The organism is Eggerthella sp. BIOML-A1, assembly GCF_009875595.1.
In the GTDB taxonomy this organism is placed as follows: Bacteria; Actinomycetota; Coriobacteriia; order Coriobacteriales; family Eggerthellaceae; genus Eggerthella; species Eggerthella lenta.
Genome location: NZ_WWRZ01000010.1, coordinates 1 through 96274 on the forward strand (window position 1 = coordinate 1; position 96274 = coordinate 96274).

At 62.5% G+C, this 96274-nt stretch carries 68 protein-coding genes, 4 tRNA genes and 1 riboswitch; of the genes, 29 read left to right on the top strand and 43 right to left on the bottom strand.

The features are described 5' to 3' along the window. Window positions 1–586: 586 nt before the first annotated feature. The 4 genes from hypD to GT590_RS12780 all read right to left on the bottom strand — a co-directional run bounded on the left by hypD (window position 587) and on the right by GT590_RS12780 (window position 6590). Window positions 587–1768 carry a hydrogenase formation protein HypD gene (hypD, locus tag GT590_RS12765; RefSeq protein ID WP_009609017.1) on the bottom strand — a complete coding sequence of 394 codons (1182 nt, stop codon included), beginning with the start codon at window positions 1766–1768 and terminating at the stop codon, window positions 587–589. Next, window positions 1765–2022 (bottom strand): HypC/HybG/HupF family hydrogenase formation chaperone, encoded by a 258-nt coding sequence (locus tag GT590_RS12770; RefSeq protein WP_009305723.1) that lies wholly within the window; start codon window positions 2020–2022, stop codon window positions 1765–1767. Before GT590_RS12770 ends, hypD begins: the two co-directional genes overlap by 4 nt. Further along, window positions 2013–4775, bottom strand: coding sequence for a carbamoyltransferase HypF (locus GT590_RS12775; RefSeq protein ID WP_009609015.1), 2763 nt, complete (start codon window positions 4773–4775; stop codon window positions 2013–2015). Before GT590_RS12775 ends, GT590_RS12770 begins: the two co-directional genes overlap by 10 nt. Window positions 4776–4871: 96 nt before the next feature. Further along, on the bottom strand, window positions 4872–6590 hold the full coding sequence (locus GT590_RS12780; protein WP_009609026.1) for a glucose-6-phosphate isomerase: 1719 nt from the start codon (window positions 6588–6590) through the stop codon (window positions 4872–4874). A 242-nt stretch (window positions 6591–6832) separates the two neighbouring features. Between GT590_RS12780 and ngr the strand changes: the two genes are divergently transcribed. After that, on the top strand, window positions 6833–7624 hold the full coding sequence (gene ngr / locus GT590_RS12785; RefSeq protein ID WP_009305720.1) for a nigerythrin: 792 nt from the start codon (window positions 6833–6835) through the stop codon (window positions 7622–7624). A 557-nt stretch (window positions 7625–8181) separates the two neighbouring features. Here ngr and GT590_RS12790 read toward each other — a convergent pair. The 4 genes from GT590_RS12790 to GT590_RS12805 all read right to left on the bottom strand — a co-directional run bounded on the left by GT590_RS12790 (window position 8182) and on the right by GT590_RS12805 (window position 15256). Further along, the gene (locus GT590_RS12790; protein ID WP_009305719.1) at window positions 8182–8895 is read right to left on the bottom strand and encodes a LytTR family DNA-binding domain-containing protein; all 714 of its coding nucleotides are present in this window, start codon (window positions 8893–8895) and stop codon (window positions 8182–8184) included. Between the two features lie 139 nt (window positions 8896–9034). Next, window positions 9035–9922 carry a tyrosine-protein phosphatase gene (locus tag GT590_RS12795; RefSeq protein ID WP_114516722.1) on the bottom strand — a complete coding sequence of 296 codons (888 nt, stop codon included), beginning with the start codon at window positions 9920–9922 and terminating at the stop codon, window positions 9035–9037. 179 nt (window positions 9923–10101) lie between these two features. Further along, the gene (locus GT590_RS12800) at window positions 10102–11523 is read right to left on the bottom strand and encodes a Sapep family Mn(2+)-dependent dipeptidase (RefSeq protein ID WP_114516721.1); all 1422 of its coding nucleotides are present in this window, start codon (window positions 11521–11523) and stop codon (window positions 10102–10104) included. Between the two features lie 217 nt (window positions 11524–11740). Then, window positions 11741–15256 (bottom strand): S8 family serine peptidase, encoded by a 3516-nt coding sequence (locus GT590_RS12805; RefSeq protein WP_009305716.1) that lies wholly within the window; start codon window positions 15254–15256, stop codon window positions 11741–11743. A 217-nt stretch (window positions 15257–15473) separates the two neighbouring features. Between GT590_RS12805 and GT590_RS12810 the strand changes: the two genes are divergently transcribed. Together GT590_RS12810 and GT590_RS12815 are read left to right on the top strand one after the other, a co-directional pair. After that, a complete protein-coding gene (locus GT590_RS12810) occupies window positions 15474–18083 on the top strand; it encodes an immune inhibitor A domain-containing protein (protein WP_009305715.1) in 2610 nt (869 codons plus the stop codon). Window positions 18084–18141: 58 nt separating this feature from the next. Beyond that, window positions 18142–18224: transfer RNA gene (locus GT590_RS12815), tRNA-Leu, on the top strand. A 702-nt stretch (window positions 18225–18926) separates the two neighbouring features. Here the strand turns inward: GT590_RS12815 and GT590_RS12820 are convergent. From GT590_RS12820 to GT590_RS12845, 6 genes are all read right to left on the bottom strand, one after another. Next, on the bottom strand, window positions 18927–20264 hold the full coding sequence (locus GT590_RS12820; RefSeq protein WP_009305714.1) for a serpin family protein: 1338 nt from the start codon (window positions 20262–20264) through the stop codon (window positions 18927–18929). A 74-nt stretch (window positions 20265–20338) separates the two neighbouring features. Then, complete coding sequence (locus GT590_RS12825) at window positions 20339–20560, bottom strand: hypothetical protein (RefSeq protein ID WP_009305713.1); 222 nt, start codon at window positions 20558–20560, stop codon at window positions 20339–20341. A 105-nt stretch (window positions 20561–20665) separates the two neighbouring features. Next, window positions 20666–22363: an RNA-binding domain-containing protein gene (locus GT590_RS12830; protein WP_009305712.1), complete on the bottom strand. Its 1698-nt coding sequence runs from the start codon at window positions 22361–22363 to the stop codon at window positions 20666–20668. A 250-nt stretch (window positions 22364–22613) separates the two neighbouring features. Continuing rightward, window positions 22614–24167, bottom strand: a complete 1554-nt coding sequence (locus GT590_RS12835; protein ID WP_009609023.1) for a catalase — start codon at window positions 24165–24167, stop codon at window positions 22614–22616. Between the two features lie 250 nt (window positions 24168–24417). Further along, on the bottom strand, window positions 24418–25749 hold the full coding sequence (locus tag GT590_RS12840; RefSeq protein WP_009609018.1) for a DNA-binding protein: 1332 nt from the start codon (window positions 25747–25749) through the stop codon (window positions 24418–24420). 218 nt (window positions 25750–25967) lie between these two features. Beyond that, the gene (locus GT590_RS12845) at window positions 25968–27422 is read right to left on the bottom strand and encodes a helix-turn-helix transcriptional regulator (protein WP_009609020.1); all 1455 of its coding nucleotides are present in this window, start codon (window positions 27420–27422) and stop codon (window positions 25968–25970) included. Between the two features lie 256 nt (window positions 27423–27678). On the opposite strand from GT590_RS12845, the gene GT590_RS12850 reads away from it, so the two are divergent. After that, entirely contained in the window at window positions 27679–29403 is a 1725-nt protein-coding gene (locus GT590_RS12850) for an FAD-dependent oxidoreductase (protein WP_009609022.1), read from the top strand. 218 nt (window positions 29404–29621) lie between these two features. Here the strand turns inward: GT590_RS12850 and GT590_RS12855 are convergent, their stop codons facing one another. Further along, window positions 29622–31115, bottom strand: coding sequence for an FAD-dependent oxidoreductase (locus GT590_RS12855; protein WP_009609014.1), 1494 nt, complete (start codon window positions 31113–31115; stop codon window positions 29622–29624). A 316-nt stretch (window positions 31116–31431) separates the two neighbouring features. On the opposite strand from GT590_RS12855, the gene GT590_RS12860 reads away from it, so the two are divergent. Continuing rightward, on the top strand, window positions 31432–32910 hold the full coding sequence (locus GT590_RS12860; protein ID WP_009609024.1) for a helix-turn-helix transcriptional regulator: 1479 nt from the start codon (window positions 31432–31434) through the stop codon (window positions 32908–32910). A gap of 177 nt (window positions 32911–33087) precedes the next feature. On the opposite strand, the gene GT590_RS12865 is transcribed toward GT590_RS12860, so the two are convergent. The 3 genes from GT590_RS12865 to GT590_RS12875 form a co-directional block, all read right to left on the bottom strand. Next, window positions 33088–33357 carry an ACT domain-containing protein gene (locus tag GT590_RS12865; protein WP_009609009.1) on the bottom strand — a complete coding sequence of 90 codons (270 nt, stop codon included), beginning with the start codon at window positions 33355–33357 and terminating at the stop codon, window positions 33088–33090. 90 nt (window positions 33358–33447) lie between these two features. Continuing rightward, a complete protein-coding gene (folE, locus tag GT590_RS12870; RefSeq protein WP_009305704.1) occupies window positions 33448–34017 on the bottom strand; it encodes a GTP cyclohydrolase I FolE in 570 nt (189 codons plus the stop codon). 509 nt (window positions 34018–34526) lie between these two features. Continuing rightward, window positions 34527–35384, bottom strand: coding sequence for an exodeoxyribonuclease III (locus GT590_RS12875; RefSeq protein ID WP_009305703.1), 858 nt, complete (start codon window positions 35382–35384; stop codon window positions 34527–34529). A 243-nt stretch (window positions 35385–35627) separates the two neighbouring features. On the opposite strand from GT590_RS12875, the gene GT590_RS12880 reads away from it, so the two are divergent. Beyond that, window positions 35628–38972, top strand: coding sequence for a peptidase M6 (locus GT590_RS12880; RefSeq protein WP_161171147.1), 3345 nt, complete (start codon window positions 35628–35630; stop codon window positions 38970–38972). Between the two features lie 68 nt (window positions 38973–39040). On the opposite strand, the gene rlmH is transcribed toward GT590_RS12880, so the two are convergent. The 7 genes from rlmH to GT590_RS12915 form a co-directional block, all read right to left on the bottom strand. Further along, window positions 39041–39511 (bottom strand): 23S rRNA (pseudouridine(1915)-N(3))-methyltransferase RlmH, encoded by a 471-nt coding sequence (gene rlmH / locus GT590_RS12885; RefSeq protein WP_114526890.1) that lies wholly within the window; start codon window positions 39509–39511, stop codon window positions 39041–39043. A gap of 90 nt (window positions 39512–39601) precedes the next feature. Next, window positions 39602–40558 carry a 4Fe-4S binding protein gene (locus tag GT590_RS12890; RefSeq protein WP_114526892.1) on the bottom strand — a complete coding sequence of 319 codons (957 nt, stop codon included), beginning with the start codon at window positions 40556–40558 and terminating at the stop codon, window positions 39602–39604. Between the two features lies 1 nt (window position 40559). Further along, window positions 40560–41300: a 4Fe-4S dicluster domain-containing protein gene (locus tag GT590_RS12895; RefSeq protein WP_009609005.1), complete on the bottom strand. Its 741-nt coding sequence runs from the start codon at window positions 41298–41300 to the stop codon at window positions 40560–40562. Window positions 41301–41511: 211 nt separating this feature from the next. Beyond that, window positions 41512–42189 (bottom strand): molecular chaperone, encoded by a 678-nt coding sequence (locus GT590_RS12900; RefSeq protein ID WP_114518230.1) that lies wholly within the window; start codon window positions 42187–42189, stop codon window positions 41512–41514. Between the two features lie 143 nt (window positions 42190–42332). Continuing rightward, window positions 42333–43211, bottom strand: a complete 879-nt coding sequence (locus GT590_RS12905; protein ID WP_035584396.1) for a DmsC/YnfH family molybdoenzyme membrane anchor subunit — start codon at window positions 43209–43211, stop codon at window positions 42333–42335. A gap of 2 nt (window positions 43212–43213) precedes the next feature. After that, window positions 43214–43786, bottom strand: a complete 573-nt coding sequence (locus GT590_RS12910) for a 4Fe-4S dicluster domain-containing protein (RefSeq protein WP_015759818.1) — start codon at window positions 43784–43786, stop codon at window positions 43214–43216. Between the two features lies 1 nt (window position 43787). Next, window positions 43788–46703, bottom strand: coding sequence for a molybdopterin-dependent oxidoreductase (locus GT590_RS12915; RefSeq protein WP_021410880.1), 2916 nt, complete (start codon window positions 46701–46703; stop codon window positions 43788–43790). 878 nt (window positions 46704–47581) lie between these two features. On the opposite strand from GT590_RS12915, the gene GT590_RS12920 reads away from it, so the two are divergent. Continuing rightward, entirely contained in the window at window positions 47582–48025 is a 444-nt protein-coding gene (locus GT590_RS12920) for a MarR family winged helix-turn-helix transcriptional regulator (protein WP_114526894.1), read from the top strand. On the opposite strand, the gene GT590_RS14770 is transcribed toward GT590_RS12920, so the two are convergent. Next, complete coding sequence (locus tag GT590_RS14770; RefSeq protein WP_161171148.1) at window positions 48022–50904, bottom strand: collagen binding domain-containing protein; 2883 nt, start codon at window positions 50902–50904, stop codon at window positions 48022–48024. The two genes, GT590_RS12920 and GT590_RS14770, sit on opposite strands and share 4 nt — an antisense overlap. Window positions 50905–51149: 245 nt before the next feature. Further along, window positions 51150–51261: riboswitch (glycine riboswitch) on the top strand. Window positions 51262–51395: 134 nt separating this feature from the next. On the opposite strand from GT590_RS14770, the gene GT590_RS12930 reads away from it, so the two are divergent. Then, window positions 51396–52895 (top strand): sodium:alanine symporter family protein, encoded by a 1500-nt coding sequence (locus GT590_RS12930; protein ID WP_192925365.1) that lies wholly within the window; start codon window positions 51396–51398, stop codon window positions 52893–52895. Between the two features lie 94 nt (window positions 52896–52989). Here the strand turns inward: GT590_RS12930 and GT590_RS12935 are convergent, their stop codons facing one another. After that, window positions 52990–54471, bottom strand: a complete 1482-nt coding sequence (locus GT590_RS12935; RefSeq protein ID WP_114513546.1) for a response regulator transcription factor — start codon at window positions 54469–54471, stop codon at window positions 52990–52992. Window positions 54472–54676: 205 nt separating this feature from the next. On the opposite strand from GT590_RS12935, the gene GT590_RS12940 reads away from it, so the two are divergent. Together GT590_RS12940 and GT590_RS12945 are read left to right on the top strand one after the other, a co-directional pair. After that, window positions 54677–56494, top strand: a complete 1818-nt coding sequence (locus tag GT590_RS12940; RefSeq protein ID WP_114526898.1) for a flavocytochrome c — start codon at window positions 54677–54679, stop codon at window positions 56492–56494. Between the two features lie 142 nt (window positions 56495–56636). After that, window positions 56637–57242: an AAA family ATPase gene (locus GT590_RS12945; protein ID WP_114526907.1), complete on the top strand. Its 606-nt coding sequence runs from the start codon at window positions 56637–56639 to the stop codon at window positions 57240–57242. A 107-nt stretch (window positions 57243–57349) separates the two neighbouring features. On the opposite strand, the gene GT590_RS12950 is transcribed toward GT590_RS12945, so the two are convergent. Continuing rightward, the gene (locus tag GT590_RS12950; protein ID WP_226844476.1) at window positions 57350–57910 is read right to left on the bottom strand and encodes a hypothetical protein; all 561 of its coding nucleotides are present in this window, start codon (window positions 57908–57910) and stop codon (window positions 57350–57352) included. 25 nt (window positions 57911–57935) lie between these two features. Beyond that, window positions 57936–63143 (bottom strand): MBG domain-containing protein, encoded by a 5208-nt coding sequence (locus GT590_RS12955; RefSeq protein ID WP_240133652.1) that lies wholly within the window; start codon window positions 63141–63143, stop codon window positions 57936–57938. 450 nt (window positions 63144–63593) lie between these two features. Here GT590_RS12955 and GT590_RS12960 point away from each other — a divergent pair, with 450 nt between their 5' ends. The 7 genes from GT590_RS12960 to GT590_RS12990 are packed head-to-tail and all read left to right on the top strand — an operon-like array spanning window position 63594 to window position 68586. Continuing rightward, window positions 63594–64625, top strand: a complete 1032-nt coding sequence (locus GT590_RS12960; protein ID WP_009305684.1) for a transglutaminase domain-containing protein — start codon at window positions 63594–63596, stop codon at window positions 64623–64625. A gap of 47 nt (window positions 64626–64672) precedes the next feature. Further along, on the top strand, window positions 64673–65725 hold the full coding sequence (locus GT590_RS12965; protein WP_114513543.1) for a type II secretion system F family protein: 1053 nt from the start codon (window positions 64673–64675) through the stop codon (window positions 65723–65725). Between the two features lie 55 nt (window positions 65726–65780). Next, window positions 65781–66056, top strand: a complete 276-nt coding sequence (locus GT590_RS12970; protein WP_009607743.1) for a hypothetical protein — start codon at window positions 65781–65783, stop codon at window positions 66054–66056. Between the two features lie 8 nt (window positions 66057–66064). Then, complete coding sequence (locus tag GT590_RS12975) at window positions 66065–66577, top strand: DUF4860 domain-containing protein (protein WP_009305681.1); 513 nt, start codon at window positions 66065–66067, stop codon at window positions 66575–66577. Then, on the top strand, window positions 66577–67041 hold the full coding sequence (locus tag GT590_RS12980) for a hypothetical protein (protein ID WP_009305680.1): 465 nt from the start codon (window positions 66577–66579) through the stop codon (window positions 67039–67041). Before GT590_RS12975 ends, GT590_RS12980 begins: the two co-directional genes overlap by 1 nt. After that, window positions 67038–67502 (top strand): S4A5 electrogenic sodium bicarbonate cotransporter 4, encoded by a 465-nt coding sequence (locus GT590_RS12985; RefSeq protein ID WP_161171151.1) that lies wholly within the window; start codon window positions 67038–67040, stop codon window positions 67500–67502. The genes GT590_RS12980 and GT590_RS12985 overlap by 4 nt, the downstream gene beginning before the upstream one ends. A 10-nt stretch (window positions 67503–67512) precedes the next feature. Continuing rightward, window positions 67513–68586: a type IV pilus twitching motility protein PilT gene (locus GT590_RS12990; protein WP_009305678.1), complete on the top strand. Its 1074-nt coding sequence runs from the start codon at window positions 67513–67515 to the stop codon at window positions 68584–68586. 181 nt (window positions 68587–68767) lie between these two features. On the opposite strand, the gene GT590_RS12995 is transcribed toward GT590_RS12990, so the two are convergent. The 3 genes from GT590_RS12995 to GT590_RS13005 form a co-directional block, all read right to left on the bottom strand. Continuing rightward, the gene (locus GT590_RS12995; RefSeq protein ID WP_009305677.1) at window positions 68768–69283 is read right to left on the bottom strand and encodes a shikimate kinase; all 516 of its coding nucleotides are present in this window, start codon (window positions 69281–69283) and stop codon (window positions 68768–68770) included. 39 nt (window positions 69284–69322) lie between these two features. Next, entirely contained in the window at window positions 69323–69781 is a 459-nt protein-coding gene (locus GT590_RS13000; RefSeq protein ID WP_009305675.1) for a DMT family transporter, read from the bottom strand. Between the two features lie 586 nt (window positions 69782–70367). Continuing rightward, entirely contained in the window at window positions 70368–72371 is a 2004-nt protein-coding gene (locus GT590_RS13005) for a DUF2207 domain-containing protein (RefSeq protein ID WP_114516660.1), read from the bottom strand. Window positions 72372–72435: 64 nt separating this feature from the next. On the opposite strand from GT590_RS13005, the gene GT590_RS13010 reads away from it, so the two are divergent. Continuing rightward, window positions 72436–72526 (top strand) — tRNA-Ser (locus tag GT590_RS13010). A 31-nt stretch (window positions 72527–72557) separates the two neighbouring features. On the opposite strand, the gene GT590_RS13015 is transcribed toward GT590_RS13010, so the two are convergent. The 6 genes from GT590_RS13015 to GT590_RS13040 form a co-directional block, all read right to left on the bottom strand. Further along, entirely contained in the window at window positions 72558–72923 is a 366-nt protein-coding gene (locus tag GT590_RS13015) for a hypothetical protein (protein ID WP_021410348.1), read from the bottom strand. A gap of 108 nt (window positions 72924–73031) precedes the next feature. Beyond that, entirely contained in the window at window positions 73032–75014 is a 1983-nt protein-coding gene (locus GT590_RS13020; RefSeq protein ID WP_161171152.1) for a hybrid sensor histidine kinase/response regulator, read from the bottom strand. Window positions 75015–75179: 165 nt separating this feature from the next. Beyond that, window positions 75180–75734 carry a LemA family protein gene (locus tag GT590_RS13025; protein ID WP_009305668.1) on the bottom strand — a complete coding sequence of 185 codons (555 nt, stop codon included), beginning with the start codon at window positions 75732–75734 and terminating at the stop codon, window positions 75180–75182. Window positions 75735–75859: 125 nt separating this feature from the next. Continuing rightward, window positions 75860–76861, bottom strand: coding sequence for a 4-(cytidine 5'-diphospho)-2-C-methyl-D-erythritol kinase (gene ispE, locus GT590_RS13030; protein WP_009305667.1), 1002 nt, complete (start codon window positions 76859–76861; stop codon window positions 75860–75862). Further along, window positions 76858–77361, bottom strand: coding sequence for a nucleoside deaminase (locus GT590_RS13035; RefSeq protein WP_009305665.1), 504 nt, complete (start codon window positions 77359–77361; stop codon window positions 76858–76860). Before GT590_RS13035 ends, ispE begins: the two co-directional genes overlap by 4 nt. Before the next feature lie 8 nt (window positions 77362–77369). After that, complete coding sequence (locus tag GT590_RS13040; RefSeq protein ID WP_009607744.1) at window positions 77370–78284, bottom strand: LysR family transcriptional regulator; 915 nt, start codon at window positions 78282–78284, stop codon at window positions 77370–77372. 512 nt (window positions 78285–78796) lie between these two features. Between GT590_RS13040 and GT590_RS13045 the strand changes: the two genes are divergently transcribed. Both GT590_RS13045 and GT590_RS13050 read left to right on the top strand, forming a co-directional pair. Next, window positions 78797–80143 carry an FAD-dependent oxidoreductase gene (locus GT590_RS13045; protein WP_231566066.1) on the top strand — a complete coding sequence of 449 codons (1347 nt, stop codon included), beginning with the start codon at window positions 78797–78799 and terminating at the stop codon, window positions 80141–80143. Window positions 80144–80282: 139 nt separating this feature from the next. Further along, window positions 80283–80370: transfer RNA gene (locus tag GT590_RS13050), tRNA-Ser, on the top strand. A gap of 685 nt (window positions 80371–81055) precedes the next feature. Here GT590_RS13050 and GT590_RS13055 read toward each other — a convergent pair. Continuing rightward, window positions 81056–82402 carry a citrate/2-methylcitrate synthase gene (locus GT590_RS13055; RefSeq protein WP_009305662.1) on the bottom strand — a complete coding sequence of 449 codons (1347 nt, stop codon included), beginning with the start codon at window positions 82400–82402 and terminating at the stop codon, window positions 81056–81058. Window positions 82403–82765: 363 nt separating this feature from the next. On the opposite strand from GT590_RS13055, the gene GT590_RS13060 reads away from it, so the two are divergent. Both GT590_RS13060 and GT590_RS13065 read left to right on the top strand, forming a co-directional pair. Continuing rightward, a complete protein-coding gene (locus GT590_RS13060) occupies window positions 82766–84352 on the top strand; it encodes a glycine betaine ABC transporter substrate-binding protein (protein WP_161171153.1) in 1587 nt (528 codons plus the stop codon). Between the two features lies 1 nt (window position 84353). Then, the gene (locus tag GT590_RS13065; protein WP_192925366.1) at window positions 84354–85298 is read left to right on the top strand and encodes an ABC transporter ATP-binding protein; all 945 of its coding nucleotides are present in this window, start codon (window positions 84354–84356) and stop codon (window positions 85296–85298) included. Window positions 85299–85690: 392 nt separating this feature from the next. Here GT590_RS13065 and GT590_RS13070 read toward each other — a convergent pair whose 3' ends face one another. Beyond that, window positions 85691–86488, bottom strand: coding sequence for a DUF559 domain-containing protein (locus GT590_RS13070; RefSeq protein WP_227791414.1), 798 nt, complete (start codon window positions 86486–86488; stop codon window positions 85691–85693). A 685-nt stretch (window positions 86489–87173) separates the two neighbouring features. Between GT590_RS13070 and GT590_RS13075 the strand changes: the two genes are divergently transcribed. Genes GT590_RS13075 through GT590_RS13085 form a run of 3 tightly spaced genes read left to right on the top strand, consistent with a single transcriptional unit; the run spans window position 87174 to window position 89559 of the window. Then, on the top strand, window positions 87174–87809 hold the full coding sequence (locus GT590_RS13075) for a TetR/AcrR family transcriptional regulator (protein WP_009305652.1): 636 nt from the start codon (window positions 87174–87176) through the stop codon (window positions 87807–87809). A gap of 42 nt (window positions 87810–87851) precedes the next feature. Further along, complete coding sequence (locus GT590_RS13080; RefSeq protein ID WP_114551769.1) at window positions 87852–88769, top strand: ABC transporter ATP-binding protein; 918 nt, start codon at window positions 87852–87854, stop codon at window positions 88767–88769. Beyond that, on the top strand, window positions 88762–89559 hold the full coding sequence (locus tag GT590_RS13085; RefSeq protein WP_114551768.1) for an ABC transporter permease subunit: 798 nt from the start codon (window positions 88762–88764) through the stop codon (window positions 89557–89559). The genes GT590_RS13080 and GT590_RS13085 overlap by 8 nt, the downstream gene beginning before the upstream one ends. Window positions 89560–89616: 57 nt before the next feature. On the opposite strand, the gene GT590_RS13090 is transcribed toward GT590_RS13085, so the two are convergent. Both GT590_RS13090 and GT590_RS13095 read right to left on the bottom strand, forming a co-directional pair. Further along, a complete protein-coding gene (locus GT590_RS13090; protein WP_114551767.1) occupies window positions 89617–90045 on the bottom strand; it encodes a protease inhibitor I42 family protein in 429 nt (142 codons plus the stop codon). 52 nt (window positions 90046–90097) lie between these two features. Then, window positions 90098–90745, bottom strand: coding sequence for a protease inhibitor I42 family protein (locus GT590_RS13095; RefSeq protein WP_114551766.1), 648 nt, complete (start codon window positions 90743–90745; stop codon window positions 90098–90100). Between the two features lie 642 nt (window positions 90746–91387). Between GT590_RS13095 and GT590_RS13100 the strand changes: the two genes are divergently transcribed. The 3 genes from GT590_RS13100 (at window position 91388) to GT590_RS13110 (ending at window position 94397) form a co-directional block, all read left to right on the top strand. After that, a tRNA-Arg gene (locus GT590_RS13100) sits at window positions 91388–91464 on the top strand. Between the two features lie 235 nt (window positions 91465–91699). Beyond that, on the top strand, window positions 91700–93079 hold the full coding sequence (locus GT590_RS13105) for a CBS domain-containing protein (protein WP_114516727.1): 1380 nt from the start codon (window positions 91700–91702) through the stop codon (window positions 93077–93079). A gap of 4 nt (window positions 93080–93083) precedes the next feature. Beyond that, a complete protein-coding gene (locus GT590_RS13110; RefSeq protein ID WP_161171154.1) occupies window positions 93084–94397 on the top strand; it encodes an Nramp family divalent metal transporter in 1314 nt (437 codons plus the stop codon). Window positions 94398–94449: 52 nt separating this feature from the next. On the opposite strand, the gene GT590_RS13115 is transcribed toward GT590_RS13110, so the two are convergent. After that, window positions 94450–94926 carry an Rrf2 family transcriptional regulator gene (locus GT590_RS13115; RefSeq protein ID WP_009608991.1) on the bottom strand — a complete coding sequence of 159 codons (477 nt, stop codon included), beginning with the start codon at window positions 94924–94926 and terminating at the stop codon, window positions 94450–94452. A 319-nt stretch (window positions 94927–95245) separates the two neighbouring features. On the opposite strand from GT590_RS13115, the gene GT590_RS13120 reads away from it, so the two are divergent. Further along, entirely contained in the window at window positions 95246–96052 is an 807-nt protein-coding gene (locus GT590_RS13120; RefSeq protein WP_227791415.1) for a 5-formyltetrahydrofolate cyclo-ligase, read from the top strand. Window positions 96053–96274 lie beyond the last annotated feature (222 nt).

Sequence of the window (96274 nt, forward strand, 5' to 3'; positions counted from 1 at the left end):
GGATCCCAGTCGTTCCAAGAATTGACTATCTTCGCCATGACAGTCTCCTTTCTCCGGCAGCGCTTCCGGCGCCGCCTATTTGGATGGCACAACTACAAACTGCAGCTTCGCTGGAGAGAGCGCCACGGCTTAGACCCCGTCGTGGCAAGTCCTTCCAGATTTGCCGATGAGCCAGTTATACCATCTTTTTTGTTCAACTGCAACATGAAATTACATAGACATTTGAGCAAAACGAATAAGTAAATTGTTCAAATGCACAAAAATGTTGAACGACGGCGTTTTCTCCTTTATGCAGTTTTTGACCCAATATTGGATATTATCCGCAATTAATTCTCTCGTTCTGTATAGCGATGGAAACAAAAGGGTAACTCATGCACGCACAGCACCGAACATGAGCGCGCCGCTGAGCATAGGGACTGCACAATCAACTGAAAAGAATATCTTTTGGGAAATTTCCCGCGTCGTCTTGCCGCTGGATCGACGTATCCGAGTCTATCGAACGAATGTTTCACGTGAAACATTCGAAGATAGTCCGAAGGACCCCTCGACGAGGGGTCCTTCGGATGCTGCAGCGCCTGTTTTCTCTTTAGTAGTACCGGTGGTACGCGGCGCAGCTGCCCTCGCTTGACACCATGCAAGGACCCACGGGGTTCTCGGGCGTGCATACCTTGCGGAACAAGGGACACTCGTTGGGCGCCATGATGCCGCGAAGCACGTCGCCGCAGCGGCAGCCCTTCGGATCCTGCGTGGGCTCGACGTCGGGCTGGAAACGGCGCACGGCGTCGAACTGCGCGAACTCCTCGCGGATGCGGTAGCCGGAACCGGGAATCTCGCCCAGGCCGCGCCAGAGGGCGGTGCACGTCTCGAACACCTCGTCGATGGCGGCCAGCGCCACGGGGTTGCCTTCGGGCATGACGCCGCGCGCGTAGGCGATCTCGATGTCCGCACGGCCTTCGTGCAGTTGGCGCATGATCATGGCGATGCCCTGCAGCACGTCAACCGGCTCGAACCCGGTGATGACGCCGGGTATGCCGTACTTCTCGGCCAAGAACCGATACGGCTCGGCGCCGATGATGGTGCTGACATGGCCGGGCAGGATGAGCGCATCCACCTTGAGCTGCGGGTCGTTGATGATGGCCTCCAGCGCGCCGGGCATGTTCTTGTGAGCGCCGAACACGCTGAAGTTCTTGAGGCCGGCCGCGGCCGCGCGCTTGATGGCCATGGCCACCAGCGGCGTGGTGGTTTCGAAGCCCACGCCCACGAACACGATCTCGCGATCGGGGTTCTGCTGGGCCAGAGTGAGCGCGTCCAGCGGCGAGTACACGATCTGCACGCTGCGGCCCGCCGCCTGCTCGGCGAGCAGGCTTGACGTGGAGCCCGGTACGCGCGTCATGTCGCCGAACGTGGCGATGGTGATGCCCGGCACGCGGGCGAGGGCGATGACCGTGTCGATATCCCTGTTCGAGGTCACGCACACGGGACAGCCCGGACCGGACGCCAGGCGCGTGCCTTCCGGCATGAGGTTGCGGATGCCGTTGCGCGCGATGGCCACCGTATGGGTGCCGCACACTTCCATGAGCGTGGCGCCGCCTGCGGGCGACAGCTTCGCGATGGACTCGATGAGACCGCGCGCGAGTTTAGGGTCTTTGAAGGCTGCCAGCTCGGATTCCATCGTGGCCGCGTCGACCGCGCGCGCGAGGTGCTCGGGCCTATCCTTCGGCTCGACGGATGTTTCACGTGAAACATCCGTTCCGGTCGAGGAGGTCATCGCGCTACCTCGTCGGCTGCGGGGATGTCGTCGCCCGCCAGCTCGGGGAACTGCTTGATGAGGTCGATGGTTTCCTGCGCGTAGTCAGGATCCACCACCTCGATGGCGAACCCGGCGTGCACCAGCACGAAGTCGCCGACGTTCGCCTGCGGCGTGAGGTCGAGGGATATGTCGCGCGTGACGCCGAGGATGTCCACCGTAGCCAGACGGTTGTCCTTCATTTCAGTCACTTTTGCAGGTATGGCTAAGCACATGGCTGTTCTCCTTCTTCTTTGCTCGAAGCCCATGCTACCACAGCCTGGCCGAAGGAGATGCAGCCGTCGTTGGGCGGCAGATCGCGGTTGACGGCCACCGTGAAACCCGCCTGCTCGAGCGCCGCCAGAGCGTGCTCCAGCAGGTAGCGGTTCATGAACACGCCGCCGGACAGGGCAAGCGTGGTTATGCCGTACAAGCTGCGCACGAGCTCGGCCGCCGTGACGATGGCTTGCACGAACGCGTCGTGGAAGCAGCGCGCGATGATGCCGACAGGCACGTCGGCCGCGAGGTCGTCGAGCAGCGCGGCGAACGCTGGCGCGGCATCGAACAGCACGACCGAGGTGTCCTGCGCCGTGCTGGCGGCAGTGGCGGTGTTCTTCACCACCGCGATGGCGTAACGGGACGCGGCTTCCCGAGCGGAGGCGCTAAGCCCGGCATCGTCATTCTGAGCGGAGGCGCGAAGCGCCGGAGTCGAAGGATCCCGGTTGGTGTCAGCAGGGGTCGCATCGGTTGCGTCGGCGGCAGATGTTTCACGTGAAACATCTGTTCGCCCGATTGCGGCTTCCAGCAGGATGGCGGGCTCGCCTTCGTACGCAGGCTCGGCGCAGATGCCCAACAGCGCGCTGGCCGCGTCGAACAGCCGGCCGACGGACGAGGTCATGGGCGTGTTGATGCCGCGGTCGATCATCTGATCGCACACGGCCGCCTGCTCGCCCAGAGCCTCGAGCGCAGCCGCAGCCCCCGGATGGTCGAGCAGGTCGAACGCCCACAGCACGCCGTAGGCCATGCGCAGCGGATGCTTTACGGCCGCCGCGCCGCCCGGCATGGGCACGTAGGCGAAGTTCGCGAAACGCTCGAACGCAGTCAGGTTGGTGAGCAGCACTTCCCCGCCCCAGATGGCGCCGTCCATGCCGTAGCCCGTGCCGTCGAACGCGATGCCGCACACGGGGCCGGCCAGGCCGTGCTCGGCCATCACCGACACGACGTGCGCATGATGGTGCTGCACCTCGGTGACGGGGAGGCTCTGCTCGTGGGCCCACTTCGACGTGAGGTACTCGGGATGCAGGTCGCACGCGATGCGGTCGGGTTCGATCTCGAACAGCGTTTCGTAGCGGTCCTTCGCCTGGAGCCACGCGTCGTAGGTTTCGGCGTTCTCGAGGTCGCCGATGTGCTGCGACACGAACGCCTCGGCGTCGCGCGTGAGCGCAAACGTGTTCTTCTGCTCGGGCCCGGTGGCGAAGATGGAGCAACCCTGTTCGCGAACGGATGTTTCACGTGAAACATCTTCTCCTTCGCGCGCCTTCGCGGGCATCGCCAACGGGAGCGGCGCGTAGCCTCGGGCGCGGCGGATGAATTGGACGGCTTCGCCGGCGCTGCCCGCTTCGATAACGCGCACCACCGAGTCGTCGTAGCGGGCGCGGATGGCGCGGTCGTGGCCCAGGAACGCGTCGGCCACGGCGAACAGCTTCTCGTAGGCATCCTCGTCGTCGATGACGATGGGCTCGTCGTGGATGTTGCCCGAGGTCATCACCAGCATAGGGACGGCCGTCGCTGCGCGGGATCCTTCGGCTTCGCGCTGGGAGCTGCGCTCGGCACAACCGCTCGCTTTCGCGAAGTCGTGCAGCAGCAGATGCTGGAGGGGCGTGTAGGGCAGCATGACGCCGAGTTCGGGGAGGGCGTCGGCCAAGCCGGGAGCAAAAACAGCATCGGGGCGCTTGCGCAGCAGCACGATGGGGCGCTGCGTGGCCGTGAGGATGCCCTCCTCCGCTTCGCCCGCTTCGCAATAGGCACGCACGGCTTCCATATCGGCCATCATGACGGCGAACGCCTTGCCCTCGCGGCGCTTGCGCGCGCGCAGCAGCGCTACCGCTTCGGGGTTCGACGCGTCACACACCAGATGGAAACCGCCCAGGCCCTTCACGGCCAGGATCTTGCCCGCCAGCAGCAGTTCCACGGCGCGCGCAAGTATGGCATCGCTCTCCTCGCGCGTGGTTCCCCAGGCGATGGGTCCCAGGGGCGCGTCAATGGCATCGGAAGCGCACAATGTTTCACGTGAAACATTTGTTTGCGCCGCATGGGAGGCGGAAGCGCCAGCGGGGACGTCAGGGGCGGCCGGCACGTCGGCGGAAACGCCGGGGGCATGAACGCCGGCGAGCGCTCCGGGCATGCCCTCGTGTTCGCGCCAGCTGATATGGGGGCCGCATTCGAAGCACGCGTCGGGCTGCGCGTGGAAGCGGCGGTCCAACGGGTCGCCGTACTCGCGGGCGCAGCGCTCGCACATGGGGAAGTCCTTCATCGACGTGCTCTTGCGATCGTAGGGCAGCTTCTCGATGATAGTGAAGCGCGGGCCGCAGTTCGTGCAGTTGATGAACGGGTAGCGGTAGCGGCGGTCGTTCGGGTTGAACAGCTCGCGGGCACAATCGTCGCAGGTGGCCAGGTCGGGCGACACAAGCGTGGTCTTCTCCACGGCGCCTGCGTCGGAGAAGCGGATCTCGAACGAGTCGAAGTCCTCCAGCGGCACTTCCTTCAGCGTCACTTCCTCCACGCGCGAGGCGGCCGGAGGGTTCTCGGACAGCTCGATGACGAACTCGTCGAGCAGCTTCGTCTCGCCCTCGGCATGGATGAACACGCCGTCGGTGGCGTTCAGCACCCATCCGTCGATCAGGTATTTCTTCGCCAAACGGTAGACGAAGGGGCGAAAGCCCACGCCCTGCACGATGCCTTTGACTTGAATGTCCAGCGCTTCCTTCATATGATCGCCTCCGCGTTGTGCTGTGGCCTTCAATCTACGAGGGCGGCTCGACGGCCGCCCTCGGGGTGTAACGCTATCGTGTCGCGCGGCCGCCCGCTAAGCCGTCGGCACCGTCATGGTTTCCAGGATGTCGGAAATCACTTCAGCCAGCTGTCGCAGCGTAACGCCCGAGTTGTCGGGCAGGTGCAGATGCACCACGCGCCGCCCGCGCTCGGCCAGCGTAACGAGGTCGCCCGACGCCTGCGCCTTCGCCAGCGAGCCCAGGCTTTCAGCCTCCTGCTTCAGCGGGATGTCCTTCAGCTCGTCGGCCGACAGGATGAGGAACACGCCGCAGTTCGGGCCGCCCTTGTGCAGCTGGCCCGTGGAGTGCAGGTAGCGCGGACCCACTTCCAAGCAGGATACCACGCCGCGCTTCTCAGCCACGCCGTGACGGATGGTTTCCAGCGCCTCGCGTCGACCCTCGCCCGTGAACGGCAAGAACGCGTTGAGCGCGAAGAAATCGCCCGGTTGAATGCTGCCCAGCAGCGCACGCAGCGCGCTGCGGACGTCGGTGCAGTCCTTGAAGCACGGGGACAGGCGCACTTCCACCTCGCCCATGTGCACCTCGTCGATGAAATCCTGCACGAAGTCGGGCTCGGGCTGGCCCTCCTTGAGGATGTCGAGCACCACGGCCTTCGCCGACGCCACGTCGGGCTGGTCGAAGGGGCAGATCTTCATGAGGTAGCCGCACATCGCGATGGCGTATTCCCACATCACGAAGTGCTCGGCCAGCTCTTCGACGGAGTCGATCTTGTAGTTGGCGCGCGGGATGGCCGGGTCGATGTAGGACAGGCTCATCTCGAAGTTGCGGCGCTCGTCCCACAGGTCGTTGCGCGTGAGGTACACGATGGCGCTGCGATCGCCCGGGTCTTTCTTGAGCAGCAGGGAGTCCACCTCGATGTTGGGCAGAATGCCCTGGCCGTCCTTGCCCAGGCTCTCGGCCACCAGCTGCTCGATCCACAGACCCAGAACGCGGCCGCGCTTCTGCGTGAGGAACGTGAACTTGTTGCGTCCCTGCAGGTAGTTGTCGTACAAAAACGATGCCAGGCCGATGGCCGGGTTGTCGATGGCGTCCTCGCTGCACTGGCGCTCGGCGTCGATGGCGTGCGCCATGAACTCTTCCAGGTCGATGCCCACGAGCGCCGCCGGCAGCAGGCCGAACACGGACAGCGCGGAGAAGCGCCCGCCCACGGTGGGCTGGCCGGAGAACACCGCGGCCCACCCTTCTTCGCGCGCCTGGCGCTCAAGCATGGAGCCGGGGTCGGTGATGGCCACGAGGTGCTGCACCAGCTCCTCTTCGCTGATGCGGTCGGCCACGGCGTCGCGCACGGCACGCAGGGCCAGGCGCGGCTCGATGGTGCCGCCGCTCTTCGACGAGATCACGAACAGCGTGGTCTCGGGCTTCGCTTCGGCCAAAATGGCGCGCACGCGCACGGGCGAGTCGGAGTCCAGCGTCTTGAACGTGATCTTCGACGAATCGGGCTTGTTGTATTTCGTGATGGTCATGGGCGCCTGCGTGGAACCGCCCTGGCCGATGAGCACGACCGTCTTCAGCCCTTGGGCGATGATCGAGTCGGCGAAATTCTGGATGTCGCGCAGGGAGTACGGCGAATTGCTCGCAAGGTCCGTCCATCCCATGTATTGCTCGGAGCACGCGCGCGCTTCCTCCGAGAAGTCGTACAGGCTCGCATCCTTGGCATGGATACGGCTGGCAACGCAGTCCTTCACGAGGGCTTTCGCGGAAGGATACAGTTTTTCTACATCACCGGATAGCATACAACCTTCTTTCAGCGTAATTCGCTCCATTCTAGCAAACGGTGACGAGGCTGACCATCGTGTTTGCGCTTGTGACGGAGTTGTGGACAAAGCGTGTGGGAGCGCGCCCGAGAACGAAAAACGGCGTGCGAATCCTAAGCATGTCCGTAGTATTTACTATTGATCATTTATATTAATTGATATATAGTATCGATTATCAGATGGGCTGGAGAGGAGCTCATCGGGAAGCCGAGGGAGGAACCATGTCCGATATTTCTAGAAGGAACCTGTTGAAGGGTGCCGCCGTCAGCGCCGTGTCCATTTCCGCGATGGGCCTGCTGGGCGCCTGCGCCGCCCCGAGCGAGCCGAAGGCCGAAACCACGACCGATCCGTCCGCCGACGGCGCCGGAACCGGCAGCGGGACGAACAGCGAGTATATGGCCGAGGTGCTGGAACCCACATCCATGCCCGATGCCTCGACGGCGAGCAATTTCAACATCATCTACGACAGCAAGACCACCGTCGGCACCACCTACGAAAACCTTATGACGGCCATCGCGGGCGAGACGGGCGCCACCACCAAGTATGAGGCGTTCTCGAAGGTCGCCAAGAACGAGGGCTTCGACGTGCTGGCCCGCCTGTTTCAGTGCACCGCGGACGCCGAGAAAATCCACATCGGCCTCGAGTACGACCTGGCCAAGGAAATCGACCCCGCAACCGAGAAGCCCGAGCCGCCCGCGGTCGAGGAGCACGAGAGCGACATCAACCTGATCTCCGGCGCCAACGGCGAGATCTACGAGACCTCGGACATGTATCCCTCCTTCATCAAGAAGGCCCAGGAAGAGGGCAACAACAAGGCCGTGCAGGTGTTCACGCGCGCCAAGCTTGCCGAGGCGTATCATGCGAAGCTGTATATGGATGCGTACACCACCATCGACACCCCGTTCGACGGCAAGTACTACCTGTGCCCCATCTGCGGCTACATCCACAAGGGCGAGAACTTCACCGCCTGCCCCATCTGCCTGGCTCCGAAGTCGTCTTTCACCGCCTACTAGGCCATTACCCCACATTTCTCTGTCGGAAGCGCCCGAGGGTTCGTCTCTCGGGCGCTTTTCGCATTCTCGCATGCGATTGGAGCGATTTCCCACCTTCACGCCTGTCCGCCGCCCGCGAACCTCGCGCCGCCCGCCGCGCGCGAACCTCGCACCTGTCTGGCGCCGATGCGTCCCCGTCTGCCGCTTGCGAACTTCGCGACTGTCCGTGATTTGAACGAACAAGTGTTTCACGTGAAACACTTGTCGTAATGCCATGCGACAAGCGAACAAATGTTTCACATGAAACATCGCTGGGACTGCCGTCTTGAACACAGGCAGAAGATGCCGGAACCGAAGATCCGTGCGATTACTGCAGATGATTTTACGGCCGACGCCGCACGGGATCCTTCGACTCGCTTCGCTCGCTCAGGATGACAAGGGGGCAGCGCCGCTCGGGATGACGGAGTCACTCACGCGGAGACGCAGGAGGGAAAAGCCGCTTTCCTGATGGCGCTCGTGCCAAAAAGAAAAGGGCCGACGATTCGCCGGCCCTTCGAGGTTCGTTATGCGGACGCGCCTTACAGCCCCAGCGCCTTCTTCAAAGCGGAAACTCGGCGACGGGACACGGGAATTTTCTCGTCCACGGCGTTCAGCGTGAGCAGCAGCGTACCGCCCGACACCGATTCGATCTCCTCCACCATCGAGAGATTCACCAGATAGCCGCGGTGCACGCGGAAGAAACCGTGACCGTCGAGGCGCTTCTCCAGCTGAGCCAAGCTGACCGTGGAGAAGTAACGATCCGTATCCGTTTGCAGGTACGCGTAGTCGTCGCGCGCCATGACGAAGCGGATCTTGTCGATGCCGATGAGGATTTTCTTGCCGCCCTTTTCGACGGGAATGCGCTCGGACTTCTGAGCCTGCACGTGCAGCGACACGTGCTCGCGCACGCGCGAGATAGCTTGCGACAGGCGCTCGGTTTCGACCGGCTTCACCAGGTAATCGATGGCGTTCACCTTGAACGCATCGAGGGCGAACTCGCTGTACGCCGTCACGAACACCACCGCAGGCGGGAACTTGAGGTGCTGCAGCGCCTCAGCCAGCTGCAAGCCCGTGGCTTCGGGCATGTTCACGTCGAGGAACATCACGTCGCACGGATATTCCTTCAACTTCTCGATAGCCTCGCGCACGCTGGCAGCTTCGGCGACAACCTCCGTCTGCCCCAGCTCGTCAAGCAGGAACTTCAGCTCTGAACGCGCAGGAGCCTCGTCATCGACGATCATCGCTTTCAACACCTAAGCCTCCTACCCTCCGTACGTTTGCTTTCGACCATTATAAATCATGGATCACCGAAACCGGCCAAAAGCCGAAAGATAGGAGCAAGCAAACCGACGAAAGAACATCAACCACCGCTGACCATCGGTAAATCCGCCGTTACCCGCGGGGATCGTCCGTGAGGTAGCGAGCGCGCAGGACCTCGCGCTTTTCGTCGGTGACGCTCAGCTGGTCGCGCACGTAAGCGTCGAAGCTGCCGTACTGCTTCTCCACGGCATCGAGCGCGGCGTGCAGGAAGCGCGGATCGGCGGAGTTGATCACGTGAATGCTCTTATCCAGCTTGTCGCCCAGGCCGAACGAGGAAAGCGCGTCCATGATGTTCTGCGTTTCGGATTGGACGTATTTGTTCGTGGCCAGATAATCCTGCTCGACGGCCTCGCGCTTTACGCCCAACGCGTGCAGCAAGAGCGCGGCGGCCAAACCGGCGCGATCCTTGCCGATGGTGCAGTGCCAAAGCACGGAGCCATCCTCGGTAGCCAGCACGTCGTCGAAGAACTGCGCGAAGCCGCGCTGGCTCTGCTCGTCCAACATCATGCGCTCGTACACTTCCTCCATGATGCTGGCAGGGTTCTTCTGCACGGTGCGCAGCATTTTGAGCGCCTGCATCATGCCGCCCTCGCGCGTGACGCCGAATGTGGAAGCGCTCAGCACCGGCGCATCCGCGAACCGAACGCCCATCAGGCCGTCCTGTGGGTCGGGATGCTCCTTGCGCTCTTCTTCGGTGCGCAAGTCGATAACCGTGCGCACCTGGTAGTCGTCAAGCAGCACTTCGAGGTCGCGGGCGGTGGCATGGTCGAGCGCACCCGAGCGCAGCAGGCGCGCATGCTTCACGTAGCGCCCGTCGTCCGTGGGCAGGCCTCCCACGTCGCGCGTGTTGGGCAGACCCTCCAGCACGATGCGGCCGCCTTCTTCGCTCTCGAGGCCTTCGGCCGGAGCAATGCCGATAGCAGGGGCGAAATCGGTGGGGACAGTATCCAGTTGGGACATGGGAAAAGCCTTTCGACGACGATGATGAGCGCGCAGCCGGAAGCGTTTTGTCGGCGCTAGCCGGGGGGGCTTCCGGCTAGCGCCTCACGGGATCCTTCGACTCCGCGCTTCGCGCTGCGCTCAGGATGACGACCGGGGCGGAGCGTGTCAAATCACTCGCCCCCTTGACACACCCTTCGCTATTGCAGGTCGAGCTGCATGAGCTTGTCCAGCGTGAGCGCGTAGATCTTGAAGGACTGCTTCAGCAGATCCTCGCTGACGCCCTCGTCCGGACCGTGCATCATGCCAACCCATTCGGGATCCTTGACCCACGGCTTTTCGGGACCGAAGCTGGCACCGCTCTTGAACTCGCGCGCGTACGTGCCGCCGCCCATGGTGAACGGCTTCGCGTCCTCGCCGGTGGCCTCGTTGTACGCGTTCAGCAGCGCCTGGATCACCGGGCTGTCGGGCTTTACGAGGAACGGCTCCATAAGCAGCGTGTTCTCAAACGAGCCGCCGATCTCGCTCGCCAGCTGGCGCAGGCGCTCGGTGATCTCGTCGGCCGTGATGGACGTGGGGAACCGACTGTCGAGCGTCTGCACAAAGCGGTCGTCCTCGATTTTGATGGTGCCGCCGATGACGGTGAGCGGGCCGAAGTACTCGTCGGAGCTCTTGATGCCGATGCCGCTGCCGTCGGTATGATCGAGCAGCTTCTGGTCGAGCTCGAAGAACGCGCGCTCGTCGGCGGTGCACAGGTCGTGCTCCAGCAGGTAGTCCACGATGAGGCCGATGGCGTTCACGCCTCCTTCGGGCATGGAGGCGTGCGCTCCTTTGCCGGCCGCAGTGATCTTCACGCGGCCTTCGCCGTCGGCCGCAACGGTAATGCGATCAGTATTCGGCAGGTCGGCAGCGTCGGCCTTCACCACGGCCTCGGCGATGCCGGGCACCGCGTTCGTGGCCGCGCCGCCCGTAAACTCCAGCACGATGCGGTCGGCGATGGGCTTGCTGATCAGCTCGCCGTCGTAGCCACCCTTCTCGCCGTAGCACACGGGGAACTCGGCATCGGGCGTGAACAGGAACGCCGGATCGTCGTAATGCTTGTGGTAGTAGGCCACGTCGGCCATGCCGGATTCTTCGTTCGCGCCGAACAGGAAGCGGACGGTGTAGGGGAACTGAGGAGCCTCGCCGGCGTCCTGCAAGTCCTTCCAGAACTTCATGGCGTGCAGCGCCACCACGCTGGGGCCCTTGTCGTCGAGCGTGCCGCGACCGACGAGGTAGCCTTCCTTGCGCGTGACCGCGTACGGCTCGAAGTTCCAGCCGGGACCGGCGGGAACCACGTCCATGTGGCCGATGATGCCCAGCTGCGTGTCGCTCTTGCCGGGGAAGTCGGCGAACCCGATGTAGCCCTCGGCATCGTGCGTCTTGAATCCCATGTCGGAGGCCATTTCAAGCGCGGCTTCCAGCGCCTCCTTCGGGCCGGGGCCGAACGGAGCGCCTTCGGTCGCCTTGTCCGATTCCTCGAAGCTGGGGATGCGGACGAGCGTCTCGATGTCTTCGACCATCGTCTCCCAATTTTCCTCGAGATACGCGTCGATCTTCCTGGTCAGTTCTTCGTGCTCCATAGGTGCCTCCCGACTCTTGATACGCGTGCGACCACGCCGGGACGGGAAAGCCGTTCGCATGCCTCGCCCCGGCGGCAATTGAGCCTATTATGATCCTTGCGGGATACCTGCGCCAGATGCAGTTCCATATGTTGACCGAACGTCGAAAAATCAACGGAGACAGCGCGGACGCCGGCGCGCGGCGGCTTCAAGCCCGCCGCGCGCCCAGAATCTAACTCTAACGCCTCGAGCGCGAGCGCCTGACGGCGACGACCAGGCCCGCTACGGCCAGAGCCGAGACCGCGGCCAGGGCAAGGGCGGCCGTGCGCGGCGCGAGGGGATCGCCGGTGGCCGTCAGCGGCTTCGGCTTCGCCGCCTCGGCGGACGGCTTCAACGCCTCCTGCGGCGAGGCCGGCGCGTCGGGCGCGTCGGGAAGCGGCTTCGGCTGCTCCTCGCCGGGATCGGTGGTCGGCTTGTCGGGGGTGCCACCGCCGCCCTCCTCGTCGGGCGCGAGTTCGAACTTCAAGCGCTTGAAGACCATTTCTTTCGTGAGCGAGTCCATGCCCGCCACGTACAGGGCGTCGCCCAGCACGGCGCCGCTGGCAAGCGACACCTTCGATGCCGACAGGCGCGTGGGAACGGCCAGCCACGTGCCGGCTTTCGGATCGTACACGAACGTGTCGCTGCCTTGGTTGCCAGCCTCGACCGCGCCCGACAAGATGATGCGCTCGTGAGAAGCCGTCGATCCGGCGATGGTGGATCCTGCCGGCAGAACGCCTCCGGCCACCGCACCATACTGGTTCAACACGATATCCTGCGGGAAAGGAGCATAGTTCCACTCGTCGCCCTCGAACGCCGCAACCGAATTGACAATCCGGGATTCTATCCAATTCACGTTGCCGGCGGCAACCGTCAACACCCCGTTCACCATGTCGGCGAAGGGAGTAAAGCGCCCCTCGCCCAAATCGGGCAGCGCGGTCGCGTCGCCCGTCGCCATGTCGACGCGAGCGACAAGCGGCGACGACGCGCCGCTGGCGTCAAGGCCGGCGAACACCCAAAGAGAGCGGCCGTCGCTTGCAAGGGTAACGCCCATGAAATCAAACCCGCCGAACCCGCACGCGGTCAAGGAGTCGCGGCAGTCCACAGGATCCCCCAACGTGCCGGTAGACGGATCGAACGAATACAGCACCTGATCCGAAGTGAGCGCATACAGAACGCCCCCGCTCGAGGTCAGGCGGAAAACGGCATCAAGCGTATCCGTGACAAGATGCTGCACCGACCACGATGCCGAGGCGGGGTCGTATGCCAGCAAAGCGCTCCTTTCCCTGCCATCGGACGACTCGAAGTGGGGCACCGCGTACACGCGGCCAGCAGCCGCCGCCATCGACCACGCATTGTACAGCGTAGGCTCGGGAAGGCCCAGGCTTTTGAAGTCGGGGGCCGGCAGGCTCTCGAAGAAGTCGAAGCCCTCCTCGGAGCCGACGGCCACCTTGCGGCGGCCGGTGTCGCCGTCGGCGCGCTCCACCTGGACGTAGCGCTGCTTGGACTCCAGAGACGGGGGCAGGACGACGCGCACCTCGTTCGCGCCCCACGACTTCACCTCGAGGTCGGCGCCGTCGAGCGTGACGCGGCCGCGATCCTCGCCGAACCAGCTGCCGCGCACCGTCGCCTCGAGCGTGCCGTCGGCCGCGGGCTCCAGCGCGTCCACCACCGGGTACGGGTCGGTTGCCGCGCGGACGACGTCCAGCTGCCCGTCGGACGTGCACGTCCCGGCCAGAGCGTCCGCCCGCTTGACGCCTCCCAGGATGCGCGCTCGCAGTTGCTCGGCGCCGTCGTTAGGGAACAGCCCCGCGAGCAGGGCGCACGAGCCCGTCACCACCGGAGCCGCCATGGACGTTCCATCCATGTAGACGTACGGCGCGACGTCGCTGACAAGCGCCACGTTGTCGAAAAAGAAGTCCAGGTCCATCCCGTCGTCGAACGAAGTGAACGTGCGCTCCAATTTGAAAGAGAACTCGTCCCAGTTGATTTCGTCCCGCTTGTCTTTTGGAATGGGAACCCTGAGCGAAAGCGGGATGGCGCCGCCAGTGCCGAAGCTTTCAGGCGTCAGGTCGATCCAGCTGCCGTCGATGCCGTGCACGCTGACGCGCAGCAAACGGCCCATATCGCTCTCCTTGGAGTCCGCGACGCCGGCATCGAAGGCCAGGCACTGCAGGTCGTCGACGGTCTTGTCCGCCGCCGCGAGGCCCTGCTTGACCGCGCCCTTTTTCGCCGTGAACACGACGGACGCCTTCTGCCCCGCCTTCGCCTGCTTGATGGACATAAGCACGCCCTGGCTTGGGGCGTCGCCCACAACCTGCGGGACCTCCGCCCGCGAAACCGAAGGCTCCGCATCGCCGGACGCCTGGAACGAGAACATCCTGTCCTCGGATTCGAAATCGTCGAACGCCACCGTCAGCTCCGGATCGTCCCCATCAACTATCCCCTGGCCCTGAGGAGCCGTGGACAGGATGTCCGTGCCCGGAGCCGCCAGATCGGTGGCCGCGGCGCCGTAATCGGAGAAGGAAGCCAGCCTGCCCTCTCGATCGACGGCGTTCACGGCAATGGCCCCGTCGGTGGGGGCGCCGGCCGGAAGGTTCAGCGATTGGTCGAGGTCGGCGGCATAGTTTCCCGATGCGCAGACAGACAGCACGCCGTTCGATCGGTACAGATCGTCCATCACCTCGGTCAGCAGAGGACTCTCACCCGCGCCCATCCACGAATTGTTCGCCGCGACCAAGTTCACCCTGGCCTGCGCCGCCTTCTTCATATACGAGTACGCCCCGAGCACAGCAGACGTGAGAAAGCCGCCGCTTTCATTGGCGACGCGCAGCGCCATGATCTTCGCGTTCGGAGCCACGCCGGCAACGCCTTCGCCGTTGTTGACGGAGGCCGCGATGATGCCGGCCACATGCGTGCCGTGGCCGTCATTGTCCATCGGGTCGTCGTCGCCCATGCCGTAGTCGTAGCCATGCTCGCCCTCCAGGCCGATGTTACCCGGATTCTCCCACATGACGTCCTTCAAGTCGGGATTGGTGCAATCCACGCCCGTGTCGACCACGGCCACCACCACTTCTTCCTTCCCTTGCCACGGCCTGCCGGGAATGCCCTCGTCACCCCACAGGGTTTCGACGTTGGCGGCGCCGGCGATCTCGTCCGTGGGGGCGAGGTGCCATTGGAGGCCGATCAACGGGTCGTCCGTAGGGGCGGTATCCGCGGACAGGGCGGCAGCCGGCTCTTCGACCGGCTTCGCCTGGGTCTCCAGGTCGTCGATATAACGCACGTAGTCGGGCTGGGCCGCCAGCACGCCCGGCGTATCGGCCAGATCGCGCAGCAGATCCTCGGTGGACTGCGTTCCGGACTCGATGAGGATCACCTGCTCGGGCGTTGGCATCGAGCGAGCGAGCGGCACATCGGCTTCGGCCCCGGCTTCGGGCTGGGGGTCGAAGGTGTACAGGTTGCTGGCCGACCAGCCTCCCCCGTTGGAAGAATAGGCGCTCACCGGAGCGAAGTCGTCGTTCACGTGCGCCAGCACGCGACCCGGAACGTAGTCGCCCGCCTGTAGCAACTCGTCGAGCGAACGCGCCTCCTCTCCCGATCCGACCGTCGGGTTGTCGGAACCCGCGGTCTCGGAAACCTCGTCCGCGAGCGCGGACGCGGGCACGGCCATAAGCGAAAGGGCCGCGGCGAGAAGGATCGAAAGGAAGCGTTTCATGGCACTCCATCCTTTGCGAAAACGAACGCGATTGCTTTTGATTGTATCAGGGAAACGACCCGGCAAAAGCGCGTTGGAAACCCGGAGGCACGAACGCGCGAAAACGCGCAACGAGCGCCAAGCCCCTTCGCGGGCGCGGCCGTCGAATGGAAATACGCTATGGTATTCTGACATTATTAATGCGAAACGTAGAAATCCCCATTGAAGAGAGGGAACTATGCAGCACAAGACCCGCGAGACGGCCCGCCGCGCAAAGCGCGCCCCGCTTCTCGCCTTCCTCATGCTGGCCCTCGCGCTGTGCCTCGCGCCCAGCGCGGCCTACGCCGGTCCGGCCTTGGAGATCGAGCAGGGCTACGTCCAGCCCGACGGCGCCACCTTCCAGGCCGGGCAGCGCGGCGACGAGTTCTTCCACTACGTTCGGACGGCCGAGGGGCGCCTCGTGCAGAAGAGCCCCGCCGACCAGACGTGGTACTACGTGACGAGCGAGGGCTTCGGCCTCGCGCTCGGGCCGCGCGCCGACGAGGCCGCACCGGCGAACGCTCTGACGCCCTCGGTGCTGGCAAACGATACCGGCAAGATGGCCTACTCCGCGCTGGGCGGAGGCGCCTACGTTCCCCGAGACCGGGGCGTCGGCGAGGCGGTGACGCTCTCCGACATCGAGGCCGCCCAGGCCGCGTCCGGTGCCAACGCCCTCGGCGCGCGGTCGGCGGCGCAGACCGAGACGTCGCTTCCGCTGATCACCATCGTCATCGGGTTCGAGAACCCGGAGGACCCCGGCGCCGAGGTCGTGCAGAAGGACGACGACGGCAACGTCGTCGCGAGCTGGAACGCCGCCGATCAGCGCTACCGCGACGGCTACGATTGGAACAAGCTGCTCTACAGCGGCGAGAACAGCATCACCAGCTACTACGCAACCATGTCGAACGGCAAGTTCTCCTGGACGCCGGCGACCGAGGAGACCAGCGCGTACGGCACGGGCGGCAACACCAACCTGCACGACAAGGCGGGCGACGGCGTGATCCACGTGACGCTCAAGCGCGACCACGGCAACTGGGAATCAGTCGAATACCTGAGCGACGCGGCCAAGGACCAGCGCGACGCGTACGTCGACGCGCTCAACGAAGCCTCCCAGTACATCGACTTCGCGACCTACGATACGAACCGCAACGGCGTGCTCGAACCGACCGAGGCGGGGCTGCTGTTCATCGTGGCGGGCTACGAAGCCTCAGGGGCCGGAGGCACACCGTCAACCTGGGCCTGCCGATGGGAGCTGTCCAGCATGGACAGAGACAACTTCGAACCCGAAGAAATCGTCAACCCCGAAACGGGCAGCAAAATCGAGGTCAACGACTACATCTCCATAGGGGAAACCCTTATGAACGACATGATCCCCGCCCAGCCCATGCCCACGAGCACCGTCGCGCACGAACTGGGACACTATCTGGGACTGCCCGACCTGTACGACATCAACTACACGGCAAACGACCCCGAAGCGACCGTCGATCAATTCCCCTGGTTGGCCTACGACGTGAGCGAACTCAGCTTGATGGCAGGCGGATCATGGGGCAGATACATCACCGATAGCGGCGATACCGTCTTCGTCCCCGTCAGCCTCGACCCCTACTGTTTGGAACGGCTCGGCTACATAGAGCCCGTCGAGGTAGCCGCCGACGGCACGCACGACGCGTCCACGTTCTGGAGCGGCAAGGGCTACCAATGCCTGCGCGTCCCCACCAGCACCGAGGGCGAATACTACCTGGTGGAGAACCGCCAGTACGAGAGCTTCGACCTAGGGCTGACATCCGGGTACCGGGTCGACCACAATAAAGAAAAGCCGCAATACTACAACGAAACGGGCGGCATCGTCATCTGGCATATCGACCGGGGAATCGCGGACGCGCGCAGCATGACCGACGATCCCCTTTTGAGCAACACCGTGAACACGGTCGACCACCGTCCGGGCGTCATGCCCGTCTATCCGGAGAATACGGAGTACCGGGACGGCCAGGCGCTTTACACTCGCCCGTTCTTCAACACCAGCGCCTGCGAGACGTTCGGCATGGAGGGCAACGTCGTCCCGCTGCTGCAGTACAACGGCTGCGACACACCCGACGAGCGCGTGGACTCCGGTATCGTCCTTTCGGTGGGCGACACCGTGGGCGACGTCATGAGCGTGACGGTGGACCTGCCCGAGCCGGACGAGCCGGGCGGCGGCTACGAGGAGAGCTCGCACGTCGGTGAGATCGCCGGATCGCGCGTGGAAGTGTCGGGATCGTTCCCCGCAGGCGCCGAGCTCTCCTTGGCGCTCTCGGCCCTGACCGATGAGCAGAAGGCCGAAATGGCAAAGGCGTCCGACCAGCTGGGCGCGCTCATCGTCAGCGCGGACGCGTCGGTGGTGGACGCGGCGACCAGCGAGAAGGCCGCGCACGAGGGCAAGCTCTCCGTGTCGTTCTCGGTCGACAAGCGCTACGAGGGGAAGAGCGTCTGGATGGTCCACCGGAAAGCCGACGGCTCGCTCGAAGCGACGAAGGCTGCGGTGGAAGGAGGTCTCGCGAGCATGACCGTCGATGAGCTGTCGCCGTTCGCCGTGTTCGAGCAAAAGGCAGCCATTCCCGGCGACGACGGGAACGTGCCCCCGTCCGGCAGCCCTGGCGGCGAAGAGCCCTCCGGCGACACGCAGGTCGAACCGCTGCCCGGCAAGGCGCTCGCCTCCACCGGCGACAGCGCGGCGGCACCCGCTGCCCTCGCGCTGGCGATAGCCGCCGCCGTTGCGGCGATGATCGCGCAGACAAAGCTTCGCCGCCGCCACGATTCGCTCAACCGGTAAGACTCGACGATATTTTTGCTCGAAGCTTTCGTGGACTTCCGGTATACTGTCATCCTGCGCCCGAGTGGCGGAATGGCAGACGCGGCGGTCTCAAAAACCGTTGTCCTAGACGTGCGGGTTCAAATCCCGCCTCGGGCACCACTTCGCAGATGAACGAGCTCCTGAAACCTTGCGTTTCAGGAGCTCGTTTTGCATCGCGGCTCAAGCACGAGCGGGGCAACGTCGTCCCGCAGCGGCAGTACGGCAGCTGCGACACGCCCGACGGCTGACGCAGACGAGACGCAACGGCATCGGCCCGGGTGCGCGAAAGCCGGGAGCGCCTTGCGGGCAACGGCGTTTTGTCTACAATAGCAGGCGAGCCGCAGGGAACTGCTTACTCCCCACGGCTCTCGAACCCGCTTTGGCGGTTCGGATTCTATTTTGGGCCCGGTTCGTCCCCTTGCTGGGACGATCGGGGTTCTTCTTTCGACCGCGCTTGAAGAATCAGCGAGGCCGTCTCCACCGACAGACTACCGAAAGCAGCTATCAAGCAAAGAACGCGCTTTCCCCCGCCGCTTCCGCAAGGGCGCTTAACGGGTCACTGCACACGAGCCGGCTCGCAAGAAGCGCCGCACGCAGTGCGCCGCTGAGGCGGCGTTGCGGGCAAAGCATGTTTCGAATAGTAAACCGAACGAGTGTTTCACGTGAAACATCGGCATCGAAGGATCCCACCGGGACGGGACGGGACGGGACGGGACGGGACGGGACGGGACGGGACGGGACGGGACGGGACGGGACGGGACGGGACGGGCGCTCTGCCAGGCGCCGTGCAGCCGATGGACGACTGCACGGCAACCTGTCAGGCTACGCAGCTGGGTTGCCGCATACGCCCATGAACAGCGGGATGCCCTGCGACGACGTGATCTGGAACAGGAACGGGCGGTCGAGGCGCAGCTCCACTTCCTCGCCTTCGGGGATCATCGCCGATGTGGCGCTGATTCCCATATCCGTGTACGCACTGGCTTCGGCGCCCTCCTCATCCCAGGAGATATGGCTTTCCTGCTTCACCATCGAGATGAAGGCCGGGGTGGCCGTAAGGTTCGAGAAATCCGCCTTGTCGCTAAACGGCGTCTTCATACCCAAGCGCTCGAGAGCCGGAATCAGATCAAGTTCGGTATCGAAGGCGACCTTGGGCACCACGTAGGTTATGAAGCCGTACTCGTCCTCGTTCGCGTCAACGGCAAAAGCCTGGGCCAAGCGCTGCTCATCGGCAAGCAGGTCGTCCACCGACACGCCTTCGGCCGGCAGCACGAACGTCATCATCGTGCCGCCCGTGAACGCCAGACGTGCGCGCAGGAAGTCGTCGGTCTGGCGAAAGCCTTGCAGCGAGTCGATACGCTGCGTCATGAACTGGGTTTCGACGTCGCCCGATGCGGCGTGAAACACGGCGGGCGCGGTGTTCGCCGCATCGAACGTATCCATCCAACCGCCTTTGAAGTACACCGCGTTGATGATGGACAGCAGAAGGTCGCTCTCGGTTTTCACCTGGGGGTCGATGGTGCCGCCCGTATTCTCGGAAATCCATGCGGCCATGGCCTGGTCGGCAGCGTCAGTGCCGAACTCCACCGAAAACGGCGTGGCGTAGAACTGGCCGATCGCCGTGTCGATGAACGATTGCTCGAAGGAGGCGTCCTTCGCCATCCATATGGAATTCGCCAGATCGACCGTGGAGAAAGGATCGGTTGCCAGCACGCGGAACAGGTTGCCGCACTGCTGGGGCACGTCGACGGTGCTGGGCGCACCCAACACCGAGGCGATCTCGTCGCGTGTCTGACCAGCAGCGCCTTCGTTCGCAAGCGCCAGGGCGTAGTACAAACTGAGCGGAGAATACATGCGGTTCGCCTTGGCACCGTCCGCGCCGTCGCCCAACACCGAAGCGGTGCTGCGGTAGGCGAACGCTGCAAGCGAGTCTACGAAGGATTGATCGATCGGGTTCTGCTCGAGCGCGTCCAGCCATGCTTCGGGATTGTTCTCAGACGCCTTCTGAGGAATAGCAGGCTGCGCCACGGCGAACTGGCTCGTCGCACGTTGTTGCGCGCATGCGCTCAACAATGTGCCGGCTGCCAGCAGCGTCACCAGCACTGCAGCCAACGCGATCGTCTTTCCTGCAAGGCTTTCGCCCCGCTTCGCCCGTCCATCCATGGCGTTCCCTCCGTTCGGCTATTTGATCCGTCAAAGGGTAACACGATCGAAGCGACCGAATTGTCGGGAACGCGTTAAAACAGCATGCCCAGAAACGCCGCGATGCCTCCCGTCACGACCATGACAACCCACACGATGAGCCAGAACAGGCAGCCGAACCAGGCAAACAGCTTGCCGCCCTCGCTCCAACCCCAACCATCCTTGCCCATGAACCATGCGGCCAACACGCCGAACAGGCCGCCGAAGAGGCCGACGCAGAAGTAGCCGAATTTTGCCAAACCGGATATCTCGCGCATGAGACGCTCCTTTCGCTTGAAAGGACGAGCGTATACCGAGTGCGTGGAGCGCAATGCAAGGAACGGCGTTTGTGACGCAGCTGATGCAGGATGGCTTCCATTCGTTTAGATTGCAGATTCTCGACGTTCCCCATCAGGGTCGGCAGGGTAATAGCGCGCTCCTCGCCCATGCCCCTCAAGTCGCAGCTTTCCCGACGCAGTCATTTCTTTGATGATCGATCCAGCTTTCGAGGGCGAGACGCGAAGTAACTCCGCCACATCGGAGCGCATCAGAGAGCCCTGAACGCGAGCCAACTCCATGACCAGTTCCGGATGGCGAACATCATCGATTCCTTTTTGCCTCACGTACCCGAGCGCATGACCCGTTTCTCTGTAAACGCGCGCCGAGAGAAGATAGGTGGTAGCTCGCCCTGTACCGTGCGACTCGATCAACCCTCGCTCCACAAGCTCTCCAAGCACTCGGTGCAATCGCCCCTGATCGATATGGGTCGCTTCTCGCAAAGCCCCGAAATTCACCTTGCGCTCATCGCGAATGACCGAGAGCACCATCAAGGCAAACACCGTGAACGGACGCCCCGATTGACGCTCCTCGTCAAATATCATCGTTGTGAACGCCGCATCGAAAGGAGCACGAGGCGTGAAGAGGACGACGTCATTCACGGTAGAAGCAGAATAATCGGGAAGCGGCCGGCCAAACCGCAGGGAACCTTCGTATATACGATCCACACCGCGGCCCGTTTTTTCCGCGAGCCCAACGCGCTTTAGCGCTTCGGCCAGCAGGGGATTTCGTCCATGAGGGGGCACCGTAAGAAGGTTCTCGTACGTGATGCCTTCGACAAAACCTCCAGGATTCGAAATGGTCATCCCCTCGGAGTCCATAAGCACGCGGGTCGGCCGCAGAATAGTATAATCGCGGTGGGCAAAGGCGTTCACCAGAGCCTCGCGAAATGCACGTGCATCGTAATCAGAGATAGACAAGCGGAAAAGACCTCGGTCGACCTCCCGTGAAGCATTCTGCGCAGAGAAGTACTGTTCGAATTTCTCGAAAACGGCGAGGAGAGGAAGCGCCGTCTCGACGTTCAACCTCACTTCGGTGTCCTCCAAAACTTGAAAGCTGCTTTTTGCCGTCGGCACATGACGAGAAAGGGCGTCCTCCTTGCCCACCATAAGAAGGCCTGCAACGGTGGGATACATGCGGTCTCCGAAGGATCGAACGAGGCCAAGAGCCTTGAACAGTTCTGCATCGTCCAAATCCAACAGCGTTCTGTCGGAATCGGGCAGGCTTCCGATGAGCCGGCGAAGACGGCTTACTTCTACAGGATCGAAATCCTCCACGCTTGCATCTGAAACTGCTTCGTTTGAAAAATCGAGCTTGCCAAGGTTGCCAAGTCGCGTTGCTATTTCAAAAGGGTACATTGGAATGTTCTCGGGAGAACCATCAACCCTCACGACCCTTTTCAAAATACGCCCATCCGAGGTAGCGCCCACGACAGTGCCCTTCGGAACGACGATCCTGAGGACTTCGACGCCAGACATCGTATTGAGCTCAGACTCGACCCTGATGGGAGGCATCGTTTTGTTGGCAAGCAAAGCCGCCAGACCGACTGGGTCGGCATGCTTTCGGTTCAGTCCGGTAGGAGTTCCGTCATCTTCGACTCCGAGATACAGGACCCCTCCTTCGGAATTGAACATCGCAACCACTGCTTCAACAAGCAAACTTTCATCAACCCCGTGTTTCGAGGCGTTTCCCGTTGTGTCGCTTTTGAATTCAACCGTGAGGCTTTCTTTTGAAGGGATATCCATTGGACGCCTCCGTTTTGATTCGCTTTGTTTTTCCTTGAAGAATAGCATATAAAAGCAATTAATAGCTTTTATCAAATCATTAATGTTTACTTAAAGCTATTTTTGAGCTTTTGCGCCTAATAACTTCTCCAATAAGCCGGAAAACAAAACGGGTCGCTTCTGCAAGAGGGAGGAGCAGAAGCGACCGTCAACGGAATAGCTTGGTTAGGTGGCGCCCGAAACATGGCGGGCGCCTTTCAGGCGCGTAGCGCTAGGCGCGCACCTCGCCGCCGATCTTGCGGGCGGGAACCTGCTGGCCGGTGGCGGCCATGCGCTCTTCGTGAGTCATCGCGGCCAGTTCGTGCACGCGCTCAACGTCCACGACCAGCGCTGCGGCCAAACGATCGCCGTACTCGGGATCGGCCTTGTAGCAGTGCGCCGCATGGCGCAGGCGGATGTTCTCGGTCACGCCGTCCATGTTGCGCGCCGTGTTGTCGATGAGGGCAGCGCGCTGATCCTCGCCCATCAGACGATACAGGTCGCCCGGCTGGTAGAACGTGTCGTCGGTGGGGTCGTCGGCGGGATCCCACGCGTCCATCGGTCCGAACAGGTCCAGCGGCGGCTCGGCCGCGTCGGCCTGTTGCTGCCACTGCCCGTAGCTGTTCGGCTCGTAGCCGATGGTACCGCCGAAGTTGCCGTCGGTGCGCATCATGCCGTCGCGATGGAACTCGGCGTAGGGGCAGCGCGGCCGGTTCACCGGGATGTGGTTGTGGTTCACGCCCAGGCGGTAGCGCTGCGCGTCGCCGTACGCGAACAGGCGGCCCTGCAGCAGCTTGTCGGGCGACAGCCCGATGCCCGGCACGAGGTGCGTCGGCGCGAACGCGGCCTGCTCCACCTCGGCGAAGTAGTTCTCGGGGTTGCGGTTCAGCTCCAGCGTGCCCACCTCGATCAGCGGGAACTCCTTCTGGCTCCACGTCTTCGTGATGTCGAACGGGTTCTCCTTGTAGTTCTTCGCCGTGGCCTCGTCCATGATCTGGACGCAGAAGCGCCAGCTGGGGAACTCGCCGCGCTCGATGGCGTTGAACAGGTCGCGCTGGTGGCTCTCGCGGTCGCCCGCGATGATCTGGCCGGCCTCGGCGTCGGTGAGGTTCTTGATGCCCTGGTTGGTCTTGAGGTGGAACTTCACCCACACGCGCTCGTTGTCCTCGTTGATCAGGCTGAACGTGTGGCTGCCGAAGCCGTGCATGTGCCGGTAGCTGGCCGGGATGCCGCGGTCGGACATGACGATGGTCACCTGGTGCAGCGCCTCGGGCAAGCTGGACCAGAAGTCCCAGTTGCTCTGCGCCGAGTGCATGTTGGTGTGCGGATCGCGCTTCACCACGTGGTTGAGGTCGATGAACTTCTTGGGATCGCGCAGGAAGAACACGGGCGTGTTGTTGCCCACGAGATCCCAGTTGCCGTCGGGCGTGTAGAACTTCATGGCGAAGCCGCGGATGTCTCGCTCGGCGTCGGCCGCGCCGCGCTCGCCCGCCACGGTGGAGAAGCGGACGAACACCTCGGTCTCGGCGCCCGGCTGTAACACCTTCGCCTTCGTGTACTTGCTGATATCGCCGGTCACCTTGAAGGTGCCGTACGCGCCGGAGCCCTTCGCGTGCATGCGTCGCTCGGGGATGACCTCGCGGTCGAAGTGCGCCAGCTTCTCGATCATCCAGTTGTCCTGGAGCATCATGGGGCCGCGCTCGCCCGCGGTCAGCGTATGGTTGTTGTCGGCGACGGGGTTGCCCACCTCGTTCGTGAGCCTTGTGGTGTCGATTCGGTCGGCCATGGTATCGAGCCTTTCCCTTTAGCCGCATTGGCGGCGTTCTGTTTGATGGGGGCTACGATACGGCAATCCGTTTCGAAATAAAATACTAATTGATATTAATTCTCATTAAAGGTACAATTTTGGCGGTTCGGAGTAGCATCTTCGCTCGGAAAACACGCTCCCGGCGCTGAGGCGTGTTTTTGGAGCGAAGATGCGCCGGAAAGAGGCTGTCGTACAAATGCTTCACGTGAAACACCCCTCACGGACCCGACTACAGCATCCTTACAATGCGATCGATGCGCTTTTGGACGGCGCAGCAGATATAGTCCACGCGCTCGACCAACGCGGGATTGTCCGAAAGGATGGCCGAAAGCTCGTCTGCAAACCCTTCGAGCGCAGCCGGATCGAACCACGAGTAGTCGTTCACCAACCGAAGCTGACGGTTGGCGTCTTCGTAGAACGGCTTGGTCGTGAACGAGAAATCGTGCGCTCGCAGGCTTTCGAGCGTCGACGAGCACCAGAGGCTGCCACCCGTATCGAACAGCGGCGCGATGCGGTAGCGCAGCGTTTCCACGTCTCGCACAAGCCCGAAGTTTCGCCAATGCCGATCGGAGTTTCCCAAGATGTCGTCGCACACGATCATCTTGGACAACGCGATCTCGACGCGCTCCGCATCAAGCGCCGAACAGCATTCCAGGTAGTGTTGGTAATCGTTGCGATGGTTCGGCTGACGCATAGTCTGGCGAACATAGTAGGCCGGGATGTACTCTTCGGTGGAGCCGACGAAATTCTCGCAGATGCAGACGGCACCGCCCGCCCGGCTCTCCAAGCGATATTTCACATACTCGTCCGGGGCAAGCAGCCGTGAGTATAGAGCGCTCGCTGCCGCCTCGTTGAACGGCTCCTGGTTGAGAACCGATCCGCCCTTCACCAGCAAGCGCTTCGCGCCGTCGCATACCCATTTTTTCGGGAGTTCGCCTTCCGAGGTGTTGTCCGGGGAGTCGAGCCCCACCCCGTCGAGCCAGCCTCTGCCGCTTCGCATCTCGCAGAAATCGTTGTCGAAATAGTTCACGTCCTCCCAGGCGATCTCACAGTTTTCGGGACGAATCCAATACTGATCCGACAAAGACAGCCCAAGGCTCTTGAAGGGAATCCTCGCAGGTGAATCGACGCCCAGCTCGGCCAGCTTCGCGTCGATGCCTTCTCTAGTTCCGGGGATGCAGCGATGCTTCCACCAGAACGACAGCGCGTCTTTCGAGACTTTTCGACCTCGGGGGGAGATCATGCCCAGCGGGGCTCGCGCAGGATCGACGATGTCCCCTGCGTCGACGAACGCACCGGCCGCCTCATCGTAGCGAAACGAAAGCACCTCGTGCGTGCGATTCATCAGCACGTAGCGCCCCACATCCCCTTTGCTGGAACTTGCAGGAGGACGCCCCGCCTTCGGAGCGGCGTTGCGACGCGCTTCCACGCTCTGCTCGTCGATGAGCCATATCCCGCCCACTTTCTCGGCAGCCAGCATGCCGCTGCGGATGAGCTGGTTGACGCGTGCGCGCCCCACGCCAAGGCGCTTGGAAGCATCTTCGACCGTCAAGTTGAACATCGTCGCCTCCGTGCTATCGTTAATACTATATTCTTGTATAGTATTTTATACGATTTGCAATTTGCATAAAATACTATATTAAAAACTAGTATTTTCGACAGGGGAAATCCAATGCAAGAATGTTTCACGTGAAGCATTCCTCTGCACTGCAGGACATATGGCTAATGGGGCGCGCAGAACCTTTCGCGATGCAAAGTTCGCGTTCGGCAGGAACGTGCTCACGCTTCGATGGACTCCACCAGGTCGATAAGCTCCTGGCGCGAATGAACCCCCATTTTCGCGAAAATGCTCTTCGTGTGGGTCCGCACGGTGTTCTTCGATATGACCAGCTCTTCGGCCACATACGGCACATCGCGGCCACGGGCAAGGAGGTCGAGAACCTCGGCCTCGCGACGCGACAGACCGTAACGCTCGACAGCAACCGCGCAGCCTGCAGTCACGGAATCGCCTACAGCTCCGACTACAGGAGCCAGCTTCTCTCCCGAAGCGGCTTTCACGCTACCCGCCTTCCTCCCATGCGGCGCCACCATCGCTACCGACAGCGCGTACACCGCCACCAATGCCACCACGGACAGCTCCGCCAGCCCAACGCCTCGACCCGCGCCCACGAACAAGCCCACGACGGAACCCGCCAGCGAGCTTGCATACACGATGCTGGCGAAGGTGCCGTACACGAGCACGGGAGTGAGCGATTGGTTGCGCGCCGTCCGAGCGCACGACACTACCATGAGCGAAGACGTGACCGAAAACACCAGGAACACGAGGGAGTACACCACCTGGCGAAACGTTCCCTCAAGAAGCGGTAACAGCAGAAACGCCGTCGCCGTAAGCGGAAACAGAATCTGATACAAACGCATGAGCGTAACGCGCTCGTACAAGAACCTCCAAGTTGCCAGCAGCGCGACCGAAGCGGCAAGCAGCCCGATCATGTTGCTTTCATTCGTTTGCCCTATCGACCCGCCACCCGAAGCCGAACCGACGCGCACGATACCCACAATGAACGCGGAGAACGCGACGCAGAGCAAAGGGCGCCACAACTCGGAAACCGCTTCGCGGCACCGATCGCGTCGCTGATCGGGAACCGTGTCGAACATGGGATGCACCTTCGGAGCGCATTTCCATGCAGCACAGGTTAGCGCCACCGCCGCGCTGACGAACACGAACAGCGACATCCACGGTACTGCATCGGCGGGCAAAACCTCAACAGCGAAAAACAGCAACGCCGAAATCCCAGCGGCGGCAAACACGACGATACCGGCCGTGAACACCTTTTGCGCAGCCACGATTTCCTGCAAGGCGCCGAACATGATCCCGCTTCCCCATCCGAAGCACGCGCCCACCACGACAAGCGACCACTCGGACGAAACCACGCCGCCATGCTGCAAGGCAACCAGCAGCGAACCCGCAAGAAAAAGCCCCAGCGCCAGTATCGGAGAACGCCACAGCCGAGCCTTCGGCCAATAGAAGGCGGCCAAGCCGGAAACCGCAAGCGAGAGAGGCAGGGTCGCGCTTCGCACGAAATACTCGAGCATGAAAGAGCCCGGATCCACCTGCCCGGTCAGAAACCGCACATACCCTCCCCACAGCGTCACCGAGGTGCACGCCAGGAAGAACCCATAGGCGAGCGCGGCCAGCACCTGCTCTCGCTTCATGTTTTTCAGAATGAATCTCATGGATCCGCACCTCCCCTCCGCGCGCGAACAGCATGCGCTCGAACTTCCGCGCCAGCTGTCCGCGCGCCCATTGTACCGCACCCCTCGACCTCCTTAGCGGACGCTCGCGATGTCCGACCTTCTGGACGAAAAACCACCTAGGCTGGGTGAGGCCTTGTTTTCCCTGATCGATTAGGCTGCGATCAGTCCAAGGCGCAAACAGCGCCCGCAAGGCAAGCAGCGCCTTGGTGAGATAAGCTAGGAAAGGGAGTTCATCATGGAGGGAAATCTGAACCGTCGCAGCTTCGTCAAAGGGGCGGCATTGAGCGCTGCAGGCCTCATTGCGGGAGGCGCGCTGGCCGCATGCTCGCCCGCAGCAGGAACATCCGAAAGCAAGTCCGACTCCGCCCAAACGACGGGCGCGAACAACGCCGAACAGCGGTGGAGCTTCGAGATCGCGCCCGATCCTATCGGCGACGACCTCGTCACCGAAACGGTTGAAACCGATGTCGTGGTGGTGGGAGGCGGCATGAGCGGTCTGGTCGCAGCTGCATCATGCGCTGAAAACGGATTGAAGGTGACGCTCATCAGCGCGTCGAAGGCTCCTGTGAGCCGCGGCGGATCCAACAACGGCGTGTATTCGAAGGTCATGGAAGAGATGGGCATCCCCCGCATGGATCCCACGTGGTTCTACCGCAAGGAGTACCTCGCCAACGGCGGCAACTTCAAACCGGCTCTGTGGTACAAGTTCTACAACAACTCCGAGGAGGCCATCAACTGGATCATCGACATCGCGGCCAAGGCCGGCATCAAGACCACCATCGAGTCGGGTCCGGAATACAAAGAAGGCGACCCGATGTTCACCCCGCCCGCAGCTCACGCGTTCTACGTTGACGACAGCGAGCTGAAAGGATCCATCGGAAACGGCGAAGGGCATATCGCTGCGGAGATGGGGAGGTACGTGGCCGAAGACCTGGGAGTAGACGTGCGCTGGAACGTCAAAGGCGAGCAGCTGGTTCGCGGCGGCTTTGCCAACGGCACGGAAGGTCGCGTGGACGCGATCATCGCGTCCGATGCCGACGGCGCCTACACCAAATACGTCGGCACCAAAGCCGTCATCATGGCAACCGGCGACTTCTCCCATGACAAGGACATGATGGAGCGCTATTGCCCCCAGGCCGTCGAGCTGTGCGATTTCACAACCGATATCAACTACGATCAGGGCATTTGGATGGGCGGGCTCATGCCCGGAGACGGCCACAAAATGGAGCTTTGGGTGGGCGGCGCCTGGCAAAAGGAGCCCAACAACATCATGCTCGGCCGCCCCAACCTTCCCGGCGACCAACCTTACACGAGCCACACCGGCCTCATGGTGGACAACATGGGACAGCGCTTCATGAACGAGGACGCGTTGGGAGGCCTCGCCTGCGCGACCATCATGCATTTGCCCGAGAAGACCGCCTATTGCATCTGGGGCGCTAATCGCGCCGAAGCAGGTGGGCCCTGGGGCGCCATCAACTACCCTCACGGCGAATACTTCACGACGGAAGAGGTTATCGAACGTTGGGATACGGATGCCGACGGCTTCGGCATCGTCAAGGCAGACACGCGCGAAGAGGTCATCTCGAAGCTCGGCTTGCCGGCGGCGACTATCGACACCGTCGAGCGCTACAACAAGATGTGCGAAGCAGGCGTGGACACTGATTTCTACAAGACCGCCGACAAGCTCATCTCCATTGGAGCAGACGACGGTCCCTTCTACGGCGCATCCTTCTCTCCCGGCTTCCTGACTTCTTTGGGCGGCCTGCGCACCGACAGCGATCTTCGGGTGCTCGACGAGAACGACCAGCCGATCGAAGGCCTGTTCAACGCCGGATGCATGATCGGCAACTTCTACTCCGGCACCTACACGTTCGCGATGGAAGGCATGAACTACGGAGCCACCTGCATTACGCTGCCCTACGTTTTGGGCAAGGATCTAGGTTCTGGCAAGCTCAACTAACCTGTACGCACCCCTCCTCCCCAAGCGCGTCGTCCGGGTCCCGCTGGATCGGGTCGACGCGCTTTGCTGCGTGCGTTCGACGGCGCCCGTGCGAAAAGGCTTGCCGTTTCTGGCAGGTTTCGGCCGAAAGCGAGGCAACGCTGCGCACGCGAAAAAAATGCGGGTGCAACGCGCTTGCGCTGCACCCGCATCAGGGAGGGGATGAAGGAGGAAAGGGTCTAGGCTTTCAGGTACGCCGCCGCGCTCTGGGCGCCGATGCGACCCCACGTGAAGCAGTTGGAAAGCGTGAATCCCATGTAGGCGGAGTTGCAGCTAGCCTCGCCGCCCACGAACAGGCCCGGCATCACTTCGCCATCAGCACGGATGACCTCGCCCTGCTCGGTGCGAGCCACGCCGCCGTACGTGATGATCTCGCACGGCACGACGGGCACGGCCAGGAAAGGAGCCTCCAGCTTGGCCGTGGGGAAGCCGCCGATCTCGCGGTCCACGCCCGAGTCCACCGCAGCGTTGTAGGCCTCGATGGTCTCGGCAAGCGCTGCGGCATCCACGCCCATGTTGGCCGCGAGCTCAGTCGCATCGGCACCCTTGATGTATTCGAGTCCTTCGCCGCGCTTCACTTTGCCGCCGGCTGCCGCCACCGTGGCCTCGTCGGAGATCTCCCATACGTAGCCCATGCCGTCGCGATGGATCTTGTCGAAAATGGGGCCGTTCAGATCTTGGCTCATGAACCCCTTTTTACCCTCGTCGACGAAGCGCTTGCCGTCGGCGCCCACCAGTATCATGTTGGGAAGATTGGTAAAGCCGTTGAGGTTCGCGCTGGCCGAAGTGCCGTCATGCTCGCTCATGATGGTGTAGTCCTTCACCACGCACATCATGTCGTTGGTGTGCGACAGGAGCGCGCCTGCGTTCGAAGCGGCCACCAGGCCCTCGCCCTCGCAATTCGGGTGCCCGATGCCGAACGTACCCGCCTTCTCGGGATCGAAGCGCGCCGCCAGCTCGGCGTTGTGGGCGTAGCCGCCGGTGGCGATCATGACAGCGCGCGCCTTGATACGCTGCGTCTTTCCCTTCGCCTCGACCACCGCGCCTTCCGTCTTGCCCTCGGCGTCCAGCAGGACCTCCACCAGCTTCGTGCCCTTCTGGATCTCCACGCCCAGCTGGTCCAGGCAGGCGGTGAAAGCCGTGACGAAACCGCCGCCCGCGCCGTCGACGTTATGCATCATTTGCAGGGGGCCGTAGTAGATGTCGATCTGATCCGTGAACTTGACGCCCACGCGGTCGATCAGCCAGTCGATGGTCTTGCCGCTGTTCTCCACCGTGATCTTGGTGAGCGCCGGGTCAAGATGATACGACGCGTTGTTCATCAGGTTCGCATACATCGCGTCGTAGGTGAGCTCGACGCCCTGCGACTTCTGCAGCTGGGTATCCCAACCGGCAATCATGCCCTGGGACATAGCCGTAGTGCCGCCGATCTGGTCACCCTTTTCGATGATCAGCACGTTCTCCACGCCATTGTCCTTGGCTTCGACCGCGCACGCCATGCCGGCGCCGCCGCAGCCGCACACCAGCAGGTCGACCTCAGCATCCCAAGCACCCTCGGAACCTGTGGGCTTGTCGCCTTGCGGAGCGCAGCCCGCAAGCGCGCCCAATGCGAGCGCTGCGCCGCCCAGCGCCGCACCGCCGATGAAGTTGCGCCGTGAAATTCCTTCGTTCATGACATCCCTCCTGTTGCTCGGGCCGAACCGCCGCTCCTGCGGGCACAATGCCCTCCCCTGGCGACCGTTCAGTTTCGATTGCTATCCTTGTCGTCGGAACTCTTCCCGCCCTACTTGACGACCCGCTCAGCATAGGCCGGAGAACAGGCGCGACGCATCTCCCATTCTGGGTCGAATCGGCGACTCGACCCCTCCCTCATTTTGGGTTGAATTGCCTCCAGCAGGGCTTTTTTGCACGAACAGGGGTTGGCAGAGAGACGATACTATCGGACAATGAGCGCAGATTCGGCGACGTATCGAGGGGAGGGGTCGGCCGATGGATGTTTCGCGCTTCGACAAGCGCCGTCTGCTCGTCGCGCGCTGCGCGCTTGGATTCGCCTCGTTCAAAGTCGCCCAGTCGTCCCTATACTCCACGGCCATGCTGACGTCGGAAACGACCACCGTCCTCATAGCGGGATTGGACTTCAGCATCGCGTCGGCTGCTTTCGTCGTCCTCACGGAGGCGGTCATCGTCGCGCTGGCCCTGCTTGGTCGGCTGCCCAGGCTATCCATGCCAGTGGTCGCGCCCTCGTTGGTGCTGGCGGCCACCGCGGTGTTGTCGTACAGCGGCGCTCTCTCGTCCGTCGATCCAGCAGTCTCGCTGATGGCGCTTGCTTTCGCGCAGGGAACCGCCACGGTCATGCTCACGTTGGCTTGGGTAGAAATCATGACGCAAATGGAGCTCACCACCAGCATGAAGACGCTGGCCTCGTCGATGCTGCTGGCCGCCGCGGTCACCTTGGCCTTGCAGAACAGCCCTTCGCTGGTCATGCTTCCCTGCGTCGTGGCGACGCTTGTGGCGAGCGCACTGCTCTATCGACGCGCGAAAGGAATTGCAGGCAACGCGCTTGCCAGCGGCAAGACGAAGGGAGGCGACGAGGTGACGGCGGGCGCGGAGCAGAAGAGGGATCGAACCTCCCTGCGACCGTACCTTCGGGGATTCGTGTCCATCGGGGAAGGCCTGCTGTCGCTGCTGGTGCTCGGATGCGTCGTGGGCATCATCAACGGATTCATGGTGGTGCAGCACTACGACTTCGACGGCTCGTCTTTGGCATCGGCGATGGGCATCGCCGCAGCCTCGATGGCGTTCTTCGTCATGGCATACGGCTTTCCGAAGACGTTCAGCGCTTCCCGCGCTTATCGCGCGCTTTTCCCCCTGCTCACCGGCGTGCTGATCATTTGGCCGTTCGCGAACTTCCAGTACAGCTACTTCGTGGGCGCGGCGTTCGTCGCCGGTCACAGCCTGATCTCCACCAGCGTGATGTACCTCATCATTCGCGAAGCGCACGAAAGCGATTTGAACCCGTATGCGTTCATGGGTGCGTCGGTGCTGTTGATCAGGCTTGCATCGGTGTCGGGAATCGTAGGCGGCACGGTTATCGCGGGGCTCGATCTCAACCCGTCGTTCAAGACGATGCTGGTGTTCTGCATCGCGTTGTACCTGCTTTCCATCGTCCTGCTATTCATGCTGCGCATCAGGAAGCGCTCGGAACGCGAGCAACGGCCGGCCGCGTCCGGCGAGCCCGTCCGAGGCGAAGACGCATTCGACGCCAAAGGCACCGAAGTGACGGTTCGGCATGGCCTGACGGACCGCGAATCGGAAATCCTCCTGCTGCTGGCTCGCGGCAGGAGCTCCACCTATATCGGCGAGGCTCTGTACCTGTCTCCCAACACCGTGCGAGGACATATCAAGAACATCTACGCGAAGCTGGGCGTACACTCCAAGCAGGAGATAATCGACCTGTTCACCGCTTGACCTCCACGAAAATGTCCTAAAAGGGGCCTGTTCCCTTTTAGGACATCCGTAGCGTCGAACAGCCGGTAGAACCGCCTGCCTCGCTCCATCCCTAACATCCAAAGGCCGCCTTTCGCTATAGAGCCCTAGCCGATGCCCACGAAAACGCCCCGGATGGGAATTGCCCCTTTTAGGACGTTAGATCTTATACATCATCTGGAAGACGTCTTCGCGCTGGACGATGATTTGGACACCCAGGGATTCGCCCACAGCTTCCAGCTTCTCCTGCACCGTGTTGAAGTCGGCGACCTCGGGATTGAGCGTGGTCAGCATGGTCATCGAGAAGATGTCGTCCAGAATGGTCTGGCTGATGTCGTCGATGTTCGCGCCGCACGCGGCAAGCGCGGTGGCAACCTCCGCGACGATGCCGCTGCGGTCCTTGCCCAGAACGGAGACTACACACTTCATTGGCTGGTTCCTTTCCTTGCCTGCTGCGCTACCTGATTGCGAACGAATGTTTCATGTGAAACATTCGCGATGGCCCTTTCGGGGCGCGCCCTAGTTCCGTCGCGCGAAGATGAGCGACAGCGCCTCGGCGCGCGTCGCCTGGCTTTTCTCGAAGGCTCCGCGCACGGCGCTGGTGGTGGTGGTCGTGCCGGGCTTCTTCACACCGCGCATGCTCATGCACATGTGCTCGGCCTCCAAAACCACGATCACGCCCTGCGGGTGCAGCTGCTCGATCAGCGTGTCGGCGATTTGCGAGGTCAGACGTTCCTGCACTTGCGGGCGCTTCGCGAACGCATCCACCAGGCGCGCGAGCTTCGACAATCCGCAGATGCGTCCATCGGATGCCGGGATGTACGCCACGTGCGCCACGCCGAAAAACGGCGCGAGATGATGTTCGCACATGGAATAGAAGGGGATGTCGCGCACGAGAACCATTTCCTCGTGGTGCTCGTCGAACGTGGTTTCGAAATGCTGCGCCGGATCCTCGGTGAGGCCCGCGAACACCTCTTCGTACATCTTCGCCACGCGCTCGGGAGTTTTGACCAGGCCCTCGCGGCCGGGATCCTCGCCCACGCCTTCGAGGATCAGCCGCACGCCCTCTTCGATTTTCGCTCTATCCATAACCGTCTTTCTGCCGTCATACAACGAGAAGCATCATACCATGAGCGCTCTTTCCGCTGAGGCACACGCCACAGGGACTCTAGATGACGCGGTGTCCGCGAACGCCGTTGCAGAACCGCTTGCCGCGCGCCCCGTCATTCGCGACGTCAAGATCGGCAAGCTCCCCGCCGCCTCGAGAGACAAGGATCCTTCGGACAGTCAGCTTCTTGGAAAGTGGAAAACGGGGAGCGGGGGGCGGGGGGAGCGGGGGCGGGGCGGAGGATGACGGAGAAATCGAAGCTCGGCGGCAGAAACGGGGCGGTTTGGCAATCTCCCGCCTGCCTTCCGACCCGAATTTCCAAGGACCGAACGCAGCATCCTGCATATCCCCAGGTGAAGAAGAGCCGAGAGATATCCCACGGTTTTCATAGGATTACCAAACTCCCCCGCTTTTACCATACGGAAGCATTTTCGGCGTCACCGGCCGCAGCTCGAACGCCCCAGACGGAGCATTCGAGCTGCAAGCGATCCTACAGCTCCAGCTCTATCCCCACGGGGCAGTGGTCGCTGCCGTAGACTTCGTCGTAGATGCAGGCGCTTTGGATCTTCGGAGCCAACTCGTCGCTGACCAGGAAGTAGTCGATGCGCCACCCCGCGTTCGTCTGGCGCGCTTTGAAGCGGTAGCTCCACCACGAGTACGCGCCCGTCACGTCAGGATGCAGGTGGCGGAACGAGTCGACGAACCCGACCTCCAGCAAGTCGGTGAACTTGCCGCGCTCCTCGTCCGAGAAACCGGCCTTGCCGCGGTTCGGACCCGGGTTCTTGAGGTCGATCTCCTGGTGAGCCACGTTGAAGTCGCCGCACATGACGACGGGCTTCGGGTCGGCCGTCTCGCCCGGCTGCGTCAGCGGCAGCTCGGAAATGGCCACGTGCCCCTCGCCCAACGCCGGCCGCTCCACCGGCACGCCGGCGGGCAGCACGCCTTCTTCGAGCCCCTTGCAGAAGTCGCGGAACGCGTCGTCCCACTCCATGCGATGGTCGATGCGCGCCAGCTCGTTCTGCGCGTTCGGCGTGTACACGTCCACGAACCAGAATTTCGGGAACTCCAGCGCCACGATGCGCCCCTCGGTATCCAGGTGCGGGAAGCCCAGGCCGTGCAGCGCCTGCAGCGGCTGCTCTTTGCAGAATATGGCCGTGCCGGAGTAACCCTTCTTCTCGGCATAGCTCCAGTACTCGCGGTACTGCGGCAGGTCGAGCGTGGCCTGGCCCTCTTGCAGCTTCGTTTCCTGCAAGGCAACGATGTCGGCGTCCAGCTCGCACACGATGTCTTCGAAGCCTTTTTTCAGCACGGCGCGCAAGCCGTTCACGTTCCACGAGACGAAGCGCATATAGTTCCTTTCCCGATTCGCCAACGACTCGGTCATTATACCGCGCAGATCACCAACACGGATGACGGGCGGAATGAGGCAAAGGGGAGGGGTTGGCGTCTCGTCGTCGCGAGAGCGCCCGTCCCCCATATCCCCAAACGAGACGTTAACCCCGCCCCTTTGCCTCATTCTCAAAAAGCACGTGTCGAGCGGGGCGGCAGCGGGTAGTATGGTTCCATCACACCGGAAGACGAAGGGAACCGCATGCAATGCTTCGCTCGTTCAAAGGCCGCGCGCTGGGCCGCGTTTTTGCTGACCGCGCTTCTAGCAGCGGCCTTCGCAGGTGCGCTCGCGCCCGCGTCGGCTCATGCGCAGGACGCGGCGCACTCGCCCTGCATCGCCACCGTCGAGCAACGCGCCGCCTATGCCGCAGACGGCACGCTGGACGAACGAGAAGCCTTCCAGGAAAGCCTCGGCAACGACGAGCCCTCCCCCGGCCTCGTCCAACAGGCCCTCGCGCGCGAGCAGGCACAAAACGGCATCGCCCCGAACGCGGTTCCCGGCGACGACGGCGGCATGGCCGCTATCGGCAACGCACACGTGGTGGCGCTGCGCGTGTCGTTCCCCGACCGCCCCTTCGCGGAAGGAGATACGCTGGAAGCGCTTCAGACGCTCATAGGCCCGCGCGCCGTCGGCGAGGCCGCGCTGCCGAGCGCCGGCGGCTTTCCCTACGAGAACCTGCACGACTACTACCTCCGCGCGTCGTACGGCGCGCTTACCGTCACCGGCGAAGCGTTCGACTACGCGGCCCAGCACGAGCGCGATTTCTACACGGCGAACATCGGGCAACTGTACAAGGAGGCGCTCGACCACCTCGAGGCATCCGGCATCGATCTCGCGCGATTCGACGCGAACGGCGACGGGCGCATCGATGCCGTCTACCTGCACTTCGCCGGCGGCGACACCGGCTGGGGCAGCGTCTGGTGGAGCAACGAGCAGGTGCTCGACGTCCCCGACGCCGTGTACGCTGACGGCACAGTGCGCCTATGGAACGCCGTGGCGCTGTCGAATCCGTGCGACCAGCCGTGGGCCGCGCAGACCATCATCCACGAAACGGGTCACGTGCTGGGCCTGCCCGACTACTACCAGTACGCCAGCCAGCAAGGAGGCTCCACCGACCGCACGGGAATCCTCACCTTTGACATCATGATGCAGAACCAGGGCGATCACAATGGATTCTCGAAATGGATGCTGGGCTGGCTGCCCGACAGCAAGATCACCCGCATCTTCGCGAACGAGACGGGCATCGACGTCAAACGCGACGGCAAGGTGGTGCAACACGTGGACGCAACCGCCGACGGCAGCTCGTCCGTAGAAGCAGCTTTAGAAGCGTTCGCTTCGAACGACATCGATGAAACCGGCGGTATCGTCGTGGTGGCGAACCAAGACGCAAGCATGTTCTCGTCCTACTACCTGCTGCAGTACGACCGCTTCGCCGGCAACCAAAGCGTTCGCTACGAGCAAGATGGCCAACCCGCCGAGCTTCCGTCGGGATTTCGCCTCTTCAGAGTTCAGGCCGACCTAGGATCGGGCGGACCGTATTTCGTTCATTCGAACACGTACGGAACCGTGCACAACCAGCTGATCGAGCTGGTCGACCCTGATATGAACGAACCGCACGCGGAAAGCACCGACCTCGTCCCAGCCGCAATCGGCTCGAGAGAATACGGCTGCATGCTGTACGCAGGCGACGAGGTGTCTCCCCGAGGTTACCCTTCAACCAACTTTTTCGAAAACGCCAACGTCGGATTCACCGGCCTGACCATCGCCGTCACCGAAAGCCGTGCGGATGGCGGCACGCTGAACATCTCGTACTCGAACGCCGGCAAGCCGGAACCGCCCGACGATTTCACGCTTACGCCCCTGTTCGACAGCGTCTCGAACACGGGGACGCTGTCGTTCGAAGCGTCCACGAAGCCCGCCCTCGCCACGCCGCTGCCCGCGGCAACGCAGCTCATCGTGGACGGCCAGCCCCACGCCCTGCTGAACATCGAGACGGACGGCACCACGGTCAGCCTTCCGTACTTTCTCGATGCCGGCGATATCGGGCCCTCGTCAACGTGCGAGATCGTGTTCCCTGCCGGCATGTTCGTCTTGGCTCAAACAGGCGGCACGACTGCATATTCTCCCGAAGTGCGCCTCGAGCTGAAAGCAAGCCCGCTGCTCACCCCCGTCGACTGCGCGGGCGGCTACCTGGGCACCGAGTACACCGAAGATTCCACGGTGCTCAGCAACGTGTTCGCCTGCCCCGACGGAAGCAAACGGTTCTTCCAGATAGCCGACGGCCAGCTCAAGCTGCACGCCATCGACCCCGCCGATGTCGCACGCGTATCCTCGCGCACGGTCGAGGGCGTTCCCGTTCCTGCCGTCTTGGACTACCGCCCTTCGTTTCGCGTCGTGCCGCTATCGAACGAGACCGCGTTCGTGCTCATGCCTGCAGCGGGAGGCGAAAGCGCGGGATACTGGATCGATCTCCAGCGCGGAACCGTTATCGCGTCCTATCCCTTCGACCAAGCCGCTTCCCTCTCGCTTGCAGGCAGCGGGTCCACCGTATTAGCGGCGTCTTTCTATCCAGGCGGCGGCCGAACGATCGCCGCGCTCACCCCGCTTGAAGACGGAACCGTGGAAGCGCGCTACGGATGGACCCAGGCCGAAACCGTGGTTCCCGTCGACGCCGACGCGTTCGCCTTCGGGTTCATGGACGACGCAGGCGCTTTGACGGAGGAAGCGCGCATCCTGCCCGCCGACGCCATCGTCGCGGCGCTGCGCGATGGCGCAACCCTTCTCGAGCATGCCGCCGACAATGGCGAGCTGTGCACGCCCGAGCGCGCCGCGGCCACGCTGCCTCTGCGCGCCAGCCGCATGCTGCTGGCCGTCGAGCGCGCGAAGGAAGGCTTCTACGCGCTGCTTTCTTCGGACTACTTGGATCCCGCGAAGCTGACGAACCTGCTGATCGAGTTCGACAGCACGGGAGCGGAACGGGCGCGATCTCCTATCGAGGTGGACGGATCCGACGTATACATGCAACTTCGGGTCGCTCGCCACGGCACCGTGGCGCTGTCGCGGCGCATCGACATGACGAAACCGCCCATCTCCCGCAGCGACGTTTTGTTCTGCGATGTGAACCTGCAACCGCTCTCCGTGCTTACTACAGCATCCACCGGCTTGGGCACATGGCTCGACGACGGACGCTGGCTCGACGTGGGAATGAGCGTTGCAGCGGCAAACGGGCCGAAGGGGTCGCCCGTCGCAACGGAATCCGGCGGCGCAACCGAAGGCGGCGAGGTCGACGAATCCAAGCGCGCCCGATACGTGGTAACGACGCAACTTGACAAAACTCCTGCAAACCCAGGCGATGACCCCGCCGATCCCGGCATTCAACCGCAACCGCTCCCGCAACCAGCCGACGACCAGCCCGACAGCCCAAGCAAGCTCGCGCCTACCGGCGACCGCGCGAATGCGCTCGAGCTTGCCGACCTGGCAACGGCAGCGCTGGCCACCGCGCTCTTCGCACTCATGAGGCAAAATGAGGCAAAGGAATGGGGTTGATGTCTCATTCGGGGGACAAAGGGGACGGGCGCTCTCGCGACGACGAGACATTAACCCGTCCCTTTGTCTCATTTATGGTATGGCTCGCCGCGTGAAATTTTCTGGGCGCGGTAGAGCTGTTCCAGCAGCACCACACGAGCCAGGTTGTGCGGCAGCGTGATAGGGCCGAACGACAGCGTCTCGTCGGCACGCTGACGCACCGCGGCGCTCACGCCGTCGGAGCCGCCGATGACGAACGCGATATCGCTCGCGCCGTTCAGCTTGAGCGTGTCGATGCGCTGCGAGAAGCTCTCGCTCGAACGCTGCTTGCCGTCGATGGCCAGCAGCACCACATGCGCCGAGGGCCCGAGCGCGGCCAAGATGGCGGCGCCCTCGCGGTCGCGCGCTGCATCCACGCCGCCCGCGCGCGCAGGATCGACGTCGGCGATCTCGCGCACCTCGGTCTTACCGTACGGCTGCATGCGCTTCAGGTACTCAGCGCACGCAGCCGTCCAGAACTTTTCCTTCAGCTTTCCCACCGCCACTATGGTGAACTTCATACGCCGTCCCTTCGACCCCGCTATCATGGCTCGCACTCATGATAGCGGAAGCCCGACTTGCCAAGACGGAAACGAGATCGGACTCGTGCGCTATCTGACGGGCGGCTCGGCCTCCTCAACGTCGGAAAGCTCGTCGAAAGAGACGGGCATCGGCTTCCCTGCCCCCGCCTCGACCTTGATGGACTTCGTGGGGCAGTTCTCCACGCAGTCGAGGCAGAAGGTGCAGGCCTCCAGCGTCGCCTTGCCGGGATCCGCCACGTCGATGCCCTCGGGGCACACGGTGGAACAGGTTCGGCAGCCCTCCTTCGAGATGCAGGTGGCGCAGTCGGCCTGAGGGCGGGCGCCGAAGCCGAGCTTCGCGCGCAGCTTGCCCATGAGCCCGAAGAAGAAGCCGAGCGGGCAGATGGACGAGCACCAACGCTTGAACAGGAACAACTCCGCCAGCAACATGAGCGGGAAGACGACCAGCTCCCAGCCCGGCTGCAGTAACACGAACACGCGGTTGAGGGTCCACAGCGTGCCGAACACGAGGCCGATGGGGCACAGCAGGCAGAACACCGGGAACCCCACGGCGAAAGACACAACCAGCAGCACGACCAGGACGAGTCCTTGGGTCTTGAGGCTGGAAGTACCACAGGACGAGCAGGTGGAGCAGCCGGAGCCGGAGGATTTTCCAACCGATGCGGGAGGCTCGGACGGGCCGTTCGCCTCCGACCCGCCGCGGGAGACGGGCACCGCCTCGCCGCTGCGGCCGAGGATGCCGCGCGGGGTGTGGCCGCCGAACACGTTCTTCAGAAGCTGCGAAGGGCAGAGCCACGAGCAGAACGCCCGACCCAGCAAGAACACGATGACCAGCACGGCCAGCACGCCGGGCACGAGGCCCCACGGCACGCTGCCCGAGGCGACGGCGATCTGCGCGAAGCCCACGGGGCACAGCGCGCACAGGGTGCCGATGGCGGCATTGCCGCCGAGATGCGCCGCGACGACGGCCAGCGCCAGCACGGCGGTCGCCACGAGGATGCGGATGGTTTTGATGCGCGTCTTCATGTCAGGCTCCCGCCTCTCGCGTCGCGTCGGGGCCGTCGGGGTGGACGCCCTTGGTGTGGGGGCTCGCCGCGTTCGCCTGCGCCACGGCCACCGTGCGCTTGGACGCCAGCTCCTCGCTGGACACGGCGCCCGTCGCCTGCGCCGCCTCGCTCGAGCGCGACACCACAACAATGCCCTTGTCCTCGACGCTCGCATCGTAGGCGCGCAGCGAGGCCGAGGGGCACACCTGCTCGCACTTGCCGCAGCCGTCGCAGTACTCGGGATGCACGACCGGCCGGTCGTGGTCGTCCAGCGTGATGGCGCCCTCCACCGGGCACTCGTCCTTACACACGGTGCAGCCGGCCCAGTCCCAGGCCACGCACGCGTCCTTCACCACCACGGCAACGCCCAGGTCGCGCTCGCGCGGGCCGCCGTAGGCGAGCGCGCCGGTGGGGCACGCGTCAACGCACTGCATGCAGAAGTCGCAGCACCCGTGATCGAAGGCGAGCGTCGGCGTGCCGTAGGCCACCAGGTTCTCGGCCAGCGGAACCGGCGTCACGATGCCGTAGGGACACGCCTGCAGGCAGCGCCCGCAGCGGTCGCACGCCGCCACCAGCTGCGCGTTCGACTCCGCGCCCGGCGGGCGCACGAACGCGGCGTCGGCCTGGCGCGACACCGCGCCGAACCCGCCGACGCCCACCATCGCCGCGCCCACGGCCCCCGCGGCGAGGAACCCGCGTCGGGAAATCGTCTCCACACTCATCATCCCCTCAACAACAAACTCGATGTTTCACGTGAAACGCTTCAGCCGTCGGTCAGGTCGGCCTAATCTGGCACAAATACACGGTTTGGGCGCGAGTTTCTTCTACCTTTTGGCGAATAGCAAACCATGCATTTACATAATGCCTGTTCGCCGTTTCCCACTTGCCTTCCACCATGCCCAAACCGAAAATTTGTGCCACGATCGCATGCTGCTACCCCAGCACTTCGGCAAGCTCGGCCGCGTCGGCGGTCAGGAAGCCTTCGGTGAACGTCGCCAAGTCGAAGTAGAAGCCGTCTTCGGCAGCCTTGCGCACGTCGGCCGTGAAACGGTCGATCCAGTTCAGCAGGTGGTCGCTCAGGAACTCCCTCTGGGCGCGCAGCTGGCGCTCGGCCCCCGCCTCGTCTCCCGCGCGCAGCGCCTCCACGGCGCGCCCGCACAGAAGCGCCATGAAGGCCAGCTCCACGGCCAGGTGGTCCTCCGGCTCCTTGAAGCCGGGGTTCTTCGCGAAGCCCGCGCCGCGGTACACGTGCAGCACCTCCGCGTAGGCCTCCTGCATCATGAGGCCGCCCTCGCTCGTATACACCGACTCGTACGGGAAGGCCTTCTGAGCGGTGCGCGGGCCCATGCCGAAGAACGCGCGGTCGAAGACGACCGCCAGCTGCTCGAGCGCATCCTCGTCGCAGTCGGCGAGGTCGGCCTGGAGCGCGGCGAACCCGGCGGCCAGGCCGGCGTCGTCGGAGGCCAGCGCGGCCTCCCCCGCCAGCGCCTCGGCGAACGCGGCGTCGATCTCGGTCTCGTAGCAGCGCGACAGCAGCGCGTACACGCGGTCGCGGTTCTCGCAGAAGTCGATAAGGTTCTCAGCGAGCTCAGCAGGCATGGTTTCGATCATGATTACCCTCCTTGGGTTTTGATGTCTGATCTCGTCGGCCGTCCTTCGCACCTGAACGCTGCGGGGGGGGGTTGCAGCGTTCAGGCACGGGGGAAGGTGGATGAGGGGGACGCGCCGCACCAGGCCGCGCGCCCCCAACCGTATCAGTGGTAGATGAACTGCTCCACGCTGGTGCCCACGGCGTACATGATGATGCGGATCACCACAGCGCCGATGGCGGTGCAGGCGCACGCTCCGAACAGGTACATGGCCAGCTGCTTCGGCGCGACCGAACCGGTGCCGCCCGCTCCCTTCGTCGCCTGCACACAGGCCAGCACGGCCAGCGCAACCGGGACCACGATGCCGATCACCACGACGCCCGCCCAGAACATCACGGCCAAATCGCCCGAGATCAGACGATCGATGGAACGCGTCGGCGCCTGGTACGGAGCGATGGCGATCCACACCACGTACGCCACCGTGGTCACCGCCATGATGACGACGCCCGCCAGCGCCAGCTTCAGCGCGAAGCCGCCCTCTTCGGCGGCCTTGCCGCGCAGCAGCACAAGGCCGGCCATCAGCGTCATGCCCAAAGCCAGGCCGGCGCCCAAGAACATCAGGGGAAGCGCGATGCTATCCCACGCAGGACGAGCCGCGATCAGGTACGACGACCCCGCCACGAACGGCAGCACCAGGCCCACGATGCCTCCCAGCACGCCGAACACCTTCGACACGCCAGGGTAGTCCTTCTTCGCCAGCACCAGGTACACCAACGCGATGATGCCCATGATGGCGACGACGAACAGCTCCTTCGACAGCCCGGATCCCAGGTTGCCCAGCAAATGCGTCGCGCGCTCCGGGTGCCCCATGTGCAGCACCGACACGCAGCCGCCCACGGCCAGGCAGATGAGCGCGATCAGCGCGCCCGAGAACCGCACTTCGCGGAACTTGCCGCGCAGCTCGCCCACGGCCAGGAACACGAACGAGCCCGAGGTGACACCCAACAGCACGCTGAAAATCAGAAGTGGCCACTGGATTTCCATGGTTACTCATCTCCCTTCCAGGCGCACTTGTCCATGGCGTAGTCCACGCCCGGATGGTTCCCCACGTCCTTCAGCTTGTACGTCTTCTTTGCGGCGCGCAGCTTCGACACATCGGACTGGGGGTCGTCCAGGTCGCCGAACTTGCGGGCCTGGCCCGGGCAGTGCTTCACGCACGCCGGCTTCTCGCCCTTGTCGATGAGGTGCGCGCACATCGTGCACTTTTCGATAACGCCCTTGTCCTTGCCGGTGTCGTACGCGCGCACGCCGTAGGGGCAGGCCATGACGCAGTACTGGCAGCCGATGCACTTGCTGTGATCCACCAGCACCACGCCGTCGTCGCGCTTGTAGCTGGCACCGGTGGGGCACACGCTGACGCATTCCGGGTTGTCGCAATGCTGGCACGACACGGGCAGGTAGTACATCTCCAGGTCGGGATAGGTTCCCGAAGAGCCCACCGTCAGCACCTTGTTGTAGAACGTGCCCAGCCCCACGTTGTTCTCCTGCTTGCACACGACGGCGCAGGAGTGGCAGCCGATGCAGCTGTCCAGGTCGATGTCGATAATGTTGCGGGTCATGTTACTTCGCACCCCCCTTCGTCACCTGCGTGACGCCGTTCTGCTGGTCGTCGGCGGCCAGCTGGTCGGCGGTCAGCGGCAGGAATATCTTGAGGTCTTCCGAGTTCATGCAGATGTTCTTCGGCGCGCCGTCGTCGGCCTTGTACACCTTGCACAGGCCGCCGTAGTTGTCGGTGCCCACCGCGGGATCGTACGGGCCGTTGTTCTCGAACAGCACGTTGCAGTTGCTGTCGAACGCGCCGTGCAGGTCGTCGGTGGCCTCGCGCTCGGGGAACCACCAGTCGTGCTCGACGTGGATCATGCCCGGCTTGATGGCCTCGGTGAGGTTCGCGCGCTGCTTGATGCGGTCGACGTACGTCTCGATGTACACCCAGTCGTCCTGCTCGATGCCGTGCTCGGCGGCGGTGGCGGGGTTGATGTCCATCGTCGGGAACATGTGCACCTCGCGCATCCACGGACTGTTGCGGTACTCGGTGTGGAAGAACGCGTGGCTGCGGCCGCCCGTGATCAGCGTGTACGGGTACTCGTCCAGCAGATCGGGGCGCGAGATCTTCGTGATGGGCGGCTCGATGTACATGGGCAGAGCGCCGTTTCCGTACAGCAGCAGGTCTTCGCTCCACAGCTCCATCTTGCCGTTGTCGGACTGCGGATGCGGCGGGATCACCTTGCCGTCCGGCGTTTGCGCGCCGGGGAAGCGGTAGACCGAGCCCATCTTGTTGCCGCGGTACATGGTGTTGAAGCCGGGGCGGAAGTCGCTCGTCTTGCGCATGAAGCCCGTCTCGTACTTCGGCGCGTTCTTCACGGTGGCCATCTCCACACCGGTCACGCTGATGCGCTCGCGGAACTCCTCGAAGCTCGCGCAGCTCAGATCGGGCGGAAGCGTCTCGGGGCCCTTCACCATGTAGTCGAAGAACTCGTACTTGTCCTTCCAGTACATATCCACATCCATGTACTTCGCGAACTCGAAGCAGATGTCCATGTCGTCGCGGCACTCGCCCAGCGGCTCGTGGAACGGCTGGCGGATAAGGTACGTGTGACTGGTCGGATAGCCGTGGCCGGAGTGCGCCCACTCGACGCGGTCCACTTCGTTGGGATGCGCGGCCGGCAGGATGATGTCGGCCAGCTCGCCCGACGGCGTCATGTACAGGTCCACGTTCACGAAGAAGTCCAGGTTCTTGAAGCCTTCGACGATCTCGTGGCCGCCCTCGATGGAGAGGATGGGCTCGGACGTCTGCTGCCAGTAACCGTAGATCTGGAACGGATCGCCCTTCGCCATGGCCTTCGTCGTGGCTGCGCCGAAGCCGCCCTGTTGGCCGTAGATGACCTGGCCACCGGAGTTCTGCTTCGTGGTCTTCAACTCGCCGGTGGCGTCGTCGGCCACGAGGATGTCCTGGTAGCCGGTGTTCTGGCACACGGAAAGCTTCTTGATGTTCATGGCCGTTTCCTTGCGGCGCTGCCCCATGCGGCCCTTCTGGTTCGGCACGACGTCGAACATGAAGGAGTCGTAGCCGGTGGCGGGCTCGCGGCCGATGTTCTGGCCGCCCTTCGAGTCGAAGTTGCCGGCCAGCGCCATCATGATGGTGAACGCCTGCGAGATGCCGGACGTGTTGATGGAGAACTCCACCTTCTGGCCGCGCGTGAAGCACGCGTGCGGGCTGGCGTCGATGTAGGCGTCGATGGCTTCCTTGATCTTGCCCTCGGGAAGCTCGCAGAACTCGGCGGCGCGCTGGATGGTCCACGGGGTGACGTGCTCCACCAGGATGTCCCAGCTGGTGCGGTACGTCTTGCCGTTGATCTCGTGGCTGCCGGACAGCGCGGGCTTCGCGTCGGCCACGATGTTGCCCTCGGCGTCGAGCCACTGGAAGGCCTTCGGGCCGCCCACGCCCTTCGCGTTCTGCCAGTCGCCGGACCAGAAGATCAGCTGGTCGCTGTTCTCGTCCCACGCGGCGTACAGCTCCTCGTTGCCGTCTTCCTTGAGGTACGACTCGCGCAGTTGGTAGCCCGTGCCGTTGCCGTCGGCGTCCTTCTCGTCGATGAAGAACGGGGCGTTCGTGTACATGCGCGCGAATTCGGTTGCGCACTTGTCAGAGTGGACGATCTCGTTGATGAAGGCCAGCACCAGCGCCATGTCGGAGCCGGGGCGGATGGGCAGCCAGATGTCGGCTTTGGAAGCCGTGCAGGTGAAGCGGGGGTCGACGCAGATGACCTTCGCGCCGCGCTCCTGCGCGCGCTTGACGGTGAGCCAGTCGTAGTAGCCGCGGCTGCGCTCCTGGCGGCACCAGATGAGGATGCAGTCGGTGTTGTTGCCGTCCCAGCCGGTGTACTGCGTCTCGTCGCCGTACAAACGCTGGCTGGAGAAGTACGAACCCACCCAGCACAGGTTGCCCACGCCGAACGTGGCCGTAGAGCCCAGCTCAAGCCACAGCTTGTTGATGGCCTGGAACTGCAGCATGTCGCGGCCCGTGCCGTACTGGTGCGCGATGGTGTGCCAACCGTGCTCCTCGCCGATCTTGGTGAAGCGGTCGCGCGCTTCCTCGTAGGCCTCTTCCCACGTGATGCGCTTCCACTGACCGGAACCCTTCTCGCCCACGCGCTTCTGCGGGTAGCGCACGCGCAGCGGGTTGTACAGCTCCTGCGGGATGGCGAAGCAGCGCCCGCACAGCGTGCCTTCGCTGAACAGGTCGGGGTTGCCCTCGATCTTCACGAGGCGCCCGTCCTTGACGTGCCCGAACAACGCGCAGCGGCCGTAGCACTGGCGGCACGCGCTCGGGATGATCTTCACGTCGTCGGACGAGGTGCTGGTGGCCGCTGCCTCGTCGGCCGCGGCGGCGGTGGCCGACGCGCCGAGCAGCAGCGTCGAAGCGGTCGCGACGGCCGAAGCCTTCACGAAGCCTCGGCGGCTCATCTTTAGTGACATCTCTCCTCCTTTTGCCTCACTCTGCATGGAGGGGTCGGAGATGCGGAGGGGTGCGCGCGTCGAAGAATCCCCCTTCAAAGCGCCCCGGACTGCAAGTTCCCCGTTCTCGTTCCCCTTTAATTGCAGTGCTAATTATATTACCTGATATTATTAGTGCAACGACTTTAAGCTATCTTTATAAAGAATAGTCGCGACCACGAGAGTTATACGTGGCGAACAGGTAAAAACGTACGCATGTTTCGCGTGAAACATGCTGCGAGAGGCGACAGGAGAGAAAGACGCACGCCGTTTTCTACCTGCTGCACCTGCCAAGAACCCTATGCACACCGAACCGGGACCGGGGGCGCTGCACGGGACGACGCCGATGCACACGATCCGGCCGTTTCTGCACAAAAAGCCGCGACGTGCGACGCCTGGAAGCCTCGAAAAGAGCTTTCCAACCGTCCTGCCGACGAAGCCTTCAATACTCCTCAGATCGCTACAATATCGATCAGGCGTTTTTCAAAGCAACCAAAACTGCGCGAAATACGGCAACCGACAAGGTGTCGCACGTCGCGGCTTTTTGTGCAGAAACGGCTCTGCGGCGTGCGAGATTGCTTGCGCTCAACCATCGCCGTCAGTCGCAGGCGTCAATGACGGCGTCAACGACATGCAGACGCGAGCAGCATCAGCAGAGGCAGCGCGAGTGCGGTCTTAGATACCGGCGGCGTGGTTTTTGGACGCGCGAGACGCAAAGAAGTTGACGGGTTCCGGTCAATTGTGATTAATTGAGCAGGTACTTTATAGTCCCTATCGCCGTTCAGCGTGGCCAGCGCAGCGTGCGGACCGCCCGCACGCCCCTCCCCACCTTCGCGCGGCATGCCAGAAGCAGGTCAAGCATGATCAACCAGCATAACAGCCTCATCGGATTCCTCGTGTACGACGCACAGCGCGCCATCGCCAAGTCGCTGGAAACCGCGCTCAAGCCCTACGAGATCACGCCGGGCCAATGGAACCTCATCAACCAGCTGGACAGCGCGGGCGAACTCTCGCAGAAGCAACTGGCGGAACGCACGCGCAAGGAGCAGGCCACCATCACCCGCTACCTCGACACGCTCGAGCGCAAGGGTCTCGTGGTGCGCAACCAGCACAAGTCCGACCGCCGCGCGCATGCGATCTCGGTGACGGAGAAGGCGCACGAGCTGGTCGTAACCGCCCAGCCGGTTACCGTCGAAGCTGCCGACCGCCTGATCGAGGGCATCGACCAGGCGGATCTCGACACGTTCGTCGCGGTGCTGGCGAAGCTCAAGGAGAACGCCGACAACTACTCCAACAACGGCTAGCGACGACCCGCGCGCCGCCGCGCAACCAAAAGCGCCGTGGCGAGCGCGCCTATCGCAACCGAGCCCAGCGCGCCCAGAACGGCGAGCGGAACAGCGTCGCCAGTGCGGGCGATCGACGATGCAGAGGACGTCTTGTCCGGGGCATTCGGAGTCGACGGTTGCGAGGTCGACGGAGTGCCCGGCGCGGCAGGGTCGACGGGTTTCGCCGGGTCGGTCGGGTCGGTGGGATCGTTGGGATCCACCGGGTCAACCGGGTCGGGCGGCACCGGAGCGTTCTCCATAGTGAGTTCGACCTGCTCCGGCTGGCCCACTTCCACTCCGAACTCAACCGGCGCCTCATCCAACACGTAGCCCTCGGGGGCGGCCGTCTCTACGAAGCGGTAGCTTCCCACCGGCAAACCATGCACCTCGATGATTCCCTCGTCGTTCGTGGCAAGCGCGTCGAAGCCGTCGACCACGGCCCACGTCCCGTCGGACAGATGCTGCTCCAACTTGAACACCGCTCCGGCAAGCACCGTCGTCGCATCGTCGGCATCCACCTTCGTGAGCAGCGCGCCGCCCAGCACAGGAGTCTTCACGTTCGTAGCCGTCACGGCTACCTCCAACCCGGGCGCGTCCTCGACCAGCGTGAACTCCACCGGCACCGTCCCCAGCTCGTAGCCCTCGGGAGCCGAAAGCTCCACGAAGCGGTACGCGCCCATCGGCAGATCGGCTACCTCGATCAGGCCGCCGGCGTCGGTGACAAGCGCATCGCGGTCCGGCACGATCTCCCAGGAATCGTCGGCGAGGCGCTGCTCCAGCTTGAACGTCGCGCCCGGCAGCACGGCATCGGGAGCCTCGGCGTCAACCTTCTTCAGCACCGCCTTCCCGAACACCGGGCTCTTGGTATTCGTAGCCGTCACGGCCACCTCCAACCCGGGCGCGTCCTTGGCCAGCGTGAACTCCACCGGCGCCGTCTCCAACTCGTAGCCCTCGGGAGCCGAAACCTCCACGAAGCGGTACGCCCCCATCGCGAGACGTTCCACCTCGATCAAGCCGCTGCCATCGGTGACAAGCGACTCGTATCCCGGCACTTCGACCCACGACCCGTCCGCCGCCTGCTCTTCCAGCTTGAACACGGCGCCCGGGAGCTTCACAGATTCGTCGTCCGCGTCCACCTTCGTCAGCACGACCTTGCCCAGCACGGGGGCCCTTCTGTTCTCGGCCGTAACGTTCGCGGTATGGTTCAGCGTGGTCGACGTGATGGCGAATTCCACCGACTCGCTCGTCATCTCATACCCGACGGGCGGCACCATCTCCACGAAACGGTACTGGCCCAACAGCAACCCCGTCACCGTGATCAGCCCGCTTCCATCCGTAGTCAGCTGCTCGGAACCCGCAACCGTCGCCCAGGTGTTGTCAGGCTGCATCTTCTCCAACCTGAACACGGCGCCCGGCAGCGTGGCGTCCGGATTGCCCGCGTCCACCTTCTTCAGAACGGCCTTGCCGTCCTTCACCTCCACGCCGCCCGAGATCACGGTGAAATGCGCGCTTCCGGGCGCCGCTTCCGACCCGCTGTCGCCGTAGGTAAGCGTGGCGTTGTTTTCGTACTGCCCGGTTTCGGACGCGTCGCTGCGCAGCTCTACGATGAACGACGTGAAGTCGCCCTTGTTCGGCCCCGACCCGCTGAAGTACTTCATGATGATGGCTTTCTGAGCAGGTGTGGCGCCCTTTTCCTCCAGCAGCCAGGAAAGCCCCGCCTCGCCCTGGCCATCCAGGATGTTCTTGATGTTGAGCGGGCTCGACCCATCGCCCGTGGGCACGTCACCGAACCCGATGCACACCACGCGGTTCTCCCACACGCCGATGGTGGGCACGGCGGCCATGCGCACGCTGCTCGCGAACTCGTCCTGCGTCATGCCGTCGGCCGCCGACTTGTCGGTCAGCGCGAACAGGTCGGTGATGGGAAAGGCCGCGTACTGCTCGGTCTGCGCCTCGCCCGCGTCGGTGGTGGCCACCACGGGCATGTACACCGTCACGCCGCCCGACGTGATGGCCTGGCCGCCCTGCAAGTCGTCGGTCAGCAACAGGTTGCGCTGCTGCGGCGACGGGTCGGAACCGCCCACGGCATAATTCGCGTACGCGTCCACGATATTGTCCAGGTTCACGCCGATGCTCCACACGATCTGGTTCTGGCCGGCTACCTGCGAGCCGTACTTCATCAGCGGCGTATCGGGCAGCGGGCCCGTCGTAGGCGGTTCGACGCCGATAGACGGAAGCGCTTGGCCGTTAACCGTGAACACGATATCGTTGCCTTGGCCCGTCACGTAGCCCTCAAGCGAGAAGAAGCCATTGTGCAGCGAGGGGAACTGCGCCCCATCGTCGGAAAGCGTGGTCACGATAGTGATGTCCTGACCGGGGATCATGCTGCCGTTCGCATCGCGGTTGCCGTTGACCACGTACGAGCCGATCACCTTCTGGGTCGTGGGATCGACGAGGTTCACCGGGCCGAAATCGCTGGCCAGGAAGTGATCATCCCCGTTGACGGTGAACGTGAACGTGTCGCCCGCATGCACGTCCGTCATATCGGGAATGCTCCAGTCGATATAGATGCGCACGTACGCGCCGCTGGTCAGCGTGGTGCCGGCGGGAATGTCCAACCAGCTGTCGCCCGATTTCTTCTGCAGCTTGACGCCGTCGACGGACACCTTGTCGGTCACGTCCATCGCCGCGCGCGGCGTAGGCGCGTCGTCGGACGGATCGGGCTGGGCTTCCTCGGCGAACGCCGGCGAGCGGAACGCCAGAAGACAGAGGGCGACCAGCCCTATCAGAACGAAGAACGCGCGCAAGCGACCCGCGCGCGAAACCGGACAGGTAGGAACAGTTGGCTGGGGAGCCATAGAAGACCTCCTCGTGTGAAAATGTTGCAATAGCAGCAACAGTAAGGAGACCGTCGCCGTCCGCAGCTGAGGCATGCGAACGGTGTTCCGCTCGTAGCGGCATCGACACCGTCCCGCAACAATCCCTTTAGCACGAAAAAGTCAAATAACGGGTTACCAACGGATGCATTCCTTGTTACAATCAGCTGCACAATTTCATAGCGTCACCCCGTTGATACGTCCTGGATCTTGCGAGACAGGGCGCGGAAGGGGCCTCTGGAGAATCCCGATCGTCGGATCGGGTGCCGAAGGGGCAAGGCGCATCGCCGCAAGCGCGATGCCGCTGAAACTCTCAGGCAAAAGGACAGAGCAAAGCTACCTAGCTTGTCGCGCGAGCATGATCCTATGCTTTCCTTCGCATCCTCCAGAACAGCCACGTCGTACACGGGTTTCGCAGAAGTTGCCCGAACGAAGTTGGTTGAAGGAGGATCGTGGTGGAAGGCTTTTTTAGTATGATCAACGATGGGCTCGTCGCTATAGACGACTTCATCTGGGGCGTGCCGCTTATGGTGCTGATCTTGTTCGGCGGCATTTTGCTCACCGTGCGCCTGCGGGGCGTGCAGTTCCGGCAGCTGCCGCGCGCGCTGCGCTATATGATCAAGAACGAAACCGGCGGCGAAGGCGAAGTCACCAGCTTCGGCGCGCTGTGCACGGCCCTGTCAGCCACCATCGGCACCGGCAACATCGTCGGCGTGGCCACGGCCATCGTCGCCGGCGGCCCCGGCGCGATGTTCTGGATGTGGCTGGCAGCGCTGTTCGGCATGGCGACGAAATTCTCCGAAGGCCTGCTTGCCGTGAAGTACCGCAGCGTCGACAAGAAGACCGGCCACGTGCTGGGCGGCCCGTTCTACTACATCGAGCGCGGCATGGGCATGAAGTGGCGCTGGCTGGCGAAGCTGTTCGCGTTCTTCGGCATGTGCGTGGGCCTGTTCGGCATCGGAACGTTCACGCAGGTCAACTCTATCTCCAGCGCCATCACCGGGTTCTTCGACCCCGAGAAGAACGCCACGGTGAGCATCCTTGGCATGGACTACTCCATCTTCACCGTCATCGGCTCCATCGTGCTGGCCGTGCTGGTGGGCCTTGTGGTCATCGGCGGCTTGAAGCGCATCGCGAAGGTGTCCGAGCGCGTGATCCCCGCGATGGTGGTTCTGTACGTGGGTCTCTCGGTGCTGCTCATCGTCACGAACCTCGACAAGATCCCCGGCGCGTTCGTCACCATCTTCGAAAGCGCGTTCGGCCTGCAGGCGGCTGCGGGCGGCATGCTGGGCGCCATCATCATCGCCATGCAGAAGGGCATCGCGCGCGGCATCTTCTCGAACGAGGCCGGCCTGGGCTCCGCGCCCATCGCCGCTGCCGCCGCTCAGACGAAGGAGCCGGTGCGCCAGGGTCTCGTGTCCATGACCGGCACGTTCCTTGACACCATCGTGGTGTGCTCGATGACCGGCCTGGCGCTGGTCATGACGGGCGCGTACCAGATCCCCGGACTCGAAGGCGCGGCCGTCACCACCGCCGCGTTCCAGGCAGGACTACCCTTCATCCCCGGCGAAGTGGTATCATTCGTGCTGATGGCATGTCTGGTGCTGTTCGGCTTCACCACTATCCTGGGCTGGGACTACTACGGCGAGCGCTGCCTTGAGTACTTCAGCAACGGCTCGATGAAAGCCGTGAAGACGTACCGCTGGCTGTACATCGCCGCCGTGTTCATCGGCCCCTACATGACCGTGGCCGCCGTGTGGACCATCGCCGACATCTTCAACGGCCTGATGGCGCTGCCGAACATGATCGCCCTCATCGCGCTGTCCGACGTGGTGGTGAAGGAGACGAAGGACTACTTCGCCCGCCTGGCCGCTGCCGGCAACGAAGACGAGATGGCGCCGCACCTGCCCGGCGACAACTGGGACATCCCGCCCATCGACCCGCTGGACGACCGCCTGGGCGCGGCCAACTAACCTACTCCGCGCGTCAAGCGCGCAACAGCAGAGAACGGCTCCTCGGCAAACCCTCGCCGAGGAGCCGTTCTTGCATGCGCAACCGGTTCCGCCCCTATCCTGCTTGCCGTTCTTCGTCCTCCCAAGCGGACGAAGAAGACCGGCGACCCTTGCGCACAGGCTTCTCCACATCGTTGAGCAGTTCGAACAGCTCGCTTTTGCTGTGGATGTTGAACTTGCGGTAAATATGGTTGATGTGCGCCTTCACCGTGCCCTGCGACACGTACAGAACCTCTTCGATCTCGGCCACCGTGTCGCCCTGGGCGATAAGCTGCAGCACCTCTTCCTCCCGCGGGCTGAGATTGTACGCGCGCGACAGGTCGGACACGCGAATGGCCATCCGCCCCTCAGCCGATGCGCTGCCCATCGGGTCGTCCTTCAGCACCACGCCCCATTTCGCCGACAGCCCGCGCTCGGTGAAGAAGATCACGACGAACGTCAGCACCACGGCAACTGCCACGCCGCCGTACAGGATAGACGTGGCCTCCTCGCCCAGGTTCGCCGACGCGCCGGCGAACGCGAGCCACCCTACCAGCTCGACCACGTAGCGGATGCCTCGCTCGATGCCGTTGATCCATACCGCGTTCACGCCGAACCGGTACGTGATGTTGCTCATGACGATCATGATGTACATGGAAAGCATGGTGTAGCCCGCGTCGTAGCACAGCGCCATGATTTGCGCGTTCGACCCGAAGGTGGGCATAACGAACAGGAATCCGACGATGAACAGCGGAAAAGCCAGCTGGTAGATGGTGTCGAAGTTGAACCAGCGCGATGCGGACAGCACGCCGAAAAACACGAGCGCCGTGACGAACATCGCGCCCAGCACGTTGCCCGGCACCAGCAGCTGCGTCGGCAGGGCCCCGAAGCCGCCCGCGAACGTGCATACCGCCATCAGCAGGATAGGCTTCCACGGGATGGTCTTCGGGTCGCCTTCTTTCATGGCAGGAGGCAGATCACGCTCCGGCAGACGCGTCATGCTCGAACGCACGCACGCCAGGCACACGATGGGCAACACGATGGAGAAAAACGCGAGATACGGCACCGACATGCCCATGAACAGCCACTTCACCACTTCGCCCACGAAGATGGCCATGGCGTGGTACAGCGCCACCCGCATGGGGTTGAGCGAGCCGTAGAACTCGGCCCACATGAGGATGAGCGACCCCAGGCCACCGCCCGCCGCAAGCAGCCCCGCAACCTTCAACGCCGGGGACGGTACCGCGAAGCATGCCAACACGATGAGGGCCGATCCGCCCACCATGCACGCGCCCGTGGCCAGCACCGCTTTGCGGTTCGCCCACAGCGGCGTCACACGGCGCGCCGCGAAGGCCAACGCCAACGAGACGATACCGATCGCCCCTTCGAACAAAAAGTAATCGAACACCGATATGGTTGGAAACGCATCGTAGCGAAAGAACGTTGCAAGCCAAGCGCGGTAGAACCCCACGCCGAAAAACACGAAGGGAATAGCCGCCACCCGAAGCAGCACGGCTTTCCATCGATCGACGAACCCTTGTTGCGCCTTCTCGGTCACGCTTCTCCCCTCAATCGCCCTCCCATAATACCCAAGAAAGTCCAGCTTGCAAGAGGGTTATACCGCGGGTTATGCATTTAACCCCGACGGACAATTGTCGCTCGACCGCAGAACGATAGTCTGGGAACAGCGCTTGATCAGGGAGTAAGCGCCTGGGATACCCGACGTCGGTGCGCGACGTCGGCAACGTAAGGGAGGAAGCATCATGGAACGTTTTTCTCGTAGGCAGTTCATCACCGGCGGCGCCGTGGCCGCTTTGGGCGGCACGCTCGCATTGGCGGGATGCGCGCCCAGCGGCTCGTCGAATGCAAAAGGCTCGAACGGCGCAGGATCGGGCAGCTCCGCCGGCATCGGATCGGGCATGGGCAAGCACGGGCAGTTCGACGTGGAGGTCATGGTCACCGACGGCAACCTGGACCGCATCACCGTCCTCAACTCGCGCGAGACGCCGGGCATGGGCGACGTGGCCATGGAAGAGCTCACGCAGTTGATCGTGGACAACCAGACGCTGAACGTGGACACCGTGTCGGGAGCCACGCTTTCCAGCATGGCATTCATCGGCGCCGTAAGCGACGCGCTCGACCAGGCCGGCCAGAAGTCGAGCGATTGGAGGAAGCGCGACAAGGCAACGCCCGCGCAGACCGAGCTTCCCGCATCGGCCGATGTCGTGGTGGTGGGCGGCGGCGGTGCCGGCTTCGCGGCGGCCATCACGGCGGCGAACGCAGGCAAGAGCGTCGTGCTGCTGGAGAAGATGGGAGTGTTCGGCGGCGACACCGCGCTGTCAGGCGGCGAGATGGCCGCGCCGGGCAACTGGATCCAGGTGCAGGAAGGCATCGCCGACAGCCCCGACGCGCTGGCGAAGGACATGCTGGAAGGCGGCGACAACGCAGGCGATCCTGCCCTCGTGCAGATCATCGCGGAAGGCGCGCTGGACAGCTCGCAGTGGCTCACCTTCGAAGGCGGCATCTCGTGGAAGCACGACCTCATGCAGTTCGGCGGCCACAACACGAAGCGCTCCATCATCCCCATCACGCACAGCGGCAGCGAGATGACCACGAAGCTGACGAAGCGCGCCGGAGAGATCGACACGTTGACGCTGGCAAAGAACTCCCCCGCCGTCGAATTGGTGAAAAGCGGCGACGCCATCACCGGCGTGAAGGTGAAGAACACGGTGACCGGCAAGGAGTCCACCATCGCGTGCAAGGCCGTGGTGCTGGCAAGCGGCGGCTTCGGCTCGAACATCGACATGCGCGTGAAGTACAACCCGGCCATGGACGACTCCATCCTGTCCACCGACTCGGTGGGAGCCACGGGCGACGGCATCACCATGGGCGAGGCTGCGGGCGCGAACCTCATCGACATGCAGTACATCCAGACGTACCCCGTGTGCGACCCCGAAACCGGTTCGCTCTTGTACGTGGGAGACGTGCGCCTCGAAAGCCGTGCCATCATGGTGAACAAGGAAGGCGATCGCTTCGTCGAGGAGCTGGACCGTCGCGACGTGCTGTCCAACGCCATCGTCGAGCAGACCGACGGCAAGGCGTACATGCTGTTCAACCAGGCGAACGCCGACGAGACCGGTTTGCTGGTCACGCACGAGGACGAGTACGAGAACCTTGAGGCGCGCAAGGTCATCGTAAAGGGCGACACGCTTGAAGCCGTGTGCGAGCCTTTCGGCGTGGACGCCGCCGAACTGGCGAAGACCGTGGAGAAGTGGAACCAGTACTGCAAGGACGGCAACGACCCCGACTTCAACTTCCGCGGCGACTTCAACGCCATCGAGGGCGGTCCCTACTACCTGATGGCCTACAAGCCGGCCGTGCACTACACCATGGGCGGTCTGCATATCAACACCGACGCGCAGGTCCTCGACGACGCCGACGCCCCCATTCCCGGCCTGTACGCCGCCGGCGAGGTGGCCGGCCACAAGATGGGCACGAACCGCCTGGGCTCCTGCTCGATGTCCGACATCTACACGTTCGGACGCATCGCCGGCAAGAACGCCGCAGCGTTCTCGGCATAGCGTACCAACCCCTGCGACCTTGCGCATCGCGCTCGGGTCCTTCCCTCCCTGGCCGCGCCCTCTCTCCGGGCGCGGCCTTTTTTCAGGTACAATATCCTCAACGAAATCGCGTCGAGTTCGCAGGAACACGGAAGGGGCCAGCATGGACCAGCATCTCGTTTTCGCCATCAGCAGGGAGTATGGAAGCGGCGGCCGCGAGATCGGCGAGCGCCTTGCCAGCGAGCTGGGCATCGCGTACTACGATAAGCTCCTGCTCAAGCGCATCGCGGAGGAGAGCGGCCTCAGCGGCGACATGGTGGAAGACTTCGACGAAAAGCCCATGCGGCCGCTGCTGCTGAACCCCAACAGCTTCTTCTGCGGCACCGACATCGAGCACCCGGTAGCCTCGCGCATCTACAAAACCGAGGTGGACATCCTCAGGTCCATCGCCAACGAGGGGCCGTGCGTCATCGTCGGGCGCTGCGCCGACTACGTATTGGAAGGCCACCCGGGTCTGGTCAGCTTGTTCGTCAGCGCGCCCATGGAAGCGCGCGTCGCGCGCGTCATGCGGCGCAACAACCTGTCCGAGTGCGACGCACGCAGCCGCATCGCACGCGTGGACAAGAACCGCGCCAGCTACTATCGCTACTTCACCGACGAGAACTGGGGGCAAGCGCGCAACTACGACTTGTGCATCAACTCCGGCAACCTGGACGCGCTGGGAGCGGTCTCCGTGATCAAAACGTTCGTGGAAGCGCGGCAGAGCTAGCGCACCAGAGCGCGTCCCGAATCGCTGCATCCGCAGAGCACAGCGCAGAAGCGGCGTGGAGCACAAGCTGCAACGACGAAAGCGGCCCCGTCACCGGGGCCGCTTCTTTACGCTGCTTGCTCGAGCGAGGCCAGGATGCGGGCCAATTCTTCGGGCGAGCCGAAGGGACGCTCTTCCTTCGTCTCCACGATGAACACCTCTCCCGTCCACGTTTTCTGCTGGATCTGCGGCTTCGCCGCTCCGGCAGACGCCTGCTCAGAGTCTACGACCGTATCGGAACCCTGCTTCTCCTCGGCCTCGAACTGCTTCGTGCGTACGAAATACTTCACGACGAAGCGATCCTTATCGGGAAAATCCGCACGCGAGAAATCGTACTTCAAGCTCTGCAGGATTCCCGCGATCACCTCGGACACCGGCTGAGAGCCTTCGATAGTCGCCAAGCCCTGCTCGCTGTTGAACGTGGCACAGTCGCCCACGTACACGGTGCGAACCCGCTGACGACGCGTGCGCTCCATCTTCACGATGACGGCGATGGCCACCACGATGACCAGCCACCACACGATGGACAAAACCAGATCGAGCGGCTCGTCCACCCGGTTGAGCCCCAGGAAGTACCAGAGCCACAGGAAGAACGCTGAGGCCAAGGCCAGCAGGACGAATACTATCACGTTGCTTTTCTTCATGATGAAACCCCTATTCGCCCAATCCGGCAGCCAACGTCGCACCCGCAGGAGCGCCCTTCGGCGCTATCGGCGCCGAAGCGTCGTCGCCGATCGAGGGAGCGCCGGGAGCGGGGTCGCCGCCCCCGGTCAATCCGTCTTCGTACTTCTTCAGCTTGCGCGAGAACAACCCGCGACGCAGCGCCACGCAAGCTCCGTACAAGGCCGTCACGATGATGCCGAGGATGATGTACCAATGCACCCAGCAGGACGCATGGTCATGGCTCGCAAGCGGCGTATCGTTGTCGCCGATCTCGGTTTCGCGAGGCTCAGCCAGCGGCGTCTCGTTGTCGCCGATGACCGCCTCGGCCGCACCCTGCAGCGCATCGACGATCGGCGTGACGACGGGCGCTATCGGGCTGTCCGGCGGAACGGTGCCCGGCGTGGGCAGCGGCGTCGGAGTCGGCGAGGTCGGAGGTGTCGGCGGGGTCGGCGGCGTCACGGGAGCAGCTGTGATGGTGAAGGTGCCGTTGAGCACGGCGACCCTGTAGTTCCCGTTCTGCGTGTAGAGCGCCGTCAGGGCGCCAACATACACGCCTGCGGCTTCCTCGCCACCAGGACGCACGTAGTTGATATCGCCCAGATCCCCCTCGGCCACAAGGCCTTCGACCGTGCCGCTGAAGGCAGGATCGTCAGCGCCGGCAACCTTGGAAGCATCGGCAACAGCGATGGTCACGGGAGCAGGGTTGATGACAACAGTGGCACTTACGGGCGCGCTTTCCTCATAACCATCATGCGTCGCCTTTACATACACCGTATATGTACCGGCATTTGTGAACTCGGGATTGGCATCCGACCACGTGGAACCGTCGACAGAGTATAGCAACGCGGAGCCGTCGACGCTGGCCTCGGCGACAACCGAGACAGGCTGCCCGTCGTAGGTCTTGGTCAAACCTGTCGCGTCAATGGTAACGACGTTTCCACCGGCAGGCACGATAGAGAAGTTGCCCGGCTCGACGGTGTAGGTGTAGTTGCCGTTCAGGTTGCCGACCGTCGCAGTCAGCACATCGCTGTAATTGCCAACCTCTTCATCGATGTTCGTACGACTGTAAGCTATGTCGCCCAGCAAATCATCGCCAAACAGGCCCTCGACCGCTCCCGTAAAGCCCGGATCGGCCTCGCCGTAAGCCTTCGAAGAATCGTTCACCCTGATAACGGCAGGTGCAGGGGTGATGTTATACGCACGCTCCACCGTACCCATGTAGTTGCCGATGCCCGTGATGGTAACGGTCACAACGCCAACGTTCCTGACGTCCTGGCTGTAGGAAACCGTGTAATCGGTACCCGTAACAAGCTTATGGTTGTTCCTATCGAACACCGAAGGGATCCACCTCTGTTCTTGTCCGTTGTACTGCACGTCGTACGGATTGTTGATCTGGATGCCCGTATAGCTCGGATCATCCGGATCGATGGAGGCGGAAGTAACGGTCAGCTTGCCAACCGTATAGACAACGTTGTAGTTAGCGGCAATAAACCCTTCGCCAGGTTCGACAACAATGGTGTTATCGATCGGACCACCGATATCGGTGATAGAACCTGTTGCCCGAACGCTCGCCTCAGTACCGACGAAACCGTCTCCGCCCACTGTCACATCGGGAAGTTCCAGTGCCGTTCCGTCGTAAATCTTGGTGGCGCTTCCAGACGCGAGCGTAACTTCGCGCGGCAGGATCTCGAGCTCGCCGTCCTCGGTGTGGACCGCGAACTCGCTGGTCACGTCGTTGCCGGCGGGGTCTTTGACCTTGAAGTCGCCGGAGACGTTGTTGGTGTAGACGCCCGCGGCGACCTCGGCCGGGTCCTGGGTCTCGTAGCCGGAGACCGCGTACTCGACGTCGTCGATGACGAAGCGGTCGGTCACGACGCCCTTGGCGGACTTCTCGGTGCCGTCGTAGACGTTGCCGGTCGAGGAGTTGGCCTTGAGGGTCACCTCGTACTTGGCGTCGCGGTTGGTCACCTTGAGGCTGCCGTCGGCGGTGGCGACGTCGTAGTTGTTGGCCACGTCGACGTCGCCGTCCTTGACGGCCACGGACTCGACCGTGGCGGGCGAGGCGCCCGGGGCGGTCTGGCTGCCGGAGAGCGCCACGTCGGCCTCGTGGCCCTCGACCAGGCCCTCGCCGCCGATGTCGTAGCCGGTGTCGGCGGCGGTCAGCGGCTTGCCGTCGTACTGCTTCTCGCCGCCCTTGGCGGTCACGGTGATGGGGCGCGGCAGGATCTCGAGCGCGCCGATAGTCTCCTCATCAATGAAGTAATTCGACTCTTTAGCCGAGCCACTCCAATCGATTCGATATGCATTATCGGAAACTCCGGCATCGGTACGACTTCCGGCAACAATAAGGGTGGCGGTCTCATCATTGACCAAACCCGAAAGCTCAGCGCCTTCTGTAGCAATCAGCGGAGCGCCATCATAGAGCTTAGAATCATTGGGCGTAACAATCGAAATCGGGGCTTTTTCTACAATCAAAGTAGGCTCGCTAGCTTCAACCACTTCGAATTGATTTGTAACGTCGGAGCCAGACGATTTCTCAACAATGCGCATCCCAGAATAGTCTATGGTGCCCTTATACGTCCCCACGTCGGTGCCCTGTGCAAGCGCTTGTACGCCAAAAACCGTATAACTACCCATGTCAAGTCCGGAAACAGTAAACCCAGTATGGCTCTGTTTCGTTCCACTGTAGGTTTTCTTCACTTCATCGCCGAGAAGCTTGATGGGGATGACGCCCTGCCATTGCGCGACAAGCGTAACGTCGCGATCCGGCATAGTCATGCCGGAAACACCGGCAGAATAAACATCTCCCGTATCTTTATCTTTCCATCCCGTAAAGACATACCCATCTCGCGAGGGATTCGAAATGAAGGAGACACGGGCGCCTACTTGCTGAACGGCCGTTTTGTCCTGGATAGTACCATCCGAAAAAGCGCCACCGTTGGCTTGGTACGTCAATGTCTTCGTGTTGGCGATATAACGCGCATAGAACGAGGCTGACGATGACGGGGAAACGCTGTCAGGAGCTTTAGTGGTATAGCTTTGATCGAGATACCAGCCGTCGAAGACATAGCTGGCTCCATTATGGTTGACACGAGAATTGTACGTATACCCATCGGTCTCAAAAGAGGGGGCATCCGTATTAACTGTGCTATTGAGCCCGAACGCAACATTTTTGTCATGAGAGGTGGAGTTGGTGACCACACTTCCATCAGGTTTTTGCGTGAGGTATGTCACGCCGATGGTCGTATCCTTATTGATGCTCAACGCACCGTCGGTATGCATCGACTTGCCATAATCAAAGGTGTTATACCGGTAATCGACCGACGAACCCGCAACGCTCAGCGTAGTCCAGTCTATGGTATACGTCCAATCAGGAGAGTAATCTGCGTAAGCTGCCCTGATACCATTTCGGATGGCCTCGTCGGAAGGAGTGGAGACGATATAATCAGCAATGCTGAAATTTGACCCGTCATACCAGCGGTCGCCACTATTAAACCCATCGGGAACGATCATGGTTCCTTCACCGGCATACATATAGTCCTTGGCAACCGTGCTGGTGTTCGAACGCCCCTCAAGAACGAAATAGAAATAGGCTTGAGAAGTGAATACAGCGTAGTACGACACATCTTCGGTTACGGCAGGCAGCTCGCCCTCAGTCAAATAATTTTTCGAGTTGGGAGCTGTGGCCCAACCAACAAACTGCTTGTACTGCCAATCGCCTGCACGATTAGGAGTCCCTCCATAGCTGGGCACCTCCCCGTCTCGCACCTTCGTGCTTTTGGAAACATCGCCATTGACGTACCACGATACCGTGTGCTTGACGACCGACGGAACGACGTGCACTTTGGCGGTGTCGGTATACGTTCGATTGCCCACCTTGTAGCTATAGGTAATCGTGGCAACACCCGGACTCACACCGACGATGTCTGCGCGATTCTCCTTTGAGAAAGCGACTTTCGCCACCGATGCGTCAGAGCTAGTCCAAGAGTATCCTTTCGAGTTCCACTTCCGCTCTCCAAGAGCCTTAATCGTTTCCCCTACCTCTATTGAAGAAGAATCCAACTTGATGCCTGTACTGGCATAATTGCTTCCCGTGGCCACATAAATAGTAAAGTGATCCACGTCGAAGCTTTGGACGGCGGGGTCGGCTTGGCGGGCGCCGATGGTCTCGACTTGAGACGCATCGTCGGACACGCGGTACACGCCCACCTCTTCGCCCTCGACGTTCGCGTCGAAGAAGCAGACGTTCAGAGCGCCATTGGGCTGGATCTCGTTGCCGTCTTTGTCGAGCAGCGTCACATCAATGGCGATCGCATCCTCGAGCACCTTGCCCTGGCTCTCCACTCTCTCGGCCACGGCGTCCACAACGTCCTGACGCTCGATCCGCGTCGCCTGCACGGTCGCACCTTCGGGCAGCACGCCTTCGGCGGCGGTTACCTTCACCAGCACGTTGCCGGCTTGGGCATAGCCCTCGAACGCCGGGTTGCTCACGTCGGCTTCGACCTCGACGACGTCTTCGTCGGCAACGGGGGCTTCAGGCTCATCGGTCTCGGGCTCTTCCGATTTCGGCTCTTCGGGTTCGCCCTTTTCGTCCGCCTCGCCCGGCTCGATCTTGGTATCGCTGGTGATAGGCGTGGTTTCAACTTCGGGCTCATCGGAGACAACCGCAGCGGCGACAACGGACACGACCAAGGTGCTGTCGACATACTCGGCCGCGATGCTAGACACGCCGTCCTGGGTGGTGACGGGCACGTCGGCGTTCGCGGCGTTCTTCGCGGTGATGGCTCCCAGCTCGAAGCCGGTGTCGGCGCTTGCTGTAAACCTCAGCTCTTTGTGCAGTTCGGTGGTCAGCATCGTGCCGGAGAGCAGCTGATCCTTCACGGACACGAACGCGTTCTGAGTTTCGAACGTTACCACGGCTTCGTCGACCGTCGTCGAAACAAGAGGCTGGGAAGGCGTCGTCTTGGACGCATCGGCATCCTTGGCCGCAGCGCTCTCGCCATGCTGCACGGCCTCGCCGACCGCTTCCTTGTCGGACTCGCCGACCACCTGATCGGTGGGAACGGACTCGGTTTTCGAACCGTCCTTCTGACCTTCGTTGCCTGCGAACGCCAGGATGTTCGTCATCGACATGACCAACACCACAGACATGAGGACGGCAAGGAACTTGCCTTCGAACGTGTTTTTAAGATCTAGCATTTTCTCCAACATACCTATCACCCAGACTTTTGCCAGCTACGGAAGGATCGGCTGTTCGTCGCGAACCGCTTCGCAGTCCCGATCCAAGCACGTAGACGCACTGCGCTTGTCGATGAGCTCATACGTTGTCGAATATGCTGAAAACTCGTCTATCTTATGGTAGGTGACAGACCCGACATACCACGTTCTGTAATACAGAACAAGGGTATAGCCTATAACCCAATCTATATTCTACCACGTTGCGCCCCTAAATGCTCTTGAAGCGACCGCATTAAAACACCAATTGGGCAACGCGTTAACCAAATCCGCATTTTATCTGGCCATTTAAGAAACAAGCATCTGCATCTAACGTAGCGGGAATCGCTTTTTCGTGCCAAAATCAACAGTATCCGGTATGTGCGCAAGGAGGGGTATAATGCCCTCCGAGACAATGAATCGTAGAGAGGGCGCATGCACCTGCTCGGCATCACAGCCGCTGGACGGAAACAACGCGACGGAGCTTGCACGCCGCAACATCGGCGCGCCCGCGCGCTGCGTGCGATTGTCCGCAGCGCGTGCGCAGCTGTTCTGGCGACGACGCTCGTCGCGCTGGGAGGATGCAGCGAAAACGGCGCGGTCGGCAAAACCGTGAACCCCTCAGGCAGCCAGAGCCAGACGAGCGGCCCGGCCTACGAGCGGCCGGAGCTTGCGCTCTCCCCGTTCGACCAAGCGGCGGCCGGCGGCGAAAACGGCGTGAGCATCGACGCTTCGAACCTGGCGAAAGGTTACGTGGCCGTCTCGGCAACTGCATCAACCCGGCTCAAATTTCAAATTTCGTTTGAAGGTTCGGAAACGCAGTATTATTTCGATCTGCCCAGCGACGGCACGCCCATCTCGTGCCCTCTCGTTCAAGGCAGCGGCGCGTACACGTTCACCGTCTGGGAAAACACTACCGGACAACGGTATTCGGAGCTGTACTCGCTCGCCGACCAGCCTGTGACGCTGGCTGACGAATTCCAACCGTTCATCCGACCGAGCGTCTACTGCGACTACGACGCATCCAGCAAAAGCACGCAGCTGGCGAACGACCTGTCCGCCGACGCCCAGAACGAGGGCGACGTGGTGCGCGGGATCTACGACTGGATCGTTGAAAATATCGCATACGACGAGGACAAAGCCGCTCGGCTTGCCGATGCGACGGGCTACCTTCCCAACCCCGATTCGTGCATCGCCGACGGCGCGGGCATCTGCTTCGACTACGCATCGTTGGCGGCCGCCATGCTGCGCAGCCAAGGGATCCCCTGCAAGATAATCACCGGGTACGTATCGCCCGATAATATATACCACGCTTGGAACATGGTGTATATTGACGGCACATGGGTCGATGCCCATATCGATATCAAGCAGAACACGTGGACGCGTATCGATACGACGTTCGCGGCCGGAAGCGGGTCGAGCTACGTGGGAGACGGAATCGCGTACACCGACCTCTACACGTACTGATTATGACGATACACGTAGCAGCACGAGACAAAAGGAGCGCGTAGGACATGGCCACGAAGATGCTTGAGAGCAGCGCTGTTTCCGCCTTCTGCGAAAGCGCCGCCGTCATGCACTCCGCCGGCATCCAGATGGACGAAGCCGTCTTTCTGCTGGGCGAGAACATGGAAGACGCCGCGTTCAAACGCGCGTGCGACGACGTATACAAAGAACTCATCGTCGGCAAGCCCCTGGCGCTCGCTATGGACGATTCAGGATGCCTCCCCTCCCACGTCGTCGACATGGTGGGCGCAGGCGAGCACGCGGGCCGCTTAGAGAACGTGCTGTGGAGCTTGGCGAGATACTACGACGAGGAAGATCGCCTGTACGCCAAGATAAAGAACGCGATCGCCTACCCGGCTGCGCTGCTGTGCGTCATGTCGGCAATCCTGCTGTTCACCGTCATCGTGATTCTACCCGTGTTCGTGGATGTGTACCATGGCCTCACCGGCAACTTGACGGCCGGCTCCTTCGGATACGTGAACGCTTCCATCATCATAGGCTGGATCGCTCTGGGCGTTACGCTGCTGTGCACCGTGCTCGTAGTGCTGGGCGTGCTGGCCGGCCGCTCGGCGGCAGGGCGCCAGCGCTTGCTGCGCCTGTTCGAAAAGGCGCCCCTCACGCGCGGACCTATGCGCCAGATGGCCGTTAGTCGGTTCACCGCGGCGCTCGCCACGTTCGTAGCTGCCGGCGTGGACACCGATACCGCTATGGAGAAGGCCGTGGCCATGGTGGACCATGGGAACTTGAAATCCCAGCTGGAAGCGGTGCGGATGCAGATGACGGATCCCGCCCAGGCCAAGAGCCTCGCGCAAGCCATCTTCGACAACAACGTCTTCGAGCCCATCTACGCCCGCATGCTGGTCGTGGGCACGCGCTCTGGCAGCTTGGAAACCGTGCTGGCAAGCCTGTCTGACACGTTCTTCGACGACTCTATCGTGCGCCTCGACGGTCTTATCGACAGCGTCGAGCCCACGCTGGCCGCGTTCCTCACCGTGGGCGTGGGGGCTACGCTCATCGCGGTCATGCTCCCGCTCATCGGCATCATGGGATCGATCGGCTAGTCCCATGTACCACGAGCTGACCAAACAGGAAATCAGGAGGCGCACCCGTAAGCGCATGGCCGGATTGCTCGCCATCGTGCTGGTCGTCATGCTCGTCTGGCTTTCCTCGAACGCCATCGGAGCATCGCTGCGCGAGCAAGGCGAGCTGTCGGTGCGCAACGCCATCTTGAACAGCGCGAAGCAGTGCTGCGCCATCGAGGGCGCATACCCCTCGTCGCTCGCCTATCTCGAGGAGAACTACGGGTTGGTCGTGAATCGCTCCGACTACGCGATCACGTACGAGGTGTTCGCCGACAACGTCATGCCGAACGTCGTGGTGTTGGCGAAATGAGGGGCGATATGGTGCAAACGCTGATCCAGGCGACAGGGTCCAACCGCAGCTCCGAAGCCCGCGATGGAAAGGCGCGCGGACGGGCGTTCATCACGCTGCTGTTCGCCGTCATCGCGCTGTTCCTGCTGCTGGCGCTTCTGGTGGGCACGAGCGCCTACCGCGCAGCGAACGATGTGCGCTCTTCCTCTGACAATACCCGACTGGGGCTGTCGTTGATCGCGAACTCCATCCGAGCCACCGACGGGACCGACGCCGTAGGCGTGGCCGACGGTCCCGAAGGGCTGGCGCTCGTGCTGACCGAACACCTGGGCAACGGCGACTACGAGACGCGTTTGTACGCCTACCAGGGGGCAATCGTGGAAGAGTACACGCGCGCCGGAACGGCGTTCACGCCCGAGAAGGCTCGGGAGATCGTGAGGTCTTCCACCTTCGACTTCACCTACACCGACGGCCTGCTGACCGTGCACACCGACCAAGGCTCCACCTCGGTTGCCCTGCGCAGCGTAAGAGGAGGTGCCTGATGGGCATCGACCTTTCCCGCCTGCGCCGCGGCAACGATCACGACCGTCGACCCTGGCACGGCGCGGCTTTCATCGTGGAGGCGCTTGTGCTCCTGGTGTTTCTCATTGCGTCGCTTGCCGTGATCATGCAGGTGATCGCCGGAGCGCACGAACGAAGCATCGAAGCCGACCGCCTGTCGAACGCCATCATCCTCGCATCGAACGACGCCGAAGCGTTCGCGGCCGATCCGACCAGCGGCAACACGGGAGGAGAGTACGTCCTCGTCGACGGCCAGCTGGTACAACCCGAGGGGCCGATCGACGTCCTCGACAAGAGCGTGTACGACTTGACGCGCATCGTGGAAGCCCAGAGCCAACCGGGTGGCACGCTTTACACCGCCCACATCTACGTATCTTGCGGCGGAGAAGCAACCTACCAGATAGACACGGCTCGCTACGTGTCGAACGAGGGGGTGCAGCGATGAACAGCACCAACGGCAGCGTTCGTATCGGCCCCATCAGCCTGTTCACGTTGGTCATCATCTTGTGCCTGGCCGTGATGGCCGTGCTTTCGGCTACCACCGCGCAAGCGACGTATTCCGCCGCCGAGAAACAGGCCCTGTTCACCAACGATACTTACCAGAACGAGCAAGCCGCTCAAAGCGCGGTGGCCGTCATCGACGCGGCTCTGGAAAGCGTGCGAGCCTCCGGAGGCGGTCTGGACGAAGCGCTTGCCGCCGTGGACGAGGCGCTGCCGGCCGACGCGCAGCGCGACGGGTCGAGAGTGCTCATGACGTTCGCCTCCTCCAGCGGGCGCACGCTTGACGTGGAATTAACCATCACCGCGAACGCAACATACGAGATCAGCCAATGGAAAGCGACAACGCAGTGGACGAACGACGGCCCGGGTGCCACGCTCTGGTCGGGCGCCGCGCAAACACGATAGGAGAAGCACGATGAAACTGGAGCAGCTCTTGCAAGAGATGGTGGACGCGAAGGCATCCGACGTCTTCATTATCGCAGGACTTCCTTTGGCGTACAGCGTGAGCGGCCGCCAGGTTCGACTGGATTCGGCACCGTTCAAGCCGGCCGACACCGAGGCCTTCGTCGGAGCCATCTACGAGGCATCTGGCCGCAACATGGACACCTTCATGCAGAACGGCAATCACGACGACGACTTCTCGTTCGCCCTGCCCGGCATCGGGCGCTTCCGCGCGAACGTCTTCCGTCAGCGCGGTTCGTACGGAGCGGTCATCCGCGTCATCCCCTTCGGCCTGCCCGATCCGGCGGAATTCCACATCCCCGACGAGGTGCTGCGCCTGGCCAAGTTCCAGAAGGGGCTCGTGCTGGTCACCGGCCCGGCGGGCGCCGGCAAGTCCACGACGCTGGCATGCATCATCGACCGCTTGAACCATGAACGTTCCGGCCACATCATCACGATGGAAGACCCCATCGAGTACGTGCACAAGCACGGCACCTGCATCGTCACGCAGCGCGAAGTGCCCACCGACGTGGCAACGTACAGCGAGGCTCTGCGCTCGGCCATGCGCGAGAGCCCTGACGTCATCCTGCTGGGCGAGATGCGCGATCAGGACACCATCGGCACTGCGGTGACTGCGGCCGAGATGGCGCAGCTGCTGTTCTCTACGCTGCACACTACGGGCGCCGCAGGCACGGTGGATCGCATCATCGACGCCTTCCCCGCCTCGCAGCAGCGACAGATCCGCATTCAGCTGTCCATGGTGCTGCAGGCAATCGTGTCGCAGCAGCTTGTGCCCACCGTCGACGGCGGCACGGCGCCGGCCTTCGAGATCATGATCACGAACACGGCAATCCGCAACCTTATTCGCGAGGAGAAGACGCATCAGCTGGACAGCGCCATCGCCTCGGGCGGTGCCGAGGGCATGCGCACGATGGATCAGAGCTTGTTCGATCTCGTGAAGAGCGGACGCGTAGCAAAAGAGATGGCGCTGCAGTACAGCATCCATCAAGAGGCGCTTGAGAAGCGCTTCGAAACAGAAGGCCTGTAGAGCCGCATCGCGCTTCGGCCAGCAACGACAACGCCCCGCAGCTTGTAACGAGCTGCGGGGCGTTTTCTTGCTTGGACGAGACGCCGGGTGAGACACTGGGGACGGGGTTGGTGTCTCACACGAGATCGACACGAGACAGCATCTCCGTTCCTTTGTCTCACTCCCTTTGTTTCATTTTCGATTACGCTTGCTTCAGGGCGTCGGCCACTTTGCGGGCGGCGGCGGTGATGGACAGGTCGTTCACGTCGACGGTGACTTCGGCGTACTGCTCGTACAGCGGCAGACGCTCGTCGTACAGCTCGCGCAGGCTCATGCCGATGCCTCCCTTCAGCACCACGCCGCGCTCCTGCAGGTCGCTCAGACGGCTGACCAGCTGGTCGTACGTGATCTTCAGATACACGATGGTCCCGATCTCGGCGAGATGCTTCATGGCCTCGTCGGAGTACACGGCCGAGCCGCCCGTGGCGATGATGGACTTCGACGCGTTCAGCTCGCGCAGAATCTCGTTCTCCACCTGGATGAAGCCCTCGGGACCGCACGCGTCGATGAGCTTCTGCAGCGTCTTGTCGCAGCTGTTCTGGATGACGAGGTCGGCGTCGATGAAGTCGTAGTTCAAGATCTTCGCCAGCACGATGCCGAGGGTAGATTTGCCGGCGCCGGGCATGCCGATGAGCACGATGTTGTCTTTTTCTGCCATGAGGTTCCTCCCTTACTGCACACATTGGGAGCAATTGTATCATGGCAGCTCGACCGGCACCGCTTCCAGTTGATTGGTTGCAACGTCCTTGCGTTTCAGGGGGAACATCTCGCTGACCAGGATGGCGCCGAAGATCAGCACGAATCCCACGATCAGCTTGAGCCCCACCTGCTCGCCGTACAGAAGCACGCTGAACAGCACGCCGAACACCGATTCCAGACGGAGGAACAGCGACGCCTGCGCGGGCGGCACATGCGCCAGCGCCACGTTCTGGATGACCAGCGCCACGCACGACGCGAAGATGACCAGGTAGGCCATGTTCCAGAAGAACTCGGGCGTGAGGGCCCACGCGGGAGAGAGCGTCTCGAAGCAGGCGCCGCACGCCACGCCGCACGCGCCGCCGATGAAGAACTGCATCACCGTGAGCACCAGCACGTCGTTCGTCCCCGAGAACTTCGACACGTACACGATGTGCACCGCGAACAGCAGCGCCGACACCAGCGGCTTGGCGTATCGTCAATCGGAGAGTATTCCGGCAGGAAGAAGCTCGAAAGCCGGGATGTTTCGCAGGAACGCCGCGGCGAAGGGCGCTCAAAAGCCGATGCTTCCTGCGTCCGAAAAGCCGGCCGAGTTTCTCTTCCGTACGCCCTGGTTTCGTGCGCTTCTATATATTACTTAAAGAGTCATGGACAAAAACAGGCACTTTTCCGTAGTTTTGCTTTGGCGCGCGATAAGAGGCGTTCCGTTTACCTGGGGTTTCTTCCAGGCTCCTTTTCCACTCTGCTGGTTTTCCCTTGGAAAACTACCGAAAAGTCATGCTTTTTGTCCATGATGTTTTAGGTCATGTTCATACTGACTAGCAGACCCTGTCGTCCTGAGCGGAGGCCGCAGGCCGGAGTCGAAAAATGACAGTGGTGGTGCACACGGCCAGCCCGTGCTTGTTCATGCTCCGGCGCTTCGCGCCTTCGCTCCGGACGCAAGGCGCGCTCCAGTCGCCCATCGGATGGCAACGTGGAACCTCGTTCGCGGATACGCGCACAAAAAACGCGACCCCTTGCCGGGGCCGCGTTCGTTCCTGCCTGGTTTACCGGGCGCCGCCTCCGCCGCCGAAGCCGCCTCCGCCGCCGCCTGAGAAGCCGCCGCCGAATCCACCGCCGCTGGAGAAGTTCCCGCTAGCGCCCGAAAGCGCCGCCTGAGCCGTTGACATCGTGTTCGTCATCGACGTTTGCAGCATGTCGCTAACCGAAGGCATCGCTGAGCCGGCAGCCGTATGGCCTCCCGTGTACCAGAACCACCAAGGCATGTACGTCATGCCCATAGATCCGTCGTACTCGAACAGCTGCGGCATGGTGGTTTGCAGCTGCTTGATGGCCTGGTCGGCCACGCCGAACAGGTAGGCGTACACCATGAACTCGCCCCATACCTTCACGTCGGTGGGCGGACGCTCGTCAAGAGACGAGAAGTCGGTCAGCCAGTTGCGCAGCGCCTTGCTCTTGGCCGTCAGCTCGTTGCCCTTCACACTGCGACGCGGCATGTAGTTCCCGATCACGCCCAACGCGATGGCGGTGGGAATCATGAATATCAGAGGGATGAAGTTCGACATGAGTATCCAAATGGCGACACCGGACAAAGCGACCACCACGGCAAGCGCGATGAGGTAGCCCTGGTATCGCTTGCCTTTCGCCTCGAAGAAATCCTCGCGGTTCGTCGCCGCCGAAAGCGCGCCCTGCCAGCCCTGCATCGCGTCGACGAACTCCTGCGGATGATCTTCGCCGTACTTCTTGATAGTGCCGAACCACAGCGAGTCGGTGCCCCCGGCCAACGTGCCGAAAAGCAAATCCAACGCCTGACGATCGATGGGATCGGTCACGTTGTCGGCAGCAGGCAGCCTTGTGATGTAATAGTCGTCCACGGTCTTCATGCGCCCGAACGCGCCTGGCTCCTCGTAACTGCCCGCGTCGATGCGGATGGCGCCGACATGCGCAAGATGCATGAGCGTAGCCGTGAAATCGTCTTGGCTCTCGCGATCCCAGCGCCACAGGCGTCCGATAGCCGCCGGATGGATGGAGGGGTCAGGCACGTCGCGCCAATACTCGTCGGTAAACCGGGGCTGGTATTCGCGTCCGTACTTGAAGTAGGCGCGCAGCGCCCAGGCGAGCAGCAGCACGCAGACAACACCGCAGCCGATGACGAACGCCAACGAAAGAACGCGAGTGCGGTTCGCCTGGTCGCTCCAGTCCTTTTCTTCTTTCAGCACCGTGTCCAAACGGTTTTCCCCTTGATGCAGCGCCGCGCTTTCGGGCGACAGGTTCGTTAACCACTTCACCGGAAACGCCACGCGCGCTTCGGCGAATTGACCTGCCGCAACATGCGGCACGGCATACGTCACGGTTCCGTCGGCGTTCACGGTCACCTTGCCGTCGAGCGGTCCATGACCCCATGCGCGCACGTTCTCTCCCGGCACGACCTCGGTACCCTGCGGTACGGGCAGCGCCAACGTCATGGTGACGTTGTCGGAAGCCTCTTTCCATTGGGAGCCCACGTATTTCCAGTACACCTCGCCTATGTCGGAATACGCCTGCGCCCCGTTGACCACCGTATAATCGAGCTCGATGATGCGACGGTCGTCGGAGGCGTTGAAGAACACGTACACGCTGTTCTTCGGCGCGTCGAACGAGTAGGAATCTTTCCCAGGCCCGCCCGATTCGCGCCAGCCGAGCACGAACGCCTCGCTCGGCAACGTCGTCCAGTCGCCCACCACCGTGCCATCGGCATCGACGTTCGCCATACGCACGCCGTTGATCTTGAGGGAAGCGTTCTGCGGAAGCCCGTCGAAGGTCCACCACACCGCGGAGAAATCGCCGTCGAAATCGAACGTGCGCTGCTCGGTCACTTGCAACGCGCCGTCGGTTTCCACCTGGGCCTGGATATCCACCTTCGGCATAGTGTACGACTTCGCGTGAGCCTGCCCGGGAGCCAGTGCCACAAGCGCGCATGCGAGCGCCAGGAGCGCCGCGCAAAACAGCACGGCGTTTCGTCGGGAAAAAGCGAAGGATTCGCGGAGTTGCGAACCGCTCATGTTTTGCATGATCATGCTCCTTGCAACTTGGAGGTGGTCACGGTATCATAGCAAACCGCACCTATTATACCGCGGAGAGCTGACCGAGAGGCCGAAGGTGCTCGCCTGCTAAGCGAGTACACCCCAAAAGGGTGTCTGGGGTTCGAATCCCCAGCTCTCCGCCACCGCATTTCAAACCCTCGTAAGAGGGTTTTCCTATTTCTTCCGCCAACGCCTGACACGGGAACCCGGAGTCGTCGTCTTCGCGGCCTTGATGCGGTACGCGGGGTTGTGGCGCAAAAACACCGCGCGGCATATCCGCGTCACCGCAAGCCCGATAAGCGCCGTCAACAAAAAGCTGAACGACAGATCGAACACGGCTCCGTTGCGCTCGAGCCACGCGTAGGCGCACACCAGCAGGAAGAACGCCGACACGGCACCCGTGATAGCCGTGAATATTCTGATGAGCAGCTCTTTCGCTCGGTTCGGGGAATAGCGCCATGCGGCCACGATGTATACGATTGCCGCCACCACGGCCAACACGATAAGCATCGGGACGATGCGCGACAGTCGAGCGAACACGGAAAGTGCTCCTTTCCCAGGTCGGGATGCACGGGCATCCGGCAGCTAGCGTTGTCCGCATCATACCAGACCGGCGCGCGTTGCTCTCATATCATCGAGAAGAGCCATCTATTCGTCGATCTTAGCGTCGACGAACGTCGCAAACAGGTGGCACACCTCGCTTTTCCCGATGGGCTTCACGGCGAATCCGTCCATCCCGGCGTCGAGCGCGCGGCGGCGATCCTCCTCGTAGGCGTTCGCCGTGGTGGCGATGATGGGCGGCCGTGCGCGACCTGCTTCCCGGTAGCGTTCGACAACGAGTCGCGCCGCCTCGAGGCCGTCCATGCCGGGCATCTGGATATCCATGAACACGAGGTCGAAGCGCCCTTCGGGCGCGCCTTCAAGCAGATCGAGCACATCCAGGCCGTTCCAGGCGCGCTCGACCGTGGCGCCCGTCGAAGCGATGATCTCCTCCGCTATCTCGCCGATGATCTCGTTGTCTTCCGCAAGTAGCACGTGCACATGCTGCCAGGAGCATGACACCGCCGAAACCGCAGCATCCGAGCGCTCGGCCTCGATGGACTCCTCCAACTGCAGTTTGCACGCATCCCCTTCGCAAGCTTCGAACGGCAGCACCAACGTGAAACGCGATCCGCGCCCTCGCTCGCTTTGCACCTGTACGGTACCGCCCATGAGATCGGCGAGGTTCTTAACGATGGACAAGCCCAGACCAGTCCCCTCCACCGATAAGCGCGTAGGCACCTCCTCGCGCTCGAACGGGTCGAACAAACGCGACATGAACTCTTTCGACATGCCTATGCCGTCATCTTCCACGATGAAGCGGATCAGGCGAATACGCATATCGAAGCCGTCATGGCTGGTCGGCTCAAGCGAAAGACCGTGCTGGGCGGCATATTCCACGCGCTCGTCGCCCCTCAGCTCCTCGACGGCAAGGCTTACCGTCCCGCTCGGCTCGGTGTACTTGACGGCGTTGCCAAGCAGGTTGATGAGCACCTGGTTCACGTGCATCTCGTCACCCAGCACAAGCCCCTCTTCGACGTCGACGCGCAACACCGAGAACGTCAGATGCTTCGAATCGGCTTGCGGACGCACGATGGACCCGAGCGTTTCCACGACGACATGCAGGTCGAACGGCTTGCAGCACAGGTTGATTTGACCGCTTTCGATTTTGCTCATATCCAGCACGTCGTTCACGAGATTGAGCAGGTGATGCGACGACAGCTGTACTTTGTCGAAGCATTCCTTCACGCGATCGCGCTCATCGATATGCTCGACGGCTATGTCGACGAGTCCCATGATGGCCGTGAGAGGCGTCCGGATGTCGTGCGACACGTTCGACAGGAAGCGCGACTTCGCTTCGCTGGCATCCTGCGCCTTCTCCATTGCGCACCGCAGGCTTTCCTGCAGCTCGCGCTCTTGCCGGTTCTTGCGCTTGATCACCACGAGGAACAGCACCAGCGCCACCATCACGGCCGTCATAAGCACCGACGCCGTGAACATGGTATCCTGGCGGGTTTTGCCGACCGCCTTGTACAACTGGTCGAAAGAACGGGCGGCGGCGGATATGATGGCCTGGTTGTCTTCCAGCATCCGATCGATGCGCGGGTCGATTTCACTCGCCAGAAAAGCGGCAACCGCCTCGTCGTCTGCATCGCTCAGGCTGAGGGCGATAAGCCGATCCTGCAACTCGCTGAACTCCTCGTAGTTGCTTACCAGGTCCTTTACTTTCTCGGGATTGCCGTGATGGCGCTGTTCAACCACCCTGAACGCTGTGCGCAGGTTTTCGTCGATGGAGGCGAACTCCGTTTTAACGCTTGCGACGGTCTCCGGCGTGCGCGCGAACGCTAAGCGGTTGTCCAGCGTTCGCACTTGCATGAGCAGCGTTTCGGCTCGACCTGCCGCAACGGTAACCGCGTAGGGATGTTCCTTGAGATCCTCGGTTTTCGTATCGATGGCGTTCATATTCACCAACAGAACCGCGTAGAACGACACGAGCAGCGCCATGAGCGCAAGCGCCGCGATAAGATAGACCGGGTCGGAATCGAGCACGCGACCGAATCGATCGTGCTTCCGCGATGAAACCTTCTTCATGAAGCCGCTCCGATAGACGGGCGCAGGATCCACGGCGGCAAGACGCCTCTCAGCGAAGCTAGCGCGCACGGCCGCCAGCACGAGGCGCCAAGATAGCGCAGCGAACCCTACGCAAAATAGTTTTCGACGAGCGCCGCGCAGAGACGCGACGCTCGTTGAACTTGGCTAGAACTGCACCTTGGGAGCGACTTCCGCGCCCGCCGTCGCGTCGAAGCTATCGCGCTGCTTGAAGCCCATCATGCCCGCGATGAGCACTGCAGGGAACGTCTGGATCGCAGTGTTGTACTTCATGACGGTGTCGTTGAAGCTTTGGCGCATGTAGCTGATCTTGTCTTCAGTGTTGGACAGCTCTGCTTGAAGCTGCTGGAAGTTCGTGTTCGCCTTGAGGTCGGGGTAGGCCTCCGCGACGGCAAACAGGTTCTTCAGCGCACCGGTGAGGAAGCCGTCGGCCTGCATCTTGCCTTCGGGCGTAGGCGCGTTCATGACGGCGGTGCGAGCCTTGGTAACCTCCTCGAGCGTGCCGCTTTCGTGGGCGGCATAGCCTTTGACGGTCTCGACGAGGTTCGGGATGAGGTCGAGACGGCGCTGCAACTGCACGTCGATCTGCGCCCAGGCGTTATCCACCATGTTGCGGAGCTTGACGAGGTTGTTGTATAGCCCGATCACGGCCACAACCAGCACGACGACGATGACGAGGATGATGATCAATGGGATGCTCATAGCTCTCCTTTGCTGTTACGTGGCTAGCATTCTACCATCGTGCATGCCATTCAGGAAATCCGCTACCGATTGGTAAACCGAATCGTAACACTTAGATTTCGCGAATGCATCGGGCTGCCGAAATTTCAGCGGTTCGGCACCACGGCCGCACGCGCCGAGCCAAACATGGTAGCACGCGCCCACCAGCCGCGCATGCGCGCCTCGGCGGCCACGCGACCTGCATCGGCGAACGTGGCGCACTGCATGAACACGGCCGACCCGCTGCCCGACATGAGCACGCGCTGCACGTCGGCGCGCTCGCTAGCCCACAAGCGGATGTCCACGAGCGCCGGAAGCAGGTGCTCGGAAACGGGCACGAGGTTGTTGCGCAGCGGCACGTCGGCGGCGCGCTGGGCTTCGAGGGCTGCTTCGCGATCGGCCTCGGAAATGGCCGTGGGATGCTCGTCGAACGCGCGGTACGCGGCAGCCGTGGACACGCCGCCCTCGGGCTTCACGAGCACGACGTTGCCGTTCATGGGCGCAAGGGCATGGTCGAACGCATCGCCCACGCCCGTGAAGCAAGCGCAGCCGCCATGCAGGAAGAACGCCACGTCGGCACCCAGGCTTCGTGCTGCTTCCTCGATACGCGGATCGTCGGCAGGCACGCCCCACAAGTGCGCAGCGCCCAGCAGCGCCGCGGCGGCGTCGGAGGAGCCGCCGCCCAAACCGGCCTCGGCGGGGATGTGCTTCTCGAGGCAGGCGACCACCGTCTCGTCAGCCGTGCGTCCCAATTTTTCAGCCAGCAAGCGCACGGCCTTCGCCACGATGTTGCTCTCCACGGGCACATCGAGCATCGCGAGCCCTTCGCGCGCAACGCACGAGAGATCGACGGATAGACCTTCTCCGCGTCCCGGCGCCAGCTTCATGCGTAAAACGTCGTGCAGCATGAGCGCATGCATGATGCTGACGGCCTCGTGATAGCCGTCCGCGCGCTTCGCGCCGATGTCGAGGAACAGATTCACTTTCGCCGGTGCCACCAGCTTGACGGCATCGGGGCCGGCGAAGCCCGCGATGTCCACGCCCTGCGCGATGCGAGCCACGGCCAGCATGTCTACGGCGTTTTCGCCGTTCTTGCTCGGTTGCGTCATTTCGATTCCATTCGTTTCTTGCGCTTGCGCGCGAAGAAGCTGCGCAGCAGCTCGGCGCATTCATCGCCCAGAACGCCAGAGACAGCTTCGAAGGTGTGGTTGAGGCGCTCGTCTGCGTTGACCGCGTACAGCGTGCCGAGAGCGCCCGCCTTCGGGTCGGCCGCGCCGTACACGCAGCGGTCGACGCGCGCTTGATGCATAAGGCCCGCGCACATCACACACGGCTCCAGCGTCACGTACACCGTGCAGCCGGTTAACCGCCACACGCCCAAACGCTCGGCCGCCTGCTTGAGCGCGATGAACTCGGCATGCCCCGCCGGATCCTGCGTAGTCTCGCGCAGGTTGCACGCGCGCGCGATCACCTGCGGCTCGGCCAAGGGGCGGCGCGTTCCAGGATCGATGGGCTCGTATACGACAACGGCCCCGATGGGGACTTCGTCCAGTTCTTCGGCGCGGCGCGCTTCCTCGATTGCCATGCGCATGTAGTCTTCATCGGTCATGTCGCTTATTATATGCCAAAATACGCATCGAGTTCGCTTTCCTTGCCGTACGGCGCTAGCAGATGACGCGCCACCGCACGCGCCATAGGGCGTAGCGCAGGGGCGAACACCAGCATAGAGTCCATCTCGATGGGCGCATTGATCAGCGGTCTCATGCAAACCTGATCGGTGACCAGCATTTTTGCGTACTCGGTTTGAATAATAAAGCAGCCTTTGCTGATTGAAACCTGAGCCAACATAAGGTTCTTGTCATGCATAAGCAACGTCATGTTGATGCCGTATTTTCGAAACGTCGCCTCGTACAGCCTGCCTTTGCAAGGGCTCGTCTGGATGACCGTCTTCCCCCTCAAATCAGTCTCGAAGTCGATGAACCTCTTGCGCGACAACGGGTCGCTGGCCGACAGCAAGACCGACAAACCGTCGTCGCATAGCTTTATTGAGGGCAATCCCAAATCATCAGGAGGCTTTATGGAAAACGCAAGCTCCAGCTCCCCTTCCGCTATAGCTTTCCAGAATGCATCATGGTCGCCGTCGACCACTTCGATCTTTACGCGCGGATCATCTTGGAAGCTCGCCAGCAACCCTCGCTTCTGGCTGTACCCCACGTACATGCTGAGCAAACCCACGCGCACCAGCTCGGAATCCGTTTGGCTAACCGAACGGATATCGGCAACGCACGCATCCCACAGCCGACCCTCTTCGTGCAGATAACGGAGAAGGATCCTGCCCGCCGCCGTCAGCTCGACGCCCTTCTTGCCACGGACGAAAAGCTGCGCGCCTAGTTGGCTTTCGAGGCTCTTCATGCTCTTCGACAAACCTTGCCGCGAAAGGTAAAGCGACTGCGCGGCTCGAGTGATGCTGCCCTCCGAGCACAGCGTGCAAAAATACCTTTTCTGATCGACATCCATACGAAACTTTGCCATGGTTGTTCCCCTCGCCTATGGCCTTCGCGCGTCCCCTCGACCGCTCCCGACAAGTGACGACGCGGTCGGATCCCCCTTTTCTCAGTATAGACAAAACGACTGCGCTTGAAGCCTACAAAGTTGCGCTCCTCATCGCAAGATAAGTCGATGCGCATGACGTACACCCTTTTGACCTGGTATTACCGATATACGTCGACTTCTAGTTGACGCTTCATGGCATATAAGAGTTTCTTTTCGCACCCGCACGGTCAAACGTATAGTGCTCCAAGAGCGGGCCGGGATGCCCGCACCGTTACAGGAAGGGGATTGTCATGGGAAATCTGACACGCAGGGACCTTTTGAAGGGCTTGGGGTTGGGATCGGTCGTGCTTGCCTCGGGAGGCGCGCTCGCCGCTTGCTCGCCCAACGAGAACGAGACCGGGGGCGCAGCAAAAACCTCGTCGCAAGGTAGCAGCTATCAATTCGCTAAGCGCAAGAGCGACATCGCCGGCATGACGCAAACCGAAACCGACGTGCTGGTCATCGGCGGAGGCGGAGCGGGCCTGTGCGCCGCGCTCAGCGCTGCCGAGCAAGGCGCGCAAGTGACATTGTGCGAGAAGACAAGCGTTCTGGGCGGAGCCACCATGCTTTCAAGCGGCAAGATTCCCGCCGTAGGCACTCAGCAGCAAATGGACATGGGCGAAAACGACAGCGTGGACGCATGCGTTATGGACATCATGCGTCCGAACAACTACAGCGTTCGACCCGACCTAGTGCGCACCGTGACCGAACAATCAAAAGACATCGTCGAGTGGACCGAGAAGCACGGCGCGGTGTGGACCATCGACCAAGCGCTGTATTACGGTCAGACTGCGCACCGCATGCATACCACCGCCGATGCCGGCAAGGGACTGACCGATGCGCTCGTCGCAAGCATGAGCGCCAACGACGCAATCACGCAGATGCTGTCATGCGAAATGCAGGGACTGGTGCTCGCGGACGATAGCGACGACGTCGTAGGCGCTTACGGCAAAATGGGCAAGGACGAGCTGGCCATCCTGGCAAAGAACACCGTCCTTGCATCGAGCGGGTTCGCCAACAACCCCGACATGCTGGCGCAATACTGCCCCGAGGCCGTTGATGCTTTCAAAATGGTGGCGCCAGGAGCTACCGGCGAAGGCATCCTCTGGGCGCAAGAGCTGGGCGCGAACCTCCAGAACATGGGCGCTTACCAAGGCCATGCGTTTCACGGAGTAGACAACGGCAAAACGCTTGAACAAGGCATTGCGAACAACGGCGGCATCATGGTGAACCAAGAAGGCAACCGCTTCGCCAACGAATACACCGGCTATTCCGAACTGTCCCCTCATGTCATAGCGCAATCCGACAACATCGCCTACCTATGCTTCACCGACGCGCAGGTAGCGAAGAGCGCGAAATACGCTGAGTGGGAAGCGGAGGGCATCGTAATGAAAGGTGCATCCAGTGCCGAGCTGGCCGCCGCCATCGGGACGGACGCCGCGACGCTGGAAAAGACGATCACAGAGTATCAGGCCGCCATCGAAAAGGGCGAGGATAAATTCAACCGATCCCATCTGCCGGAAAGCTTCGATGGCCCGTATTACGCAGTGAAGGTTACAGGCGAGATTCGCCATACGCAGGGCGGCATGGCAACCGATCTAGCAGGTCACGTGCTGCGCGCAGACAAGAGCCTGATCAAGGGATTATATGCAGCTGGCGGCTGCACCGAAGGATTCTCCTCACGCGGAGGTGCAGCCTACATGAGCGGCAACGGCCTCATTCAGGCACTCGTCTTCGGCAAGATAGCCGGAGCCGCCGCCGCAACTGAAAGCCCCGAGAGCGCAACCATCGTGGAATGAGCCGAAAGCGCAAAGGACGCTTACGAGCAGCCGACACGGACGAGCGATGCGGCTTCGTGCGATGCGCGGTCAATTTCTTGTCGCATTGCGATTGACTGCATGATATCCTAAACGTTGCGCACACGCGCAAACCCCATGCGGAGGCGTGGCCGAGTGGTTGAAGGCGGCAGTCTTGAAAACTGTTAAGCCGCAAGGCTTCGTGGGTTCAAATCCTACCGCCTCCGCCAGAAACGCAGCGCGCCCGGAACCAGCTGGTTCCGGGCGCTTTTCTTTGTTCGGTCCTGCCTTCCGGCTTGAACTCCCTGCTCACGAGCGAATGTTTCACGTGAAACATTCGGGAGGCGGCCGCTTCGCGCGCATGGAGCCGGCTTCGGCCGTGCATGATCGGGCAGCTCATGCGCAGCAAAATCGCCGGTTTGGCAGACTGAGCCCTTCTCCGTCCATAAAGGGAAACACGCGACCTGGCGTTTTACCGGCAGGCACGGCGCCGAGCGTCCTCAAACTGCGCTGAAACCAGGAAAAGACTGCCAAAAACTCGATTTTGCTGCAGAAGGCTGCGCAAAAAACGTCCATGAGCCGCGAGCGCCGGCGAACCGGACGGAGCACGGTAAGGGACCAGGCCCTTTCGTGGCGGAGCGGACGAAACGCAGCGAGGGGCTTGGGCGCCTTCGTGGCGGAGCGATCTCAGGAGACAGCGAAGAACTCGGGCACTGCAGCGAGGCGGGCGAATCTTTCGCAAAAAGAAACGCGCTCCCCACCCGCTAGGGAAAGGAGCACGTTGTTCATTAGAGTGCGTTCGGTCGTGAATGTTTCACGTGAAACATTCGTTCGCGGCGCAATGTCGAACGATCCGACACCCGGCCGCACAGGCGCCGCGCGAACAGGCGACCCGAGCCGACGGCCGCCCCGCCCCTAGCGTTCGCTCATGGGAACGTAATCGCGCTTGCCGCTGCGAATGGACTTGTACGCAGGACGGATGATGCGCTTGCCGGAGACGATCTCCTCGAAGCGGTGCGCAGCCCAGCCGGACATGCGCGCGCACGCGAACAGCGGCGTGAACAGATCCTCGGGAATGCCCATCATCGAGTACACGAAGCCCGAATACATGTCGATGTTCGCACACATGTCCTTGCTGGTGCCCTTTTCACGCAGAATCACCTCGGGCGCCAGGCGCTCGATGCTTTCCAGCAGACGATACTCGGCCTCGAACTCCGTGCCCACGGCCAGCTTCTCGGCGAACTGCTTGCAGATGATGGCGCGCGGGTCGGACTTCGTGTACACCGCATGCCCCATGCCGTACACGAGACCCGTCTTGTCGAAAGCCTCCTTGTTGACAATCTTCGCCAGGTAATCGGCCACCTGGCCCTCGTCGGACCAGTCGGCTACGTTCTGCTTGATCTCCTGCTGCATAGCTAGCACCTGATGGTTCGCGCCACCATGCTTCGACCCCTTGAGCGAACCGATAGCGCCGGCGTACGTGGAGTACGGATCGGTGTCGGACGAGGTCAGCACGCGCGTGGCAAACGTGGAGTTGTTGCCGCCGCCATGCTCGGCATGCAGGCACAGCATGATGTCCAGCATGCGCGCTTCCTCAGCCGTGAACTGGCGATCGGGACGCAGCATGGACAGGATGGTCTCGGCCGTGGACTGACCGGGAATGAAGCGATGCATGATCATGGAGCCGTTGTTGTAGCGAGCCTGCTTCGCGTAGTAGGTCAGCACCATGATGCGCGGCAGACGCGAGATCAGCGAGATGGCGGTGTGGATCTCGTGATGAGCCGAACGATCCTCGGCGTCCGCGTCGTAGGCGTACAGCAGCAGGATGGTGCGCTGCAGCATGTTCATGATGTCGGGCGGGGTGTCGCGCATGATCATGGAGGCAGTGAAGCCGTCGGGCAGTTCGCGTTCGGCATCGAGCGCGGCGATGAAGCGGTCGAGCTGCTCCTGTGTGGGCAGCTCGCCCATGAGCAGCAGGTACGCCACCTCCTCGAAGTTGAAGCGGCGATCGGCCACGCTGGTGTCCAGCAGGTCGTACACGTCGTAGCCGCGATAGCGCAGCATACCCTCGTCGGCTACCTTCTCGCCGTCTGAGACCACGTAGCCGTGAACGTTGGCGATGTTCGTAAGACCTGCGATGACGCCCGTGCCGTCGGCGTTGCGCAGGCCGCGCTTCACGTCGAACTGGTCGTAGCTCGCGGTTTCGATGGTGTTGATCGCCTTGAAGTTCTCGTACAGAGCGATCTGGCTTTCAGTTGCCATGGCGCATCCTTCCTGCCGCGCGAGCGCGGCCCCTCTTCCGAAATACCATGCTGCACGCGATGACCGCCCTTGAAACACGCGGTCTCTGGTGGATATGGCGAATGGGAAAATACGTCTCTCTTTATTATGATAAAGCGCAGCGACCCGCTGCGCAATCAATGCATGCCAGTCACCCGGCGAAAACCACAGGCAGTACCCGGGAATCCACCGTCTCGTGGCGATTAGGTAACACGACCGCCTTGCCGCGCCCAAGCACCGACACTTGATTACAATGTTGACGAAGTCTGTAGGATTTAACCATGCAGTCCGCATCTCAACCCTCGACGTAGCGTCCGTCACCACGTGCGAAAGCGAGGATTCCTCTTGATTCTGACCGAAACCCTGGCCTTGCTCGTTGAAAAACGCGATTGGTTTTTCGAGCTCCTTCTGCAGCATATCGGCATCTCGCTCATATCCATTGCACTGGCGGCGCTCATCGGACTGTCGCTGGGAATCGCCATCGCCACATGGAGGCGAGGGGCGAAGCCCGTGCTTGCGCTGGTCAATTTCGTGTACACCATCCCATCCATTGCGCTGTTCGGCTTCCTCATCCCCATCACGGGCATCGGCGACCCTACCGCCATCGTGGCGCTCACCGTGTACGCGCTGCTGCCGATGGTGCGCAACACCTACACCGGCCTCACCACCATCGACCCCGCCATCATCGAAGCGGCGCGCGGCATGGGCTCCACCGACCGCCAGCTGCTGTACCGCATCGAGCTGCCGCTGGCCGCCCCCGTCATCATGAGCGGCATCCGCAACATGGCCACCATGACCATCGCGCTGGCCGGCATCGCCACGTTCATCGGCGCAGGCGGCTTGGGCGTGGCCATCTTCCGCGGCATCACGACGTACAACCTGGCCATGACCCTGGCGGGCAGCGTGCTGATCGCGCTGCTGGCCATCGTGGTGGACCTGCTGCTGGGCCTGGCCGAGGAGTCCACGCGACGTCACCTGGAGCCTTCGAGCGCACGGCGGTGGAAGCGCTCGGGCGCACGTCGGGCTTCACGCCGCAAGCTGGCCCCGGCCGTCGCCGCGGGCGCAGCCGTGGTGCTGATAGCGGGCGGGGCGTTCGCGTTCGCGAACCGCGGCGGTGGAGAGGACGTGGTGAACATCGCCACGAAGCCCATGACCGAGCAGTACATCCTCGGCGAGATGCTGAACACGCTGATCGAGCACGACACCGACCTCAAGGTGGAGCTGACGCAGGGCGTGGGCGGCGGCACGTCGAACATCGAGCCCGGCATGGAGAAGGGAGACTTCGACCTCTACCCCGAGTACACGGGAACGGGATGGAACGCCGTGCTCAAGCACGACGACACCTACGACGAGTCGATGTTCGACACGATGCAGCAGGAGTACGAGTCGCAGCTAGGCCTTACCTGGGTGGGCATGTACGGCTTCAACAACACGTTCGGCCTGGCCGTGAGCCGCGACGCCGCCGAGCGCTACAACCTGCGCACATATTCCGACCTGGCGGGCGCAGCGGGCGACTTGACGCTGGGCGCCGAGCCCGACTTCTTCGACCGGCAGGACGGCTACCCCGGCTTGCAGCAAGCCTACGGCATGAACTTCGGCAACACGCGGGACATGGACATCAGCTTGAAGTACCAGGCGCTGTTCGAGGGCCAGGTGGACGCCATCGTCGTGTCCACCACCGACGGGCAGGTGGCCGACGAACGCCTCGTGGTGCTGGAGGACGACCGGCACTTCTATCCGTCGTACCTCTGCGGCAACGTCGTGCGCCAGGACGCGCTGGAAAAGCATCCCGAGCTGCGCGACGAGCTGCTGAAGCTGCAAGGCGCCATCACCGATACGAACATGGCACGCATGAACAACGAAGTGGAGACGCAAGGGCAGGAGCCGAAAGCGGTGGCCGACGCGTTCCTGGCCGAGAGGGGGCTGATGTAGCATGGAGCATGCATTCGCGCAGACGCACAGCGCGGAATCCTTCCCTAAAGGACTAGCTTCGCGTCGCGACTCCGGCGACTTCGTCGCCTGCGCTCGGGATGACAGGGTGGGACGTTCCGAGGGTTTCGCGATTTGTCATCCTGAGCGGAGCGCGCAGCGCGAAGTCGAAGGATCCCGTGCGGCGCCAGCAGAAGAAGGCTCCGTACCCGCCGTTGCGTTCGAGCACGTCAGCAAGCGATTCGGCGATGCCGTCGCCGTGGACGACGTGAACCTCGACATCGACGAAGGCGCGTTCGTCACCATCATCGGCAGCTCGGGCTGCGGCAAGACCACGCTGTTGAAAATGGTGAACGCGCTGGCGATGCCCGACGATGGACGCGTGCTGGTGCACGGGAAGGACACGAGCGGCGTCGACCCCATCGAACTGCGCCGAAACATCGGCTACGCCATCCAAGGCAGCGTGCTGTTTCCCCACCTCACCGTGGAGCAGAACATCGCGTACGTGCCCTCGCTGCTGAACAGCGGCGACGAGGGTCGCACCGAGGAGGCCGTCGCGAAATGGATGGACATCATCGGGCTGCCGCACGACATCATGGATCGCTATCCCGCCGAGCTGTCGGGCGGACAGGCGCAGCGCGTCGGCATCGCCCGCGCGTTGGCGGCCAGCCCCGACATCCTGCTGGCCGACGAGCCGTTCAGCGCCGTGGACGCCATCACCCGCGGCAGCCTGCAGGACGAGATCAAGCGCATCCATCGGCAGACGGGCATCACCGTGCTGTTCGTGACGCACGACATCGACGAGGCACTCGACCTGGGCGACAAGGTGCTGGTGATGGAGGCCGGCCGCGCCGTGCAGTTCGCCGAGCCGTGCGACATCCTGCGCAACCCCGCCACCGAGTTCGTCGACCGCCTGGTTACGCGCAAGCGCACCGTGTACGCGCGATAGCGCGCCGCCCCAGATAGCCGCCCTCAGCGAGAAAGCCGTCCCGAGTCGAGGGAGCCGCCCCTCCCACCACTATCCCGAGCCGGTCCTTGCACGCCGGAAGGGCCCTCGATGGCAAAATACCATCGAATTCGGAAGTCTCAAGGGAGGCGAAGGCAACCGTCTTGAAAGACAGGGACGACCGTGTCGTAAAACGCCTGGTCGACAAGGTACTGAAAACGCCGCGCTTCGCAGCCTTCGATCAATCCGTTTTGTGGTTTCCGAATTCGGCCACTTTTTGCCAAAAGCACCGGGGTTCGCTGCACCGCCGTACCCCCGCACTCAGCTCAAGGTGGCTCGCTGCACAGCCGCACCCGACCAGAAGCGCACCGCCGGCATCGCAATTCGCCACCCGATCAGATCGCCTCCTCGTATCCCACGGGCAGCCCGAGCCGCCTTCTCAGGCGCAGCTTGCGGGCATGCCAGTCGGAGACGTTCGTTCGCAGGCGCTTGCCGAGGTGACGACGAATCGCTTCAGCCACCGCATCGGTAGCCGCAAGGCTGTTCAGCTCGTCATTGGTGACGCCGAGCACTGTCCAGCCCATGGCCGCCAACGCGTTAGCCCTTCTCGAATCCCGGATGCGGCTGAGTTCGCCTTCGTGATTCTCCTTGCTTTGATACTCCACGTCGAGCCTCGCTTCTGGCCAGCAGAGATCGCAGCGAAAGCTTTTCTTCCCGGAAATCGCGCGCGCCGCCGGACTTGCGATCACCTCGTAGTTCATGCGGGGAAAGCCCATGCCGTAACCTCCGCGGAAAGGACTGAATCCCAGGACAAGCGCGAATTTCGTCTCGCGCGACGATGCGGACCCGTCCACGAGAAATGGAAGGATGCGCGCGACCTTCTGCGCACCGCCGAGCGAGCTGTTGCACGCTACGTAGTCGCGCAAAGCCCGAACGCTTGTCAGCGGCTCGACATCGTATCCAACCGAAACGCCAGTACGCCTCGTCTGATACGACCCGCACAACTCCCACCCCAACTCAAGCAGCGAAACCTCGTTGCGGATCCGCGTTGCCATTTGAATGAATGCAAGCTCGGGTTTGCTGAAGAACACGTCATCGCCCAATCGAAAGAACGAGGAACGCGAGAAGCCCCTCGTGCACACATGAGGAACGCAAAGCTCCCCCGCCCGACCGTTCGGCGTGCTCACCAGCACGTGACTAGGCCTTTCGAACCTCAGACCCGGATGATCCCCTTCTATGCGCTCAAGCGCCAAGCTGAGCTCTTTGGTGCGCGGAGCGCGCTCGGGGATGCTTGGTTTTCCGCTCCTCACCGAAGCTAGCTCGCAGGGTTGGGCCATGCGCAGCATCTGCAAGGCCGTGATGTATCCAAAAACAATGCGCGATTGCGAGGCGCGTGCGATCTTCTGCACAAGACCCCCTTATTTGCCCTGGGCGGAGAGGATCTTGCAGACGTGGTAGGGGAAGACGAGGGCATCGCTTCCAGCAATGGGCTACTCGAACGATGGAGAGCGCCTGCACTGGCTCTGTAGTGGGGCTGATTCTATCATGATCGGGCAGTTCATGGCAGCAGCCGTGGCAATAGTTGGTCGAATTCGGAAAAAGAAAAAACCGGGAAAGAGCCGGCAGTTTTCGCGAGCTGGGGTTTTTGCTGCGCCTTTGGCGCTTGCCGAAAGCGCAGGGGCGATCGCGAACGTGCAGGCTTCCGAATTCGCACACTATTTGCCAAAAAGACGCTTCCGACTTGCAAGAACAATATATGAGGGGGGTCGACCTGGCAAAAAATCTTCCTCGCGCCCCCTTCTAAAAAATAGTCAACGGGGTAGCATGGTCTTCGATCCGTTGACCGGCCGGTCAACGGCGGCAGGAAAGGAGGCGGCAGTGGACGACCGACGCTCGAAATTCGAGAGCCTTCCCGAAGAGCGGCGCGAGGCCATCGTCAGCGCCGCCGTGGAAACGTTCGGCAAGAACGATTACAAGAACGCCTCGACCGAGACGATCGCGCGCAGGGCAGGCATCTCGAAGGGCCTTCTGTTCTTCTACTTCAAGAACAAGAAGGAGCTGTACCTGTACCTCATGGAGCATCTGATGGAAAAGGTGTCCAACCTGGTGCTGGACGATGGGTATTGGGAGATCGACGACTTCTTCGAGCTGCTCGTCTACGCGGCGGAAACCAAATCCAAGGTGCTGAGCAAGTTCCCCTACCTGCTGGAGTTCTCCATCCGGGCCTTCTACCCGGAGCACAAGGACATAAAGGATACGATGGACAGCTGGACGCAGCGACAACTCGACTTTATGTTCACGACGTACTTCAAGAACGTGCGGTTTGACCGGTTCCGCGACGACATCGATCCGAAGTACGTGCTCAACATGCTGATTTGGCTGGCCGACGGCTATCTGCACCAACAGCAAGCGCTGCATCAACGCATCGATTTAGACGCCATGATGGACGAGATGTACCGCTGGTGCGACATGCTGAAAGCCTATTCGTACAAAGAAGAGTACCGGAGGCGATGAGATAGCAACCCCGTCCTCTTGTCTCATTAAGGAGGAATACCGATGAGCGACCCCGTGATCGAACTCAAGGGGCTCAAGAAAGACTACGGCAACGGCCGCGGCGTATTCGACGTGTCGTTTTCCGTGGAACGCGGCGAGGTGTTCGGCTTCCTGGGGCCGAACGGCGCCGGGAAAACCGTGACCATGCGCAACCTCATGGGCTTCATTCGGCCTGATGAGGGCACCGTGAGCATCGACGGCCTGAACTGCTTCAGCCAGCGCAGCCGCATCCAGGAGCGCCTGGGCTACCTGCCGGGCGAGATCGCCTGCATGGACGAGATGACCGGCGCGGCCTTCCTGGAATTCATGGCGCGCATGAAGAAGCTGCGCGACCGCACGCGCATGAACCAGCTGGTCGAGTACTTCGAGCTGGACCCCGCGCGGCGCATCCGCAAGATGTCGAAGGGCACGAAGCAGAAGGTGGGCCTGGTGTGCGCGTTCATGACCTCGCCCGACATCATCCTGCTGGACGAGCCCACCAGCGGCCTCGACCCACTCATGCAAAGCCGCTTCATCGACCTCGTGCTTGAGGAGAAGCGCCGCGGCGCCACCATCCTGCTTTCGTCGCACCTGTTCGACGAGGTGGAGCGCACGTGCGACCGCGTCGCATTCATCCGTGCGGGCAGGCTGGCCGCCGTCGAGCGCATGGACGACGTGCGGAAGAGCCGCAAGCGCGTGTTCGTGGTGACGTTCGCCGCTGAGGCCGCGCGCGACCGCTACGCGCAGGCGCATCCCAACGTACGGAAACAGGGCGCGGCCAGCGTGGAGGCAGCCGTGGCCGGCAACCCCGACGCGTTCGTGAAAGACTTGGCCGCCTACGACATCGTGGACCTCTCCGCGCGCGAGCAAACGCTGGAAGAGCTGTTCATGCACCTGTACGGCACGACGAACCAGGTGGAGAAAGGAGGCTCTCATGAATAGGACGTTGTTCGCCAAAGAGCTGCGCGCGAACCTGTTCGTCAGCCTCATCATCGCGGCGGTACTGGCCATGTACATCGGCGTGATCGTCAGCATGTACGATCCGGAGCTGGGAGAAAGCCTGGATGCCATGATGCAGAGCATGCCCGAGATGTTTGCGGCGTTCGGCATGTCGGTGCAGGCCACCACCCTCATCGACTTCATGCTGAACTACCTGTACGGGTTCTTGCTGACCATCTTCATCCTCGTGCTCATCTTGATCGTGGCGAACAAGCTGATGGTGCGCTACCTCGATCGCGGCGCCATGGCGTATCTGCTGGCTACGCCGAACAGCCGCACGCGCATCGCGCTGACCATGGTGGGCGTGATGGTGACCATTCTGGTGGCGCTCATGGCAGTGGTCACGGCGCTCGAAGCAGGTTTCGCCGAAGCGCTGTTCTCGGGCGAGCTGGACATGCAGGCGCTGATGCAGGTGAATGCGGGATTGCTGGCCCTGTGGCTGGCGATGGCCGGGTTGTGCTTCCTGTCCGCATGTCTGTTTTCGAACGCGACGGCAGCCCTGTGGGTGGGAGGCGGTCTGAACATCCTGTTCTTCCTCATGCAGATGATATCGCAGGTGGGCGACAAGTTCGAGTTCCTGAAGAACGTCAACCCGCTGACGCTGTTCGACTACTACGGCCTGGCCGCGGGCGACGCGTCAGCCGTCGGCGGCGCGATCGCGCTGGCCGTTGGCGCGGTGGCGCTGTTCGCCGTGGCGGTTGCGGCCTTCGATCGACGCGACCTCAGCATTTAGAGCATTCCGCACGAGAAAGGGCGGGAACGGCGCTCGGCCGTTCCCGCCCTTTGATGTTTACGCCTGCTCTTCAACCTGCGTGAACGCGCCGTTTTCAACCGTCGCATGCAGCACGACGCTCTTGTCGCTGTCCGACGCCTCCCACGACCGCGCATACGTGAACGTAAGCGTAGCCTCGCCCGAGCCGTCGGCTTTGAAGTTGAATTCGCGCACGCCGCCTACGCCCGTCTTGGGCTGGGCGCCGTCGCTCGCGGGGACGAACTCGTCGCCGTCGGGCTGCACGGCCGAGCCGTCGATCTGGAAGGTCCACTCGTACCCCGTCGTGGGGTTCGCGTCCAGCTTGACCACAAGGTTGCTCTGGCTGAACTCCGCCGACCCTTCGGCGATCTGGACCTCGGATCCCGGCGCAGCGGAGCATCCGACGGCGAACGCGACGAAAGCCGCCATGCATGCTCCCGCTATCGCGAGTTTCAGACGAGCCTTCATCGCGCACTCCTTCCGAGCGGTTTCGCTTTCCCGCAGTATAGCGGGGGGCGCGCTACTCCTGCACGCTCACGTCCGTGAACGTGCCGTTCTGCACCGTGGCCTTCACTACGATGGTGGTCTTCACATCGTTGGCATTCGACGTGTTCGCCAGTTTCATTGTGATGGTGGACTCGCCGTTGTTCTGGTCGTCAGCCAGGAACCCGAACGCGTGCATGCCGGCCGCGCCCACGACGTCCTGGGAGTTCTGATCGTTGAAGCCGGAGGACGGCAGGTCGGCGTCGGTGTCCTTCAGCACGGTGTTGCCGTTAACCTCGGCCGTCCACTGGTACTGAACGTCGGCATTCGAGTCCAGCAGCACGAGCATGTCGCTCTGGGAATAGGCGACCCAGCCGTTCGGAACCTTGAGGACGGTGCCTTCGCCGATGCTGCTGCCGTCGCCCATCTGGTTGCCGTTGTTGCTATTGCTGTTGCCGTTGTTGTTATTGTTGTTGTCGGCATTGTTGTTGTCGGCGTTGTTGTTGTCGGCGTTGTCGCCGTTGTTCCCGCTGCCGTTGTCGTTGTTCTCGGTGGCAGGGTTGGCGTTGTCGCCTCCGTTGTCGTTGTTGCCCGCGTTGTCGCTTGAGCAGCCGGCAACGGCGAACAGCGCCAGCACCAGAGCGGCAAGCACGCCGATCATCGACCATTTCGCAGTCTTCGTCATAACAGCCTCGCTTTCTTCGTTGGATTCAAGACGCGTTCCGCCCTATCCTAGCCACGCGCATGCACGAAGAGGCCGGGCATGCCCGCTTGTAATCGCCCCGCAATGCGGGCGAATGTTTCACGTGAAACATCGACGAGGCTGAATGCCGTTGAACACGGAGAGACGACCTGCCAATAGAGGCTGTGCAGCAAATCGCAGCGGTTCTGCAAGTTTTTCGACTTTGTGGCAGAATGACTCTCGCGGCCGATCGTCCCACCAGGCCTTTTGACCCAGAGGCTCGAAAGCTTTCCGCAGGCTTTTCCTTAAGGCGGAAGAAACCCCTGATCGCAACGATCCGAGCTTGCCACAAAGTCGAAAAACTTGCAGAACCGCTGCGAAAAACGACGCTGCCTGCGATCCGACAAGTCAGCTGGTCGCGGAACAGCTTCGCCTACGGTTCCCGGAAGAATTCAAGACTGGCCGATTCCGCAGAAAGCGCGCCGAGCTCCTTATACGGTGCACGACGAACATGCGGCGTTCGTTCGACAAACTAACCATTTATGCAGTTCAAACACCTATTTCGCGCACTATTCCCAAAAAGTCTGAAAAAGTCGTTGACAGCATGGGGCAATACCGGCATAATAACTTTTGCTGTTTCGACGTGCGCCGTTACCTCAGCTGGATAGAGGGACTGACTACGAATCAGTACGTCGGGGGTTCGAATCCCTCACGGCGCACCATTTCAGCTTCTAATTCCGCAACGACTGGCAGCAGCACGTGCGGATTTTTTATTGGTCAGGGAAAGGAACGTACTTGAAGGTTCGAAAATCGAAGCCTCACAGTAAGTAGTTCTTCCTTCGTCTTCCCTTACGTCGGCAGTCGAAGGAACGACTGCGGCGGCTCATGGCTTGACACACATTTTGCATTGCGCGCGACGCGCGCGTCTTTGCACACGGTATCATGAGGTGTACAGCCATGGGCATGACAGTAAGGGATACCACCATGCTCTACCTCTCTCAAATGATGGGGAAACCCGTCGTGGACACCCAGGGCGAGAAGATCGGCACCATTTCCGACCTCGCTATCTCCACCGGCGAAGTGTTCCCGCGCATCACCAGTCTGGCCTTCCAGGGGCCCGGCAAGGTTCCGTTCATGATCTCGTGGCGCAAGTACGTCGACACGTTCGACGAGGACGGAATCACCCTCAACGCCGAGGCGCACGACATCCGCTTCAGCTATCTGCAACCTGACGAAGTTCTGCTGGCGCGCGACCTGCTGAACCGTCAGATCGTGGATACGCAAGGCCTGAAAGTGGTGCGCGTCAACGACCTCAAGCTGTCCGTTTCGGGCTCGCAGCTGCGCCTGCTGGGCGCCGAAGTGGGCGTGCGCGGCATCCTGCGCGGACTGGCCTCCTGGCTGGAGCGCGCCGTGGTGGCCGTGGCGAAGGTGTTCGGCAAGAAGATCGACGAGCAGATCATCGCCTGGAACTACATGGACCTGCTCGATCGCGACCTGTCCGAAGTGCAGCTGTCCGTCACGCACAAGCGCCTGGACGAGCTGCACCCTGCCGACGTGGCCGATATCCTGGAGCAGCTGGACCCCCAGCAGCGCGCCAACGTGTTCCAGCACCTGGACGATGCGCAGGCCACCGAGGCCATCTCCGAGATGGACGACGAGTACCAGGCCGACTTCATCGAAGACCTCGACGACGCTCGCGCCGCCGGCCTTTTGGGCGACATGGACCCGGACGACGCGGCCGACATCGTGCGCGACCTGTCATACGAGAAGGCCGAGACGCTGCTGCGCCTCATGGGCGTGGAGGACGCCACCGAGATCCGCCGTCTGCTGGGCTACAAGGACGGCACGGCCGGCGGCATGATGACCACGCAGTTCGTGGCCGTGAAGGCCGACAACACCGTGGGCGAGACCATCGAGGTGCTGCGCGAGCTGGACGACGACCACCCCACCGTGCATTACGTGTACGTGCTGAACGACTACGACGAGTTCGTGGGCGTGCTGAGCTTGCGCACCCTCGTGCTCACCGACGACGCGCGGCCCGTGCGCGACGTGATGTTCGACGACGTGATCTCCGCGACGCCGGACGAGACCGAGGAGGACGTGGCGGCCGACATCTTCAAGTACGAGCTGCCCGCCATGCCCGTGGTGGACGAGCACGGCGTGCTGCTGGGCATCGTCACGGTCGACGACGCATGGGACGCCATCGAAGAGGACGTGAGCGGCGACAAGACGAAGGCTACCCTGCTCAAGGTGCTGGGCGGTCTCGTGGCGTCCATCCTGTTCCTGGCGCTGTACACGCTGGTGCTGCTGCAGATCATCGGCTACGCCGGGAGGTAGCGCCATGATGATGAAGAACGAGAAGCTCGAAGTGCGCGGCGTCGCCGTCGACGCGGTCGAGTCGACCGAGCTCGTCGAAGCTCCCGAGAAGAAGCAGCCAAAAAAGATCTGGCTGCTGCTAGCAGCGCTGGGCCCTGGCATCGTCACGGCCATGGCCGGCAACGACGCGGGCGGCATCTCCACCTACTCCACCGTGGGCGCGAAGTTCGGCTTCGCCACGCTGTGGGTCATCCCCATCATGTGCGTGCTGCTGATCGTGGTGGAGATGACGGCCGCGCGCATGGGCGCCGTCACCGGCAAGGGCTTCGCCGCACTCATCCGCGAGCGTTTCGGCATCCGCCTGACCGCGCTGGCCATGCTGGCGCTGCTCATCGGCAACGTGGCCACCACGTTCTCCGAGTTCGCCGGCATCGCCAGCGGCATGGAGATGTTCGGCGTGTCGAAGTACCTGGCCGTGCCCGTGGCCGCCGTGGCCGTGTGGCTTCTGGTGGTGGGCGGCAGCTACAAGCGCGTGGAGAAGGTGTTCCTCATCCTGTCGCTGGTGTTCGTCACCTACATCGTGGCGGCGTTCATGGCCGAACCGAACTGGGAAGAGGCTCTGACCAGCACCGTCGTGCCGCGCATCGTGAACGACCAGAGCTTCGTGTCGCTGGTCATCGCGATGATCGGCACCACCATCGCGCCGTGGATGATGTTCTTCAACCAGAGCAACGTGGTGGAAAAGGGCGTGTCGGTGAAGGATCTGTTCTCGCAGAAGGTGGACGTGATCGCCGGCACCATCGCCGCGTGCCTCGTGGCCTGGTTCATCATCGTGACCACGGGATCGGTGCTGTTCCCGCAGGGGATCGAGATCGAATCGGCCGCCGACGCGGCGCGCGCGCTGGCGCCGTTCGCCGGGCACTACGCCGAAGCGCTGTTCGCCATCGGGCTGATCGCCGCGTCGTTCTTGGCGGCCTGCGTGCTGCCGTTGACCACGGCGTTCGTCATCTGCGAGGCCTTCGGCTGGGAGGCGGGCGTTTCGTTCAAGTGGAAAGAGGCGCCGCTGTTCAAGAGCATCTTCACGTTCGTGATCGCGTTCTCGGCCGTGGTGGTGCTGGTGCCGAACATCGACCTCATGGGCGTGATGCTGACCGCCCAGTTCGTGAACGGCCTGGTGCTGCCGGTGCTGCTGGTGTTCATGGCCATCATCGCCGCGGACAAGCGGGTTATGGGCGCGTATCGTTCGCGCATCGCGTCGCGCGTGCTGATCTGGGTCACCGTGGGCATCGTTACCGTGCTCACCGCCGTGCTGCTGGTGATGCAGGTGCTGGGCATCTAGACGCCTCGGCGGCGGCGCGGCGAAAGGGCGCAGCCGCCGGGCTGCATCGACGCTACTTGACGGCGTCGAGCAGGCGGCGGCTTTCTTCCTGCAGTCGTTCGGCCAAAAACGTGCGGCTGTTGTCGCCGTTGCGGGCGCAGTCGAGCAGCATCTGCACCGTCAAGCTGGACAGATAGGCGTCCATGCTCTCTTCGATGAGATCGTAGACCTGCTTGATCTCCTGCACCATCGCGCCGCCCTTGCGGGCATCGCGCTTCGCGCGCGTGGACTGCTTTGCATCGTCGTCGAGCGCTTCCATGATCTCCAGCACGTTCGTGTCGGCCGGATCCTTCGCCAGGCGATAGCCGCCGTGCTTGCCCGGACGGGCCTCGATGATGCCTGCGTTGCGCAACAGCTGCGCCAGCTGGATGAGGTAGTCGCGCGGAATGGACATGTCCTCCGCGATATCTTTCGAGGAGCAGGTGGTACCTTGCGCAGCCAAGTACAAGATGGCGCGCATACCGTAATCGGTGGATGCCTTGAGTTGCACTGCTGTCTCCTTACTCTATGTCGCCCGGCATGCATGATGCCTGGTGAGCGACCTACTTATATATGCTTGGTAGTCAATTTCTCCTTAGAAAACAACAAACGACGCATACGCAGCGTCGTTTGAGGTGGTGCACCCCTTGCGACTGCGAGGGAGAGCTATCTAAGGTGGTCCGAGTGTACCCAATGCAAAACGATTATAGCAAGGTCAATGATGGGTTTGCAGGTCAAATCGAATGGAAACGGTTACGTTTGCGCTAACTCCCCACACCTCCGCCATTATCGTGCAACGGCGCCGTTACGTCGATGCTATACTGCGGCCTATGGAGACGAAAAAACAACTGCGCTCGCGCGTGCTGGCACGTCGCGATGCGCTTCCGGAAGAGATGCGTGCGCGCAAGAGCGCGGCGATATGCGCGCGGTTGGAGCAGGTGCTGGCGGAAGCGCTGGCGGGCGCGGAAGGTGCGGGGACGGCGCAGGTTTCGGCCGAGGGGACGTCGCGCGCGGATGCGACGGGCGGGAGCGCGGTTCCCACTGTGGCCGTGTTCGCGTCGATGCGCAGTGAGGTGGACACGCGGCCGTTCGTCGAGGCGGCGTACGCGCGCGGTTGGGACGTGTGCTTCCCCTGCATGGTGCGCGAGGAGCCTGCAGCGGGCGGGTCGCGGACGGCGGGTCGCGCGGGCGCGGACGAAACAGGTGGGGCGCCGGTATCGAGCGAGCCGCGGGCGGGAGACGTGCCGCGAATGCCGAGTGAGTCGCGGACAGCGGGCGAAACGGGCGGCACGAGCGGGTCGCCTCTGATGCGATTCTACCGCGTGGCGCGCGAGCAGCTGGACGCGGCCGCAGCGGGGTTCCTTGGCGCGCCCCTGCGCTGCCTTGCCTGCGAAGCGCTGGAGCGCGACGGGTTCCAGGCCGTCGATCCTGAGGAGCTCGACGCCGTGGTGGTGCCGCTGGTCGCCTTCGACGATGCCGGGCGACGCCTGGGCTACGGCGGCGGCAACTACGACCAGCTGCTCCCCCGCTTGCGCGCCGATGCCACCGTGGTCGGCATAGCCTTCGACGAACAGCGCGTGGAAACCGTCCCCTGCGAGCCCCACGACATCGCCCTGCCCCGCGTGGTGAGCGGGTAGCGCGCCCATCGTCCTAGCCTCGCACGACGAATCTGGGCGCGGGCTCCGCAGCGTGCAGATCGACGCGGGAGCGCTCGATCAAGGAAGCGCACATTTGCAGCGGGTGCGAAAACGCCTGGCGCGTTTCTTCCGCAGCCCGAATGTTGGCCCTTCGCTGTTTCTAGTGGTTTGACAGGGCGAACTTGCTAGGGAGCCCACCTTATGGAGCTGCAAGCGGTACCA

Coding starts and splice junctions, on each gene's coding strand:
- hypD (WP_009609017.1), bottom strand. CDS start 1,768: ATGACCTCCTCGACCGGAACGGATGTTTCACGTGAAACATCCGTCGAG.
- GT590_RS12770 (WP_009305723.1), bottom strand. CDS start 2,022: ATGTGCTTAGCCATACCTGCAAAAGTGACTGAAATGAAGGACAACCGT.
- GT590_RS12775 (WP_009609015.1), bottom strand. CDS start 4,775: ATGAAGGAAGCGCTGGACATTCAAGTCAAAGGCATCGTGCAGGGCGTG.
- GT590_RS12780 (WP_009609026.1), bottom strand. CDS start 6,590: ATGCTATCCGGTGATGTAGAAAAACTGTATCCTTCCGCGAAAGCCCTC.
- ngr (WP_009305720.1), top strand. CDS start 6,833: ATGTCCGATATTTCTAGAAGGAACCTGTTGAAGGGTGCCGCCGTCAGC.
- GT590_RS12795 (WP_114516722.1), bottom strand. CDS start 9,922: ATGTCCCAACTGGATACTGTCCCCACCGATTTCGCCCCTGCTATCGGC.
- GT590_RS12800 (WP_114516721.1), bottom strand. CDS start 11,523: ATGGAGCACGAAGAACTGACCAGGAAGATCGACGCGTATCTCGAGGAA.
- GT590_RS12805 (WP_009305716.1), bottom strand. CDS start 15,256: ATGAAACGCTTCCTTTCGATCCTTCTCGCCGCGGCCCTTTCGCTTATG.
- GT590_RS12810 (WP_009305715.1), top strand. CDS start 15,474: ATGCAGCACAAGACCCGCGAGACGGCCCGCCGCGCAAAGCGCGCCCCG.
- GT590_RS12820 (WP_009305714.1), bottom strand. CDS start 20,264: ATGGATGGACGGGCGAAGCGGGGCGAAAGCCTTGCAGGAAAGACGATC.
- GT590_RS12825 (WP_009305713.1), bottom strand. CDS start 20,560: ATGCGCGAGATATCCGGTTTGGCAAAATTCGGCTACTTCTGCGTCGGC.
- GT590_RS12830 (WP_009305712.1), bottom strand. CDS start 22,363: ATGGATATCCCTTCAAAAGAAAGCCTCACGGTTGAATTCAAAAGCGAC.
- GT590_RS12835 (WP_009609023.1), bottom strand. CDS start 24,167: ATGGCCGACCGAATCGACACCACAAGGCTCACGAACGAGGTGGGCAAC.
- GT590_RS12840 (WP_009609018.1), bottom strand. CDS start 25,749: ATGTTCAACTTGACGGTCGAAGATGCTTCCAAGCGCCTTGGCGTGGGG.
- GT590_RS12845 (WP_009609020.1), bottom strand. CDS start 27,422: ATGAGATTCATTCTGAAAAACATGAAGCGAGAGCAGGTGCTGGCCGCG.
- GT590_RS12850 (WP_009609022.1), top strand. CDS start 27,679: ATGGAGGGAAATCTGAACCGTCGCAGCTTCGTCAAAGGGGCGGCATTG.
- GT590_RS12855 (WP_009609014.1), bottom strand. CDS start 31,115: ATGAACGAAGGAATTTCACGGCGCAACTTCATCGGCGGTGCGGCGCTG.
- GT590_RS12860 (WP_009609024.1), top strand. CDS start 31,432: ATGGATGTTTCGCGCTTCGACAAGCGCCGTCTGCTCGTCGCGCGCTGC.
- GT590_RS12865 (WP_009609009.1), bottom strand. CDS start 33,357: ATGAAGTGTGTAGTCTCCGTTCTGGGCAAGGACCGCAGCGGCATCGTC.
- folE (WP_009305704.1), bottom strand. CDS start 34,017: ATGGATAGAGCGAAAATCGAAGAGGGCGTGCGGCTGATCCTCGAAGGC.
- GT590_RS12875 (WP_009305703.1), bottom strand. CDS start 35,384: ATGCGCTTCGTCTCGTGGAACGTGAACGGCTTGCGCGCCGTGCTGAAA.
- GT590_RS12880 (WP_161171147.1), top strand. CDS start 35,628: ATGCAATGCTTCGCTCGTTCAAAGGCCGCGCGCTGGGCCGCGTTTTTG.
- rlmH (WP_114526890.1), bottom strand. CDS start 39,511: ATGAAGTTCACCATAGTGGCGGTGGGAAAGCTGAAGGAAAAGTTCTGG.
- GT590_RS12890 (WP_114526892.1), bottom strand. CDS start 40,558: ATGAAGACGCGCATCAAAACCATCCGCATCCTCGTGGCGACCGCCGTG.
- GT590_RS12895 (WP_009609005.1), bottom strand. CDS start 41,300: ATGAGTGTGGAGACGATTTCCCGACGCGGGTTCCTCGCCGCGGGGGCC.
- GT590_RS12900 (WP_114518230.1), bottom strand. CDS start 42,189: ATGATCGAAACCATGCCTGCTGAGCTCGCTGAGAACCTTATCGACTTC.
- GT590_RS12905 (WP_035584396.1), bottom strand. CDS start 43,211: ATGGAAATCCAGTGGCCACTTCTGATTTTCAGCGTGCTGTTGGGTGTC.
- GT590_RS12910 (WP_015759818.1), bottom strand. CDS start 43,786: ATGACCCGCAACATTATCGACATCGACCTGGACAGCTGCATCGGCTGC.
- GT590_RS12915 (WP_021410880.1), bottom strand. CDS start 46,703: ATGTCACTAAAGATGAGCCGCCGAGGCTTCGTGAAGGCTTCGGCCGTC.
- GT590_RS12920 (WP_114526894.1), top strand. CDS start 47,582: ATGATCAACCAGCATAACAGCCTCATCGGATTCCTCGTGTACGACGCA.
- GT590_RS14770 (WP_161171148.1), bottom strand. CDS start 50,904: ATGGCTCCCCAGCCAACTGTTCCTACCTGTCCGGTTTCGCGCGCGGGT.
- GT590_RS12930 (WP_192925365.1), top strand. CDS start 51,396: ATGATCAACGATGGGCTCGTCGCTATAGACGACTTCATCTGGGGCGTG.
- GT590_RS12940 (WP_114526898.1), top strand. CDS start 54,677: ATGGAACGTTTTTCTCGTAGGCAGTTCATCACCGGCGGCGCCGTGGCC.
- GT590_RS12945 (WP_114526907.1), top strand. CDS start 56,637: ATGGACCAGCATCTCGTTTTCGCCATCAGCAGGGAGTATGGAAGCGGC.
- GT590_RS12955 (WP_240133652.1), bottom strand. CDS start 63,143: ATGCTAGATCTTAAAAACACGTTCGAAGGCAAGTTCCTTGCCGTCCTC.
- GT590_RS12960 (WP_009305684.1), top strand. CDS start 63,594: ATGCACCTGCTCGGCATCACAGCCGCTGGACGGAAACAACGCGACGGA.
- GT590_RS12965 (WP_114513543.1), top strand. CDS start 64,673: ATGGCCACGAAGATGCTTGAGAGCAGCGCTGTTTCCGCCTTCTGCGAA.
- GT590_RS12970 (WP_009607743.1), top strand. CDS start 65,781: ATGGCCGGATTGCTCGCCATCGTGCTGGTCGTCATGCTCGTCTGGCTT.
- GT590_RS12975 (WP_009305681.1), top strand. CDS start 66,065: ATGGTGCAAACGCTGATCCAGGCGACAGGGTCCAACCGCAGCTCCGAA.
- GT590_RS12980 (WP_009305680.1), top strand. CDS start 66,577: ATGGGCATCGACCTTTCCCGCCTGCGCCGCGGCAACGATCACGACCGT.
- GT590_RS12985 (WP_161171151.1), top strand. CDS start 67,038: ATGAACAGCACCAACGGCAGCGTTCGTATCGGCCCCATCAGCCTGTTC.
- GT590_RS12990 (WP_009305678.1), top strand. CDS start 67,513: ATGAAACTGGAGCAGCTCTTGCAAGAGATGGTGGACGCGAAGGCATCC.
- GT590_RS12995 (WP_009305677.1), bottom strand. CDS start 69,283: ATGGCAGAAAAAGACAACATCGTGCTCATCGGCATGCCCGGCGCCGGC.
- GT590_RS13005 (WP_114516660.1), bottom strand. CDS start 72,371: ATGCAAAACATGAGCGGTTCGCAACTCCGCGAATCCTTCGCTTTTTCC.
- GT590_RS13020 (WP_161171152.1), bottom strand. CDS start 75,014: ATGAAGAAGGTTTCATCGCGGAAGCACGATCGATTCGGTCGCGTGCTC.
- GT590_RS13025 (WP_009305668.1), bottom strand. CDS start 75,734: ATGAGCATCCCATTGATCATCATCCTCGTCATCGTCGTCGTGCTGGTT.
- ispE (WP_009305667.1), bottom strand. CDS start 76,861: ATGACGCAACCGAGCAAGAACGGCGAAAACGCCGTAGACATGCTGGCC.
- GT590_RS13035 (WP_009305665.1), bottom strand. CDS start 77,361: ATGACCGATGAAGACTACATGCGCATGGCAATCGAGGAAGCGCGCCGC.
- GT590_RS13040 (WP_009607744.1), bottom strand. CDS start 78,284: ATGGCAAAGTTTCGTATGGATGTCGATCAGAAAAGGTATTTTTGCACG.
- GT590_RS13055 (WP_009305662.1), bottom strand. CDS start 82,402: ATGGCAACTGAAAGCCAGATCGCTCTGTACGAGAACTTCAAGGCGATC.
- GT590_RS13065 (WP_192925366.1), top strand. CDS start 84,354: ATGGAGCATGCATTCGCGCAGACGCACAGCGCGGAATCCTTCCCTAAA.
- GT590_RS13080 (WP_114551769.1), top strand. CDS start 87,852: ATGAGCGACCCCGTGATCGAACTCAAGGGGCTCAAGAAAGACTACGGC.
- GT590_RS13085 (WP_114551768.1), top strand. CDS start 88,762: ATGAATAGGACGTTGTTCGCCAAAGAGCTGCGCGCGAACCTGTTCGTC.
- GT590_RS13090 (WP_114551767.1), bottom strand. CDS start 90,045: ATGAAGGCTCGTCTGAAACTCGCGATAGCGGGAGCATGCATGGCGGCT.
- GT590_RS13095 (WP_114551766.1), bottom strand. CDS start 90,745: ATGACGAAGACTGCGAAATGGTCGATGATCGGCGTGCTTGCCGCTCTG.
- GT590_RS13105 (WP_114516727.1), top strand. CDS start 91,700: ATGGGCATGACAGTAAGGGATACCACCATGCTCTACCTCTCTCAAATG.
- GT590_RS13110 (WP_161171154.1), top strand. CDS start 93,084: ATGATGATGAAGAACGAGAAGCTCGAAGTGCGCGGCGTCGCCGTCGAC.
- GT590_RS13120 (WP_227791415.1), top strand. CDS start 95,246: ATGGAGACGAAAAAACAACTGCGCTCGCGCGTGCTGGCACGTCGCGAT.